The following is a 109,372-nucleotide window of genomic DNA, read 5'->3' as shown; positions in this document are numbered from 1 at the left end:
ATGAAAGACGGCCTGGTGTTCGTGGTCAGCCCGATCGACGACACCCCGGCAGCCAAGGCCGGCATCCAGTCCGGCGACTTCATCGTCAAGATCAACGAAGACACCGTGCGCGGCCTGTCGCTGAAAGAAGCGGTGGACAAGATGCGCGGCGATCCCGGCAGCAAGATCAGCCTCACCGTGGTGCGCCAGTCGGCCGACAAGCCGCTGGTGTTCGACATGAAGCGCGACACCATCAATGTCGCCTCCGCCAAGGGCAAGCTGCTGGAGCCGGGCTACGGCTACCTGCGCGTCAGCCAGTTCACCGCCACCACCGGCAAGCTGGTGCAGGAGGAGCTCAAGAAGATCAAGAAGGACGGCGACCTGCGCGGCCTGGTGCTGGACCTGCGCAACAATCCGGGCGGCGTGCTGAATGCCGCGGTGGATGTCTCCGACGCCTTCATCGACAAGGGCCAGGTGGTCAGCATCAAGGGCCGCGACCCCGACTCCAACCGGGTGTTCAACGCCACCAGCGGCGACGAGCTCGCTGGCCGGCCGATCGTGGTGCTGGTCAACGGTGGCTCCGCCTCGGCGGCGGAAATCGTCGCCGGCGCCCTGCAGGACACCCACCGCGCGGTGATCGTCGGCAGCAAGACCTTCGGCAAGGGCTCGGTGCAGACCATCCTGCCGCTGGCCAACGACAGCGCCATCAAGATCACCACCGCCCGCTACTACACCCCCTCCGGCCGCTCGATCCAGGCCGAGGGCATCGAGCCGGACATCAGCTTTCAGCCGGTGAAGATCAGCAAGGCCGATGGCGACCCGTTTGAAGGCATCCGCGAGAGGGAAGCCGACCTCAAGGGGCGCCTCGACAATACCGACGCCGCCAAGGCCGACGAGGCCAAGAAGGCGGAAGCCAAGGCCGCCGCGGACAAGATCGCCGCCGACGAGCAGAGCCTGGCCGAGACCGACTACCAGCTCTACGAAGCGCTGAACCTGCTCAAGGGCCTGACCATTGCCCGCGGCTACTGAGTAGCCCGGCGCGCAACAAAAAAGCCCGGCACTGCCGGGCTTTTTTGTTGGCTACCACTGGCAGCCGGCGATGTGCCTGCCCTGAGGATTGCGCTAGACCTCGCTCTCGTGGGTCAGGAAGCGACGCACCTCTGACAGCCGCCGCCGCGACACCGGCAGCAGCGCGGTGGAGTGCCGCACCCTCAGGCCGTGGGCGGAATCGTCGTCTTCCTCGGCGCCGCGGCGGCGCTCCAGGCTGGCGATGTACTTGGTGGCGACCAGGGCCTTGCGGTGGATGCGCAGGAACAAGGGCGCCAGGTCCTCCTCCAGCGTCTTCAGCGACTCCTCGATCAGCACCTCGCCGTGCAGATGGCAGACGGTGGTGTATTTCTGGTCGGCGAGGAAGTACAGCACGTCGTCCACCGGCACCCGCACCAGGCCTTCGCGGGTGGTGGCGAGGATGAACTCGCGCGCCGGCTTGGCATTGGGGTCGTGGGCCGGCGGTGCCGGCTTCTGGGCGCGCGAGAGCTTGCGCACCTTGAGCAGGGCGTCGCGCAGCTTCTCCTTGCGGATCGGCTTGAGCAGATAGGCGTCCGCCTGCGCATCGAAGGCCGACAGCGCGTGCTCGGCGTAGGCGGTGGTGAAGATCACCGCCGGCGGGGTATCGAGCTGGGCCAGCTGCCGGGCCACGGTGATGCCATCGACGCCGCCCATGCGCACGTCGAGCAGCACCAGATCGGGCTCTTCGTCCTCGATCAGGTCGAGGGCGGTCTCGCCGTCACCGGCTTCGCCGATGACCTCGTAGCCAGGAAATTCTGCCATCAGTCGCCGCAAGCGCTCGCGCGCCAGCGGTTCGTCGTCCACGATCACCACCCGCATCGTCAATCCCCCTCGTCACTGGCCCCTGGCGTTGCGCTCTGTAGGCCCTGAGTGTCTTCCGTCGTATAGGGCACCTGGATACGCGCCCGATAGACCGGCCCGGTCTTGGTGCGCTCAGGCCCCTGCTCGAGTGTTGCAGTATCACCGTAAATCAGCTTGAGCCGCTGGGCAATGTTTTCCAATGCCACGCCGGTGGATTCGCGCTTGGGGGCGTCTTCCGGCGGCACCGGGTTCTCCACATCGATGACCAGGCGGTTGCCGTCGCGCAGGATCGCCACGGTGATGCCGCCGCGGGCACGCAGCCGCGAAACGCCGTGGTGCACGGCGTTCTCCACCAGCGGTTGCAGGATCAGCAGCGGCACCCGGGCGGCGTGCGCCTCCGGCGCGATCTCCCAGTTGATCCACAGCTTGTCGCCCAGGCGCGCCCGCTCGATGCGCAGATAGGTCTTGACGAACTCCACCTCCTCGGCGACCCGCACCAGGCGGTTGCGCTTGTCCAGGCTGGCGCGGAACAGGTCGGCGAGGTCGATCACCATCTCCTCGGCCTGTGCCGGATTGGTGGAGATCAGCGAGGCGATGGAATTGAGCGAGTTGAATAGGAAATGCGGGCGGATACGTGCCTGCAAAGCCAGATAGCGCACCTCGGAATCGGCCCTGACCTGTGCCTGCAACTGCGCGCGCCCCCAGAAGTAGCGCAGCAGCAGCAAGGAGAGGATGGCGCTGATGGCGACGTTGCGGACGATGAACTCCTCGCGGGTTTCGCCCAGCGGCTGCGCCCAGGCGACATACTTGAGCAGCCACCAGCTGACATCGGAGATCACCAGGGTCACCAGCACCAGCAGGCCCCAGCAGACGAAGAACACCACGCCGACGCGCGCCAGCCGCAACCAGCGGCGGGCAATGCACAACACCACCGCGCTCGACAGCCCCTGCCATTGCAGATACAGCGACAGCAGCATCAGCTGCTGCAAGGCCTCGCCACCGCGCTCGGCGCCGACCAGGGTGAGGATCACCGCCACCATCTCCATCACCAGCATCAGCAGCCACACCGCCTCGCCACGACAGAAGTTGGGGATCAGGTTGTGCTGACTCTCCGGCTGGATGGCCGCATTGTTCATGGTCGGTCTGGCAAGGGGACGGCGCACCTATAATGCCGCGCCCGCCGCCGTCGCGGCGCCCATTTGAAGCCGCCAGCAGACACCATGAGCCAGGACGCCAGCCAACCCGCCGCCGGAACCGCGGCCAAGAATGCGATGTGGAGCGGCCGCTTCACCGAGTCCACCTCGGCCCTGGTCGAGCGCTTCTCGGAGTCGGTGTCCTTCGACCGCCGGCTGTGGAAGCAGGACATCGCCGGCTCCCAGGCCCACGCCCGCATGCTCGGCAGGGTCGGCGTGCTCGCCGCCGCCGATGTCGAGGCCATCGTCGCCGGCCTGGACGCCATCGCCGCGGAGATCGCCGCCGGCCGCTTCGAGTGGAGTCAGGCACTGGAAGACGTGCACATGAACATCGAGGCGCGGCTCACCGAGCGCATCGGCGACGCCGGCAAGCGCCTGCACACCGGCCGCAGCCGCAACGATCAGGTCGCCACCGACGTGCGCCTGTACGTGCGCGACGGCATCGACGAACTGGTCGGCCTGATCGACCGCCTGGCCGCCGGCCTGCTCGATCTCGCCGAGCGTGAGGCCGACAGCGTCATGCCCGGATTCACCCATCTCCAGGTCGCCCAGCCGGTGACCTACGGCCACCACATGCTGGCCTGGCGCGAGCAGGTGCTGCGCGACAAGGCGCGCCTGCTCGATGCCCGCAAGCGCGCCAACGTGCTGCCCCTGGGCAGCGCCGCGCTGGCCGGCACCGTGTATCCGCTCGACCGCCATTACGTCGCCGAGCAGCTGGGCTTTGACGGCGTCACCGAGAACTCGCTGGACGCGGTCAGCGACCGCGACTTCGCCATCGAGACGGTCAGCGCCTGCGCGCTGCTGCTGGTGCACCTGTCGCGCTGGAGCGAGGAGCTGATCCTGTGGTCGACGCCGATGTTCGGCTTCGTCGCCCTGCCCGATCGCTACTGCACCGGCAGCTCGATCATGCCGCAGAAGAAAAACCCCGACGTTCCGGAGCTGGTGCGCGGCAAGACCGGCCGCGTGGTCGGCGATCTCAATGCCCTGCTGGTGCTGATGAAGGGCCAGCCGCTGGCCTACAACCGCGACAACCAGGAAGACAAGGAGCCGCTATTCGACGCCTTGGACACCGCCCGCGACTGCCTGGCGGTGTACGCCGACATGGCGCCCAACATCGTCGTCAGGCGCGATAACTGCCGCGCCGCTGCCGCCAAGGGTTTCTCCACCGCCACCGATCTCGCCGACTATCTGGTGAAGAAGGGCCTGCCGTTCCGTGACGCCCACCACGTGGTCGGCAACAGCGTCGGCTACGCCGCCAAGCTGGGCAAGGATCTGCCCGAGCTGTCTCTCCAGGAGTTGCAGCAATTCAGCCCGCTGATCGGCGAAGACGTCTACGCCCACATCAGCCTGGACGCCAGCGTCGCCGCCCGCACGACCTATGGCGGCACCGCGCCGGCGCAGGTCAGGGCGGCGATCGCAAGGGCGCGGGCGGCGCTAGCCGGCGGCTAGCCGCGCCGGTAGAAATCCGGCTCGCCGGCCGGGCGCCGGCGGAAGCGCTTGTAACCCCACCAGTACTGCTCCGGGCAGGCACGCACGCACTGCTCCAGGCCGGCATTCATCGCGGCGGTGGAGACCAGCACGTCGGGGTCGTAGATGCCCGCCGGCGCTTCCAGATAATGGCCGATGTAGCCGCGCGCGCCAGGCAGGCGCTCGCCCCACATGAACACCACCGGCGCGCCGGACTCGGCCACCAGCCGGGCGATCAGCGTCGGCGTGTGCGCCGGCACACCGAGAAAGGGCACGAACACGCCACGCCCTTCCGGCGGATCGTGATCGGGCATGTAGTACACGCCCTGGCCCTGCGCCAGCAGCGGCAGCGCGGCGCGGCGCACGCCGGCCTCGGCCTTGACCATGCGGCCGCCAAAGCGACAGCGGCCGCGCAGCGACAAGTCGTTGAGCACGCCCTTCTGCGGCTTGTAGAGGCCGTAGAAGGGATAGCTGGCCGACATCGGGATTGCCACCGCCTCGAAGGCACCCTGGTGCAGGGTCAGCAGGATCACGCCCTTGCCCTGGGCGAAGGCGCGGTCCAGCACCGCGATGTTGCGCCACTCGCGCACGCCCTCGCGCACCGCGCGCGCCGGCCCCAGCCAGACCCGCGCGGTCTCGACATAGGTCATGAATTCCTGCGCCAGCGAGGCGCGGACGATGCGCGCCTGCTCGGCCGCACTCAACTCCGGCAGGCAGCGGGCGATGTTGATCAGGCCCACCCGCTTGCGGCCGGAATTGCTTACCCACAGCAGCCAGCCGATGAAACGCCCCAGGGCTTGCAGGGCAGTCAGCGGCAACCAGGCCAATACGGTGAACAGGACGCGCATCGGCTGGGCTCGATGAGGGCAGGAACTAGGGGCGGCAGCCTAACAGCTTGCCGCCCCTTGTCACTCCACCGGGGAGGGCGCGTCCCCTTGTGCTCAAGCCGCCTGCAGCAGCACCACGCTGCCCTGGCCGCCGTCGGCACAGATGCTGACGATGGCCAGCGTGCCGCTCGGCATGCTGGCAAGCTCCTTCACCGCCTGACTGAGGATGCGTGCGCCCGTGGCACCGAAGGGATGGCCGATGGCGACGCTGCCGCCATTGGGGTTGACCCGTTCGCGCGGGAAGCCGCCCAGCTCGGCGCTGACACCGGCGCGATCCCTGAGAAAGGCCTGGTCTTCCATCGCCTTGATATGGAACAGCACCTGCGCCGAGAAGGCCTCGTGGATCTCCCACAAGCCGACATCGCTGTACCGCAGGCCACGGCGTGCCAGCAGGCGCGGGATGGCGAAGGCCGGGGCCATCAGCAGGCCCTCGTGACGGAAGTCGATGGCGGCGATTTCCCAGTCCAGCAGCTTCACCTTGGGAGTGTTCGCCGGCAGCTTCGCGAGACCGGCCTCGGTGCCGACCCAGATGGCGGCAGCGCCGTCGGTCAGCGGCGAGGAATTGCCGGCGCTTAAGCTGCCCTGGCCGCTGCTGCGGTCGAAGGCAGGCGGCAGCTTGGCCAGTTTTTCGAGCGTAGTGTCCTTGCGCGGGATGCCGTCGCGCTTCGTGTCACCGACCGGGATCACCAGATCGTCGAAGAAGCCGCGCTCCCAGGCGGCGACCGCGTTGCGGTGGCTCTCGTAGGCGGACTGGTCCTGCTCGGCACGGCCGATCTTCCACTCTTTCGCGGTGATCTCGGTGTGCTCGCCCATGCTCTTGCCGGTGGTGCGGTTGGTCACCGCCGGAATAAAGAGACCGACGTCGGCGAGCTTGAGGCTGGCGATATGCTGCAGCTTGTCGCCGATGGTCTTGGTCTTCTGGAACTTGCGCAGCCAGTCCGACAGCGTCTGGCCAAGGCCGATCTGCACCCGGCTCATGCTCTCCACACCACCGACCAGGGCGAGCTGGCGGCTGCTGTCGTTGAGCATGCCGGCGGCCTCGATGGCGCCGATCATGCTGGTCGAGCAGGCCATGATGGTGGAGAAGGCGGTGATGGTCGGCGGTGCACCGGCTTCCATCAGCACCTCGCGGGCAAGATTGCTCCAGGTGAGGTTGGGGACGACGCTGCCCCAGACCGCGAAGTCCAGTTGCGCGCCATCGAGGCGCGCCAGCATGGCCTGCACCACCGGCACCGACAGGGCAATGGCGTCGTGCGCGGCCAGCGCGCCATCGACCTTGGCGAAGGGAGTGCGGACGCCGGCGGCGATCCAGGCTTGCGGCTTGGTAACGGTGCTCATGAGGGAACTCCTGGCGGAAGGGGATGGATCAGGCGGCGCGGCGCAGGCCGCGCACGGCGGTGATGCCGAGGGCAAGGAAGACGACCAGCAGCAGGCCCTGGCCGAGCGCGAAGCCGGGCGACTTGTCGCTGGGCACCAGCGCGTGCAGCGCGGGAATCTTCAGGAAAGCCTGCACCAGCGCGACGAAGGCGTCGAGGTAGATCGCGGCCGCCAGCGTCGCGCCGTAGGCGCTGCGCCAGCCGCCGGCGAGCTGCCGGCCCCAGCGCGCGTAGACGGTCACCGTCAGCAACAGCAGCGACAGGATGCCGAAGGCATGCGAGGGCAGGAACTTGATGAACGGAAAGCCGAAGCCGGTGGCACTGGTCAGCAGCAAGAGCACGACGGTGGCACCGGCCAGGCCCGGCAGGGTCTTGCCGGCTTTCCAGCCGAACAACAGGGGCAGGCCGGTGAGCAGCGCGGCGAGGCTGATCAGCACATGGATCAGCGTGTAGGTTTGCAGGTCGAACATGGCGGACTCCTTTCGCTATTCGTAGGGGCTGGCTTCACTGCTTGTAGCGCGGAGCCGCCTGGCTGAGTGACAGCCGTGGCGCCATCTGCAGGCGCGCCGCGGTGTAGGCCTGCCAGTCGGCGGGATCGGGCAGCGAGGGAATGCTGATCAGCTCGCCCTGATCGAGACCGGCGAGCGCGGCATCGACCATTTCGTCCACCTCCATCAGCATCTCCTTGGGCAAGTGATCGACCGCCGCGCCCCAGATGGCGGTGCGGGTCGCGCCCGGCAGCACCGCCTGCACGCGCACGCCGTGCGGCCGGAGTTCTTCCTGCAAGGCCTGGCTGAAGTTGATGAGGTAGGCCTTGCTGCCACTGTAGACGCCGTTGAAACGCTCCGGCAGCAGGGCGGTGACCGAAGCGATGTTGATGATGGTGCCGGACTGCTGGGCGATGAAGCCCTCGGCGGCAGCCAGCGCCAAGCGGGTGGGCACGATGCTGTTGAGCTGGAGCATCGCCTCCAGCCGGTCGGGGTCGGCGGCGATCATCGCGCCGGTCACCGCCACGCCGGCGTTGTTGACCAGGATGCCGATGCGCTCGTCGCCGCGCAGCTGGGTCTCCACGGCGGCGAGATCGGCGCGCTGGCCGAGATCGGCGATCACGGTCTCGACACGCACGCCGGTCTGCTCGCGCAGCCGCTGTGCCACCGCCTCCAGACGGACGCGGTCGCGGGCGACCAGGATCAGATCGTGGCCGCGGCGGGCCAGGCGGTCGGCGTAAACGGCACCGATGCCGGAAGAGGCGCCGGTGATGAGGGCGGTGCCGGGCTGGGTGGTGGGGCTGCTCATGGGACGATCTCCGAGGCGTGGTGCCTGGCGCGGCTGCCGGGCTTGGAGACAGCTTGCGCGGCGAGCACGCGGCGCGGAATCAGCGCCCGCGCAAGCTCACTTTGCAGATTTGCAGGGATCCGCCCGGCGTCGGCGTGCGGTGGAGACTGGCTGCGGCGGCGACCACGAACTGGCAAGCTGATTGCGCGGACTCGCCAGCCAATCCGCCAGGACCTGCCGCATGAGCGCCTCCGACCTTGACTGGAACGACATCCCGCTTCTGCTGGCGCTGGCCAAGGCCCGCAGCATGAGCGCGGCGGCGCGCGAGCTGGGTCTGGATGTCTCCACCATCAGCCGCCGTGTCGCGGCGGTGGAAGCGAGCATGGGCACCCGGCTGTTCATCCGCAGCAACCGCGGCTACGAACCCACCGATGCCGGTGCCGTGTTCGTCGCGCACGCCGAGCGGGTGCTGGGCGAGGTGCAGGCGCTGCGGCTGGAAACCCGCGCCGAGGCCGAGGGCGTGCAGGGGCCGGTGCGGCTGACCTCGGTGGACGCCTTGTTCGACCACTGGCTGATCGCGCGGCTGCCAGAGTTGCTGCAAGCCCACCCCGGCTTGCAGGTGCAGCTGCTCGCCGACAACCACAATCTTTCCTTCACCCGCCGCGAGGCCGACTTCGCGCTGCGCCTGGGGCAACCCACCGAAGACGCGGCGCTGCGCATGCGCAAGGTCGGCACGCCCGGCTTCGCGGTGTATGGCGCGGCGCGCTTTGCCGGCCTGCCGCGCGAGCGCTGGGGCGAGCAACCCTGGCTGGGCTACGGCGAGGAGCTGGCTGGCACCCCGGAGATGCAATGGTTGCGGCAGCTGCAACCCGAGCCGCGCCAGGTCTTGCAGGTCAGCAGCCTGAGCAGCTTGATCCGCGCCTGCGAAGCCGGCCTGGGACTGGCGCTGCTGCCCTGCCTGTTGGGTGAACCATCGGAGCTGCATCGCCTGAGCAGCGGCGTGGAGCTGCGTCGAGAACTCTGGCTGCTCTCGCACCGCGACGCCGCCGGCATCCGCCGCTTCCGCGTGGTGGCCGACTGGTTGCAGCAGCGCCTGCTGGCCGACGCCCAGCTATTCGCCGGCGACTAGCTCGCGCCTGCGCCGCCGGGAAACAGGCATAAAAAAACCGCGCCCGAGGGCGCGGTTTTTTGTTGCAGCGTCTGATTTAGACGGCGCGGATGCGCGTGGCCTGCATGCCCTTCATACCGCGGGCGGCCACGTATTCAACCTTCTGGCCTTCGGTGAGGGTCTTGAAGCCCTCGCCCTGGATTTCCTTGAAATGCGCAAAGAGATCTTCGCCGCCAGCCGAGGGGGTGATGAAACCGAAACCCTTGCTGTCGTTAAACCACTTCACGGTACCGATGGAGACGTCGCTCATGTTGTTTCTTCCTAACTTGATACGGGCAAAACCGCCCGCTGGGCTTGTGCACTCAAGAAAGAAAGCTCGTGAAGTAAAGACAACCGTGAGGACGGAAGTGTTAACGCAGGACTCTAATGCTTGACGTACAGCGGCGTGGATCATGCGCGCTCCGAGGGGCCTTGTCGAATCCGCGGCGGGTAAAACCCGGGGATTCACAGCATTTCACCGACCGTTGGTCAGCTCGATTGCCGCCGCCGGGGGCCTGCTATAGCCCGGCGGCGGGGCCAGTTCATTGGTGTTCCGGCGGGAGCCGGATCAGCTCATTTGTCTTCCGGCGGTAGCCGGATCAGCTCACTTGTCTTCCGGCGGTAGCCGGAAGACCGGCAAGCGCAGGTTCCAGACGATGGCGGCGATGCGCAAGCTGAGGATCGCCAGCATGCCGGCGCCGGCGGCCAGATTGCTCTCCATTCCCAGGCCGATCAGCAGCACGTACAGCGAGCAGCCGAGGATGATCGCGGTGGCGTAGAACTGGCCCTGGCGGAAGATCATCGGGATGTCGTTGCACAGCACGTCGCGCAGCAGGCCGCCGAAGCTGCCGGTGATGACGCCCATCACCACCGCGATCACGCCGTCGTGGCCCAGCCCCAGGGCGATGCGCGCACCGGCGATGCCGAACAGCGCCAGACCGAGGGCGTCGGCGCTCTCCAGCACCCGCTCGGGGATGCGGCGGCTGCGGGCGTAGAGCAGGGTGAAGGCGGTTGCGGCCAAGGCCGCCTGCAGGTAGGAGGGGTTGGCGATCCAGAACACCGTGCGGTCGAGCAGCAGATCACGCACGGTGCCGCCGCCAATGGCGGTGACACCGGCGACCACCGCCACGCCCAGCCAGTCGAACTGCCGGCGGCCGGCGACCAGGGCACCGGCGATGGCGCTGGCGGCGACGCCGATCAGGTCCAGCCACTGCCCCAGCGTGCTCATGCCGAGCGCGTGCGCAGCCAGTCGGCGGCCAGCTTCCAGGTGGTGGCGGGCGCCTTGCTGCCGGCGAACACGCCGGCGTGCCCACCGGGAGCCAGGGCGAAGCGCTTGTCGGCGCTGGCGACGATGTCCATCACCTTGCGAGCCGCTTCGACGGTAACGATCTTGTCGCCGGTACCGGCGATGGCCAGCAGCGAGGCGTCGATGCGGTCGAGCAGGGACTCCTGGTCCTTGCCCAGCGCCACCCGGCCCTTGGAAAGCGCGTTGTCCATGCCCACCCGCACCACGAAGTCCTGGACGATGCCGCCCGGATAGGCGTGCATCTGGTTGAACCAGGCCGCCATGCTCTGGTGCTGCACCACGTAGTCGCGATCCCAGAGGTTCATCAGCAGATCGACATAGCTGGTGAGCGTGCCTAGCGGATTGGTGAGCTTGAACGCCAGCGAGGACACCCAGCCAGGCACGTTGAGCCGCGCCGGGTCGAGCTTGTGGATGCGAAAAGCCGTGTAGCGCCGCACCAGCTTGATCGGCCCGCGCATCGCCGACAGCAACTGGCCGGCGACGCCGATCTGGTGCATGTCGATGGGACTGGCGATGGTGACGATGTTCTTGACCTGGCGGTCGTGCGACCAGCCAGCGTAGATCAGGCAGAACAGGCCGCCCATGCAGTAGCCGAGCAGCGACAGGCTTTTCAGCCGAGCATGGCGGCGCACCGCGGCCAGCGCTTCCGGCAGCAACTGGGTGGTGTAGTGGGCCAGCCCATAGGCGGAGTGGTCACGCTCCGGGCTGCCGAAGTCGACCAGATACACCTTGTAGCCCTGGGCGAGCAGGTAGCGCACCAGGCTGCGCTGCGGCAAGAGGTCGAAGTTGAGCGGGTCGGCGGCCAGCGGCGGCACCAGCACCACCGGCACGCGGTAGGGCTTCTGCCGCACCGGGATGCTCTGGCCGCCGATCTCGATCTGCTCCTCGGCTAGCGGCAGGTAGTGGCGCACCGACAGCAGGCCATGTTGATGGATCAGCTCGTAGGGAGTCTGGTCGGAGGCAACGAAGCTGCTGGCGTCGCTCAGGCGCTCCACCGCATGCGTCAGCCACAGTGTGGCGCGCTCGGCCTGCTGGGCGAGGCGGTCGGGGATGCGGTCAGTCAGGGGCATGGGGATTGTCGTTTGGCCCCTGGCCCGCAAAGGGATGGTGCCGAGGGTGCGTGCCACAATTCTACCGAGACCTCACCCGCCGCCCCGCCATGAACAGTCCCCACACCGCGCCCGTCATCCTCGACACCGTCGAAGCCGCCGTCGATGCCCTGATCGCCCGACTGGGCAGGGACCTCCGCATCGGCCTGCCGCTGGGGCTGGGCAAGCCGATCGAGCTGGTCAACGCGCTCTACGCCCGCGCCAAGGCCGACCCGACGCTGTCGCTGACCATCCTTACCGCGCTGTCGCTGGAAAAGCCGGCGCCCGGCTCGGAGCTGGAGGCGCGCTTCCTGCAGCCCTTCATCGACCGGGTGTTCGGCGACTGCCCCGACCTCACCTACATGCTCGACCTGCGTGCCAACCGGCTGCCGGCCAACGTCCAGGTCAAGGAGTTCTTCTTCAAGCCCGGCAGCAATCTCGGCAACGCCCACGCCCAGCAGCACTACATCAGCACCAACTACAGCTTCGCCGCGCGCGATGTCTTCAACCAGGGCTGCAATGTGGCGGCGCAGATCGTCTGCAAGCGGGAGACGCCAGAAGGCACCCGCTATTCGCTGTCCTGCAACCCCGACACCAGCCCGGAGCTGATCGAACTCCTGCGCCAGAGCGGCCGGCCGCATGCGGTGGTCGGCCTGGTCAACCAGAACCTGCCGTTCATGGGCCGCGATGCCGAACACGGGCCGGAGCTGTTCCACTTTCTGGTCGACCACCCGCGCTACACCACCACCCTGTTCTCGACACCGAAGATGGCGGTATCCACGCCGGACTACGCCATCGGCCTCTACGCCGCCAGCCTGGTGCGTGACGGCGGCACCCTGCAGATCGGCATCGGCGCGCTGGGCGATGCCATCGTGCATGTCTTGCAGGCACGCCATGGCAGCAACGCTCTGTTCCGCGAGGCGGCGCAGAGCCTGGGCGTGATCGCCGAGCACGGCGCGCTGATCGAGCGCTGCGGCGGCCTGGCCCCCTTCGATCAGGGCCTCTACGCCGCCACCGAGATGTTCGTCGACGGCTTCTGGCAACTGCTCAAGAGCGGCATCCTCAAGCGCAAGGTCTACGACCATTGGGCGCTGCAGCAGCTGGTCAACGAAGGTCTCTGCCAGCCCGAGCAGCTCGGGCCGCCGCTGCTGGATCAACTGGCGGCGCTGGGGGTCGGCAAACTGGAGCAAGCCGAGTTCGCGTTACTGCAGCGGCACGGCGTGTTCACCGACGCCTTGCGCTGGCAACAGGCGGAGCTGCTGCTGCCGGACGGCAGCCGGGTGCCGGCCGATCTCGGCGACGCCGCCATCCGGCAGCGGATCGCCAGCCAGGGCCTGGGCCACGCGCTGCGCGATGGCGTGGTGCTGCACGGCGGCTTCTTCCTGGGACCGCGCGACTTCTATCAAGGCCTGCACGACATGAGCGAGGCAGAGCGCCGGGAGATCTGCATGATCGGCGTCAACAAGGTCAACCAGCTCGACCTCAACCCGCGGCTGTACCGGCTGCAACGCCAGCACGCGCGCTTCATCAATACCGGCCTGATGGCGACACTCTCCGGCGCGGTGGTCAGCGATGGCCTCGCCAACGGCCAGGTGATTTCCGGCGTTGGCGGCCAGTACAACTTCGTGGCGATGGCGCACCAGCTCAACTCGCCGACCGCCGGCGGCCGCTCGATCCTGCTGGTGCGCGCGGTGCGCGACAAGGAGGGAAAGACCTCCGAGCCCTCCTCCAACGTCGTCTTCAACTACGGCCACTGCACCATTCCGCGCCACCTGCGCGACCTGGTCATCACCGAGTACGGCATCGCCGACCTGCGTAGCAAGACCGACAGCGAGGTGGCCAAGGCGATGCTCAACCTCGCCGACTCGCGCTTCCAGCCGGCGCTGCTGGCGGAGGCGCAGCGCGCCGGCAAGATCGAGGCCGGCTACCAGATTCCGCCACAGTTCCGCGACAACACCCCGGCCGCGCTGGAGCAGAAGCTGGATCGCTTCCGCAGCCAGGGCCTGTTCCCCGCCTTCCCCTTCGGCACCGATCTGACATCCGAGGAGATCCGGCTCGGCAAGGCTCTCCGCAGCGTGAAGAAGCGGGCTGCCGAATCGCCCAAATGGTTGCTGGCACTGCAAGCGCTGCGCTTCAAGGACGTGCCGGATGCGGCGCGGCCCTACCTGGAACGCATGCAGCTCACCCAGCCCCACAGCCTGCAGGACAAGGTGGTGCGCATGCTGCTGGTGCAGGAACTGAAGCTGGGCTGAGCCGCCAAAAAAAGAAAGCCCCGGCATTGCCGGGACTCTTTCACCGACCCGAACCCGCTTCAGCTCGGGAACGGCACGCTGGCGTAGGTGCGCGCCGCAAAGGCCGCGTACTCGGCCCGGCTCAGGCCGGCCTTGGGCCGCAGATAGGCCTGCTTGGCGCCCGCCACCTCGCGAATCTCGGCGTCGAGAATGCCGAGTTGCAGGGCGACGGCGAGGTGGCCGCGCAGCGCCGGGTCGATCTCGCCGGCGTCCATCACCGGCACCGTGTTGCCGTCGGCATCGGTCACGCTCAGCGCCGCGGAAGGGTCGATGGCCTTGGCGGCGGCCTCGTGGCCGGTAGCCTGCACCAGGGCGTAGGCGACCTGTTCGCGGCTGGCGGCGGCACCGGCGTTGAAGCTGGCGCCGTCCAGCAGCATCAGCGGCGCCGATTCCAGGCCGAGATCCATGAGCAACTGACCTTTGCGGGTCACCGCCTCGGAAGCCAGTGAGAGCAGCGCATTGTCGGCGGCATCGGCGAACTTGGCGGTGCCGGCGATGGCGCGGGTCTGGCGCAGGCCCCATTGCATGAGGTATTCGGCGAGCAGGCCACGGGTGAGCGGCGCATCCGGCTCGAACTTGGCGCCGGCGCCATCGACCAGGCGACGCGACACCGCGAACAGTACCTGCTGCTCCAGGGGATGGCCGGCCACATCATCCACGCCCACTGGCGCACCGGCCAGGAACTGCTCGACCTTCACCTCAGCAGTAGCCGGCGGCGCGACGCCATTGCTCATGCCGGTCGGGTCCAGCGCCACGCCGGAGACCGAACCGATGCCACGCATCTGCACGGTCCAAGTGCCGGCCATGCCTGGCGCGGTGGCGGCGACGTTGGCGCCCAGCACCGGCAGGGCGATGCCGGAGCCGTAGCGGTTGCCGGCGGGGTCAGTCAGCAGCACCGCGCAGGTGCACACCGGGGCATCCGGCATGGAGTACTTGGCGACCACCAGGGCAGTATCGGCGCCCACCTCGAATTCCTGCACGGTGCTGAGCGCACCGGTGGGTTCGAAGATCAGCGAGTAGGTCTCGCTCTTACTGCCGGCATAGCCGGTGGAGGCAAAGGCACCGCGCAGCAGCTTGTTGGCGGCGCCGTAGTCCTTGCGCAGGTTCAGCGCCATCGCCAGGGCGGCTTCGACATTGGCGAAGCCGGCACCGGTCTCCCAGGCCGCGTAGCCGGGCATGTTGGTGGCGCTGGCCTTGAAGATCGGCTTGATCTCGCGCCAGGTCAGCGCCGGATTGGCTTCCAGCAACAGCGCGGTGAGGCCTGCGAGGTGCGGCGCCGCCATGCTGGTGCCGGTCTTGTGGGTGTAGTACGGGATCTGCTCCAGCGGGATGTCACCGGCGGCGATGTCGGCCTCGGTATCCAGCGGCGCGAAGGGATCGGCGGCAATGGCGCGGGCGGAGATGATGTCGGTGCCCGGGGTCACCACGGTCGGGCGGTCCTCGACGATCATCTTCTCGCCATCGACCTCGACTTCGTAGACGCCGCCGCTGAGCCGGCCGCGCGAGCTGCTCGGCGCCAGCAGGCCGGTCTTCTCGCCGTTGCCGGCGGTGAGCACCCAGGGCGCCTTCTTGAAGTTGCCGGTGATGGTGCCGTGGCCGGAGCCGGAGTTGCCGGCCGAGAACACCACCAGAACACCACGGTCAGCGAGCGCCTTGGTAGCGATGTTGGTGGGGTCTTCCGGATCGAAGCAGGTGTCGACGTCACCGGTGTTGCCGAAGGAGTTGGTGACGATGCGCAGGTTGTATTCCGGGTGCGTATCCAGCGTCTGCATGGCGTAGTCGAAGCCGCCGATGGTGTCGAGCACCAGCAGCACCGCGCCGGAGCCATAGCCGATCAGGCTGGCGCCCTTGGCGGCACCGGCGAACTTGCCGTCGGAGGCCGTGCCGTCGCCGGCGGCGATGCCGGCGACATGGGTGCCGTGCGAACCGCCGAGGTCGGTGTTGGGTACCCCCTCGGTGGGCGTGAACGGGAACATCTTGCGATCGACCAGGCCGAGGTCGAGCAGGCCCTGCAGATTGGTGTGACCCTGCACGTTCTCGATGACCTTGGTGCCGAAGGCGAGGTCGGGATGCAGGCCATCGACGCCGGAGTCGTTGACCAGGATGGTCACGCCCTTGCCGGTGATCGGCTCGCCGGCGGCGTTCCGCAAGTCCGGCGAGGCCTGCGCCTGCTCGACCGAGCTGAGCCTGCGGGCGACGTCGTCGTCGTAGCTGAGGCGGTCGTTGAAGCGCACCGAGCGCACGCCCGGCAGCTTTTGCAGCGCCTGGATCTGCGCCTTGGTGGCGATCAAGCCGGCGATCGGCAGCTTCTGCATGAACACGCCGCCGAGGCCCAGGCCTTCCAGCAACTTGAGCTGTGGCGCCGCCAGTGGCCCACGGCCCTCGAAGCTGACGATCACCGCGGCGGTCTCGGCCGGTCCCAGCAGCGCCAGGCGCTGCTCCATCACGGTATTGGCGTCGATGCACTGCTTGGCGACGAGGTCCGCCGGAGGCGGGGTGAGCGGCTCGGGAGTGACTGCGGTTGCTGGATCTTCACTACCGGCGCCGCAGGCAACGAGCAGGGGCAGGAGCGAGGCGGCAAGCGGGCCAGCGCACGAACGTGGAAACAGACGCATGAAACTCTCCGGACTAGGACCGGAGAATTAACGGCTCAACCGTAACCTGGTTTACCCGTCAGGAAAGACCAATGCCGGGATTTCAGACGCGGCCGGCCGGCGGCCCCTGCGCCACCACCGACTCGTGGATGTAGGCCGGCTTGCCGCTGGCGAGATCCAGCACCTCGTACCAACCCAGGTGCTGAGGCACCAGTCGACCTAGCCGAACCTGACCGGCCGGGACCATCGCGCTGGGCGCAGCCTTGAACGTAGGCGCATCACGCAGCACCGCACGCTTGAGCACGGTGAGCTGATAGCTGGGCTGCGCACGCGGCGTCGTGGCGATGCCGGCCGCCGCCAGCTTGACCGGCGCGGGCTTGCTGACCACCGCCGGCTGAACCACCACCGGCCTGGCGACCGCGGCAGCAGCCGGCCGGTTCACCACCGGCGTGGCGAGCACCGGCCGCGCGGCGGCGCGCACCTGGGCTTCGATGACCGCAGCCTCGCGCTGGGCCTGCTGGGTCACCAGCGCCGCCAGCCGGGCACAGGAACCTTCCTGCACCGAGCGCCGCTTGACGCCGGTGATGAGCACCCCGCGCTGCTCGTAGGGACGGTCATAGACCAGTTCGATGATGCTGCGGCAACGGGCGTCGCCCAGCGCCTGCACCTCGGCCGAGCCACTGACCTCTTCTTCGCTGGTCAAGGCCACCCGCAGCGCGCGGGCGGTGCCAAACAGGCCGCGCACCGCATCGGCCTGCAAGCTGGCCGCGACCGTCAGCAGGGCATCGTTGGCCAGCGCCAGCCCGGAAGGGGCGGCCAGGCCGAGCGCGAGTAGCGCTTGCAGGAGGGAACGGCAGGCCATAATTAGGAGTACCTGACGAAAGGTTCGGGTGGAGTATGCCGCCGCTCATCCGACTACACCACGCCGCCCATCGATTTTGCGAGAGGTAAATTTTTACTCAGGCCAGGTAGGTGTAGCCGCTCAAGCCGGCCTCCAGCTCCGCCAACAGGGCGTCGCGGCTTGCTTCCGGCAAGGCCGTCGCCGCCAGCTTGCGGCGGTAGCTTTGCGCCAGCTCCTCCGGCGCCAGATGCACGTAGCGCAGCAGCTCGTCGGTGCGGTCGCCCTGCTCGGGGTCGTCGAAGCGCCAGCCGTCGGCTGCCGCCGCATCCAGCACCACGTTAACGGCGTTGGTGTCGCCGAACAGGTTGTGCATATCGCCGAGGATTTCCTGGTAGGCACCGACCATGAAGAAGCCCAGCAGATAGGGCTCGCCGCTGCGCAGGGCATGCACGGCCAGGGTCGGGGTGAGCCCTTCGCGGTCGACATAGCTGTCGAGCCGGCCGTCGGAGTCGCAGGTGAGATCGCAGAGCCGCGCGCGCAGTTCCGGCGCCTCGTCGAGGCGGTGGATCGGCAGGATCGGGAACACTTGGTCGATCGCCCAGGCATCCGGCACCGACTGGAACACCGAGAAGTTGCAGAAATACTTGGCGCTGAGCCGCTCGCGTAGCAGCTCCAGCGCCTCGCGGTGGGCGCGCACGCTGGCGTCCAGCAGCGGAATCACCGCGCGGGCGGTGGCGTGGGTGGCCTGCTCGGCCCAGGCGCGGCCGGCGAGGCTGAGCTTGCCTTCGGCGTACTGGGCGTGCGCCTCGCCCAGCAGCGCGTCGGCCTCGTGCAGGCTTTCCAGTGGGCCGCGCTCGACGAGTTCGTGCAGGCAGTCCCACAGCTCGTGCAGCACCGGTGCCGCGTCGGCGGCCGGCGCGCTCAGGCGGGTTTCGGGGATCACCTCGCTGTCGACCACGTTGGCGATCAGCACCGCATGGTGAGCGGTGAGCGCGCGGCCGGACTCGCTGATGAGATCGGGCTCGGGCTCGCCGGCTTCGGCGCAGACTTCCTGCAAGGTGCGGACGATCGAGCGCGCGTACTCGCGCAGGCCGTAGTTCATCGAACAATGCGAGCGCGAGCGGGTGCCTTCGTAGTCGACACCCAGGCCGCCGCCGACATCGACCACCGCGATCGGTGCGCCGAGCTTGCGCAGCTCCACATAGAAGCGCGCCGCCTCGCGCATGCCGCGCGCCACGTCCTGCACATTGGCGACCTGCGAGCCGAGATGGAAATGGATCATGCGCACCGCCGACTCCAGGCCGGCGTCGCGCATCATCTCCAGCGCCTGCAGGATCTGCGGGGTGGTGAGGCCGAACTTGCTCTTCTCGCCGCCAGTGTTCTGCTGGGTGGACTCGCTCATGTTGGCCAGGCGCACGCGCAGGCCGATCAGCGGCGCCACTTCCAGCCGCTGCGACTCCTCGATCACCAGCGGCAGTTCGCTGAGCTTCTCGACCACGATGTAGACCTTATGGCCGAGCTTCTGGCCGATCAGGGCGCGGCGGATGTAGGCGCGGTCCTTGTAGCCATTGCAGACGATGACGCTGCCCGGCCGCGCCAGGCCCAGCACCGCCGCCAGTTCCGGCTTGCTGCCGGCCTCGATACCGACCCGCTCGCCGCCGTGTTCGAGGATGGCCTCGACCACCGACTTCTGCTGGTTGACCTTGATCGGATATACAGCGGTGTAGCGACCGCGGTACTCGTATTCGTGGATCACCTCGGCAAACGCCCCGGTCAGCGCATCGACGCGGTCACGCAGGATGTCGGTGAAACGCACCAGCACCGGCAGCTCCAGGCCCTCGCGCGGCAGCCGTGCCGCCAGCGTCGCGAGATCCACCGCCGGACCGGTCTTGAACGGCCGCACGGTCAGGTTCCCGGCCGGGTTCACGTCCACATAGCCTTCGGACCATTGCGGGATGTTGTAGAGAGCGCGCGCTTGACTGGGCTGCCAACTCATGGGGGTAACCTGATAGCCTATTCGGCGGGGAAGTGGGAGCAGTTCAGCGCTCTGGAGCATCGCTGCGGCGTGCGTAGGGTAGCGGCTGGCGCCGCCACTGCAAGCACGCGTCAAGGAAGACGTATTTCGCGCGCCCCGGCGCGGCCTTTTCTTCCAATCCATGAACGCGGCCTGGCGGCGATGATTCAACACCGTAGCGATATCGACGGCCTGCGCGCCCTGGCCGTAGGCCTGGTGGTGCTGTTCCATCTCGGCCTGCCGGTACACGGCGGCTTCGTCGGCGTAGACGTGTTCTTCGTCATCTCCGGTTATCTCATCACCTCCATCCTGTACGGCGACCTGGAACGCGGCCGCTACTCGCTGCTGGAGTTCTACCAGCGCCGCGCCCGACGCATTCTGCCGGCGCTGCTGCTGGTGCTGTTGTGCAGCAGCCTCGCCGCGCTGTGGCTACTGCTGCCGCCGGCCCTGCGCAGCTTCGGCCTGAGCCTGGGCAGCACCGCCCTGTTCGTCTCCAATTTCTACTTCTGGATCGATACCGGCTATTTCGCCGCCGCCGCCGATTCGCGGCCGCTGCTGCACACCTGGTCGCTGGCGGTGGAAGAGCAGTTCTATCTGCTGTTCCCGCTGCTGCTGGCGGCCCTGCACCGGCATCTGCGCCCAAGACTGCGCGGCCTGCTGGCGCTGCTGGCCCTGGCCTCGCTGCTCTACAGCGAGTGGCTGCGCGCGCAGGCGCCAGCCAGCGCCTTCTACCTGCTGCCGGCGCGCGCCTGGGAGCTGCTGCTGGGCTCGCTGCTGGCGCTGGGCGCAGTCCCCGCAGTCAGCTCGCGCGGCCTGCGCGAGGTGCTGGGTCTCTTGGGCTTGGCCGGCATCCTTGGCAGCGCGCTGCTCTACAGCGAGCGCACGCCCTTCCCCGGCTTCTCGGCGCTGGCTCCCTGCCTGGGAACCGCCCTGCTGATCCACAGCGGCGCGGCGCGCGACAGCCTCGCCTATCGCTTGCTGTCGCTACGGCCGCTGGTGTTCCTGGGGCTGATCTCCTACTCGCTCTATCTCTGGCACTGGCCGCTGATCGTCTATTTCCAGCAGGGGCTGCTGGGCGATTTCGGTTACCCGCAGAAACTGGCCTTGCTCCTGGTGGCGCTGGTCTTGTCGACGCTCAGCTGGCGCTACGTCGAGACCCCGTTCCGCCGGCTCGACCGCCAGCGCTGGCCGGCGCGCCGGTTGCTGAGCGTCTCCGCGCTCGCCTTGCTGGTCACCAGCCTGATCGGCGCAGGCCTGCTCTGGAACGGCCTGCCCGGACGCTTCCAGCCGCCGGTTCCGGCCATCGCCGCCTGGCTGGAATACCAGCCGGGCGAGCAGTTTCGCAGTGGCCGCTGCTTTCTCACCTCCTACCAGACCGGCCTGCGCGACTACGACCACGCGGCCTGCCTGGCGGAAGACCCGACCAAGCCGGAGGTGCTGCTGATCGGCGACAGCCACGCCGCCCATCTCTGGCAGGGGCTGGCGACGCAGCTGCCCGGCATCCATCTGCAGCAGGCCACCGCCTCCGGCTGCCTGCCGCTGCGCCACGGTCAGGGCGAGCGGCGCTGCACCGAGCTGATGGCGGAGATCTTCGAGCGCCATCTGCCGGCGCATCGGCCGGCCGCCATCCTGTTGTCGGCGCGCTGGCGCAGTACCGCCATCGACGAGCTGGTGCAGACCGTCCGCTATCTGCAGCAGTACAGCCCCCGGGTGCTGGTGCTCGGCCCGATCAACGAGTACCGGGCGCCCTTGCCGCAACTGCTGGCCCTGGGCCTGCACCGCGGCCAGCCACAACTGCCGCTGACGCAGCTGAGCCCGGCGCCTTTCGAGGTGGATACCGCGCTGGCCCGGCGGCTGGCCGCCGAGAATCTGCCCTATCTGTCGGCCATCACCCGCACCTGCCCGGACCGCCTCTGCCGCCTGCTGAGCCCGGAGGGCAGCCCCCTGCAATTCGACTATGGCCATCTGACGCCGGACGGCGCCCGCTGGCTGGCCGGGCAATGGCGCGAGAGCGGCGCACTGGACTATTGAAGGCTGGCCGTCATGGGCTTGTCAGGCGGTCGGCCCTATACTCGCGGCCCCGCAATTTCCGCTGCAAGGAACACCGCCATGTCCCTCGACCAGACCTGGGTCACCGAAGCCATCGACGCCACCGGCACCGCCTTCGCGCTCAAGGGCAAGAAGCTGCACGAGGAGCAGACGCCGTACCAGAAGATCGAGATCTTCGAGACCGAAACCTTCGGTTACCTGATGACCATCGACGGCTGCACCATGGTCTCGACCCGCGACAACTTCCTCTACCACGAGATGATGTCGCACCCGGCGCTCAATTCGCACCCGAACCCGGAGACGGTGGTGATCGTCGGTGGCGGCGATTGCGGCACGCTGCGCGAGGTTCTGAAGCACGGCGAGGTGAAGTCCGCCACCCAGGTGGAGATCGACGAGCGGGTGACCCGCTTGTCCGAGCAGTATTTCCCCGAACTCTGCGACAAGAACGGCGACCCGCGCGCCACGCTGTTCTTCGGCGACGGCATCCAGTGGATGAAGGACGCCGAGCCCGGCTCCATTGACGTCATCATCATCGACTCCACCGATCCGGTCGGCCCGGCGGAAGGCCTGTTCGGCAAGAAGTTCTATCTCGACTGCATCAAGGCTCTGAAGCCCAATGGCATGCTGGTGCAGCAATCGGAATCACCCTTGCTGCATCTCGAACTGATCAAGGAGATGCACAAGGCGATGAAGGAGGCGGGCTTCGCCGCAACCACCATGCTGCACTTCCCGCAGGTGATCTATCCCAGTGGCTGGTGGAGCGGCTCGATCGCGCTCAAGCAGGCGGCACCGCTGGCCGAGCGTCTGGATCAGGCCGACGCGCTCGACACCCAGTTCTACAACCGCGAGACCCACAAGGCGGCGTTCGCGCTGCCGACCTTCGTCAAGAAAGCACTCGCCGCTCTCTGAGGCGGCGTCTGCCGGCCATTAGCGCACGTTAGGAGCCTTGGCGGTTTCGCTACGTGCGACGGCCAACAGCTCCTCGTAGATGAGTCGCGGCGCGTCGTGGCGGCAGTAGTAATCGCGAGCCTGTTCAGCTTCGGCCCGCTCCAGTGCGATCTGCCGCTCGGATAAGCGATAGACGTTGCCGGCCGGGTCGCGACCATAGAATGCGCTGGCCTGGGCGATGCCGGCCGCGCGTTCGCGCAGATCGGCGCAGCGGCGCTCCACTTCCACCACCAGTTCGGCCGGCGCGGTGGCGGTGGCCTCACCAGCGATGAAGCGGCGGGCGATGCTCTGGCGGGTCAGTCGCTCGGCCAGGCGGCTCTGGTCGTCGAAGTGCACCACGCCTTGCGCGTCCACCCATTTGTAGACACTGCCGGCCGCGCTGGCGGCCAGCGGCAGCGCCAGGCCCAGCAGCAGGCAGGCGCCGCGCCGCATCAACTGCCCTCGCAGGCAGCCTGCACCTGCTCGCGGGTCAGGGTGAGCAATTTCTGGCGTTCGGTATCGGTGTAGGTACGCTGCTTGCCGAGGGCATCGGTTTCAGTAATCGTGGAAGCTGACTCGTAGGTAGTCAGCCGCTCGCGCAGGCGGGTGCACTCCGCGGCCTTGGCGTCCGCATCGGCATCCGGTTTGGCGACACCGGTCACGCCGCTACCCGGCTTCACCAGCACCTGCTCGGACTTCGGCGCCGCCACATCGCTGTAATGCACGCGGCCTTTTTCATCGATCCAGCGGTAAGTCTTGGCTTCGCTGGCGTACACGGCGGGCAGCAGTTGCAGCGTCAGCAGCAAGGGCAGAACCAGAAACTTGCGGACCATGAGCAGTCTCAGCGGAAGGTGACGACCCGAGTCTAGCGCAGGGCGCAGGCGCCTAGCCTGGGTAGAATCCTCGCATGCGCTTGAGCACCCTACTGCTGGGCTCCCTGAGCCTGCTCGCCCTCGGCGGCTGGGCCTGGGACTACCAGACCCGCGAAGAAGCGCGGCTGCGGCTGCGGGTGCTCGCGGCGCAGCTGGAGCCACTGGGCCAGCTCAGCTACCAGAATCTGCGCGCGCACCCCTGGGGGCAGGGCAGCGCCGAGCAGCTGCGCTTGCTGCTGAGCGCGGACGGCGCCCGCCGGCTGGGCCGGCCGATCGGCAGCGAGCTGCGGGTCGACCGCGTCGAGGTCAGCCGCTATCGCGAATCCGCCACGCAGATTCCGGAGCAATTTCAGCTGCGCCTGCACGGCCTGCACTGGCCGTTGGCGCAGACGCCGACCACCGGTGCCGAAATCATCGATCCAGCCGAGCAACCACTGCCCAGCGCCGGCGAGCTGGGCTATCGCGAGCTTCGTGTCGATGGCGAGCTGCGGCTGCAATACCTCTTGGAGCAGCGCGCGCTGCAGCTGAGCTTCGCGTTGCACGACCCGGCGGCGCTGGCACTCCAGGGCCGGGTCGGCCTGCGCACCGGGCCGGAAATCTTCCGCGGCGAAAGCCAGACGCTGGAACTGAGCCGCTTGCAGTTGGACTACCGGGATCTGGGCCTGCTGAGCAAGCTCAAAACCCTGCTCGCGCTCCGCGGGCGGGTCAGCGCCGGCGGCCTCGATCAGGCCTTGCTGGCGCGACTGGATCGCGAAACCCGGCAGCGGGGCCTGCGCTGGCGCGATGGCGACTACGCCGTGCTGGAGACCTTCATCCGCGAGCCCAAGGCGCTGCGCCTGCAACTGGAGCCGCCGGGTCGGTTGCAGCTGCGCAATCTGCCGCTGTATGCCGAGGCCGATCTGCCGGCGGTGCTGGGCCTGGAGCTGGCGCTGCCGCCTGCCGAAGCGCCGCCGCCATCGCCGTGAGTGCGTGGACAGGGCGGCCCTGCCCGCTACAGCTGGCACCCGGCGACTACGCCTGGTGTGCCTGCGGCGAAAGCGCCACCGCGCCCTTCTGCGATCAGCGCGAGGGCTGCACGCCGGTACGCTTCAGCCTGCGGGCTCGGCGCAATGTCGAAACCCACTGGCTGTGCGCTTGCCGGCGCACCAAAACTGCGCCGTTCTGCGACGGCAGCCATAACAAGAAAGGCCGCTGAAGCGGCCTTTTTGCTGTACCAGGAGGGGACTCAATCTGCTTCAGACCGCCTCGACGCCGGTTTCGCCGGTGCGGATGCGCACCGTCTGGTTGAGGTCGTAGACGAAGATCTTGCCGTCGCCGATGTTGCCGGTCTTGGCCGATTTCAGGATCGCGTCCACGACCTTGTCGACCATCTCCGGCGCCACCGCCACTTCCAGCTTGACCTTGGGCAGCAGGTCGACCTGGTATTCGGCGCCGCGATAGAGCTCGGTATGTCCCTTCTGCCGGCCGAAGCCGCGCACCTCGGTCACGGTCATGCCCTGCACGCCCAGATCGGCCAGCGCCTCGCGCACGGCGTCGAGCTTGAACGGCTTGATGATGGCGATGAGCATTTTCATGACGAATCTCGGCGAAGTCGGGCTGGAGTTCGCAGTTTAAACCGTAAATCCTGTAGCCACGGGGGCATTTCGCGACCAGCGTAGCCAATGCGGCGACGCGCGACAGGCACAAAAAAGGGGCCGGTTCTAGCGAACCGGCCCCAGGCTTCAACCCCCTGGAGGAGATGGAATCCGGCGCCTCTCGCGAGGTGCCGGCACGAAAGCCTTAGTCGTGATAGGCCTGCTCGCCATGCTCGGCGATGTCCAGACCCTCGGATTCCTGCTCTTCGGTGACGCGCAGGCCGACGGTGAACTTGCAGATCAAGAGGGCGATGGCGGAGACCACCGCGCTCCAGACGATGGCAACCAGCACCGCCTTCACCTGGATCATGATCTGGGCACTGTCGTAGCCGAAGGTGGGGCCAACCCAGCCATCGGTCACGTAGCCGGCGCCGCCCTTGGCGGGATCGACGAACACACCGGTCAGGATGGCGCCGATGATGCCGCCCACCGCATGGACGCCGAAGGCATCGAGCGCGTCGTCATAGCCCAGCGCCTTCTTGAGGAAGGACACCGCCAGGAAGCAACCCAGACCGCCGCCGATACCGATCCACAGCGCGCCTTCGATGCCGACGAAGCCGCAAGCCGGGGTGATGGCGACCAGGCCAGCGATGGCGCCGGAGACGATGCCCAGCAGACTCGGCTTGCCCTTGATGATCCACTCGGCAAAGAACCAGGTCAGCGCCGCGACCGCGGTGGCGAACAGGGTGTTGCCGAAGGCCAGCACGGCGTAGCCATTGGCTTCGAGGTTGGAGCCGGCATTGAAGCCGAACCAGCCGAACCACAGCAGCGAGGCGCCGATGGTGGTCATCACCAGGCTGTGCGGAGCCATCTGCACCTTGCCGTAACCGGTGCGCTTGCCCAGGAAGATGGCGCAGACCAGGCCAGCGATACCGGCATTGATGTGCACCACGGTGCCGCCGGCGAAGTCCAGCGCGCCCAGCTGCCAGAGGTAGCCCGCAGTGGCATTCAGATCGGCCACGACCTCGGGAGAGGTGTAGGCGTCCGGACCGGGCCACCACCAGACCATGTGCGCCATCGGCAGATAGGCGAAGGTGAAGAAGATCACCGAGAACAGCAGCACGGCCTTGAACTTCATGCGCTCGGCGTAGCCGCCGGCGATCAGCGCCACGGTGATGGCGGCGAAGGTGAGCTGGAAGAAGGCAAAAGCCAGTTCCGGGATCAGCACGCCCTTGCTGAAGGTCGCAGTCGGCACGAAGAAGCCGTTGGCGTCGTAGACCACACCCTTGAGCAGCAGCTTGTCGAAGCCGCCGAAGAAGGCGTTGCCGTTGGAGAAGGCCACCGAGTAGCCGTAGACCACCCACAGCACCGAGATCAGGCAGAAGATGCCAACGGTCTGGGTCAGCGTAGACAGCATGTTCTTCTTGCGCGCCATGCCGCCGTAGAACAGCGCGAGGCCGGGCAGCGACATCAGCAGCACGAAGGCGGTGGCGACCATCATCCAGGTCACGTTGCCTTCATTGAAGGTGGGCGCCACCGGAGCTGCTTCGGCGGGAGCCGCCTCTGCCGGGGCAGCTTCGACCGGAGTCGGAGTCGCTTCGGCAGGTGCTGCGGCCGCCGGTGCAGCTTCGGCAGCAACAGCCGGCGCCGGATCCTGCGCGTAGACCGCGCCAGCGCCAATGGAGCCCAGCGAGGCAGCCAGCGCCAACGCAAGGCCGAGGGAAAGCTTTCGGAGATTCATGTTCTTTATGCTCCTGACTTAAAGGGCTTCCTTGCCAGTCTCACCCGTACGGATGCGAATGGCCTGGTCAAGCGCGAAGACGAAAATCTTGCCATCGCCGATCTTGCCGGTATGGGCCGCCTTGCTGATGGCTTCCACGGCGCCATCGAGCTTGTCGTCGTCGACGGCAACCTCGATCTTGACCTTGGGAAGAAAATCGACGACGTACTCGGCGCCACGATAGAGCTCGGTATGGCCCTTCTGGCGGCCGAAGCCTTTCACCTCCGTCACCGTGATGCCGGCCACGCCGATTTCGGAGAGCGCTTCGCGCACTTCGTCGAGCTTGAACGGCTTGATGATCGCTGAAATCAGTTTCATCAGTTCAACTCCAACTTCATGTTCGGACTGACTTTTCTGCTTGGTGTCCCTGGCGCAGACCGACCGGCACAGCCCCGAAGCCGGAATGGTGGATGTGCAAACGCATGTTGCGTGCCAAGCTGAATCGGCTGAATTCCGCTTTCAGCCGGATTGTCGTGCACCAACATGGTGCGTCCATCCAGCGACTCTGGGGCGAACGATGCCGTTTCGGAGCAGCGGACGCCGTAGCGTTGAGCCTGAGCTAAGCTCGCCCGACTGCGCTCCGGCCAACGCCCACATGAATCCCAGCCCGATCGAGATCGTCGCCACCCTGCTGTTCGGGCTGGCGTTGATCCATACCTTTTCCACCAAGTTCTTCGAAGGGCTGGCGCACCGCCAGCCGCAGCACGCCCGGCTCTGGCATCTGGTCGGCGAGGTGGAGATCGTCTTCGGCCTTTGGGCCATCGCACTCACCGCGGTGATGATGGCGCTCCAGGGCAAGCTGGCGGCGGTCGAGTATCTCGACGGCCGCAACTACACCGAGCCCCTGTTCGTGTTTGCGATCATGGTGGTCGCCGGCAGCCGGCCTATCCTGAGCGGCGCCCAGCTATTGGCACGCGGCTTTGCCCGCCTGCTGCCACTCCCCACGCCCACCGCCCTGTATTTCACCGTGCTGGCGTTGATCCCGCTGCTGGGTTCGCTGATCACCGAGCCGGCGGCGATGACCCTGGCGGCGCTGATGCTGCGCGACCGCTACTTCGGCCAGAACCTGTCCAACCGCATGCGCTACGGCACTCTGGGCGTGCTGTTTGTGAATGTCTCCATCGGCGGCGCGCTGACGCCGTTCGCGGCGCCGCCGGTGCTGATGGTGGCCGGCACCTGGGGCTGGGATCTGGCGCACATGCTCACCACCTTCGGCAAGCACGTGGTCCCCATCGTGACGCTCAATGCCGCGGGCGCGACCCTGCTGTTCCGGCGCGAACTGGCAGCGATCAAGCTCCCCGTCGATGGCGAGGCCGGCTCGCCGCCGGGGGTGATCGCCCTGCACCTGGCCCTACTCGCCGGCATCGTCGTCTTTGCCCACCATCCACCGCTGTTCCTCGGGCTGATGCTGCTGTTTCTCGGCGTCGCCGCCGCCTATCCGCAGTACCAGAGCCAGCTGATGCTGCGCGAGGCGCTACTGGTGGCCTTCTTCCTGGCGGGGCTGGTGGTGCTCGGCGGCTTGCAGCAATGGTGGCTGCAACCGCTGCTGATGCAGATGGACGCCAAGACCGTCTACCTCGGCGCCACCGCGCTCACCGCGATCACCGACAATGCCGCGCTCACCTACCTGGCCGCCCAGGTGCCGGGACTCAGCGACGAGTTCAAGTACTACGTGGTCGCGGGCGCGATCAGCGGCGGCGGCCTGACGGTGATCGCCAACGCGCCCAATCCGGCCGGGCTGGCGATCCTGCGCGATCGTTTCCCCGACGGCGCGGTGAGCGCCGGCGGCCTGTTTCTCGGCGCGCTGGCGCCGACCCTGGTCACGATCTGCGCCTTCCTGTTCTTCTGAAATCTTCAATCTGCCCGCACCTACCACCATGCTCGAACCCAACCGCATCGAAGATCTGGCCGGCAAGCTCGCCGGCCTGCTGCCTCCTGGCCTCAAGACCCTGCGCGCCGAACTGGAGGACAACTTCCGCGCGGTGCTGCGCGCCAATCTGGAAAAGCTCGACTTGGTCTCGCGCGAACGCTTCGACGTGCAGGCCGAGCTGCTGGCGCGCACCCAGGCCAAGCTCAAGAAGCTCGAAGAGCGGGTGAAACTGCTGGAAGCAGGAGGCCGTGCCGGCTAGTCGCGGATGCACTAGGCTAGTTCCCAAACAAGTGCTCCATCGGGGCAGGGGAACGGGATGAATCAAGGTTTGAACGGCAGCCTGCGGCTGCTGGCGATGCTGGCGGTACTGCTGCTGGGCGCACTGGCGCTGGCCTTGGTGCTGGATCTGCTGCCGCGCGCGACGCTGGCCGATACCGCCATCAAGGGCCTGTCCAGCCTGGCCATCCTGGCGGTGGTCACCCTGGTGCTGGGCGTACTGATGAATCGCCGCGACTAGCCCCGCCATGAGTCTCGCCACCGTCTACTCGCGGGCCCAGAATGGACTTGCGGCGGATGCGGTGGTGGTCGAAGTACATCTGGCGCCGGGCCTACCGGGCCTGTCCATCGTCGGCCTGCCGGAAGCGGCGGTGAGGGAGGCCCGCGACCGGGTCAAGGCAGCCATCGTCACCTGCGGCTATCAGTTTCCCAACAGCCGCCGCATCACCGTCAACTTAGCACCCGCCGACCTGCCCAAAGAGGGCGGGCGCTTTGACCTGCCGATCGCGCTCGGGGTGCTGGCGGCGTCTGGCCAGATTCCCGCCGAACGCCTGAGCCGCATGGAAGTCTTGGGCGAGCTGTCGCTCTCGGGCGAAGTGCGTCCGGTACGTGGGGCGCTGCCTGCGGCGCTGCGCGCCCGCGAAGCCGGCCGCGCGCTGCTGCTGCCGGAAGCCAATCTGGCGGAAGCGGCCCTGGCGCGCGACAGCAGCCTGCACACCGCCAACCACCTCGCCAGCCTGGCCGCGGCCCTGCACGCCGGCCCCTTGCCGCTGGCGACGGCACCACCGCCAACCACCTCCGTCGCCAGCGGCCCCGACCTCGCCGAAGTACGCGGCCAGTACCAGGCCAAGCGGGCACTGGAAGTGGCGGCCGCCGGCGGCCATTCGCTGCTGATGATCGGGCCACCCGGCTCGGGCAAATCCATGCTGGCGCAACGCCTGCCCGGCCTGCTGCCGCCGCTAAGCGAGGCAGAATCGCTGGAAGTGGCGGCGGTAGCCTCGGTGGCCGGTTCCGGCCCGGATCTCGCCCGCTGGGGCCGGCCGCCCTATCGCGCCCCGCACCACACTGCCTCGGCGGTCGCCCTGGTCGGCGGCGGTTCGCTGCCACGTCCGGGCGAGATCACCCTCGCTCACCGCGGGGTTCTGTTCCTGGACGAGCTGCCGGAATTCGAGCGCGCGGTGCTGGAAGTCTTGCGCGAACCGCTGGAAAGCGGCCAGATCACTGTGTCACGCGCCGCCCGCCAGGCCGACTTTCCGGCGCGCTTCCAGCTGGTGGCGGCGATGAATCCCTGCCCCTGCGGATTTCTCGGCGACCGCAGCGACCGCTGCCGCTGCACGCCCGACCAAGTGGCGCGCTATCGCGCACGCCTGTCCGGCCCCTTGCTGGACCGCATCGATCTGCAGGTGCTGGTGCCGCGGGTCGAACACCAGGCGCTGGCGGCACAGACAGAACCCGCGGAGACCAGCCAGCGGGTACGCGAACGGGTGATCGCCTGCCGCGAGCTGCAACTAGCCCGGCAAGGCAAGCCCAACGCGCAGCTGAGCGTGCCGGAGGTCGAGCGCCTGTGCACGCCGGCAGCCGATGCGGCCACACTGCTGGAAACCGCGATGGCGCGCTTGAATCTTTCCGCCCGCGCCTATCACCGGACGCTGAAGGTGGCGCGCAGCCTCGCCGACCTGGCCGGACAGACGCGGATCGGGATGGCGCAGGTCGCCGAAGCCCTGCGCTACCGCGAACTCGACCGTGGCAACGGCTGATCCGGCGGCATGCTGGAAACAAAAAAGGGCCGCCCAAGGGCGGCCCTTCGTACAACCAGAGACTGCTGAGCTTAGAAGCTGAACACCTTCTTCACGCCGAATACCACGCGCTCCTGCTCCTTGGCGATGTCGCCATCCAGGTTGCTGCCGATGTAGGCCAGGCTGAAGGTGTAGCCGGGATCAAAGGACTTGGAGATGGTGACGCCGTAGTCGAGGTAGGAATCTTCCGGCGCGCTGTCGTACAGGCTGCCGACGAACAGCTTGGGGCCGTCGCCCACCGAGTAGCCAACGTTGGCGCCAACGGTGAAGAAGCCATCCATGACCGGCAGCGAACCGCTGACGGTGTAGTAGTAGCCGTCTTCGTCGGTGCCGAAGTAGTCGGAGGTGTAGAAGACCTTGCCGGTAACCGGGCCGTAGGTGGCGCCGACGTAGAACTCGGTGGTGTCCAGCTTGCTGTCGTCGGCGTAGTAGTAATGCAGGGCGCCAACGTCGAGGCCCACTTCACCGGCCTTGAAGGTGTAGCCACCGTAGAAGTCGGTCTCGTAGGTGACGGTGTCGGTGTAACCGGCGAAGTCGATGTTCGACAGCCAGGTACCGACATAGAGGCCGGAGTCGTGTGCATAGTCCAGACCGCCCTGGATGGCCGTCAGGTCCGTCGACAGCGGGTTCTGGTTGACGCCACGGAACATGTAGCTGGAGAACAGGCCGACGTTCGCGGACGCGCCTGCGTAAGCCGGAGCGGCAACGCCCGACGCTGCCACGAGAGCCGCGCAAGCCACGATCTGCTTCATCTTCATGAGTACATCCTCTCCTGATATGGGTGGGAACGCCTGCCTTGGCGATGGATTCGACCCAGGCATTTATGCAACAGCAGTTTTTGAGCCAACTTTTTATGGCGTGACCAGGACTGCCCGACATTGGTGCGCAGTCACAAATCGTTCACCACAGCCCAGAAAAGGCAAAGGCCATGCCAGTGCATACCGGCATGGCCTTTCAGGCCCCGCAATGGTGCGCCGTGGTTGCCGGCGCCAGTGATCGCTTACAGGCCGCTCTTGCCCAGCATTAGCTTGACGGTCGCCTTGATCTCGTCGTCGGTGAAATCAGGATTGCCACCGCGCGGCGGCATCTGGTTCTTGCCGTTGATGGCATTGGTCGCCACGCCATCGGCACCGCCGGCCGCCGCAAGGCGCTTGCTCCACTCGGCCTTGTCGCCCACTTTTGGTGCGCCGAGCACGCCGGCGTTGTGGCAGGCCGCGCAGGCCTGGGCGAACACCTGGTCGGCGGTCAGCGGCTCGCGCTTCACCGCCGGGGCGGCGGCCTTGAGCAGGGCGGCAGGATCGGTCACCACGTTCGCCACCGGCTTGATGCGCGCCTCCAGGCGGGCGATATCGGCCTCGCTGGGGCCAGCCTTGGGCACGATCAGGCTGGCGGCGAAGATGCAGAAGCCGAAGATGCTGAACAGGGCGGCCAGCACCATGGCGAAGGTGCGGAAAAATGCCTGGTCATGCGCCTGGTCGTCGTGATGGCTGTTATTGCTGCTCACGGGTGAAGCTCCGGGTACGTTTAGAGATCGGGTTCGGTGCACCGTGTCGACGGCCATTAAGGTGCCGGCAAGGCGTTTACATGGGGGAAGTCCGTCCGCCGGCCGGCGGACGCGGGCGAGCAGGCATCAAAGCCCGCCACCACACTCCCCTCAGACCACCGATCAGTCGAACCCCGGGTCGACCGGCACACCAGCGCCGGCCGCGGCTCCCACAGTTGAAAAGTATAGCATTGGCCCATGGCGCCCCCGGGAGCACCCACTGGGCCGACCTAACGCGTTTGCATCATCAACCGGCAGTGGGGAATCGCTAAGCTCGCGACCATGACCTACGCACGAATCGTTGGCACCGGCAGCTATCTCCCGGCCCGCAGCGTCAGCAACCAGGAGTTGCAGACCCGCATCGAAACCAGCGACGAGTGGATCGTCTCGCGCACTGGCATCGAGTCCCGTCATGTCGCCGCCGAAGGCGAAATGACCTCGGACCTCGCCTTTCACGCCTGCCAGCGCGCCCTGGCGGCCGCCGGCACCAGTGCCGACGAGGTGGATCTGATCGTGGTCGCCACCACCACCCCGGACATGGTGCTGCCCTCCACCGCCTGCCTGCTGCAGGCGCGGCTGGGCGTGAAGCAGGGCGCCGCCTTTGATGTGCAGGCGGTGTGCACCGGCTTCATCTACGCCCTGACGCTCGCCGACCGCCTGATCGCCAGCGGCGCTCACAAGTGCGCACTGGTGGTGGGCGCGGAAGTGTTCTCGCGACTCCTGGACTGGAGCGATCGCCGCACCTGCGTATTGTTCGGTGACGGTGCCGGCGCGGTGGTGCTCAAGGCTTCCGACACTCCGGGCATCCTCTCTGGCCATCTGCATGCCGATGGTTCCCAGGCCGGCGTCCTGCGGGTGGACGGCGGCATCGCCAACGGCGTGCTGCGCGGTCACCCCTTCGTCGAGATGGACGGCCAGGCGGTGTACCGCACCGCCGTGCGGGTGCTGGCGGAATGCGCCCACGAGGCGTTGAACAAGAACGGCCTGAAGATCGAGGACATCAACTGGGTAGTGCCGCACCAGGCCAACATCCGCATTCTCGCCACCACCGCCGACAAGCTCGGCCTGCCGATGAGCAAGCTGGTGACCACGGTGGCGCGCCAGGGCAATACCTCGGCGGCCTCGGTGCCGCTGGCGCTGGACGCAGCAGTGCGCGACGGCCGCATCCAGGCGGGTCAGAACGTGCTGCTGCTCGGCGTCGGCGCCGGCATGACCTGGGGCTCGGTGCTGCTGCGCTACTGAGCCGGCACCGCACCGACCAGGGCATCGAGGCGGGCGCAATCGCTTTCCTGCCGCACCGTCGTGAACAGCGCCTCTGCTTCCGGGTAGCTGCGCGCCAGCCAGGCCAGCCACTGCTTGAGCCGCCCCGGCGCGAAACGCTCGGGCAGCCGTGCGCGCTGCTGGCGCCAGTAGTCTCGTAGCAACGGCAGCACCGACGCCCATTCCAGCGGCACATAGTCCGTGCCGGCCCGGGCGGCGGCGATCTGCAAGGCCAGATCGGGCCGCGCCACCAGGCCGCGCCCGAGCATGAAATCCTCGACGCCACTCACCGCACGACAGCGTCGCCAGTCGTCGACGCTCCAGATTTCACCGTTGGCATACACCGGCAGCGGCACCACCTCCTGAATCCGCGCCACCCACTCCCAATAGGCGGGCGGACGGTAGGCGTCCGCCTTGGTGCGCGCGTGCACCACCAGTTGCGCGGCGCCGCCGGCGGCCAGGGCGCGGGCGCAGTCCAGGGCCTGATCGCTGTCCTCGTAGCCCAGGCGCATCTTGGCGGTGACCGGGATCGCCACCGGCACCGCCGCGCGCACCGCCGCGACGATGCGGTACAGCAGTTCCGGCTCGCGCAGCAGCACCGCGCCGCCGCGCGAGCGGTTGACGGTCTTTGCCGGGCAGCCGAAGTTGAGGTCAATCACCGGCGCACCAAGCTGGCAGGCGCGCACCGCATTCTCGGCCAGCCAGTGCGGATCAGAGCCCAGCAATTGCACACGCATCTCGGTGCCGGCGCGGGTGCGCGCGCCCTGGTCGAGTTCCGGCGCGATGCGGCGGAACACCGAGGCCGGCAGCAACTGCTCGTTGACGCGGATGAACTCGCTCACGCACCAGTCGACGCCGCCGACCCGGGTCAGCACGTCGCGCAGGATGTCGTCGACCAGGCCTTCCATCGGCGCCAGGGCGATCTGCATGGGAGTAGAGGCTCGCAAAAAGGACGCGCATCTTAGGCGCTGTCGGCCGTCGCGCCGATTAAGCTGACCGCCTACCCCATTCCGACCGCCCACTGGCATGACCGCAGCCAGCGCTCCCGACCGCCCCTGGTGGCTCTATCTGCTGGAATGCCGTGGCGGCAGCCTCTATGCCGGCATCAGCCCCGACCCGCAACAGCGCTACCGGCTGCACGCCGCCGGACGCGGTGCGCGCTACACCCGCGCCAATCCGCCGCAGCGCCTGCTGGCCGCCTGCGCCTACCCCTCACGCTCGGCCGCTTCGGTGGCCGAGCACTGGCTCAAGCAGCAGCCGCGCGAGGCCAAGCTGGCCTGGGCCGCCAGTCATCCCTACGCGGGCGGGGCCGGCGAGTGCGCGGCACACTCGGCGGCGGTCATCTCGCGCAGCAGCTCGGCCAGGCGCAGGGTGCCGCGACCGGCGTAGTCGTGGTCGGCGAAGATCAGGTACAGCGTGCCGCGGCGCTCCTGGCCTTCCAGCGGCAGCGGCTTGAGCAGGCCATCACGCAGCTCGTTGCGGATCTTGTCCAGCGGCATCCAGGCAAAGCCATAGCCCTGGCAGAGCGCGTGGATGGAGGTGGGCATATTGCTCACCGTCCAGCGCTGCTGGGCGTCGATGGTGAGCGCGGACTCGTTGCGCCGGCTGCCGGAGTCGCGCACCACGATATGCCGGTGCTGGCGCAGATCCTCCGGCTTCAGCGGCCGGCCCAGGTGGTGCAGGGGATGGTCGGGATGCGCGACCGGCAAGATGTGTATCTGCATCAAGGGCTCGCCGAAGAAACCCGGCGGCACCACCGGCGCGACGGCGAGATCGACCCGCCCTTGCAGCAAGGCCTCCGAGGTGCCGCCCAGCACCGACTCGCTCAGTTCGATGCGGGTGTGCGGACTGTCCTGGCCAAAGCGGTCCAGCACCCGCAACAACAGCCAGGTGGGGAACACCACTTCCACCGCCAGGCGGATCTCCGCCTCCCAACCGGCCGCCAAGGCGCTGGCGGCCTGCTCCAGCCGACTGGCCTCGGCCAGCAGGGCGCTGGCACGCCGGTACAGCAGCTGGCCGGTGGGCGTGAGCACCGCCTTGCGACCCTGCACCTCGAAGGCCTTCACCGCCAGCAGGCTCTCCAGCTTCTGCACCGCGTAGGTCACCGCCGACTGGCTCTTGTGCAGCTGCTCGGCCGCCTGCGCGTAGCCACCGGCATCGACTACCGCCATCAGCGCGCGCCATTGCTCCAGGGAGATCCGCGGATTCACAGATTCATCCAATAAACTGATTGTTGAGCGCCAAATATTGTTCTTTTTTATCGATCTGTCGAATCATTTAATACGCACACCTTCAGTTCACCCGGAGATGTGCCATGACCAAGCTTCTTCAGATCAACACCAGCCTGTTTGCCGGCAAGGGCCAGTCCAGCCAGCTCGCCGAGCAGTTCGTCGCCGAGTGGCGGCAGCATCACCCCGACACCGAGGTCCAGGTCCGCGACCTCGCCCAGGACGGCGTGCCGCATCTGGACGCCCAGCGCTTCAGCGCCTTCATCACCCCCGCCGAGGCGCGCAGCCCCGAGCAGCAGGCGGTGGTGGACTACTCCGACGCGCTGATCGCCGAGCTGAAGTCCGCCGACGTCATCGTGCTCGGCCTGCCGATGTACAACTTCGGCGTGCCCTCACAGCTGAAGTCCTACTTCGACCACATCGCCCGCGCCGGTATCACCTTCCGCTACACCGCCAAGGGCCCCGAGGGCTTGATCACCGGCAAGAAGGCCTATGTGTTCGCCGCCCGCGGCGGGCTCTACGCCGGCACGCCGCTGGACAGCCAGACCAACTACGTGCGTGACTTCCTGCGCTTCATCGGCATCGCCGATGTGGAGTTCGTCTACGCCGAGGGTCTGAACATCGACGCCGACCGCAAGCAGTCTGCCCTGCACCAGGCCCAGGACGCGATCCACCGTCTTGCCGCCTGAGCCCGGCCCGCAATCGCCTTCGCCCCACGCATCCCTCGAACATTCCAAGGAGTAACGCCATGTCACCGAAACTCACCAACCTCGCCGAACTCGCCGGCCGCATCCTGCTGGCCTCGCTGTTCCTGCTTTCCGGTCTGTCCAAGATCACTGCCTACGCCGCTACCGTCGGCTACATGCAGGCCATGGGTGTGCCAGGCTTTGCCCTGCCCTTGGTGATCGCCCTGGAGGTGCTGGGTGCGGCCGCCATCATCGTCGGCTACCAGACCCGTATCGTCGCCTTCCTGCTCGCCGGCTTCAGCCTGGTCTCGGCCCTGCTGTTCCACGCCAACTTCGGCGACCAGATCCAGACCATCATGTTCTTGAAGAACGTCTCGATCGCCGGCGGCTTCCTGCTGCTGGTCGCCAACGGCGCCGGCCCGCTGAGCCTCGACCGCCGCTAAGCACCATCTAAACCTCTTAGGCCCGTTCCCAGAGGGCGGGCCCTTGCTTTACAACTTTCATCAGGAGCCAGTCATGAGCAACACCTCCAGCGACCTGCGCAGCCTGGCGCATGTCATCCCCGCCATCGCCACTTCCGACGGCGCCGGCGTCAAGCTGCGCCGGAGCATTGGCAGCCAGCGCGGCCTCTACCTCGACCCCTTCCTGATGCTCGACGAGTTCGGCACCGACAACCCGGGCGACTACATCGCCGGTTTTCCGGCCCACCCGCACCGCGGCTTCGAGACCGTCACCTACATGCTCGACGGCCGCATGCAGCACAAGGACCATCTCGGCAACGTCGGCGATCTCGGCCCCGGCGGCGTGCAATGGATGACCGCCGGCCGTGGCGTGATCCACTCGGAGATGCCCTTGCAGGAAAGCGGCCGCATGCGCGGCTTCCAGCTCTGGATCAACCTGCCCTCGGCGGAAAAGATGAAGCCGGCCGGCTACCGGGACATCCCGGCCAGCGAGATTCCGCAGGCCGCGCTGCCGGGCGGCGGTTCGATCAAGGTGATCGCCGGCACGGCGGAAGTCGGCGAGGCGCGCCTCAGCGGGCCGATCAACAGTCCGGCGCAGCCGCTGTCGACCGCGCCGCTGTACTTCGACCTGGAACTACCGGCCGGCGCGCTGTTCGAGCAGCCGATCCCGGCCAGCCACAACGCCTTCCTCTACACCTACGAGGGCAGCGTCGCGGTCGCCGGCAAGACCGCGCCGGCCCAGGCCGCGCTGGTGCTGGGCGCTGGCGAACGGCTGTCGCTGCAAGCCGGGCCACAGGGCGCGCGGGTGATCCTGCTCGCCGGCAAGCCGCTACGCGAACCGGTGGTTCAGTACGGCCCCTTCGTGATGAACAGTCGCGAGGAGATCGAGCAGGCTCTGCAGGACTACCAGAACGGCGTACTCGTCGAAGCCATGACCTGAACGCAACCGTGCGCAGCATGAACGGTGCCGGCAGGGCGGATTGACCCATGTCAACGCGGTGTCGGCAGGGGGCGCTAGCTTGACGGCTAACGCCCCTCCTCTCGGTTGAATCGCATGCACGCCGCTCTCCGTACCGACTCACCCCTGCCCTCCGACTCCGCGCCGGCCCAGGTCGGTGCGGCACTCTGGCTCGACCACTACCGCCGGCTGCTGGCTGGCGAGGAGCGCAAGCCCCTGCTGCAGAGCCTGTGCGCAGGTCTGGCGCCCCTGCTGGCACTGAGCGGGGTGCAGATCAGCCGCAAGCTGGCCAGCGGCGTGATCGCCATCGAGGCCAGCGCCCGCGAGGACGCGCTCTGGCTGGAGCTGCAACGCCTGCCGGAGCGCTGGGACGGCACCGTCGCCGGCGACGGGCCGGCAGCGCGGGCGCTGCGCAACAACGGGCCGGCCCTGATGGTCACCAGTGACGAGGGTTTTCTGCCCTGGCGCCGCGCGGCGGAGAGCGAGGGCATCCGCGCCGCTGGCGCCTGGCCGTTTCAGGCCGCCGGCGAAACCTGGTTGCTGCAGCTCCACTGCGAGCGCGGCAATGGCTTCGCCGACGACCAGCGCCTGCAACTGATCGAGCAGCAACTCGGCGAGTTGCGCCGTTTTCTCGATGACGACGCCCGCCTGCGCGAACAAAGCCTGCTGGCGGCGGCGCTGCGTCTGGCCGGCAATGCCGCCTTCATCACCGACCTGCACGGCGACATCGTCTGGAGCAACCCCGCCTTCACCCGCCTCACCGGCTACCAGGCCGAGGACGTGCGCGGCAAGAACGCCCGCATCCTCAAGTCCGGCCGCCAGGGCACGCGCTACTACCGCGAGCTCTGGAGCACCATCCGCTCTGGCCAAGTGTGGAGCGGTGAGACTGTCGATCACGACCGCGACGGTCAGCGCTACGTGATCCACCAGACCATCAGCCCTTTTGGCCGTGGCGAGCGCATCAGCCATTACCTGTCACTGCACGACGACATCAGCAGCCAGAAGGCGGCGCAACGGCTGCGCGAACTGGAGACGGTCACCGACCCGCGCAGCGGTCTGCTTACCCGGGCCAGCTTCGAGGAAACTCTGGAGGAAGCCTGCGGCGGCCAGCGGCCGTTCGGGCTGGCGCTGATCTCGCTGCGCCGCTTCAGTGAGGCCGCCCAGGCCATGGGACGGGAGATGGAAGATCTGATTGTCGGCGAGATGGGCAATCGCGTGCGCCAACTCATCAGTCCGCCGCACCGCGCCTGCCAAAGCACGGAGGGCGAGTTCCTGCTGCTGCTGGACGGCGACACCATGGACAGCCACGCGGCCTTGCTGAACGAACTACGCCTGGCGCTGATCGAGCCCTACCCCTATGTCGGAGAGGACATCGTGCTCGACTACCGGCAGGTGCTGCTGCGTGGCCCGCAGGAGGGCCGCAACGCCGAGGCGCTGTTGCGGCAACTCGACCGGCGCATGGCCGACGAGCCGGTCGCGCGCGCGCAGCGGCAGATCTTGAGTCGCTGAGCATCGCCATCGCGACTGACTCAGGTCAATGAGCCGGTGGCGACAGCTCTCTAGCCTGAAGACATAAAGACGAAGGAGAGTCCGCGCCGTGAATACCGCCGTAAGAAATCAGCCCGCAAACGGCTTCGACGCCTTTCTGCAGGCGATCCAGCGCGAGCCCAGGCTCAGTGTCGAAGAAGAACATGCCGCTGCCGAAGACTTGCGCTCCACCGGCAATCCGGCCGCAGCCAAGCGCCTGGTGCTTGGTCATCTGCGCTTCGTGGTGCACATCGCCCGTGGCTATCAGGGCTATGGCCTGCCGCTGGAAGACCTGGTGCAGGAGGGCAACCTTGGCCTGATGAAGGCGGTGCAGCGTTTCGATCCGCGCTGGAACGTGCGCCTGATCAGCTACGCCGTGCACTGGATCAAGGCGCAGATCCACGAATACATCCTGCGCAACTTCCGCATCGTCCGCCACGTCACCACCAAGGCGCAGCGCAAGCTGTTCTTCAACCTGCGCAAGCTGCGCCGCGACTGCGAACCCCTGAGCGCCGAAGACGCCCAGGCGATGGCCGAACAACTGCATGTGAGCCTGCGCGACGTGCGCCGCGCCGATGCCCTGTTCCATGGCGGCGACAGCTCGCTGTCGGCGCCAGACGAGGGTTACTCGCCCGAACACTGGCTGGCCCAGGAAGGCGCCGACCCGGCCGAACAGATCGAGGCCGAGGACTGGAAGCAGCGCATGCTGCCGCGGCTCAGCGACGCGCTCCAGCACCTGGACCCGCGCTCGCGCGACATCGTGTTCCGCCGCGAGCTGGCGGCCGAAAAGCCGGTCGGTCTCGCCGAGCTGGGTAGCCAGTACGGGGTGTCGGCCGAGCGGGTGCGGCAGATCGAGGTGAAGGCGCGTCAGCGCCTGCGCCAGGCCATGGAGCCGGCGCTGGCGGCCTAAGCGGGGGGAGGCGCTCCGGCGGCCGGAGCGACCCTGACTGTCACCGGCATCTTCGCCATGCGCCGGTACAACGTCGCCTGCTGGCGCAGCGGCCACCAGTCATACAGGTAGATTTGCATCGGCCGCCACATCGCCACCCAGCCGGCGACCAGAAAGCTTTCGCGCAACAGGCTGGCCAGCACCCCCGAGAGCGCCAGGTTCTGGCTCCACTGACTGAGTAGCAGGCAGACGCCCAGAAACACCAGGCCGATCACCAGACTCATCCTTCCCTGCCGCAGCAGGCCGTGCAGCTCGGCGCGCTTCAGGCGCGCGCGCTCGCTGAAGTAGTGCTGTACCGCGGCTTCGATCCACTGCGGGGTATCCAGCACCGGCGGCGGCTCAGCCAGCAGCAGGCTCAGCGACAGCGGCGCGTCGCGCGGCAACTCCTGCGCCCAGCTGACCAGGTAGCTCTCGGCATGCGTGTCGAGATCGCGATCGTAAAACGGCGAAGGGTCCAGCGAGTTGAACAGCTGGTGGACGCTGCGCAGCGAGATCTCCAGACGCACCGCCGCCCGGCCGGGCCGGCTGCCCCCCGGCAGCACGAAACCCATAGACCGCCGCCCTTGGCGAGACTTAAGCCGCGAGGCGCAGACGCGGACGGCAGATGCCCACCGGCTCGGCCAGCGCCCAGAGTGCGGCCGGCTCACGCAGGGTGACGTTCTTGTCGGCCGAGACGATCCAGCCCTTGTCCTCGAAGCGGGTCAGCACCCGGCATACGGTTTCGGTGGCCAGACGCAGGTAGCTGGCGATGTCGCGGCGGCTCATCGGCAGCTTCACCGCGTTGCCGGCGCCGTTCAGTCGCTCCTGGATGTGCAGCAGGAAGGCGCCGACGCGCTGGTCGGCGCTGTAGTCGCCACCCAGCGCCAGAGCCAGACGCAGTTCGCCGGTAAGGCGTTCCATCACCCGCTGGTTGAGCGCCGGGGCGCTGGCCAGCAGACCCTGCAGCTGGCCCTTGGACACCCGGCAAACCTGGGAGCCGACCACCGTCACCGCGTTTTCCGGGTAGTGGCCGATGCCGATGGCATCGAGACCGACGACGTCACCCGGCAGGAAGAAGCCGCGTACCCGCTCGTTGCCTTCGCCATCGACGGTGTAGGTCTTGATGCAGCCGGCGCGCACCACGTAGACGCAGTCGGCGGTGGCGCCAGCGGCGTACAGGGACTTGCCGGCCTGGGCCAGCGGCAGATGCGGGATCATCACCCCGGCCCAGCGCTGCATATCGGCCTGCGGCAGGCCGGCGGTGACGCAGTGGCTACCCACCGGGCAGAGCGTGCAGGCGCTGCGGATGGCGGGGTTGCAGGCGGTGGCGGCGGGGTTGCTGCGGATCTCGAAGGCCATGGCGGGCTCCAGCTCAGGAATTCATGGAGCACAGCTTGCCGGCCTGGAGACGGCGGGAAAATCCGGAGTTTCCGCAGGCCGACTGCGGGAAGTACCTAGTCGGGCGGGTAGTGCCCGCAGGCCGGGGCCGCTTGCCCGGCTCCTTCTGAAGCCGGAACCGCGCCCGACTTCAGGCGCTGTCCACCTGCAGCAGCATCTGCACCAGCTGCGCGAGATTGCGGGCTTCCATCTTCTGCATCACATGCGCGCGGTGCAGCTCGACGGTGCGTTCGCTCAGGCCCAAATCCAGCGCCACCGCCTTGTTGGCCTGGCCGGCGACGATGCGTCGGGCAACCTCTCGCTCGCGGGCGGTGAGCTCCTCGAAGTGCTGGCGCAGCAGATCGCGCTCGGCCAGCGCCGCGCGCTCGCGGGCGTCCTGGTCCAGCGCCTTCTGCACGCGACGGATCAGGTCATCGTCCTTGAACGGCTTCTGCAGAAAGTCCAGGGCGCCGGCGCGCATCGCCTCCACCGCCATCGGCACGTCGCCGTGGCCGGTGATGAAGATCACCGGCAGCGCCCAGCCGCGACGGTTGAGCTCCTGCTGCAACTCCAGGCCACTCATGCGCGGCATGCGGACGTCCAGCACCAGGCAGCCGGCCAGCTCGCTGCGGTACTGGCGCAAGAAGCTGGTGGCGTCGGCGAACACCTGCGTGCGCAGGCCCACCGAGCGCAGCAACATGGCAATGCTGTCGCGCACCGCCTCCTCGTCATCGACGATGAAAACCGTACCGGTATCCATGCTTCCTCACATTAGGCTGTCGGCAGTCGCACCACGAAGGTCGCGCCGCCCATGGCATTGCCACGGTAGCTCATCTCGCCGCCGTGGGCGGCGACGATCGACTGGCAGATCGACAGGCCCAGTCCCATGCCCTGGTGCTTGGTGGTGTAGAAGGGCTCGAACAGATGCGTCTCCACCGCCTCGCTGATGCCGGGCCCGCAGTCGCTGACCGCAATCTCGACAAAGCCGGTTCCACCGGGGTAGGTCTCGACCTGGATGAAGTCGCCGCTGGCGCGCTCGCTCATCGCCTCGATACCGTTGCGCACCAGGTTCAGCACCACCTGCTGCAGCTGCACGCCATCGCCGGTCACCGCCGGCAGCCGGGGCGTGAGCCGCAGCAGCAGCCGCCAGCCGCTGTTGCGCAGCTCGAATTCCAGAAGCTTGGCTACCTCGCTGATCAGCTGGTTGCAGTCCAGCCGTTCGCGCACCGCGTCGCGCTTGCGGGTGAGGCTGCGCAGACCACGGATCACCTGGCCGGCGCGGTCGGCCTGGGCGCTGATCTTCTCCAGGGTGCCGATCAACTCCTCCGGCTCGGCGTTGCCGGACTGCAACAGCCGCCGGCAGGCATTGGCGTAGTTGGCAATGGCGGTGAGCGGCTGGTTCACCTCGTGGGCGATGCCGCTGACCATCTCGCCCAGCGTGCCGATGCGCCCGGCGTGGGTGAGGCGGGCGCGCAAGTCCTCGGCCTCGTGCTCGGCGCTGAGCAGCGCCGAGCGGTCGACAATCTCGCTGATGATCAAGGGCGGCTGCTCGTCGGTCTCGACACTGAGCGCTGCGTAATTGCTGGTATGCACCACGGTGCCGTCGCCACGCAGGTAGCGCCACTCGTAGCGGCTGGCCGGCTGCTCGCCGCTGAGCTGATGCAGCTGCTGCGCACCGGCGCGATCGTCGGGGTGCAGTAATTCGAGCTGCGAGCGGCCCAGCAAGTCCTCCTCGTCGCGCCCCAGCAGCGCGCAACAGGCGCGGTTGGCCTTGAGGATCTGCCCATCCAGGCTGGTGATGAGGATCGGCGTCGGGGCGTTTTCGAAGATCACCCGCAGTTCGTCGGCCTGATTCTTCAGCTGCGCCTGCTGGCGCAGCCGCTCGGAGATGTCGCGCAGGATGCCGACATAACCGCGCTCCGCCCCCTTGGTGAACTCGCCCACCGACAACTCGATGGGCACCGTCGAGCCGTCCTTGCGCTGCGCCACCACCTGGCGACCGATGCCGATGATGCGGGCCTGCTGGGTCTTCTGATAGCGCAGCAAGTAGCCGTCATGCTCCTGCCGGTAGGGCGCCGGCATCAGCATGCTCAGGTTCTCGCCCAGAACCTCGGCGGGCACGTAGCCGAAAAGCGTTTCGGCGGCGCGGTTGAAACGGGTAATGCGGCCGCGCTCATCGGCCAGGATCATGGCATCGACAGCCGCGTCGAGCAGCGCACTAAGACGGTCTTCGGCCACTTCGGGCGCCTATGGTGATATTTGAAAGGGAGAGCTGCCGGGACAGCGGCGACAGTTTAGCGGCAGCCGCGCCGCCACCGGAGCCCCGGCCGGCATCACTGAACGGTGATCTGCTTGACCTGGTTCTTCTTCTGCTCGGTCTTCGGCAGCCGCACGGTCACCACGCCTTCCTTGCACTCGGCGGCAATCTGCTCGTCGAGCACGTCGTCGGGGATGGTGAAGCTGCGGGTGAACGCGCCATAGCTGCGCTCGATGCGATGGTGCTTCTCGTCCTTGTCTTCTTTTTCCAGCTTGCGCTCGCCGGAAATGGTCAGTACGCCGTTGAGCGAGGTGACCTTGAGGTCTTCCTTCTTCACGCCCGGCAACTCGGCCTTGACCAGATACTCCTTGGCGTTCTCGCTGATATCCACCGCCGGCGCCCAGTTGGCCAGCGCTCCGGCCTCGGCCGACAGCGCCGGAAAGCCACCAGGGCTGCGCGCAAAGCGCGTCAGCAGATCGTCCATTTCACGGAATGGGTTCCATTGCACCAGACTCATGACCAGGCTCCTTGGTTGATCCTCCATACCGGCACTGACCGGCAACGCTAGACTGGTTCCCACGCCGGGCAGGTGCATTGATGTGCGTCAATGCCCCCCTAGCTGGTGACAGAGACAGTGCGGTAGCCAGGAGACCGAACAAGACCATGAGCTACCGCCCCGTCGCATGGATCAGCCACCCCGACTGCCTGCGCCATGACATGGGCGCGATGCATCCGGAATGCCCGCAGCGCCTGAACGCGATCTTCGACCGGCTGCGGATCAGTGGGCTCTATGACTTCATGCAGCACCACCAGGCGCCGCTGGCGCTGCGCGAGCAGCTGGCCTGGGTACACAGCGAGGCGCATCTGGACCGGGTATTCCACGCCGACACCCGCGCCGGGCCGGTCGCCATCGACGGCGACACCCTGCAAGCCGAGCACACCCTCCAGGCCGCGCTGCGCGCCGCTGGCGCCGGCATCCTCGGCGTCGATCTGGCCCTGGACGGCAAGGCCGGCCTCGCCTTTTGCGCGGTGCGTCCGCCGGGACATCACTGCGAGCGCAACCGGGCGATGGGTTTCTGCTTCTTCAACAACGTCGCGGTCGCCGCCGCCTACGCGCTCAGCCGTGGGCTCAAGCGCATCGCCATCCTCGACTTCGACCTGCACTACGGCAATGGCACCGCCGACATCTTCAAGGGCGACGACCGGGTGTGGCTGTTCTCCACCTACCAGAACCCGCTCTACCCGCACTGGGCCGGCGCGCCCGAGGCGCGCAATCTGGTGGATGTCGAGCTGCCCGCCTATGCCGGCAGCGCGGTGTTCCGGCAGGCAGTGAGCGAACGCTGGCTGCCGCTCCTGGAGACCCTGCGGCCGCAGCTGATTCTGGTCTCCGCCGGCTTCGACGCCCACGCGCAGGACCCGCTCGGCGACCTGCGCCTGGGCTATGACGACTTCCGCTGGCTGGGCAGCGTGATTGCCGGCATCGCCGAGAGCTGCTGCCAGGGCCGGGTGGTCGCCACCCTGGAAGGTGGCTACGAGCCCCACGCTCTGGCACGCTCGGTGGAATCCTTCCTGCTGCCCTTCGTCGGCGACGGCCTCCTGGCATGACCATCCGCCACCTCGACAGCCTGCTGCGCCCGCAAGCGGTGATCTGCGTCGGCCTCAGCCAAGAGCCGGCGGTGCGGCAGATGCTCGACAACCTGCGCGCCCAGCCGCAGCTGCCGCTGGTGCAGACCGACGCCCGGCTGACCGGCTGGCCCAGCGGCGGCGCCAATCGCAGCTGCGCCCTGATCGCCGAACCGGCGCTGGCCGACGTGGCGCTGATCGCCCGCCTCGGCGAGCGCGGCTGCCGCGCCCTGCTCTGGCCCCTGGCCACGGCACCCGGCGCCGAGCTGCTCGCCGAGACCCGTCGCCAGGGCATGCGCCTGCTGGGGCCGCGCTGCGGCGGCGTGATCCAGCCGGCGGTCCACCTCAATGCCGCCAGCTTTCCCTGCGCGCCTGGCGAGGGCGGGCTGGCGCTGATCGCGCAGTCGCAGTCGATCGCCGCCGCCGCGCTCGACTGGGCCACCGGCCGCCACCTGGGTTTTTCCTGGGTGGCGATCAGTGGCGCCGAGGCCGATGTCGATGTCGCCGACCTGCTCGACTATGCCGCGCTCGACCCGCACACCCGCGGCGTGGTGCTGCAACTGAGCCATCTGCGCGGCGGCCGCAAGTTCATGTCGGCGGCGCGCGCCTGTGCGCGCCTGAAGCCGGTGGTGGTGCTGCAAACCCAGCCCGCCGCCCGCATCGGCCGGGGGCCGGACCCGGTGCGCTCCACCGCCTTCGCCCGCGCCGGCCTGGTGGAATGCGAAAGCCTGCCCGGCCTGTTCGACGCCCTCGCCGCCCTGCAGCGCCTGCCCGCCCTGCAAAGCGCCCAGGCACTGGTGGTCGGCAATGGCGCCGGTATCTGCACCCTGGGCGTCGATGCGCTGGCGCGCCAGGGCCTGGAACCGCTGGCGCTGAGCGAAGAGCGGCGCGCAGAGCTGCCCCGGCATCGGCAGTCTGGCGGCGCGCTGGACTTCGGCAACGCCCCGGCGGCGGTGCTCGCCGACGCCATGCAACGCCTGCTCGCCGACCCCAAGCTGCCCTCGCTGCTGCTGATCCACAGCCCGGCCACCGGCTCCTCGCACAGCGAGCTGGCGGAGTTGATCAGCCAGCACCCGGACCCGCGCCTGCTCACTGTCTGGCTGGGCCTGGACAGCGTGATGCCGGCGCGCAATCTCTGCGCCCAGGCCGGGCTCGCCACCTTCACCTCCGCCGACGCCGCCGCCCGCGCGCTGCGCTACCGCTGGGAATACCACCGCCGCCGCGAGCTGCTCACCCAGACGCCACCGCCGCAGCGCCTGCCCGACGCCGACCCGGCGGCACTGCGCGCGCAGCTGCGCGAGCGCGCCGCCACCGGCCCGGCGGCGATGAGCACCAGCGAGCTGGGCCAGTTGCTGGCCGCCTATGGCCTGCCGGCCGCGCAGCCCGGCGCCGGCGGGCAGCTGGATGTGGCCATCGTCTGCCATCCGGAGCTAGGTCAGCATCTGCGCGCCAGCCGTCGCGGCGGCAGCCCCGCCTACGGCTTTGCGCCGCTCGACGGCCTACTCGCCGGGCGCCTGCTGGATCGCGCCGGCCTCGCCGCCGACGATCCCGCGCGCGCGCCGCTGAGCGCCGCCCTGGTGCAGCTGGCGCAGCTTCTGGTCGACCAGCCGGCGCTGCTCGGCCTGGAACTGCGGCTGGCGGTCGAAGGTAGCGGCAGCGCCTGGCTCACCCAGGCCGCCAGCGCGACGCTTACCGCCGCACCCGCCAGCGACCGCCAGCGCCTGGTGCTGGCGCCCTGGCCGAGCGAACTCTCGGGCCTGATCGAGGCCAGCGACGGCCGCCGCTACCGGGTGCGCGCGGTGCGCCCGGCCGACGAGCCGGCACTGATCCGCCTGCTGCAGAAGCTCGACGCCGAGGAAGTGCGGATGCGCTTCTTCACCTACATCCGCCACTTCAGCCACGCCATGGGCGCGCGCATGACGCAGATCGACTACGACCGCGAGATGTCGCTGGTGCTGGTGCCGGAGGGCGGCGACCCCGACGAGGTGATGGCGATCGCCACCCTGGTCGCCGACCCCGACGGCCGGCACGCCGAGTTCGGCCTCTTGGTGCATCACGATCACGCGCAATGCGGCCTCGGCCGCGCCCTGCTGCAACGACTGCTCGACCACGCCTGGCAGCGCGGCATCGGCCAGGTGTATGGCGTGGTGCTGAGTGAAAACACGCCGATGCTCAAGGCCGCGCAGAAGCTCGGCTTTCGCCGTCGGCCGGAGCCGGAGGAGCCCGGCTGCCTGCGGGTGGAGATCAATGCGCCGGCCTAGCCGGCGCCACGTGCCATGGAAGAACTGAAACTGGTGCAGCCCTTTCTGGTCAGCCTCGGCATCGGGCTGATGATGGGGCTGGAGCGCGAGCGCCGGCCCAACGCCCGCGCCGGCCTGCGCAGCTTCGCGCTTACCGCCCTGCTCGGCACCACGACCGCCATGCTCGGCGAACACAGCGCGAGCATCTGGCCGCTGGTTGCCGGCCTCGCCATGGTCGGCGCGGTGCTGCTGCGCGCCCGCGCGCCCGCCGCCAATGGCGAAGACCCCGACACCGTGACTCCGCTCGGCGCCCTGCTCTGCTACTGCCTGGGCGCGATGCTCTGGTATCAGCACATCCACCTGGCGGTGGCGCTGGCGCTGGCCGCCACCAGCCTGATGTACTTCAAGGCCGAGCTGCACGGGCTCTCGCACCGGCTTACCCACCAAGACCTGATCAGCTTTCTGCAGTTCGCGCTGATCAGCTTCATCGTGCTGCCGCTGCTGCCCAACCAGGGCTACGGCCCCTACGGAGTGCTCAACCCCTTCCGCATGTGGCTGATGGTGGTGCTGATCTCCGGCCTGGGTCTGGCCGGCTACACCGCGCTGCGCATCTTCGGCGAGAGCCGCAGCGGGCCGCTGCTGGGGCTCCTGGGCGGCGCGGTGTCGAGCACCGCCACCACCCTGGTCTATTCGCGGCAGCTGCGGCAGTCGCCGGGCGCGCTGCGGATGGCGCTGACGGTGATCCTGATCGCCAACCTGGTGGTGATGCTGCGGCTGGCGATCGTCACCGGCGTGATGGGCCGTGACGTACTGCCGCAGCTGCTGCCGGTGCTGGGCCTGGGCCTGGTCGCCGGCGCCCTGGTGACCTGGCGCGCGCTGCGGGAGATCCGCAGCGAAACGCCACAGGGCGCGCCACTGGAAATCGCCAACCCCATCGAGCTGCGCGCCGCGCTCAGCTTTGGCGCCCTGTTCGGGCTGGTGCTGATGGCGGTGGCCTGGCTGCACGACCTCGCCGGCGCCCGTGGCGTCTACGCCGTGGCCCTGGTCTCCGGCCTCACCGATGTCGACGCCATCACCCTCTCCAGCCTGCAGATGCACGAGGGCGGCGGCCTGAGCACCACCGAGGTGGTGCACACCGTGGTGCTGGCCTACTGCTCCAACCTCCTGGCCAAGCTGATGATCGTCGGCGCCATCGCCGGCCGCGCCCTGCTGCTGCCGGTGCTGCGCGGCTTTGCCGCCACCGCCGCCGGCCTGGGCCTGGGCGTGCTGCTGTTTGCCTGAGGAACGCTAGAACTTAGTGAGCGGCGCAGGGCTCGCCGATGTCTTCGTTCCAGAGTTCGGGATGGGCGCCGATGAACTGCGCGAGCAGCTGCTGGCAATCTGCCGAATCGAGGTCGATCACCTCAATGCCGCGCTGGCGCAGCCAGTCGATGCCGCCGGTGAAGGTGCGCGATTCGCCGACCACCACCGCGCCGATGCCGAACTGCACCACCAGCCCGCTGCAATACCAGCAGGGCGCCAGCGTGGTAACCATGATGGTGTCGCGGTAGTCGCGCTGGCGCCCGGCCTTGCGGAAGGCATCGGTCTCGGCATGCACCGAGGGATCGTTCTCCTGCACCCGCCGGTTGTGACCGCGCCCGAGCAGGCGGCCGTCGCGGCGGAACAGCGCCGCGCCGATCGGGATGCCGCCCTCTGCCAGACCGGCCCGCGCCTCCTCCAGGGCAACCGCGAGCATGGAAGCGTAGTCGGGCTGGCTGGTCATCGCCGTCTCCAAAAAAAAGTAGGAGGGGCCGCGTGGGCGGCCGCCTCCCGACTTTCTACCACTCGCGTCCCGGCCGCAACGGCGGGGCGCGAGGTTTGTGCCACGCTCAGGCGGTCACGGTGGTGCTGGTGTTGGAGGTGGCGTTCATCAGCGCCGGAATCCCGCTGCGCGTATTGGCCTTGGCCGCCAGCAGGCGCTCTTCGGCCGAGGCGTAGTTGCGATCCCATTCCAGTACCTTGGGCGTCATCAGACGGTGCCATAGCGGCGGCACCAGGGCGACCAGGATGGTGGTCAGATAGCCACTGATCATCATCGGCGCGTCCGGGAAGGGCTTGAGATCCTGGTAGGGCACTTCACCCTGCGCATGGTGATGCGAATGGCGGGTGAGATTGAACATGGTCCAGGAGCTGATGCGCTTGTTGGTGTTCCAGGAATGCCGCGGCTGCACCGGCACCGCCGGGTTGCGCACCATGCCGTAGTGCTCCATGTAGTTGACGATCTCCAGCAGCGCCTTGCCCCAGAGCGCGCACAGCACGAAGAAGAGCACCGCCGGCCAGCCGCCCATCGCCGCGGCCACCGCCACCAGCAGCACGCTCATCAGATGCCCGCGGATCACCGCGTTGTGCCAGGAGAACAAGGCCTGGCCCTTGCGCTTGAGACGCTTCTTTTCGATGTTCCAGGCACTGACATTGCCCTTGATGGTGGAGGCGATGATGTGGTGGTAGACGTTGCGGCCGCGCGGCGCGGTGGCCGGGTCGTCGATCGAGGAAACATAGCGGTGGTGGCCGTAGACGTGCTCGATGGAAAAGATGGTGTCGAAGCTGAAGGCCAGCATCCAGCGGCCGACGAACATCGAGACCGGGTCCCAGGTGCGATGGGTCAGCTCGTGCGCCGGGATGGTGCCGATCATGCCGATCATCAGGCCGGTGAGGAGGATCGCCGAGATGTGATGACCGAAGGCGGTGGCCTCGCGCGCCGCCAGGGCGTCGTAACCGGTCCACTGCTGGACCAGCTGGCCGAAGCCCAGCGGATCGCCGGAGCTGACGCTCCACACCGCGGCGAACACGATCAGCAACAGCAGCGGCAGCGCCATCCACAGCTGCACGGTGAGGATGCCGGGGTGCTTGAACTTGGGCGTGGTGGTGTCGTCGCCGCTTAAGCCATCACCGACCATGTAGATGATCAGGGTGGTGACCAGGCCGAGCGTGACGTAGGGGCCGCCGCCGACCAGTGCGACGACGCTCATCAGGCCGATGGCATGGAACAGGAAGTACTTGAGGTAGTGCAGTAGGTTCATGGGATTCTCGGGTTGGGATCTCTCGTGGGAGGAAGCTCTCGTGGGAGGAAGCTCTCGTGAAAACTCAGGCAGCCGCCGCCATGGCGTCCTGCTGGGTGGTGAAACGGTCGGCGTGGATGTGCTCGCGCGCCACGCCCTGCTGCATCAGCAGCGCGACCGCGCTGTCGATCATTCCGGGGGGGCCGCAGAGGTAGGCGTGCGCGCCAGCTTCGAGTACGCCAGCGATCTTCTCGGTGACCAGGCCGCGCTCGCCGTCCCAGTTGGGGTCGGCGCCGGCCTCCGACAACACCGGAATGAAGCGAAAGCGCCCCCGCCACTGGCGGCGCAGCGCCTCGATCTCGTCCAGCGCATAGAGATCGCGCGACTGGCGCGCGCCAAACAGCAGGCTGACCGGGCGGCTGACGCCGCTCTGGGCCGCGTCTTGAAGCATCGCCAGGATCGGCGCCAGACCACTGCCGCCGGCCACCAGCAGCAGCGGCGCCTCGGCCGGGCGCAGCCAGAAGTCGCCCAGCGGGCCGACCACCTGCGCGCTCTGGCCCACCAGGTTCTGCTCGTGGATGAGCGTCGAGAAGCGACCACCCGGCACCTTGCGCACAAAAAACTCCAGCTGCGAGTCCGGCTGCATCGCCGTCGCAAAGGAATAGTTGCGGCTGACGCCGGGCAGCGCCGCCACCGAAATCTCCGCGAACTGGCCGGCCTTGTACGCCAGGCTGTCGTCCAGCCGCAGGCGCAGGCGGGTGATGTCGTGGGTAAGCCGGGCCTGCTCGATGATCCGCGCCCCGACCGTGCGCCGCGCGGCAACGCGGGAGAGATCAACCTCGATCCGCACATCGGTCTGCGGCACGCTCTGGCAGGCCAGGATGTAGCCCTGGTCGAGCTCCTCGTCGGAGAGGATGTAGCTGGCCTCGGTCAGCTCCTTGACCCGCCCCTTGAGCAGCTTGCACTTGCAGGTGGCGCAACCGCCGACCCGGCAGCTGTAGGGAATCTCCACACCCTGCCGCAGCGCGGCTTGCAGCAGGGTTTCCTTGGCCGCGACCGCGATGGTCTGGCCGTTGATCTCGGCGTTGACCGGCTTCTTGCTGTTTAGGAATGAAAGCATGCGTTCTCCTTGCACGAGGGAACCGATACCGGCTCCGACGCTATGCAGAGTAGGTAGCAGCCGCCACGCGAACGAGGTTCGCGATTGACATTGACGGGTCATTTATTGACAGTCCGCGACGATCACCCACCGCCGATCGGATTACCGAGGCAAGTGCAAAGCGCAGACGTCGAATTGCCGGGCTACTACATCCGCCAGATTGCCGACCAGGTCGGCAGTCTCGGCGCCGATGTGCCGCGCTGGCTGGCGCAGAGCGGCCTGAGCGAAGCGCAGCTGGGCGAGGCGCTGGTGAGCTTGTCCTGGCCGGCCTTCCGGAAACTGGTGCTCAACGCCCAGGAGATCACCCACGAGCCGGCGCTGGGTCTGTTGGTGGGTGAGCGGCTGCGGGTGAACACCCACGGCATCCTCGGCTACGCGGCGATGAACAGCAGCACCATCCGCCAGGGCCTGGATCTGGTGGAGCGCTACATCCCGCTGCGCACCGCCCTGGTGGGCATGCAACACGAGCAGAAGGGACAGGAGCTGCGCGTGCAGTTCGTGGAAACCGTGCCGCTGGGCGAGGTGCAGCGGCTGGTACTGGAGGCGGTGATCCTGGCGGTGAAGAACGTGCTCGACTTCATCACCATGGGCTCCTGCCAGATCCGCTACGCCGCCTTCCCCTTTGAAGACGCCGGCGAGGCCGCGCTGGCCCGCGATCTGTTCAAGTGCGAGGTACGCTACCAGCAGACCTGGGCCGGCTTCGCACTGCCGCTGGAGGCCATCGACCAACCCCTGAAGATGGCCGACCCCGCGGCTTTTCAGGACGCCGCGAAAATCTGCCAGCGCGAGCTGGAGCAGCGCACCCAGCAGGAATCACTGGCCGCGCGGGTGCGGCGCACGATGCTGGAAAAGCAGAGTGGCTTTCCCTCACTGCAAGTCATCGCGCGGATGTTCAACCTGAGCCCGCGCACCCTGCACCGGCGCCTGCTCGATGAAGGCAGCTCGTACAAGCAGATCTTGGAAGAGGTGCGGCACATGCTCGCCGTCGAGCACCTGAAAGCCGGCCGGCTCACGCTGCAAGAGATCGCCTATGTGCTCGGCTATACCGACATGGCCAACTTCCGCCGCGCGTTCAAGCGCTGGGAAGGCGTCGCACCTTCGGCATATCGCCCGGCTTGAGTTGTTGGCGCGTGCCAAGCCGCAGCTTGCCTGCTGCGATCAGAACGCACGGCGACTTTTCGCTACGAGCCCGCAGTGCGTTCTGGTTTTTTCTACAGCCTCAACGCTCCGCATCAGCCGCGGATTTGCCGCAGCGAAGCGAAGGCAAATACGTCGGCTGGATGCGATGGTTAGAAGGCATCATTCGCAGGCCCCAGCATTTGTATGCCTCGCTCAAACATCTTGATGAGGTCGGGCTGCTGTTGCAGTTGCTTGGCCGCCTCTTCGTCAGCATGCACGATCTGATTGCGCAGCTTCCAGAGAACCTGAATCTCCCTCTGCGCGCCGGGGCCGAGCTGGCGCTCGATCTCTGAGATGAGATGTGGCAGCGCCTTGTAGTCCTTTCTGTCCAGGCCCATGCGCTTCGCTTTGTCGTGCACTGCCTGCTCGAAAGCAAGCCCGCCTTGAAGCAAGCCAGCGAGAACGCTCCCCCTATCAACGAGCTGCTTGGCTTGGGTAAATAGCTCACTTCCTTGCTGAGCCTCCGAAAGCGTCCTGCCCATTCCAGCCGCCTTTAACTCACCAACCGACTTGTTGATCTCTGCAATACCTGCGGATAACTCTGAAAAATTCTCAGAATCCGAAACCTGCTTTGACGTCCGAAGAAACTGGCCGAGCAGCCACATGCAGAAGAAGAACGAACCTGCGAATGGTGTAATCCACTCCGTAGGCGAAGCGTCGCCTCCTTTGGACGAGTAAACCCAACTCGCGTATGCGGCCGACACAACGAACGGAATACTCGCCTGCTTGAGCAGGCGAAAAAGCGACTTCAAGAAGATTGCGCGTCCGTTCATCAGCCTTCTAACGCTCAAGTTAAGCGGCGGGCGAAGCCCGTCCGCTTGAATGCCTGGTTAGCCAGCACTACGCCCACCGTATTGCTTAAGAACGGAAAGTGGCGCAAACGGTGCAGGCCAAACGACCACTCTGTAATGGTCGTTGCCATCAAGGCCATCGTCGCTAAGCTCACCAAGATTGCCGAAGTAAGCGCGCACTCGATACGTGCCAGGCTTCAATGCAATTAGATCAACTGAGCCGCCGGTGCACTCGTGAATTTCGAGCGAGCCCGAAGGAAGCTCAAGGCTTGCTTCTGCGATGTGGTCCCAATGCTCTGAGTCCAATGCAGGCTCTACTTCAAGCGCCTCGAACTCAACAGGGACGTCCATGTTTCTCTCTGGCTGAACAACTACGACATGGGGAGCGGCTTTGATTCTTCTCTCAACATCCAAGTCGCTGTAGTCAGTCGGAGCGTCGGGCGCTATTTGTTTGTCCCAAAGATAGAACTGGTTGTAGTCGGCGAAGATTGTGTAGGTGCTTTTCATGCTGGCTAACGCCCAGGTTCAGGGGCGGCCCAGACGCGCGTAGCGCGGCTGGGACGTCCCCTGGAACCTTGTTAGGCCACGAATCACGACCCCGTGGCCGAAGACGACGAGCCGCAAGGAATCTGCGGGCCAGCGCCCGGGAGTACGGCAATGCTTGCGAGAAAGTCTTTCTCTGCGCCAAAGGGTAAGTAGCCGAGTGACCCCTCGGTGGCGCCAACTATGGCAACCCCTGTTAGCCCAAGCGGGGCGCCATCCGTGGTGTTGCGGATATTCCAGAAGAGCCGTGGCTCCTTCTGGACCCCTGGCTTGGGCAACCAGAGGCCACCTGCGCCTCCGGCGAAGGTGAACTGCTCACGGTTCCGGATCTCGAACGGAGTAACCTCGCCGGTCTGAAGATATTTGTCTCCTCGCTGGTCATTCAAGATTAGGACGCAGTCACCCGTGCCTGAAAAGTAAAACCCGTCGCGATCCTCGCGAATCAATGAATAGGACCCGGCTCTTAGCCCTTCGACGTGCTTTTTCTGTGCGATACCTCGATGTTCAATTCGTACATGGTCCTTCTGGAGGACGAAGTGCTTCTGCTCCGTAGGGACCTGTAGGTCATCCAGTGTTGTGCAACCAGACGCTGCGCAAATGGATAGCAGAACGAACGCTGATACCCGCTTCATCTTTAACTCCCCAAGAAAGAACAAAGGTAGCAGAGTGGCCTAACGCTCAAGTTAAGCGGCGGGCGTAGCCCGTCCGCTTGAATGCCGTGTTAGCTGTGCGCTGCTGGATGCTCACGGGCAATGCCATAGCGCGATTGAAGTTTGAGGGCACCAATAAGCTCGCCCAGAGCTTTATGCGACGCCTGAATTGAAGGTGTTGCTTCAAGGAACTCTCCGAAGCCGCCCATGCCGGCAAAGGGAACAGAGCCACGCACACGGACCGCTTCTTCAATGTTCCGCGCCTCCAAGCTGGAGACGAGCTGCCTGAAATAGCTTGCATAGGGCTGACCAGGCATGTGTTTGACTGCCTCATATAGCTCAGTAGCTCGCGCCAAGGCGGCGGAAAGAGTGCGCTCCTCGAAGACTGTGCTCATAAACAGCTAACGCCAAAACTCAGCCGACGCGGAGCCGCAGCGAAGCGGAGGCGTAGCGGTCGGCTGGAGTGCCTGGTTATGCCCCACTACCGCTCCCCTTTGCACCGTAGAAGGCTTTGGAGGCCTCGCCCAAGGTGAAGCTATAAAACAGCCAGAAAAAGAGCGCTGAGCCGAGGAGCGACGGAACCAACGTTGCTATGGGTGCGTTTGGAACTTTGAAAATGATGAGCAGCATGGAGCCCAACAAAAAAGCGGGGAAAAGGAAAAGCAGTGCCGCGCAGTAAAAGTAGGACCACCGCGCTTTGGACGAGAGCGCAAGTAAGGCCACCGCATGCGGAGCAAACAATGCGAATTGCCCGATGTAGCCGCCCTGACCTGACTGAAATGCGCGATAGCCAGTGAATGCGAAAGCAATGCACAAGATGAAGAAATAGAACATTGCTACAAGATGTGACGCGGGCCTACCCATAAACATAAGTTCGCTCCGAAATGCTTAAGGCATAACGCTCAAGTTAAGCGGCGGGCGAAGCCCGTCCGCTTGAATGCCTGGTTAGGGCTGCCAAACCGGCTCAAGTAACCGCCTGACTCTTTCATACGAATTGTCTAAGTTTGACAAGATGTTGGTGGCCAGCTCTGGAGTAACTAGGAACTCTCTACCGTTGCTACTGACCGGCCGACCTTCGGCAACAAGAACCAGTTGCGCCTGGAACTCTTCTTCTTTGGCCTGCACTTTCTCTCTGCTGATTTCTCCAAGACTGATCATTTCAGCAAAAGCTTTGCGAGCTAGTTCATAGGACGGGTCAACTATTACTTTGTGGCTAGCCGCTGTATCTCTAATGCTCAGCCACATTGCGCGTTGTCTGCCAAGATCAGCTGCGGTTGATCGGGCCATTGCTGCACGAAAAGCAGCGAGATCGCTTTGGCTTGAAGCCGACGGCATTTGCGACCAAAAGCGTTCGTGCATCTCTTTTGTCAGTGTGCCGTTTACACGATGGGCTGCACGAAATATTTCAACCTGTTCTTGGCTGGGCTTCCACGGTTGCGTATCAGCTCGCGCGGTCAGGCTGACGAAAGCAAAGAACACAATGAATAGTCGGATCATTTTTGCAGACCTAACGCTCAGGTTAAGGCGCGCGGCGAAGCCGCGTCGCCTTCAACCGCTGGTTGGGCGCAAAACACCCGCCATGACCACCACACGAGGATGGCCGCTGCGAAAAGAAACCCGCCGCTAAATATTTTGGCCCCGACCGATGCACCCTCCACCTCCGATGCATGATGAGCCAGCGGCCAGAGGAGCGAGTGCAAAAGGACCAGGCTGACCAGACCCACAAAGGCTCCAATGAGTCTTAGATGTACGCGGCGAGTGCTGCGCCAGGAGAGGCCCGTTAGGACGAGATGCCACACAACGACGATGCAGCTGAGCACCTGAAACTGAATGTGATGCTGTGCGTCGTCGGCCTCAAACTCTGACCAAGCCCGAATCATGTACTGAGCATCGTCGATGACAATGGTTAGAAGAACTAGTGCAAAGGCGACACCGACACTCTTCATGGCGCCCAACGCTCAAGTTAAGCGGCGGGCGAAGCCCGTCCGCTTGAATGCTTGGTTGGGTGGTGCCGCACAAAGCCATGCCGTTTTCATTTGATCCAATCTCGGCACTGATGGCGGCCTGCGTTTGCGGCGCGCGGGAACTTGACGCCATCGAATCCGGCTCGTACGCCGCAGAACGCGCGACATTGGTTGTCACTGTCCTCAAGCTCGACCTCAGCATCTGACACGTGGATGCGTAGCACACAGTCCTGAGCGTGATCGTCTCCAACTCTCTCGCGGTATTCGTAGATGCTGGGTTTCATCTTCATGTTCATGGCTATGCCCTGCATTTCGCACGTATGGCCGTTTGCACCATATACGTAGAAATGAAAGGCCAATTGATTCTCCCAAACCGAACGAAGCTCTAGGCAATCTTCTGTTTCTATCGGATCGTTTTGTTGAGTCTCAGGGTTGAAGATGATGTTCTGGTGTGTGTGGGGGTAAACACCGGTTAGGTCGGTCTTCTTGGAAGCCCAAGCCACGGACACCACGAGGCAGAGGCCGAAAGCCACTGATGCACGAATCGTCGCGGCGATCGTCGTTGCTGTCATGTCTTCAAAGCCGCCCAACGCCCTAGCTCAGGCGCGGCTCCGCCGAAGGCGGAGACGTCGCACTGGAGCGCGTGGTTAGGCTGCTTTGCGAGATGACTCATTTTGGCCCCCAAATGGGCCATAGCGCGAGAATGCCCAAGAGGTAATAGAGAACGAAGATCATGGCGCGCACCGCACCCTCACTGTCTCCGGCCTTCGCTCGCTGAGATGAAGAGCTGAACCCTGCGATATAGACGACTGGGTAAGCCATGACCGCTACGGTGTAAGCCTGCTGAAACAGTGACGCGCCGTATGCCGTAAGCGCAAAGATACCGCCGATAAGAAGGACCGGCGACGCAAGTAGCGGCAAGCCGCAGAGCAGGCGAAGCGTGACGAGCGAACCACTGCTTGAGGGAGCTTCTTTCATAGCCTAACGCCCAAGCTCACGCGCGGCGAAGCCGTCGCGTGGAGCGCTTTGTTGGGCAACACTCATGAGTACCCCACACCAGCATGTAGTTCACCAAACTCAAAGCCCTTGAGTTTTGCTGCCAACACGGCAGCCCGGAAAGACTCCGATGCAAGAAGCCCGGGGCGAAGGGGACTCTCGCTCAAAACGAACAGCGACTCCGACTGTGGAACGGTGCCCCGAAAATACATCTGCCCACTGATGTGGACGTACGGAGGTTTCAGGCTTGTGCCTGTAACCGTTTTAGTGCGCTCTAGATCAAGCATCTGAGCGACTGTCCGTTGTGGGTTGAACAGAAAGTACGTGCCAACCTCACTCTGAACCGGAAGGAGCTCGCCAGAGTCGGTTAAAGCCGCCCCAAGCTCGCAGCAGGCGCGTTCACTGAATGCCTTCCAAGACGTGTTAACTGGAATGATGTCCGCATTTGGCCGGGTGGCCGGTGATTTCTTGACCCTTAGATACCCTCGGCGCAACTCTGCTTCAAATGTGCCCCAACTCGGTTTTAGATGTGTCCTTTGCAATGACATTTGTGCCGAATCCAGCAACTGGTCCATTGGGCCATCAACTTCTGATTGCAGCCAAAAGGTATGGCAGCAACTAAGCCGATACATGATTGGCGCGCTAGGAGATTTGGACTCAGCCATTTTGTGTTGCCCAACGCCCCACTTCAGCCGCGGCCCTGACGACGCGAAGCGGCGGCAGGGACGTCGGCTGGAAGTGATTGTTGGGTTTCAGTCATAGGACTGCGCGCCTTCTTTCAAAAGGTCCATTCCCGAACGCATGAACCACTTCGATGTGCCCCATCCACCCAAATTGCAGGTAAAGGCGCTAGCTTTGTACCCATTGTCAATCAGCCATTGTGCAAAGTCTTTGCCTCGCTGGGTGAGAACAACCTGATGGTTGAGTCGCTGCGCGATTATGTCTGCCTCCATCAACTTCTCGCACAGCTCATCAACCGAAAAACGGCCGCTGCCAATGTGGCGGTTGGGAAAGTCTATGCCGTACCAGTGCCTCCCTAACCTGAGAGCCATGCCAGTTTCTCGAACAAGGTACTTGTCGGACAGTGCCAGTTGAATGATGAAGTTGTCTGCCACAACGCCGAGTAGATCGGCAATTATTCGAAATTGAGTTTGCTGATCTACAAGGCCGACTTGGCCAATTTTTGTTCGGAGTCCGAGTTCAATGGCTTTCTTCTCAATCTGAGTGGACGCTGCCCCAAGGGTTGCTTCCAGATTTCCGTCGGAGTGTGGATGAAAAGTTGCCGGCGTAACCCCCGCCAAGTCTGTTGGAAGCTTAATGTTGGACGTGCGGTCATACACGATAAAGCTACGCTCCCTCCCCAGCGCGCCAATGCATAGGCCCAGTTCGAGCAATACGTTATCTCGTGGCGCGGGCTTTTCTTCATCGCGCGACGTTATAAGGTCGTCGGGTGTCACAACTAGCGCTGCGAAGTCCATTTGATCGAGCTTTTTTGTTAGCTCTTCCAACGTGCCGCCGCTTAGACCAAATACGCCTTGCGACCAGATCGTTACTTGAAGCGCGTGATCCAGATTAACTTGGATTGCCTTCGCATACGGTAAGCCCTCGACCGAGGAGCCGATGAAAAGAGATGGTCTCTCCGATGCTTTCATTTTGAAACCCAACGCCTAAGTTAAGCGGCGGGCGTAGCCCGTCCGCTTGAATGCCCTGTTGGGCCTAGTAGCTAAATGATGCGACAACATTGCCTACCTTTTCCGCCATTTGCTCGGTGTCCTTACCCCACATTGGCAGGTCAATTACGAGCCGGCCATTTCGCTGTGGATGAGTCAAGTTAGGGCTTGCCGCAACACGTGCAAGAAATGCTTCTGCCGCGCTCTCAGTTGGGCACACCGCAGCTGACACTGGAAGCGGAAAGCCTTGGATTTGCAGAGCTGCTGCCGACGAAACCTGTGAATGGCGATAGCCATGACGGACGGCGTAGGGCGTAACTGGAATGCCGCCTTTCGTGAAGTGCGCTGCGAGGGCAACGACCTCCGGCCCGAGCGCATCAACCGGCCGAAAGAAGCTTCTGTAAACCCACTCGGCGCCGAAAGCGGCAACTGCGAACAACACAATGAAGGCCGCGATTTTCATTTGGCCCAACGCCCAAACTCAGCCGACGCGGAGCCGCAGCGAAGCGGAGGCGTAGCGGTCGGCTGGAGTGCCTGGTTAGGCGTCGTTAACTGCATATTGAATCAGCCTCTCACAAAGCTGTAATGGAGTTGGTGACCGCTGCAGCGTTGACTGCCAGCCTTGAGAAAACTCTTTTGCAATGCTGACTTCGAGGAAATAGCAAAAGCCTTGAGCCTCAAGCCCGGCAGGAACTAGCTGCTCGTCCGGATCGGGCTCTGCAGCCACCGCGTCGGAGTTTGGCGCCCAAGGCTGCTTTACGTAGAGGGTATGAGTGCTGTCGAGCCGCACTAGATCGGTTGTCAGTTCGAGCAAAGTCATCTTTGACGCCTAACGCTCAAGTTAAGCGGCGGGCGTAGCCCGTCCGCTTGAATGCCTGGTTAGGAGTTACCACAACTTCCACCACGGCTTTTGGGGCTGCGAACGTTGTTGAATAGCTTTTATCGCGCGCTGCTCATCTCGCACCGCACCGGGTAGCCACTGCTCTAGGTCACCAGAGGTCCAGACTTTCTCGTTTTCTGGATCGTAGATTGCAAAACGATGCCGCTCGAAGGTGCGTCCGATTGTTACTAGCATCTGTTGTGACCAATTCGGATCGGCGCTGAACTCAACACCAGTCATCGCGTGGCTGGGCCAAAAGACGATTTCTGGAAGATCGCACTTGTCGCACCCGAGCGAGCCGCCAAGATGCTCTCCTTCGTCAGATGGCGTAAAGACGTATTGGGGATAGAGCTTAATGAGATCGTTAATAACGGCTCGTCTCTCTGCATCAAAGTGCGGTATCGGCTTTTCTTCTTCGGCCATACGCACTTCTTCTGCTACTGCAACAGTTGGTGCAGCGCGCTCGTAGGCAATGAAGAAGAGATCGAAACTCACCTGTAACTCCTAACGCTCAAGTTAAGCGGCGGGCGTAGCCCGTCCGCTTGAATGAATAGTTAGCCATGCGTACTTTGAAACTCGACTTTGGCAAGCTCAACTAAATGACTCGGCCCTTCAACAGTAAGCCCCATATAGGTTTCTGCTTCGACCTCAAGGCTGCCTGCCGAACTAGTAGCTGACCACTGCGAGACCTCTTGCGAGCCAGCGATGCCATAGCTGGCATTTTTGACCTCGAAGCCACAGCGCCCCAAGGCAGCCATAAGGCGCTGCCGCACTGCTAGATCATGTTCTGGAGCGACTAGCCAGCGCGTCTTTTCCATAGGGCTAACGCATGGAGTTAAGCCGCGCCGAGCGCAGCGAGGGCATCGCCGCAACGCGGCGACGTCGGCTTGAACGACTGGTTGGATTTTTGTCCGCGATGCACTTTCCGTTCTCGCTCCCTTGTCCCCAATTCGGCAAAAACTCAGCCCCTCAATGATCGCTCCTTGCAAAGCGTCAGCAGGCGTTGTCCGTTTAACTTGTTAAGCGGCGGCACCTGCTGACGCTTTGCAATTAGCACACATTGCGGTCATTCATACAGCTCAAAAAATGGAGCAACATCTTCAGCTTTGCACCAAGAATTGCTGACTGCTGCCGCCTAAAAAATCCAACGCTCAAGTTAAGCGGCGCGGCGAAGCCGCGTCCGCTTGAATGCCTAGTTGGGCAGTGTTAGCGGCCTTTAAGTGCCGATGTTTCCTAAACTTAAAGCCGCACTCAGCCAGAAAAATGATGACAGTGAGCCAGCCGCCGAAGATAAGCAGATAACCCATTTGTTGGTGGTAAACGAGAGCAGACCAAGCGCCCTTGAAGACGGCGGAGTGATACCACATGCCGAGGAGGTAAAGGCACACAAACGCTAGAGCGATTGCGAGTAGACCCTTGAGCACATGAACTAGCTCAGCTTTCATTTGCGCTTTGATGCCCAACGCCAATTAGATGGAACACGGATCGCCGTCTAATCTGGCGGCGCGTCCGTATAATCTGGAATGGGAAATTTCAACATGCTGAATCCACAGAAGATTCGCAGTTGGGGAGGGATGAAACATGGAACAGAGGGTGGACACGGCCAAGGCTCCCAAGTTGTTGGATCAGGTTCGGCTCCGCATGCGGGCCAAGCACTACAGCCTCCGCACCGAACAGTCTTATTTGCACTGGATTAAACGCTTCATTCTTTTTCACGGCAAGCGGCATCCACGTGACATGGGCGCGCCGGAAGTCGAGGCCTTTCTGACCGCGCTGGCGGTCGAATCAAAGGTCGCTGCGGCAACCCAGAACCTGGCTTTGGCCGCAGTGCTGTTTTTGTACCGGGAGATTCTCGGAGTCGATCTACCCTGGCTCGACGGCGTGACCCGAGCCAAGAAGCCAGAGCGCCTGCCGGTCGTGCTGGGCATGTCGGAGGTGCAATGCCTGCTGCAGAACCTGGGCGATGATCGGCCCTCGGCGCTGTTAGTTCGCCTTCTGTACGGGACGGGTCTGCGCTTGATGGAGGGTTTGCGCCTTCGCGTGCAGGACTTCGATCTGGAGCGCAAGCAACTTACAGTGCGGCATGGCAAGGGCGGCAAGGATCGTGTCACGGTCCTGCCTCAATCGCTGCTGCTGCCGCTGCGACAGCATCTGGATGAACGCAGGCAGTTGTTCGACCGGGACGTCCTGTCTGGGGTGGGCAGCGTTTACCTGCCGGGCGCGCTGGCTCGCAAGTATCCGAATGCGGCCCGGGAATGGATTTGGCAGTACGTCTTCGTGGCGGCCGGCTTATCGGCCGATCCAGAGAGCGGCGAGATTCGCCGCCATCATCTCGATGAGTCGGTGATTCAGAAACTGGTTCGTCGCGCTGCCCAGAAGGCCGGCATCACCCGGCCGGTTTCGCCGCACGTACTCCGTCATTCGTTTGCTACCCATCTGCTGGAGTCGGGCTACGACATCCGCACAGTGCAGGAGCTGCTCGGGCATAGCGACATCAGCACCACCATGATCTACACCCATGTGCTGAATCGCGGCGGGCGCGGCGTGATCAGTCCGCTGGACCGTGTGTAGCGGCAGGGTCGTCGGGGCTCGGGCCAACAACTTCTCGTCTTCTAGGGCTCCATCGCCTGCGCCGGCAGGCACCAGGGTGCGAAGTGTTCTGGCGCCAGCACGGCGCCGAGCGAGGCGGCACCCAGGCTGACCAGCAGCACGGCGGTGAGGCGCCGCAGCGTCGGCGCTTGCAGCAGACCTTGCAGGGCCTGGCCGCCACCGGCGAGCAACGGCACGGTGCCAACGCCGAAAGCGGCCATCAGCAGGGCGCCACTCAGGGCGCCACCGCCGGCGGTGGCGAGAAACAACAGGCCGTAAAGCAGCGCGCAGGGCATCAGCGACCACACCAGGCCGCGCGCCAGCAGGCGCAGCGGACTGGGTGCGGCGCCCGAGAGGCCGCGCAGCAGATGATGGCCGTGGCAGTCCACCACCGGCCGGCGCAAGTAGGAAACCCCGATCAGCACCAGCACGGCGCCGGCCAGGGCTTGTAGCCAGCCGCTGAATTCGCGCGCCGGCAGCCAGAGCATCAACTGCGCGCCGACAAAGCCGGCGGCGGCACCCATCAGCGCATAGCCGAGTACGCGCCCCAGATGCAGCCAGGCCAGCGGGCTCAAGCCGGCCGGGGCGCCCCGCAGTTGCAGGGTCTGCACCGGGCCGCACATTAGGGCGCAATGCGGGCTCATGGCCAAGCCCGCCAGCAGCATCGCCGGGATGCTCAGCTCATGCACCGGCAGCGGCATCATCGCCGGGTCTCAGGCCCGGCCACGACCGGGTTTGCGGTCGCTGGCGCAGTCCTGACAGGTGGTGGCCTCGGGCAGCGCGGCCAGACGCAGCGCGGCAATCTCGGCGCCACAGACCTCGCAAATGCCATAGAGGCCGGCCTCCAGATGCTCGAGCGCGTGGCTCACCTGCCGAAGCTCGGCGCTGGTGCTCTCCGCCAGGCGGTCGAGCACCTCGTCGTTTTCGCGCTCGGTGGCCTGCTCGCTGAAGTCGGCGGACAGCGGCTGCTCCTGGCGCTGGCGGTCGCGCTGGATGCGCACCAGACGCTCGGCCAGCTCCGCGCGCCTGCCGCGCAACACTTCGCGCGCCTTGGGCAGGTGCTTGGCGGCCGCCTGGTTGGTCTTGGCTGCCGTCGCCGGGCTGGTGGTCATCGCGATCTCCTTCATTTGGGCTTGGGAGGATGCTCGGCGAGCTGGCGCAAGGCTGCGTTGACGCAGATCAATCTGGGGCGGAGACAATGGCCGGCCCCCACGGTGGGGGACCGCCCCCATCCGTCAGAGCCGTGCTCTGACTCCCCCGCCTGCGGGGGAAGGGGTCAGGCAGTTGGGGTTAAGGCTCGTCGTCGGGCATGCGGCTGCCGACCTGGTCCAGCGAGTCGTACTGGCCGCTGTAGAGCGCCCAGACCAAGAGTGCGCCGGCGAAGGCGACCACACCGACGCCGAGCGGGATCAGCAGGTAGAGGATTTGCATGATGCGATACCGGTCGCGGGGACGGCCGCCTGGTTGGTGGGCGGGGAGCGCCCAGGGAGCTTGTTTGGCTTAGGCGGCGCGATGCGCAGGGCGTTGGCCACCACCAGCAGGGAGGAAATCGACATGCCCAGCGCCGCCAGCCAGGGCGTGAGCGCGCCAGAGAACGCCAGCGGCAGCATCACCAGGTTGTAGCCCAAGGCCCAGCCCAGGTTCTCGCGCACCCGCCGCGCCGCCTGGCTTGCGACCTGCCGCAGCAGCAGCAGGCCGGCCAAGCTGTCGCCGGTGAGGATCACGTCGGCGCGCGCCTGCGCCAGGGCGGCACCGCCGGGCATGGCCACACCGATGTCGGCGGCGGCCAGCAGCGGCGCGTCGTTGATGCCATCGCCCACCGCCATCACCACCGCGCCTTGCTGTTGCAGCGCGCGCAGGCTGGCGAGCTTCTGCTCCGGCGTCTGCCGCCATTGCGCCTGGTCTATGCCCAACTCCTGTGCGAGCTGGCGTACCGCCGCCTCGCTGTCGCCGCTGGCCAGTTGCAGGCTCACGCCCTCCTGCCGCAGCGCGGCGAGGGCGGCGGCGGCTTCCGGCCGCGGCTGCGCGGCCAGGCCGAACAAGGCCAGCGCCTCGCCTTCGCGCGCCAGCACCACCCAGGTATTCGCCTCGTTGCCGAGCAGAGGCAGGCGCTCGCGATCCAGGCCCAGGCGCTCGGGCGCGCCGAGCCAGTAGTGCTGGCCGGCCACCTTGCCGAGCACGCCGCCTTGCGGGTCCAGCTCCACCTCGGTGGCGGGCGCCACCCGGCCGCCGGCCGCCACCAGGGCGCGGGCTATCGGGTGCTTCAGCTGCTGCTCCAGCGCGGCGGCAATCGCCAGCACCTCGGCGTCGCCAAGCTCGGCCAAGGTGCGCACCGCCTCCAGGCGCAGGCTGGCATTGGTGAGGGTGCCGGTCTTGTCGAACAGCGCGTGACTCAAGTGTGGCAGCCGCGCCAGTGCGGAAGGATGCGCCAGCAGCACGCCGGCGGCGGCCAAGCGGCTGCTGGCGGCGGCGTACACCGCCGGCATCGCCAGCGACAGCGCGCAGGGGCAGCTCACCACCAGCACCGCCAGCAACACATTGAGCGCCTGCTCGGGGTCGCGCGGCCACCACCAGGCGGTGGCGGCCAGGGCCAACAGCAGCACCGCCAGCACGAAGCGGCCGGCGATGCGGTCGGCCAGCAGCTGCGCCGGCGGCTTGTCGCGCTGCGCCTCCTGCAGCAGGCGGGTGATCGCCGCCAGCCGCGTGGCGCTGCCGGCGCTGCTCACCTTGAGGTCGATCGCGCGGGCGCCGACATTGAGGCTGCCGGCGAGCAGGCGCTCGTCGCGCAGATGGCGCACCGGATGCGACTCGCCGCTGAGCAGGGCTTCGTCGAGATCGGCGGCGGCGTCGAGCAGCTGGCCGTCGGCGGGCAGCGCCTCGCCGGGGGCGACGCGCACCACGTCGCCCGGTTGCAGGGCGATCAGCGGCACGCTCTGCGGCACACCGTCTTCGAGGCGCACGGCGGTGAGCGCGCGGCGGCCAGCGAGCAGGCGCAGACGCTCGCCGGCCAGGGCGCGGCTGCGGCCTTCGAGATAGCGGCCGGTGCCGAGCAGCATCACGAACATGGTGGCGGCGTCGAAGTAGAGCGCGCCCTCGCCGGCCATCACCCGCCAGGCGCTGGCGAAGTAGGCGATGAGGATGGACGCGGCCACCGGCACGTCCATGCCCAGGCTGCGGTCGCGCAGCGAGCGCCAGGCGGCGGCCAGAAAGGGCCAGCCGCTGTAGAACACCGCCGGGGTCGCCAGCAGCCACTGCGTCCAGCGCAGCAGCTGGGAGACGCCGGGGTCGATCACGTCGAAGTATTCCGGCCAGGCCAGCATCATCACCTGCATGGCGCAGATCACCGCGATGCCCACCCGCGCCAGCGCCGCGCGGCGCTCGCGCTGGCCGGCCTGCACGGCCTGGTCCTGCGCCAGCACCTGCGGCTGGTAGCCGGCGCGGTCCAGGCGCTCAATGGCCTCCGACAGCGGCGCGGTCTGCGGGGCGAACACGAACTCGACGGTGCGGCTGGCGAGATTCACCCGCACATCGCTGGCGACGCCGGCGAGGGCGCGCTCGACACCGCGCACGCAGGCGCCGCAGTGCACGCCATCCACCGCCAGCAGCACCTCGCGACGGCCACCGGAGAGCGGGTTGCTGACCGCCTCCAGCAGCTCCGGCCGGTCGTAGGTCTGCCAGCCCTGGCTCATCAATGCCCCTTGGGCGCGACGCTGGTCTCGGCGATGGGCGTGAAGCCCTGCTGCGAGGCGGTGAGGATGGTCAGCACGCCGGCCACCAGCACCGCCGCCGGCAGGCCGAAGATCAGCAGCAGCTCCACCAGCGGCAGGCGCGGTTTCTGGCGCGGCGGCGCGGCGTTACGGGACGGTTCAGTCATGACCTTCTCCGGCAATGAAGCTGGCGGTGCGCTCGCGCTTGAGCGCGGGATCGTCCTCGGCCACCAGGGTGAAGCTCAGGCTGTGGATGCCGTGCAGGCGCTTGCGGTGCTCGTCGCCATGCTCGTCTTCTTCGTCATCGGGCGCCAGGCTGCGCACGCTCACGGTCAGCGCCTGCGCCTCGCCACGGCCGACCAGCAGGCTATCCGGCGTGGCGACAAACTGGCGGCCGTCGGCGGAGCGCACTTCCAGCTTGAAGCGGTGCGGCGCGGCGGTCTCGTTGCTGACTTTCAGGGTGTAGAGGTTCTCCACCGCGCCATCGTCCAGCTCGCGGTACAGCGAGTGGCGGTCGCGGATCACGTCGAACTGCACCGGCGTGCGCAGCAGGATCGCCACCACGAAGCCGACGCAGAGCCCGGCCCAGATCAGGCCATAGCCGATCACCCTGGGCCGCAGCAGGCGGAACTTCTGACCCGCCTCCTCATGCGCGCTGGTATAGCGGATCAGGCCATGCGGCTTGTGCACCGAGTCCATCACGCTGTTGCAGGCATCCACGCAGGCGGCGCAGGCGATGCACTCGTACTGCAGGCCCTTGCGGATGTCGATGCCGGTGGGGCAGACCTGCACGCACATCGAGCAGTCGATGCAGTCGCCGGCCGGCACGCCAGCCAGCTTGGCAGCGGTCTTGCGCGGCTCGCCACGCTTCTGGTCGTAGGAGATGACCAGGGTGTCCTTGTCGAACATCGCGCTCTGGAAGCGGGCGTAGGGGCACATGTACTTGCACACCTGCTCGCGCATCACGCCGGCATTGCCCCAGGTGGCAAAGCCGTAGAACAGGGTCCAGAACAGCGGCCAGCCGGCCAGCTGCAAGCTGAAGAACTCGGGGAACAGCTCGCGCGCCGGCACGAAGTAGGCAACGAAAGTGAGGCCGGTGAACAAGGCGAAGCTGGCCCAGAGCAGGTGCTTGGCGCCCCGGCGCAGAATCTTTTCGGGGCCCCAGGGCGCGCGGTCGAGCTTGATGCGCGCGTAGCGGTCGCCCTCGGCCAGGTGCTCCATCCAGATGAAGGCTTCGGTCCACACCGTCTGCGGGCAGGCGTAACCGCACCACAGCCGCCCGCCCAGGGTGGTGAAGAAGAACAGCGTCAGCGCCGCGATCAGCAGCAGCCAGGTGAGAAAGATGAGGTCCTGCGGTGCCAGCGTCAGCGTGAAGACGTGGAAGCGCCGGTGCGGCAGGTCCAGCCAGACCAGGGGCGTGTCGCCGATCTGGATCCAGGGCGCGATGTAATAGAAGCCGAGCAGCAAGAGCATCGCCAGCACCCGCAGCCGGGCATAGCGGCCCTGGGCGCGGCGCGACTGGATCTTTGCCGAGGATTCGTAGAGCAGCGCCGGCTTTTCGGTTGCCGGCGGCTTAGTGGACGCGGTCATTCGGTGCCTCCGGGGGCAGCGGCACCGCCGGCGAGCCGGCATGGGTGAGCAAGGCCGCGATGGCGGCCGGTGCGGCCGCCGCCAGCCAGCACATGAAGAAGCCGAACGACAGCTCGGCGACGCCGAGCTGGGCCGCGTACTCCTCTGGCAGCAGCAGCAGCCAGGTCAACAGCATGGGGATGGCTCCGAGAAAACTCGCCCAGAGGGTGATCGCCACCAGCCGGACTCCCGGCCGGGAACCCAGACCCTTGGCTGCGGAATGCCGCAGCAGGGTCTCGGCCGGGACGTCTTCGCTGGTGGGATCGTCGCTCATGGGCGGCTGGGCTCAAGGGGTCTGCGAGAGGCTGTAGACGTAGCCGGAGACTACGCGGATGTCGTCGGGGCTGAGGATATCCTTGTGCGCGGGCATATTGCTCTTGCGCCCGAACAGGATGGTCTCCCGAATCTTCTCGCGACTACCCCCGTGCAACCAGATGTTGTCGGTGAGGTTGGGCGCACCGATGAAGGGATTGCCCTTGCCGTCCGGCCCATGGCAGGCCGCGCAGGTGATGCTGAAGGTCTTCATCGCGTTCTCACGCCGCTGGGCGTTGAAGTTGGGATCGGACCAGTGCTTCACCGTGTCGACCAGATCGTCGGTGACCTTGGGGTCGAGCGTGGCGTTGAAGAACGGCATCTGCCCCTGGCGGCCATTGGTGATGGTGGTGAGGATGGCCTCCGGCGTGCCGCCGTAGATCCAGTCCTTGTCCGTCAGGTTGGGGAAGCCGAGCGCGCCGCGGGCATCGGCGCCGTGGCAACCGGCGCAGTTGCCGAGAAACACCTCGCGACCCAAGGACAGCACCGCGCTGTCTTTCGACAGGCTGGCAATATCGCGTTCACCCAAGGTGGCGTACACCGCCTGACGCTTGGCCTTGACCACGGCCAGACGCTCGGCGAGCTGCTTTTCCTGGGTCCAGCCGCTGCTGCCGGCGAAGTTGCCCAGGCCCGGGTAGTAGACCAGGTAACCGACGCCGAACACGATGGTGAGGATGAACATGTTCAGCCACCAGCGCGGCAGCGGATTGTTGTACTCGCGTAAATCGTCGTCCCAGACGTGACCGGTGGTGCTTTCGCCTGGTGTGCCGCGGGCATTGCTGAACAAGAGCCAGAGGCAGCCGATGATGGAGCCGACGGCGATGGCGGCGATGAACCAGTGCCAGGAGGCATTCATGACCGGCGCCCTCCCTGCTTGCGAACCACCGCCAGGCGGCGGCCGGCCAGCGGCGGCCGGTGCGGATGGCCACTCAGCGCGAGCCAGCTCACGCCAAAGGCCAGGGACAACAGCAGGGCACCGATGAACCAGTGCCAGTAGGTCAGAACCATGTCCATTTCAGTTCTCCTTGGAGCAACCGCAGCCGCCGTGCTGGCAGGCTGCCGATGCGGGGTCGTCGCTCAGGGGCAGACGGGAGGCGTCCTCGAAGCGCGTACGGTTACGCGCGGAGTAGGCCCAGACGGTGATGCCGACGAAGGACGCCAGCAGTAGGGCGGTGACGATGCCGCTAATCATGGGTTTCTCTCCTAAGAGTTACTGGGCCGGCGCGGCCGCATCGGTAGTGGCCGGTGCGGGTTCGCTGGTGGCGGCCGCATCGGCCGGGGCGGCGGCTTCCGGAGCCGGAGCCGGAGCGGCGACCGGGGCTTCCGGCTTGGGCGCCCTGAGGGACTGCAGGAAGGCGATCAGCGCATCCATCTGGCTGTGGCCCTCCACCGCGGCCGGGGCCGCGGCGATCTCCTGCTCGGTGAACGGCACGCCGACCCGCGACAGCGCGCGCATCTCGGCGACCACGTCGTCGGCCTTGAGCGGCGTTGCCGCCAGCCAGGGATAGCCGGGCATGTTGGATTCCGGCACCACGTCGCGCGGATTGCGCAGGTGGATGGCATGCCAGTCGTCGCTGAAGCGGCCGCCGACGCGGGCGAGGTCGGGGCCGGTACGCTTGGAGCCCCACTGGAAGGGGTGATCCCACACCGACTCGCCGGCGGTGGAGGCGGGGCCGTAACGCATCACCTCCTCGTGCAGCGAGCGCACCATCTGCGAATGGCAGTTGTAGCAGCCCTCGCGGAGGTAGATGTCGCGGCCGGCGACTTCCAGCGGCGTGCGCACTTTCATGCCCGGCGTCGGTTGGGTGGTGCTGCTCTGATGCATCAGCGGCAGGATCTCGACCAGGCCACCAAAGCTGATCGCGACCGCGATCAGGATGCCCATCAGGCCGATGTTGCGTTCAATCTTGTCGTGCAGTGGGCCGCTCATGACTTAGGCCTCCTGGAGGGAGCTAGTGGAAGGATTGCTGTCGCGCCGCAGGCCGGGCTCGGGCTGCACCGTCTTCCAGACGTTCCAGGCCATCACGAACATGCCGGACAGGAAGATCAGGCCACCGGCCAGACGCAGGCCGTAGAACGGCTTGGTGGCTTTCAGCGCCTCGATGAAGCTGTAGGTGAGCGTGCCGTCGTCCGACACCGCGCGCCACATCAGGCCCTGCATGACACCGGCGATCCACATGGCGGTGATGTAGAGCACGGTGCCGATGGTGGACAGCCAGAAGTGCAGGTTGATCGCCGGCACCGAGTACATCTGCGGCTTGCCGAACAGGCGCGGGATCAGCATGTAGATCGAGCCGATCGAGATCATCGCCACCCAGCCCAGAGCGCCGGAGTGAACGTGGCCGATGGTCCAGTCGGTGTAGTGGCTGAGCGCGTTGACAGTCTTGATCGACATCATCGGACCTTCGAAGGTCGACATGCCGTAGAAGCTTAAGGACACGATCAGGAACTTCAGGATCGGATCGTCGCGCAGCTTATGCCAGGCACCCGAGAGGGTCATGATGCCGTTGATCATGCCGCCCCAGGACGGCGCCAGCAGGATCAGCGAAAACACCATGCCGAGGCTCTGCACCCAGTCCGGCAGCGCGGTGTAGTGCAGATGGTGCGGGCCGGCCCACATGTAGACGCTGATCAGCGCCCAGAAGTGCACGATGGAAAGCCGGTAGGAGAAGATCGGCCGGCCGGTCTGCTTGGGCACGAAGTAGTACATCATTCCCAGGAAGCCGGCGGTGAGGAAAAAGCCCACCGCGTTGTGGCCGTACCACCACTGCACCATCGCATCCACTGCGCCCGAGTAGGCGCTGTAGGACTTGGTGGCCGACATCGGGATCGCCGCGCTGTTGACGATGTGCAGCACCGCTACCGCGATGATGAAGGCACCGAAGAACCAGTTGGCGACATAGATGTGGCTGACCGTGCGCTTGGCGATGGTGCCGAAGAACACCACCGCGTAGGCGACCCAGACCACGGCGATCAGCAGATCAATGGGCCATTCCAGCTCGGCGTACTCCTTGCCCTGGGTCATGCCCAACGGCAGGGTGATGGCGGCGGCGAGGATGACCAGCTGCCAGCCCCAGAAGGTGAAGGCAGCCAACTTGGGCAGGAACAAGCCGGTGCGGCAGGTGCGCTGCACCACCCAGTAGCTGGTGGCAAACAGGGCACAGCCGCCAAACGCGAAGATCACCGCATTGGTATGCAGTGGCCGCAAACGGCTATAGGTGAGCCAGGGGGTGTCGAAATTGAGGGCCGGCCATATCAATTGCGCGGCCAGGAGGACGCCGACGGTCATGCCGACGATCCCCCAGATTACGGTCATGATGCTGAACTGGCGAATCACACTGTCGTGGTAATTCACGACCGACGCTGTCGTTGGGGAACTCATCGGTTTCTTCTCCGAAAAAATGCGGGCCTACTCGGTACGTCGCGGCATTGTTGTAATGCGGCGGCAAGGTGACATTGACTTGAGTCAATTGCGCCCCGATATATCCACCCGAACAATCGCCGCAAACCTCGTCACCGCGAAGATCACCGCCATGAACAGTTCCAGCACCCATGTCGTCTGCCCGCATTGCCAGGCAGTCAACCGCCTGCCCAGCACGCGCCTGGCCGAGCGGCCGGCCTGCGGGCAGTGCCATAAGCCGCTGTTCACCGGCCACCCGGTGGAGCTGAGCCAGCAGAGCTTTGCCCGCCACATCGAGCGCAACGACCTGCCGGTGGTGGTGGACTTCTGGGCGCCCTGGTGCGGTCCCTGCAAGGCGATGGCCCCGGCCTACGAGGCCGCCGCCGCCCAGCTCGAACCCGGCCTGCGCCTGGCCAAGGTCAACACCGAGGTCGAGCAGGGTCTGGCGGCGCAGTACAACATCCGCAGCATCCCCACCCTGGCGGTATTCCGTGGTGGCCGCGAAGTCGCCCGGCAGGCGGGCGCGATGCCGCTGCCGCAGCTGCTGGCCTGGGTGCGGCAGGCGGCGCGCTGAGCCGCCGGCCGGGACCGGCTACGTCGTCTGCCGGCGTTCCGGAGCCCAGGGCAGCTCGCGGCCACGGCCGGTCAGCTGCCGGGTGATGGCGCTCTTCAGCGGTGGCAGGCGATTGGCCACGCCCAGCAGCGCCTGGCGGGCGAAGCGCGCCGGGGCGCGTTCGTCGGTGTAGAGGCCGACCAGCAGATTGGTGCCGTAGTAGAGCGGCGCAGTGGCGCGGCGGTGTTCGGACTGGTAGCGCTCCAGCACCGCCAGCGTGCCCAGGTCGCGGCCCTCGCGGCACGCCGCCGCCAGCGCCCGGCTCAGCGACTCGATGCCGTACAGGCCGAGGTTGAAGCCATGCGCGGTGACCGGATGCATGCCCACGGCGGCATCGCCGACCAGGGCAAAGCGGCGGGCGACGAACTGCTGGGCGTAGACCGCCACCAGCGGATAGCTGTGGCGCTCGCCCACCAGCTGCATCTCGCCCAGGCGACCGCCGAACTGCTCGGTCAGCAGGCGCGCATAGTCCGCGTCCGATAGCTGGCGCAGGCGCTCGGCCTCGTTGCTGGGCGCGGTGAGCACCGCCGATACCCGATTGCCGGTGAGCGGCAGCATCGCCAGCGTGCGGCCATGACCGAAGCATTCGTAGGCGATGCCCTGGTGCGGCCGGCTGTGGCCGAGGTGGCAGACGATCACCTCGCGACCGAAGTCCTGCAGATCGGCACCGATGCCCATCTGCCGACGGCTGTCGGAAAGCCGGCTGTCGGCCGCGACCAGGAGCCGCGCCCGCAGGCGGCGGCCGTCGGCCAGCTGCACCCGCGCGGCGTCGATGCCGACATCGAGCTTCTGCACCTGCACGCCGTCGAGTATCTCGATGTTGGCCTGGCGGTCGGTCACCACGTAGGCGGCGCGGCGGATCAGGTGGTTGGGCACCAGATAGCCCAGGCCGCCGAGGCCGGAGGCGCTGCTGTCGAACCGCAGCGCGCGCGGCGATTCGCCATTGAGCACCCGCGCCTCGCGGATAGTGGACACCTCCGCGGCCGGGATTTCTGCCCAGATTCCCAGCGACTCCAGGATCGTCACCGCACGATGGGTGAGCGCAATCTCGCGGCCATCCGGCGCCGCCGAGGCCAGCGCCGCGCGCGGCTGGCGCTCCAGCAGCTTTACCCGCAAGCCCTGCCGCGCCAGCGCGCAGGCCAGGCTCAGGCCGGCCGGGCCGGCACCGATGATCAGTACCTCGGCGTCATCGGCGACGGCGCTGGCCACTGCGGGCCCGGCAGCGCTCATGGCTGGCTGACCGCGGCCTGGCGTTGCAGCTGGCCCGGCAGGGCGGTGCGCGTGCCGTCGAAATCGGTCCAGCAGCGGCGCTGGTAGTCATAGAGCTTGCACAGTCGCGCGGTCTCGAAGTACCAGTGCCAGGAAAAGTCCTGGATCACGATGCTGCCGGGCAGGCGCTCTTCCAGGATGCGCTGCGCGGCCTTGAGCCGGTACAGCGGCACGCTCATGTCCACATGGTGCGCGGTGTGCTCGAAGATGTGGTGCAGCAGCCAGCCCAGATCCACGCCGCGCCAGGGCCGCAGCCGCAGATGCACGGTGGTGGTGACGAAGGGCTGCGCCGCCGACCACTCGGCCTTGTCGGCATGCCAGGCGATCTCGGGATGGGTGTGGTGCACGTAGATCACGAAGCCGATCAGCGCGTTCCAGACCAGCCAGGGCAGCGCGAAGCCGGTGGCCAGCAGCAGACCGGCCGACTGCCCGCTGGCGCGCGCCGCCCATACCAGGGCGCCCATCCACAGCAGCGCAAAGGCGCTCACCAACAGACCGTCCCAGACGAATACCGCGCGCCGGCTGGGCATTTCGCGGCGGCTGGGGAAGTACATGCGCCGCCACCAGATTTCGACCATGTAATAGAGGCCCGGCCCCCAGCCGCTGCGGTAGACGCGCTCCAGCGCCTGGCGCCAGTGTGGCAGCGCGCGGTACTGCTCGGGCGTGAGCGGCTCCCAGACCATGTCGAAGCCACGCAGATTGGTGTAGCCGTGGTGGACGACGTTGTGGCCGACATCCCAAAGGCTGTACGGCGTCAGCGAGGGCAGGAATACCAGCCGCCCCAGCGCCCGGTTGAGCCCGCGGCGCGGGGTGAAACTCTGGTGGCAGGCATCGTGGCCGAGGATGAACAGCCGGCCAATCACCAGACCGGCGATCACTCCGAACAGGAGCTTGAGCAGCAAGGGCTGCAGCCAGATGGTGGCGGCCAGCGCGGCCGCGAACAGGCTGTAGTCCAGCAGCACCAGGGCCAGCGCACGCGGGGTGCTGCGCGCCGACACCGGCAGCAACCAGCTGCGTAGCACCTTGCGGTGCGGAATCGTGAACGGCGCGGACGGCGCCAACTGGGCAATGGACATGGAAACAAGACCTCGGCCGGAGGACCGGCAGCGTCGGCATCCTGTCCCGGCGCCGGGTCGCACAAACTGATCCAGATCAATTTGCGCGGCTGACCACCCGCAGAGGCTTGAACGAAGGGGTATTGTCGGCATATTGGTCTGCACGACTGCCCACAAAGCCGGTGTTCCACATGAAGAAACTGTTACCACTTCTGGCGCTGCTCGGCGCCTCCCTGCTCTCCGGCTGCGGCTACAACACCATGCAGCGGCAAGACGAAGGCGTGAAAGCGGCCTGGGCCGAGGTGCTCAACCAGTACCAGCGGCGCGCCGATCTGGTGCCCAACCTGGTCAATACCGTGAAGGGCTATGCGCAGCAGGAGCAGGACGTGCTGCTGGGCGTGACCGAGGCGCGCGCCAAGGTCGGCAGCATCAACGTCAGCCCGGAGATGGTCAACGACGCACAGGCGCTGAAGAAATTCGGTGAGGCGCAGGGCGAGCTGTCGAGCGCGCTGTCGCGGCTGTTGGTGGTCACCGAGAACTATCCGCAGCTGAAGTCCGACGGCCTGTTCCGCGACCTGCAGGCGCAGCTGGAAGGCACCGAGAACCGCATCACCGTGGCGCGCAACCGCTACATCGCGGCGGTGCAGGAATACAACACCACCGTGCGCAGCTTCCCCAACAATCTGTTCGCCGGCATGTTCGGCATGCAGGTGAAGCCCAGCTTCACCGTGGAAGACGAAAAGGCCATCGCCCGGCCGCCGACGGTGGACTTCTCCGCCCCGCCGCAAAAATGAGCTTGCGTCGTCTGCGCCTGGGCGCGTTCGCGGCCCTCTGGCTGCTGGGCGGCGCGCTGGCCCACGCCGAGCTGGCGGTGCCCGAGCTCAAGGCGCGGGTCACCGACCAGACCGGCAGCCTGAGCGCCGAGCAGAGCGGCGCGCTGGAGCAGAAGCTCGCTACTTTCGAGCAGGCCAAGGGCAGCCAGATCGCGGTGCTGATCGTGCCCAGCACCGAGCCCGAGGCGATCGAGCAATACGCCCTGCGCGTCGCCGAACAATGGAAGCTCGGCCGCAAGGGCGTCGATGACGGCGCGCTGCTGCTGATCGCCAAGAACGACCGCGCGCTGCGCATCGAGGTCGGCTACGGTCTGGAAGGCGCGCTGCCCGACGCCATCGCCAAGCGCATCATCGCCGAGACCATCACGCCCTACTTCCAGCAAGGCGATTTCTATGGCGGCATCGACGCCGGCACCAGCCAGATGATCAAGGTGATCGAGGGCGAGCCCCTGCCGGCGCCCAAGCAGCGCGACAGGCGTGGCGGCAGCCAGGCCGAGCGGCTGCTCGGCTCGCTGTTGCTGCCGTTCATGGTGCTCTACGTCATTGGGCAGGGCCTGCGCCGGATGATCGGCAGCTTTCCCGCCTCGCTGCTGGTCGGCGGCGGTACCGGGCTCGCGGCCTTCCTGATTCTGGGTTCCGGCCTGATCGGCCTGGGCATGGCGCTGTTCGCGATGATCGTGGCCCTGCTGCTGTACAGCGGCGCGGCCGCCGGCCTGCCCATCCATGGCGGCTACGGCGGCGGTCGCGGCGGCGGCTTCGGCGGTGGTGGTGGCGGCTTCAGCGGTGGCGGTGGTGGTTTTGGTGGTGGCGGCGCATCGGGGCGCTGGTGAGATGAGCACTTTGCAGAGACTGATGACCCATGCCTGCACCGGCGATCTGGCCTTGCGGCGCAGCTTCCCGCCGGCAACGCTGGCGGCCATCGAGAGAGCGATCCGCGACTGCGAAAGCCGCCATGCCGGCGAGATCCGCTTCGCCGTCGAGCCGGCACTGAAGCTGGCGGCGGTCTGGCAGGACCAGGGGCCGCGCCAGCGCGCCCTCGCCGCCTTCGCCGAGCTGGGCGTGTGGGACACTGCCCACAACAACGGCGTGCTGATCTATGTGCTGCTCGCCGACCAGGCGGTGGAGATCGTCGCCGACCGCGGTGTCTCCAGCCAGCATGTCCCGGTGGGCGAGTGGGAGGCGGCCTGCCGGCTGATGGAGGGCCACTTCCGCAGCGGCGCCTTCCGCGAAGGCTCGATCGCCGGCATCGAGGCGGTCGCCGACGTGCTGGCACGCTACCCGCCGGCCTTCCCCGACGCCGGCAACGAACTGCCGGACGCACCGGTCTTGCTGCGCTGAGGGGCTGCGCCCGCGCGCCTGCCTGAGCTACACTGTCGCCGTCATTGGGGAGTAGCCGCTCTTCCACCCGAAGAGGTTTGCGTCAACACACTTGGCCCGCAGGCCATGGCGCAGGCAGTCGTTCCCTTAGCTTGGCAAGACCTTTGACCACGACGCCTCCGATGGCCGGGGTAGCGGCGTGGTCATTCGTCCGCTGCCGGCCCTGGAACCCCTTATGGAATCCCTCTTCGTCTCTACCGGTGTCGTCGCCCTGGCGGAAATCGGCGACAAGACCCAGCTGCTCGCCTTTCTGCTCGCCGCCCGCTTCAAGAAGCCGCTGCCGATCGTCGCCGGCATCCTGGTCGCCACCCTGATCAACCACGGTCTGGCCGGCGCGCTCGGCGCCTGGATCACCGCCAGCTTGAGTCCGGAAGTGCTGCGCTGGGTGCTGGGCCTGTCGTTCCTGGGCATGGCGGCCTGGACCCTGATCCCCGATTCCATCGAGGACGAAGAGACCAGGACCGCGCAACGCCTGGGCGTGTTCGGCGCCACCCTGGTGACCTTCTTCCTGGCCGAGATGGGCGACAAGACCCAGATCGCCACCGTCGCCATGGCCGCCCACTACGGCACGCCGCTGCTGGTGGTGGCCGGCACCACCCTGGGCATGCTGATCGCCGACGTGCCGGCGGTGTTCGCCGGCGACAAGCTCGCCAACAAGATCCCGATGAAGCTGGTGCACGGCATCGCCGCCGCGATCTTTGCCGCGCTCGGCCTCGCGACCCTGCTGGGCGCCGGCGCTAAGCTCGGCTTCTGATCGCGACAGTCCAGCGGAGCCCCCATGCACAGCGACAATCTGCCGGCCTGGCAACACCATCATTCCTTCAACGCCAGCAGCGAATCGGCGGAGAAAAGCACGCGGGTGGTGATGTGGATCACCGCCGCCACCATGGTCGTCGAGATCCTGGCCGGCTGGTGGTACAACTCCATGGCCTTGCTGGCCGACGGCTGGCACATGAGCTCGCATGCGGTGGCCATCGGCCTCAGCGCCGTCGCCTATGCCAGCGCGCGCCGCTATGCGAGCGACCCGCGCTTTGCCTTCGGCACCTGGAAGATCGAGATCCTCGGCGGCTTCGCCAGCGCCATCTTTCTGCTCGGCGTCGCCGCCATGATGCTGTTCGGCTCGGTCGAGCGGCTGTGGTCACCGCAAGCGATCCATTATCGAGAAGCCATCGTCATCGCCGTGCTCGGCCTGGTGGTGAACCTGGTCTGCGCGCTGATTCTCGGCAAGGCCCATCACCACGGGCATGGTCACGATCACGGCCATGGGCACGGCCATGCGCACGACCATCCTCACGGTCATGGTCACGGCCACGACAGCCACCAGGATCTAAATCTCAAGTCTGCCTACGTGCATGTGATCGCCGACGCCGCCACCTCGGTGCTCGCCATCGTCGCCCTGATCGGCGGCTGGCTGTACGGCTGGTCCTGGCTGGACCCATTGATGGGCATCGTCGGTGCGGTGCTGGTCGCGGTCTGGGCCAAGGGCCTGATCGCCGATACCGGCAAGGTGCTGCTGGACCGCGAGATGGATCACCCGGTGGTCGAGGAGATCCGCGAGGTGGTGGAAGCCGGTGCCGAGGGCGAAGAAACCAAGATCACCGACCTGCATGTCTGGCGCGTCGGCAAGGGCGTGTATTCCTGCGCCCTGACGGTGGTCACGCACGACCCCAAGCTGACCGCCGAAGACCTCCGTGCGCGGCTGGCGGTGCACGAGGAGATCGTCCACTCGACCATCGAGATTCACGTCTGTCCGGATCAAGCAAGCGCCGGGCACTGACTCCGGCGTCGCGACGCAGGTCGTCGGTGCGCGCGATCCACGCTGGCAATCAAGCTGAGGCGGCCAACTTGACCTACGTCAGTTTCTCTCCCAGCACCCAGGCCTAGCCTAGCTGCGTCTCCATTCCGGCCTCGCGGGAGCGCTCATTACAAATGCGCGCTCCCGCTGGTCGGCCTTTAATTCCAGGCTCATGGATTCGGGCGCAGACTGCGGACTCTGGCTCCGGGGCCTAGGTGGCCGGTGGTGGTGACGGCTCTGCCGCCGCCAGCTCCGCGCGCCCAAGCAGCGAGGTGGCTGATGTTGCAGGACTTGTTGACCGAACAGGACCGCTATTACGACGGCGTGCTGCGCGACAAGTACGCCAAGGGCGAGGAGCGCAGCGTCGACGAAGTCTTGCAGCGCGTGGCGCAGGGCCTCGCCGAGGCCGAGGCGCCGGAACAGCGCGCCCACTGGCAGGCGGAATTCCTCACCGCGCTCAAGGCCGGCTTCTACCCGGCCGGGCGGATCATGAGCGCCGCCGGCACCGACATCCAGGCGACGCTGATCAACTGCTTCGTGCAGCCGGTGGGCGATTCCATCGCCCAGACCCGCGACGGCAAGGTCGGCATCTACACCGCGCTGCTGCAGGCGGCGGAGACCATGCGCCGTGGCGGCGGTGTCGGCTACGACTTTTCCAGCATCCGCCCGCGCGGTGCCAAGGTGCACGGCACCCAGAGCCGCGCCAGCGGGCCGATCAGCTACATGCGGGTGTTCGACCGCTCCTGCGAAACGGTGGAATCGGCCGGCGCCCGGCGCGGCGCGCAGATGGGCATCCTCCGGGTGGACCACCCGGACATCGAGGCCTTCATCGCCGCCAAGGATCTGCGTGAGCCGGCGCGTCAGCTGGCCGCCGCCGGCTACAGCGGCAGCGAGCTGGACGCGCTCTTGCAGAAGCAGCGCACGCTCGCCAACTTCAACCTCAGCGTGGCGGTCAGCGATGCCTTCATGGCCGCCAAGGACCGGGGCGAGGACATCGAGCTGGCGCACGCCGCCGAACCGGACCGCAGCGAGCATCCCGACGCCTACCAGCGCGCCGACGGGCTCTGGGTGTACCGGCGCGTCAACGCCACCACGCTCTGGGACCAGTTGCTGCGCACCACCTACGAAACCGCCGACCCCGGCGTGGTGTTCATCGACCGCATGAACGCCGAGAACAACCTCGCCTACTGCGAGCGCATCGAGGCCACCAACCCCTGCATCACCGCCGATAGCTGGGTGCATACCGACGAAGGCCCGCGCCAGGTGCGCGAACTGCTCGGCCGGGCGTTCGTGGCGCGGGTGGATGGCGAGTCGCATGCCGCCAGCGCGCGCGGTTTCTTCGTCACCGGCCACAAGCCGGTGCTCAACCTCTGCACCGAGGAGGGCTATCGGCTGCGGCTCACCGCCGACCACCCGGTGCTGAGTCTGCGCTGGATGGGCCGCTGGACCCAGGAGCCGGTGTGGAAGAAGGCCGGCGAGCTGCAGCCGGGCGAGCTGATCGTGCTGCACGACCATCGCGACCAGCCGCAGTGGCCAGGCGTGGAGAGCCGCGAGGAGGGCTATCTGCTGGGTCTGCTGCTGGCCGAGGGCCAGTTGCGGACCGAGGCGGCGGTGCTCTCGCTGTGGGCGCGGCCGCTGGCGGTGGGCGGCGATCAGGCGCAGGACGGCATACGCGGGGTGATGACCGAGGCCTTGCACTGCGTCGCCAAGCTGGCGCCCAGCGCGCCGCTGCCGGACTGGCTGCCGCAGGCCGGACGTGGCGAGTGGCGCCTGTCGCTGCCGGTGCTGGCCGATCTTGCCCAGCGCATGGGCCTGGGCGAGGGACCGACCCGGGTGACGCCGGCCATGGAGCGTGCCTCCAGCCAGTTCTACTGCGGCCTGCTGCGCGGCCTGTTCGACGGCGCCGGCCAGGTGCAGGCCAGCGCCGGCAAGGGCGCCAGCCTGCGCCTGAGCCTCGCCGACTACGGCCAGGCCGAGGCGGTGCAGCGCATGCTGCTGCGCCTGGGCATGGTCAGCAGCCTGCATCACGAGCGCCGGCATTGGGAGCTGATGCTTTCCGGCGACAACCTGGCGATCTACGCCGAACGCATCGGCTTTGCCGATGGCGAAAAAGCCGCGCGCCTCAGCCAGCGGCTGGCCGGCTACAAGCGCGGCCTCAACCGCAGCCGCTTCGCCGCGCGGGTGGCGAGCATCGAGACCGGCCCGGAGGAGACCGTCTACGACTGCCAGATTCCCGGCATCAACGCCTTCGATGCCAACGGTCTTTACGTGCACAACTGCGGCGAGCAGCCGCTGCCCGACTACGGTTGCTGCTGTCTCGGTTCGCTCAATCTGGCGCTGTTCGTCACCGAACCCTTCACCGAACAGGCGCACCTGGACTGGCCGCGCCTGAAAGCGACCGCCGCAGTGGCGGTACGCATGCTCGACAACGTGCTCGATCTCACCCACTGGCCCCTGCCCGAGCAGCAGCGCGAGGCGATGAACAAGCGCCGCGTCGGCTTAGGGTTCACCGGTCTGGGCACGGCGCTGATGATGCTGCGCCAGCGCTACGGTTCCGAAGAGGCGGTGCAGCTCACCGCCGAGATCGCCCGCACGCTGCGCGACAGCGCCTACGAAGCCTCGGTGGCTCTGGCGAAGGAACGCGGCGCGTTCCCGCTGTTCGACGCCGACAAATATCTGAAGAGCCCCTTCGTGCAGCGGCTGCCGGAGCCGCTGCGCGCGGCCATCGCCAAGCACGGCCTGCGCAACAGCCATCTGCTGTCGATCGCTCCCACCGGCACCATCTCGCTGGCCTTCGGCCGCAATGTCACCGGCGGCATCGAGCCGGCCTTCGCCTGGGAATACCGCCGGCGCAGCCGCAACCGCGATGGCGAGGCCATCGAGTATCCGATCCAGGACTACGGCTACCGCCTGTACCTGCGCATGGGCGGCGATGCCCAGAACCTGCCCGGCTATTTCGCCAGCGCGCAGACGCTCTCGCCGGCCGACCACCTGCGCATCCAGGCGGCGGTGCAGCCCTATGTCGACTCCTCGATCTCCAAGACCGTCAACGTGCCGGTGGAATGCGGCTTCGAGGAGTTCAAGCGCATTTACGACCTCGCCTACGAATGGGGCTGCAAGGGCTGCACCACCTACCGCCCCAACGACATCACCGGGGCGGTGCTGAGCGTGACACCCGCGCCCAGCGCCGATGCCAAGAACCCGACGCTGGAGCTGAGCGCCGCCAGCCTCGACCAGCGTCTGCGTCTGGAATCGCTGCCCTCGCCGCCCTTGGCCTCGCTGAAGTGGCCGGGGCGGCCGGAATTCGCTGGCGGCAACCCGGCCTGGACCTACATGGTCGACGCCGGCCCCGGCTGCCGCTTCGCGGTGTTCGTCGGTCACACCAAGAACGGTCACACCCGGCCGTTCGAAGTCTGGGTGAACGGCGCCGAGCAGCCGCGCGGCCTGGGCGCCACCGCCAAGCTGCTGTCGATGGACATGCGCTCCGACGACCGCGCCTGGCTGCAACTGAAGCTGGAGGCGCTGGTGCGCACCCAGGGCAATCCGGTGCTGGTGCGCATGCCGCCGGCCGGCGAACCGCAGCTGCTGGCCAGCCCCACCGCCGCGCTGGCGCGGCTGGTACTGCACCGCTGCCAGGAGCTGGGCGCGTTCAGCGAGCCGGGGCCAACCCCGGTGGTGGACGCCCTGCTCAGCCGCGAGGAGCCGCTCACCGGCACCGACGGCACCATGTCCTGGACGGTGGACGTGAAGAACGCCAACACCGGCGACGACTGCGTGCTGGTGGTGCGCGAGCTGCAGCTGCCGGACGGCGAGCGCCGCCCCTATGCCGTCGGCCTCTACGGCGACTACCCGAAAGACCTCGACGGTCTCTGCCGCCTGCTCAGCTACGACATGCGCGTGCTCGACCCGGCCTGGATCGGCGAGAAGCTGCGCAAGCTGGTGTCCTACCCGGAGACCGGCGGCAGCTTCTTTGCCCGGGTGCCCGGCAAGGTCAAGTCACAGATCTACCCCTCCACCGTCGCCTACCTCGCCGAGCTGATGCTGCACCGCTACCACATGCTCGGCATCCTCAACGCCGAGGGTCTGCCACAGACCCCGCTGGGCGTGCTCGCCGCGCCTCATAGCAGCAGCAGCGCACGCAGCCCGGCGCTGCCCGGCAAGCCCTGTCCGGAGTGCGGCGTACACGCGGTGGTGAAGCGCGACGGCTGCCAGAGCTGCACGCATTGCGGCTGGGTGGGCAATTGCGGCTGAGCATTGTTCGGATGGCCACAGGATGCCAGTTTGGTGAATATGCTGAGCTGATCTGAAGGGCATACCTCGCATCCTGTCCGCCGCGGCAAGCATCAATACGATGACTGAGCGGTGCAGTACAAAAGCGACATCGCAATGCTGTTCGGCAAGTTTCCCTTATCGCGGATGCAGCGCCGTCAGAATGTGACCCCGGCATGTTTGGCGGGCTGGAGCTATTCACGACCCCTGCCTCCCCGCATTCGGACATGGGGCTAGGTTGTCCGAGGCGGAGCTCTTTCAGCGGACGTCCGTCCTTGTACGGTCACCGCTTTGACGTGCACGGCAATCTGTCGGACGACGTATTCGGCGTCCTCGCCGACACCGCCGAGCAGCGGCGAGCGCCGGCGGCGTTGATAACGCAGTCCCAGGAACGCCAGCCCCGGCACGTCGACCGCCAGGCCGCTCCGGTGGACTGGATAGCCGTCGAGGCCGAAGGCCGGCAGCTCGATCCATGAATGATCCGGCCTGAAACCCGTGCACCATACGATCGCCGAAAGTTCGCCGGCAGACGCTCCATCGTCCAGTCGCGGCACTCCGCAGGACACGGACTCGACGCGTCCGACGCGCCTTACACCGGCGTGGGCGAAGCTGGCGGCAGGGATGCCGATGAGCGGATCCGCGGCAAAGCGATGCGTCTGACGGCGCCGCCCACGCATGGTGTCGACCGACGCGCGCAACACAGTGGGCCAGATCCAGTCGTAGATATCACGACCCAGAAGCCGCCGCGGCAAGGCACCGACGTCCGGACCCGACAGCAGGACTTCGCGCCCGGCGTTGGCCAGTTCAAGCGCGATCTGCCCACCGGAATTGCCCGCGCCAACGACGAGTACGCGGCCCGATGGCAACTGCGACGGACGACGATACCCGCTGGAGTGGATCTGGACGATGTGCGGCGCAATCGAGTGCGACAGCGCCGGCACGTAGGGCCGGTGGTTCGTCCCGGTCGCGACGATCACCGAGGATGCGGTCAGGGTCTCGCCGTCCCGTGCGTGCAGGACGTAGCCACTTCCGTGCCTGCGCAGAGCCGCTACGTCCAGGTTCTCACGCACCGGCAGTGCGAATCGCGCCGCGTAGGCGCGCAGGTAGCGGGCGACGTCATCCTTGCCCGGCAAGTCGTAAGGGCGTCCCGGAAAGGGCATCCCCGGCAGAGCGTTATAACGTGCCGGCGTGAACAGCCTGAGACTGTCCCAGCGCTGCGCCCATGAATCGCCAACAGCGGCCGACTCGAGAAGGACAAAGTCCAGACTCGCGCGCCGCAGGTAGAAGCCCGCCGCCAGGCCGGCCTGGCCGGCGCCAATCACGATGCTGTCATAGTGCTTCACGGCTGTGCTCCTTCGATGATGCCGCCGGTCAGCGCGCGGAGGAATGCCTCAAGCTGGTCCAGCTCGGCGCGGTTGAGCCCGAGCGGCCGCAGTTCGGTGTGGCCGGCGGGCGCCGCGGGTGCGCGGTTGTAGTGATCCAGTACCTGTGTGAGGGTCGCGAACTGGCCGGCGTGCATGTATGGCGCCCGCTCGGCGACATTGCGCAGGGACGGCACCTTGTATGCACGCTCGTGCTCGCGGCCCGGCGCGGCGAGGAAGGCCAGCTCGGGGCAGTGCCCCTGCGCGTCGCTCCAGCGGCTGGTGCAGCTGAATTCGTCACTGCGGGCTTCCGAGATGCCGGTGATCCGGCCGCGATCCGGCGAAGCGCCGCGCGGCACGCCGGTGTTGTGGAACTCGTTGTTGGTGAGCAACGGGCCGTTATGGCACTGCGTGCAGTGGGCCTTGCCGGTGAACAAGGCGAGCCCTGCGCGTTCATCGCCAGTGAGCACGTCCTGCGGCGGAACTCCGGTTCGGTCCGACTCGGCAATGTAGCGATCGACGCGTGAAGGCCCGTAGTGGATTGTGCGTTCGTAGGCCGCGATCGCCTTGCCGATGTTGACGAATACTTTCGTCACCGCCTCGCGCTGTGGCTGTGCGAGTGCCTCCCACACCGCGCGTGCCTGGGCATCGGCAACCGGCCCAGCGGCAAACGGTACGTCACGCATGTCGGGCAGGGATCCGAAGATGCGTTCGTACTCGCGCCGATAATGCTGCTCGACGATGTGGGCGTACTGCGCGCGACTGCCACCGTGCTCGACCGGACTTTCGAGCGGCCCGAGCGCCTGCGACCACTGACTGTCCTTGCGTCCGTCCCAGAACAGGAAGGGACTGCTGGCGGTGGAGACAACCGGCATCGTGCGGCGAGCCGTCGTACCCACGCCTTTGCCGAGGGCGATCCCATCCTGGAACTGTCGCTGCGGGTCGTGGCACGACGCGCACGCGACGCGGCCGTTGGCGCTCAGCCGCGGATCGAAGAACAGACGCCGCCCGAGCTGGGCCGCGGCCGGGTCGGCGGCATAGCGGTTGCTCGCGTCCGGCGGCAGCGGCTCGAGTCCGTCGAGAACAAGGTCGACCACAGTCGGTGGAACCGCCGCGCCGGCATCGGCGAGCGCGGTGCCCAGAACCAGCAGAGCGGCGACGATTGGCGCCGAAGCGCGCAGGGGTATCATTGGCGTCTCCGTCACAGATCCAGGTTGAAGGTGACCGTGTCCGTCCCTGCCTCGGCCTGGATCGCGAGCTCTAGCTCCCACCAGCCGCTCATGTTGAAGCGAAGGCCGTCGATCTCGTACACACCATTGCCCAGCATCCGCGATACGCGCGGTTGCGTCGGCAGGCCGTGGCCGTGCTCCGGCATGCCGCCGCCCACGGCGATCGTCGCGTGCTCGACTGGCCTGCCGGCTGCGTCAACGACCCGGACCGACACCGTCTGCAGGCGGCGTTTGCGCAGCGGCTCGCCAACCTGGAGGGTTGCGACGTACAGCTGGCTGACCGATGCGCGCGGTCCGCTTCCGAACTCGTCGGCGGCGGGACGGTGCTTGCCGTCATGGGCGGGGGCGTGGCCGCATGCGACGATGGTGGCGAGCGCACCGACTGCCACCAGGAAGCGGCGGAGAAGCTTGGGCGCGGTGGCGCGCTGTGGAGTTGCGTGGTTCATAGGGGTTCCGGTCTTTTCAGTGAGGTGCGCAAGGTCGTGCACGACGCCGAGCAAGATAGGAGTCCGCAGCCGCCGGGGATTGAAGAAGGACGGCCTCTTTCTTGAACGATGCCGATGTCGAACTTGAACAAACCGGCTGCCAAGGCGGCAGACTTATCCACAGCCTCGCGGAGACCGACACGTTGGTATCTGTGGGACGGTGGGTTCATCGCGCTGGGCGAAGGTGGCGGCGAGGTGCCTGCGCACGCTCACCACGCGATCCAGGTGTACCTCGCGATCGAGGGCACAGCGGCAATCCGCCACCCGGGCGGTGATTGGCGCGAGGGGCGCGGTCTGATCGTGAAACCCGACGTCTCGCACGGGTTCAACTTCCAGGCAGCGACGGGAGCGCTGTTGTTCGTGGACGCGGAGTCGAGTGAAGGTCTGTGGTTGCGCTCCGCGCTGACTCAGGACATCACGGTGGTTCCGGACGCCCGGCTCGGGGCCTGCGCGCGCGAGCTGCGTACGTTCTGGGAAGACCCGCTCGCCGCACTGGATCCGGGCGATCTCATACGGCACTGCGTGGCTTCGCTATGTCCGGGCGCACCCCCGACCCGAAAGATCGATACTCGCGTGAACACGGTCCTGCGCACGATCGTCGAGTCCGATGACCTCAGACTGTCGCTCGAGTCCGCGGCCAGGCGGGTTCATCTGTCGCCGGATCGCTTCGCCCACTTGTTCAAGGAACAGGTCGGACTGCCGTTCCGGCGCTACATCCTGTGGCGCAAGGTCACGCGCGCGATGCTCGCGATCAGTCGGGAGCGGACCATCAGCGAGGCGGCGCACGGCTCGGACTTCGCGGACGCCGCGCACCTCACGCGCACGTTCGGCGAAATGTTCGGCATGCCGCCATCGGTCATGATGCGGGGGGACTTCTTCACGATTCCGTCGCCATTCGAGCGTCCGGACTGAAGGGCGCGCGACGGGTCGTCGCTCAGAACAACGTCACGCCCCTACAGGCCACGCGCCCACCCGGCAAACAGAACCACGAAGCCGCCGATCTCGCCTGCAGTCAGCAGGATCATGTACGTGCTGATCGCCGCGCCATGAACCTGGCGGGTGCCCAGCACGTGTGGACGGCGCAACTGGTTGTCCGTATCGCGCAGGCAGCCGTGCACGATGTACGTTGCGATTGCGGAAGCAAAGAAGACTACGGGAACAGTCACGGCGATCTGGTTCACCCATTCCGGCCAGGTACTGCGCTCTGCAAACTCAAGGAGCACGAGGCAGGCAAAGGCGTACATCAGCGATGCCCGATGCGCGATATCGACATACACCGGCGCCTGCGCGTCCGGGCTGCTCGAGATGCAGCGGTATTTCCAGAGACCAGTCAGCAGTCCGCAGATGAAGAAGAGTCCGCTGCCGATCAGGGCGATTTCAACCGCATTCATGTGCTTCCTTCCAGATTCAGGTGGTTTCTACGTGCTTCGCCATCACCGGCGCGACGCCAATCATCGCTTCCCGCGTGACGATCGCGGCCAGTTGCCCCTCGCTCCAGCCCTGCGTTTCCACGGGCCGCATCGGCAGCACCAGGTAGCGCGTCTCGGCGGTGGTGTCCCACACGCGGATCTGGGTCTCGACCGGAGGGTCGAACCCCATCTCGTGCAGCACCGCGCGCGACTCGCGGACGACACGGGAGCGGTATTCAAAACTCTTGTACCAATCCGGCGGCAGGCCCAGAACCGGCCAGGCAGTGCAGGAGCACAGCGTGCAGACAATCATGTTGTGGACGGCCGGCGTGTTCTCGAGAACCACGATGTACTCGCCCTGCGGCCCCGAGTAGCCGAGCTCGGCGCAGGCCGCGGTGCCGTTCTTCAGCAAGCGTGACCGATAGTCGGGGTCCAGCCAGGCACGCGCCACCACGCGGGCGCCGTTGCGCGGACTCCAGTCCTCCACCGCCGTCTTCGAAAAAAATTCCTGATACGGCCTGAAGCTCGGCTCCCGCGCGGTGACCGCAGCCTGCAGGGCCTGTGCACGACGCTCTGCACTGGCCACGGCATGATCGGCCGGCAGGAGCGCCAGCCCGGGTGTTGTGAAGTCCGGTGCCTGCGGCTTGCGCAGACGACGATCGAGGGCTCTGAAAGGGGCCTGGATCCGCCGTGAAAGACGCAGCAGCTTGAGCATTCCATCGAGCTTGTTCATGCCTTCTCCAGATAGCTTTGCCACAGGTCGACGACGACCGCCGAGTTCTCGGCCGCGTCGTCCCACAGTGCGCGGGCATCGAACTGAACGTGATAGGTCGGCTCATGCCGCGGCGCCGGTGCATGAGCGGCCGCGTCTGGGAACGAGAACGGCGGCGCCACATGGACCACCACGCCACGCTTGCCGCGCACATAGGCCGGCATGCGGATATGACCCGAGGTCCGCAGCGTGCGGACGACGACCGTGTCGCCGACCGCGAATCGGGTGGGCTGCGGTGCCGGAACCTCGGCGGCGGCAGTCGTTGCGACCGGTCGCGCCAGCGGGAAGCGACCGCGCGCGCGATGCTCCAGCTCTGCCTGCGTCACCAGGCCTTTTTCGACGTACAGGCTCGCGACGCCGGTGATGATCCGCTCGTAGTAGGACGAGGCGAGGTACTGCTGCGGCTCGATGCGTTCAATGGCGTGCCGGGCGTCGTCCCAGTTGAACATCCGCAGCACGTCGATTCCATATCCACCCAGCGCATAGCCCAGGGCTTCCCAGGGATGATGGAAGACGGGTTCGTCGCGCTCGACCGTCACAGCGCCAAAGCCCGGGGTCCCGCCCATGTCATGTACCCCATCCATGTCGATCCTCCGTCGTCCCGATCAGCCCAGATCCAGGGCGGCGTCGAGATAGAGCGGCAGATCGAGCCTGTGGTGATCCTGCGTGTAGCCGCCACCATCGCCCAGACGCACCATGACCATGTTGCGGTCGGGGATCACCGCGACGTACTGCCCCTGGTAGCCCCAGCCGTAATAGACAGTGTGTCCGCGATGCTGCATGCGCCACAGCTGGTAGCCGTAGCGTTCGGTCCTGGCGCCCGCCGCGTCGTTTAGCGGCGCCGCGCTGATCGCTTCGACCACATAGCGCGCCGGCACCAGCTGCTGGCCGTTCCACCCGCCGTTGTTGAGATAGAGCTGACCCAGGCGTGCATAGTCACGGGCGGTCGCATAGAGGCAGCAATACGCGCGTTCCATGCCGGCGGCGTGATCGAGGCTCCACAACGCCGGCTGTTCCGCGCCGAGCGGCTTCCACAGTTTGTCGGACGCGTAGTCGCTGAGGCTCTGACCCGTGGCACGGGTCAGCACGAGGCCGAGCAGGGCGGTGTTGCTGCTGTCGTACTTGTGCGTCTTGCCGGGCTCGCCGACGATGCGGAAATCCGTCAGCAACAGGCGGGTGAGGTCATTGCCGAAATGCGCGCGCGCCGGAAACGCCAGCGGATTGTCGTAGTCCTCGACGAAATCGGTGGCGGCACTCATCGTCAGCAAGTGCCGCAACGTCAGCTTCGCCCGCTCACCCTGCGAGAATTCGGGGATGAAGTCGCCGACCGGCTGGTCCAGGCTGCGCAGCCTGCCCTCCGCGAGGGCAATGCCGGTCAACGTGCCCACGAAGGTCTTGGCGACCGAGTTGGAGTTGGTCCGTGAGTGCATATCAAAGCCGGGCCAGTACATCTCCCTGCTGATGGCGCCGTTCTCGATGACCAGGAAGGCCGCCGTCCGATAGGCGGCCATCCGTGCCTCAACATCCTTCGGCAACGCCACGCGGTTGTAGTGCTCCGCCAGCGGCCATGGCTGCGGCGTGCCGACCGCGACTTCGCGCACGTGGTGGGTCAGCGTGCTGCCGGTATCGGTGATCGGCGGCGTCAGACGGCCACGGAGATAAAGATCGCGGACTGCCGTCAGCACATGACCGTTGCCGCTGAGTACGGCGACGAGGCAGAACAGGCCGATCGCGGCGACGATGAGGGCAGACAGGCGGTAGAGCGTTTTCATGGATGGCTTTCTTGAGTGACCGCGGGCAGCAGCATCGCCACCAGAGCGACCTGTGCCAGAACCAGTGCGGCGTTGACTAGGAACATCGTCGGCAGGGTTCCCACCCAGACGCTGACGACAAAGATGGCGATGCAGACAGATCCGATAGCCAGGATCAGCTTCAGCAAGGGGCGATATCGGAGAGGGTCGCTAGCGATGATGAGATTCATCAACGCATAGCCCATCACCATCGCCCCGATCAGCTGCAGCTGGCTGATGACGAACGGCGATTCCAGATCAGGCCCCCGGATGCCCAGCGCGTGGAAGAACTCGCGATGAAAGAACCAATGGCTGAGGGAGAAGTAGACAAACTCGACGATGGCGCTGATCCAGAGCGTCGCCTTGAGCGAGCGCAGATTCCTCATGCCGTCTGCCTCGTCGCCGCCGGGCCGGCACCTCGGCCCAGCAACACGCCCAGACCCACGGCGAGCGCCGCGTCAATGGTCAGACAGAACCCCGGCCACCACACCGGAACACCGGCGTTGTCGATGAACATGCCGTGCGTGAAATCGAACAGGCCATGCGCGAACAGCCCGATGGCGACCCACCAGAGACTGACTCTGAAGCCCATGACAGCCACGGCCACAAAGACCGACATGGCCAGTACTTCAAGGGCCGCAGCCCGCAGTGAGCCGCCCATCGCGGCGAATAGCAAGTAGTAGGAGGCGATGACGATGAGCACGGTCGGATAGAACGCCCGATCCCGACCCAGTCCGACCAGTGCCGCGAAAGCCAGAATGAAGACGCCCAGTCCCGCGCCGATTAGGTATTCCACAATGTTCTCCTGAAGTGATGCCGAACCCGGTTGTCGCGTGCGCGTGATCTGCGCCGGTTCACTCCGCGTAGGGATTCAGCTTGATCATCAGCGGCAGTCCCACCTGGACCAGCAGAGCGGCCCGGGAAGTCGGGCGCAACGACTTTTCCTTCGCCATGAATCCGATGAATTCCCGGTTGAGCTTCTCGCGGGGATGTTGCTGCAGCACCGCCTGTCGGTACGTCGACTGGAAATCGTAGTAGCGCGCTCCCACGACATCGCAGGCCGTACCCTGCTGCAACAGAAATGCCTCGTGACCGTCTGCGGCCGTCATGTGGCCGTTCATGTGCAGGCAGATCATGTCGGCCAGTGGCTCTATGCGCTCCTCACTCCAGCCAGCTTTGCGCATCACGCCGGCCGCAGCGATCGCGGAATCGCCCGCAAAGCAGCTGCAGCTGGCGTACTGGCCGTGATGTCGCGCAGTCATGCCTAGGTCATGCAGCAAACAGCCCACCAGCAGGAACTCAGGATCGTATTCGAGCCGGTCAATCCGGGCGAAGGCCGCACCCCAGAGATAGGTGCGGAACGAGTGCTGGATGACGCCGGGGCTGGCGCAGCTTTCCAGCTCATCCAACGCATGCTTGACCGCCGCGCTATCGGGGATCGGAATATCCGCGAGTGCGAGCGGATGATCTTTTCCGGAACGAAACAGGCTCTTGATCACACCACCGACGCCGGGCGCGAGCACCTGCCGCAGCAGCGTCAGGCGCGAGCGTAGCGTCATCTTGCCCTGGGTCTCCCTCAACCAGGCGATCGATCCGATTTTTTTCTGCGACATAGGGGCTCCTCAGCGATCCACTTGCGGATGCAGCACGCAGTGGACTCTAGGCACGCGCACATGCCCCGTCTTGAACAAAACCGCTACCGCTCAGGTTTGATCGATCCGCATCGGGAGAAGAATCACCTCGCTGGCCTGGAACAGGCCGGGGGTGATGCCGAGCATCTCGACAAAGGTTCGGGTCAGATGCGCCGAGTCACTGAATCCAGCCTCGAGGGCGGCATCAACGATGCGCTCGCCCCGACCCAGAAGTTCGGCTGCGATCCACAATCGTCGCCACCTTCGGTAACGTGCTGGGGCGCCGCCGACGGTGGATGTGAAAATGTGGCTGAACCGGCTGTGCGACAGGCCCACTCCGGAAGCGATGGCCTCCAGTCGCGTGTTCTCGGGTCTACGCATCTCCCCGACAACCGCCGTGACTCTTGAATCGGCCGAACACGAGCCGTCGAGCACGGGAACGGTCTTTAACGAGCGTATGGTTGCCTCATCACCGCCGTCGAGTCGTCTGCAGAGGGAGACGAGCGCGCGTATCGCTCTCGACCCAGGCAAGGAAGAATTCGGAAATGCGCCGGCATCGGCGTAGTAAAGACCGACGCGCGCATCGTCCGCGAGCACCTGATGCAAGCTACCCGGCCGAACCGGCAGCAGGCGACCGCTGCGCCGACTGCCATCACCGTCGACGACGTCGACCGAGCGATCAAGCCCAATCACGAACTTGTAGGCCAGATGGCGATGCATCGGCGTGCGTCCGCCAGAGCCCACGAACAAAGCGCAGGCGTCGCCCAAGACAATCTTTCCGGTCCAGCCTTCCATGGAGACACCTTAGCACCTGAATTATTCCGCTTGAATCGCCGCCGCATGCGCGAGCCGCGTAGCGATTCTGTTCAAGACGCACCGTGTCGTGAGACTTACCGTCCTCTGCGGGATACACGATTGATGAGGATGCCAATGTCAGCGATACAGGAATCACCGAGTCTGCGCGAGTTGACGCGATGATGCGCTCGCCGTTGTGTAGCTGGTTTCTGGGAGCGGCCTGGATGCTGGGCGGGGCGACCGCGACGGCCGCAGCGGATGCGAAGCCCTTGCTCGCGCCGCAAGATCTGCTCATCCGCCATGCGCGCCTGTGGGACGGAACTGGAGCCACGGTGAGGCCCGACGTCTCCATCCTGATCCGAGGCGGGCGCATTGCCCGGATCGGCGATATTGCAGACGCGCCCGGGATTGCGGTTCTGGACGTTCACGGCGACACAGTGCTGCCAGGGTTGATCGACGGACATGTGCATGTGTCCCTCAATCCAGGGAGCACACAGCGTTCGGATACGACCTCAGAATCACTGGATCTGCGCCACCAGCATCTGCGCGCTTACCTCGCCTGTGGCGTGACCACCGTGCTGGATACCGGCATCACGGCCACCGACGCGCGCGAAGTCGACGCCTGGCTAGCCGCTGGACATGCGGGCCCGCAGGTCCTGATGCTGATGCCCGCCCTGACCACTCCGCAGGGCTACGCCACCTTTGCCAGCATGGGCCAGCCCTTCGTGGGCGTGGCCCGCGCGCAGGATATCGAGGACCGCTTCAGCGAGAGTCATGGACTGCCGGTGGCGGGCGTGAAGGTTTTTATGGAAAGCGGCTTCGGCCCGGTGCCAACCCTACCGGTGCATGATCTCGCGATGCGCAAGGACATCGTCCGCGCCGCCGCCAAACGAGAGCTGCCGATCTACGTACATGCATTCGTCGAAGCAGACCAGAACCTGGCACTGGACATGGGCGCACATGCGCTGGTGCACGCGGGCTTCACCGAAGAACTACCTTCCGCACAGTTCGTCCGGCGCCTGGCCGCATCCGGCACCTATGTCGTGTCCACGATTGCGATCGAAGATGCCTTGCTGACCGGTTTTCATCCCGAGCGGCTTGAGGACCCGCTGCTGCGCTTGACGGTTCCGCTGATCGAGTTGAAGACCGCCGCCGATCCCCGGTCGCGTCGGGAACTGTCGAGCCGGTCGATGGCAATCATGCTGCCGCGGTGGATGCCGACCTTCCTGTATGCACCTCTGGCGCGTCTGCTGGCAACCGAAGAAAAAATGCGCAGCTGGCGCAGCAATGTGCTGCGCACCGTCGGCTTGATGCATGCCCGGAAGATACCTATTGTGATGGGTAGCGATTCGGGGAACTGGCCGATCATTCCGTACGAGTTCCATGGACCGACCAGCCTGCGCGAGATTGAACTTCTTGGAGAAGCAGGGCTAATGCCGCATGAGGCCCTCGCGGCCGCGACCAGAGTAGCGGCCGCGATGCTGGGAAAAGGGGACGACATAGGCACCATTGAGGCCGGCAAGCGCGCCGATCTGGTCGTCGTCCGCGGCGATCCGCTGCGCGACCTAAGTGCGTTACGCAATATCCAGTGGACGATACGCAATGGCGTATCGCGCACACCGCAGCAGTGGATGGGTAAGTCAGCCCCGGCGCGTACGCGCTGACCTGGGTCAACGCGGATCGCGGCTCAGCGGCCGCAAGCTGAGGGGTGAAACTTGGAGCCGCCCGTGTCCGCCGTACCCACTCCCACCCGCCGACGCCGCACCGAACCCCTGCGCTGCACCGGCTGCGAACGCGGGGTCGACTGCCTCGGCGCCGCGCTGGACGAGGGCAGCGCCGCCGGCCGCATGAGCCGCACCGGCCTGGAGCGCGGCGACCATCTGTATCGCATGGGCGAGCCCAGCGACTCGCTGTACGTGGTCAGCGGCGGCGCCTTCAAATCCTATGTGGTGACGCCGGATGGCGGCGAGCAGGTGCTGGGCTTCGTGCTGCCGGGCGATGTGCTGGGCATCGACTCGCTGACCCATCCGCATTTCCAGAGCAGCGCAGTGGCCATCGCGCCGGCGCGGGTCTGCCGCATGCCCGCCGAGGCCATCCGCCTGCGCATCGGCGAATCGCCGGACTTCCGCGAACGGCTGACCGCGCGCATGGGCCGCGAGATCCAGCGCCTGCAAAGACTGCTGCACCTGGGCCGCTGCACGGCGGAGCAGCGGGTGGCGGTGTTCCTGCTCAATCAGAGCGCGCAGACCGAGGGTGTCGGCTTCGCCGGCCGGGCGCAACGGCTGCCGATGTCGCGCCGGGACATTGGCCAGTTCCTGGGCCTGGCCACTGAGACCGTGTCGCGGGTATTTACCCGTCTGCAGGACAGCGGCGCGCTGCGCTGCCGGCGCACCTCCATCGAGATTCGCAATGTCGAGCGCCTGATGGAGATCGCCCGGGTGGGCCTGCCACTGCGGCGCGGCGGTTGAGCGGATTGCGGATTGCGGATTGCGGATTGCGGATTGCGGATTGCGGATTGCGGATTGCGGATTGCGGATTGCGGATTGCGGCGAAGTTGCCACCGGCCGCCGCCGCTGCTCAATCCCAAATTCGCAATTAGGCCGCGCCTGAGGCGCAGCCGGCCTACTTGTCCGCCACCGCTTCCGGCTTGATCGCCAACAGATCGCAGCGCGCCTGATCGAGGATGCGCTCGGCGGTGCTGCCGATCAGGGCGCGCTCCAGTCCGCTGCGCTGGACGGTGCCCAGCACCAGGAGATCGGCACGCGGATCGTCGGCGCAGTCGGCGAGCGCCAGCCAGGGCGGGCCGTAGAGCACTTGTTGACGCTCGGCCGGCACCCCCTGCGCGGCGGCGAAGCTGTGGAAACGCTGCACCTGGGTCTGCCGCAGCTGCTCGTAGATTTCGGCGGCGACCACGGTGTATTCCTCCGGCTGGCTCACCGCCAGGGGCGACAGGCCCTCGTAGGCAAAAGCCAGTTCGGTGCTGGCGCCACTGAGGGCAGCAATCTCGGTGGCAATCTGAAAGATGCGCTCGTTAAGGTGACCGCCGCTGTGCTCGATCGAGACCGGCTCCACCGCCGCCACCACCCGCCGCGGCAGGGGCAACGCCTGCGGGTTGACCAGCATCAAGGGGCAGGGGCAGTCGCGCAGCAGGTGCCAGTCGATAGGCGTCAGCAGCACCCGACGCAGCAGTGGCTCCAGGTGGATGTCCTTCACCACCAAGTCCGGCTGCTGTTGGCGGATCTTGTTCAGCATGTGCTCGAGCAGTGGCCGGCCCCAGACCACCTCCCCGCTCGCCTTCACTCCGGTTTCCCGCAGCGCCTGCACCTTGTCGTTGAGCCAGCGGTGGGCCTCGGCCAGCTGCGCCTCACGGGCCAGCCGTGCCACCTCGCTGCTCAGATGCGACACCGCCTCCAGCAGCGGCTGCTGCTCGAACAGGCAGAGGTGCAGCTCGCCACCGCTGGCCCGCGCCAGCGCCGCGGCGCGGTTGAGCGCCGGCGAGTGCGGCTCGCTGCGCCGGGCGATCAGAAATATCTTGCGGTGGGGCATAGCGGGCTCCGAAATCCAAGGTGGAAGCATCCGGCGCCAGCCCCCGGTGGCGCGTTGACCCAGGTCAATCCACAAACGGGACCGGCTCTGCTACCGCCGATTCAGGACACCCGCCAGTTGCGCTGCATCTCCAGGTAGGTGAACGAGGCCGACCAGGTCACCAGCAGGAAGCCGCTCAGGCTCTCCATGCCCAGCAGCAGGCGCAGCGGCCCCTCCGGCGTCAGGTCGCCGTAGCCGACGGTGGTGTAGGTGACGGTGGACAGGTACACCGCGTCGAGCAGCACCAGACCGTCGGCGCCGGTGATGCGGCCCAGCTCCGGCCACAGGGTGACGCCATAGAGGGCGGCGCCGAAAATCCAGATTTCCAGGATGTGTACCGCCATCAGGCTGTAGATCAGTACCAGCACCCGCAGCCGTATCGGCAGGCGCAGCCGGGGCAGCCAGCTGTTGAGCCGCTCCAGCGCCTCGTAATGCAGGCCGACCACGCTGCCGACCAGGAGCAGGCACAGCCCCAGCATCAGCCAGTGCTCGGAGGAGGCCAGGGCCTCGGCGAAGATCGGGGTCTTGAGTGGCAGGTCGTGCATGCCGCCAGTCTAGGGCCTAGATCACCCGCGAATAGCGCGGCGGCGCCACGACGACTTCATGGCTCGCTGCCCGGGCCTGCGCCGCCACCAGGTGGGCGTCGAAGGGCATGGCCACTGCCCTGAGCAGGAAGCGGCCCTTGGCGGTGACCCGCAGCTCGTGCTCGCCCAGTTCGACCAGGCCGTCGGCCTGCAGCGGCCGCAGCGCCGCCAGGGCGTCGGCGAAGTAATTGCGGAAGTTGATGTGGTACTCGCGCTCCAGCCGGTCGTAATCGACCCGGTCGCGGCACATCAGGTCTTCGATCAGGGCGCGGCGCAGGCGATCGTCGGCGCTCAGCTGCAAGCCGCGCTGCAGCGGCAGGCGGCCGGTATCGAGCGCGGCGTAGTAGGCATCCAGGGTCTTGGCGTTTTGGCAGTAGCTGTCGGCGACCCGGCTGATCGCGCTCAGGCCCAGGCCGATCAGGTCGGCGCCGCCATGGGTGGAATAGCCCTGGAAGTTGCGTTGCAGGCTGCCGTCGGAAAGCGCGCGCGCCAGCTCGTCGTCGGGCCGCGCGAAGTGGTCCATGCCGACATAGACATAGCCCGCCGCCTGCAGCTTGGCGACGGTGAGCTGCAAGAGGCCCAGCTTCTGCTGCGAGCTGGGCAGCTCGGCGGCATTGATCTGGTTCTGCGCCTTGAACAGCTGCGGCATGTGCGCATAGCTGTAGGCGGAGACGCGGTCCGGCGCCAGCGCGATCACCTGATCCAGCGTGCGGCCGAAGCCTTCCAGGGTCTGCCGGGGCAGGCCGTAGATGAGATCCACCGATACCGAATTGAAGCCGTGCTTGCGAGCGTCGAGCACCACCTGCTCGGTCTGCTCGTAGCTCTGCAGGCGGTTGACCGCCTCCTGCACGGCGGGATCGAAGTCCTGAACGCCGATGCTGATGCGGTTGAAACCCAGCGCCGCAAGGCAGGCGATGCTGTCCGGAAGCAGGGCGCGCGGATCGACCTCGATGGAATACTCCCGCTCCGCGCTCTGGCTCAGCCCGAACCCACGGTCCAGGGCCTGCATCACCTGCTCCATCTGGCTCAGGCTGAAGAAGCTGGGCGTGCCGCCGCCGAAGTGCAGCTGCGACACCGGGCCGCGGCCGGCAAACAGCGCCGCCTGCATCTCGATCTCCCGCTCCAGGCGCTCGATGTAGCCGGCGGCGATGCTGCGCGAGCGGCTGATGATGCGGTTGCAGCCGCAGTAGAAGCAGGGGCTGGCGCAGAACGGCACATGCACATAGAGCGACAGCGGTACGCCGCTGTCACGGCTGCGCTGCACGGCGCCCAGGTAGTCGCTGGCGCTGTAGCTCTCGCTGAACTGCGCGGCGGTCGGGTAGGAGGTATAGCGCGGCCCCGGGCGGTCGTAGCGCTCGATCAGGGCGGGGTCGAATAGGGCGAGGTCCATGGGATGCTCCTGCGAATGGAGTGGACCTTAGTGGCGAGCGCGGCTGGCCGCGTTGACCGGCGTCAATGGACTTCGGCGCCTGGCTCTCGCCGCGCATCCACCCGTCCGCCGACGCCTACCTTGCGGCCGGCCCGAACGCCGCGGCAACGCGCCGCGGGCAAGCTCTTGCCCACGGTGCTTGCCGGATCGCGACTTCCTGACCACAGCACCGCGCGACCAGGCCAGGGCGAGGCTCTGCCAGCGGCGAGGAGTCCCGCCGCCAGTTTCAGCAAGCTCTCCAGGAGACAGCGCACGATGCCGATGGCCGAACCCCGCCCCGCTGCGCCGCCGCCAGGCCAGGCCGACGAGCGCTTCCGCCTGGTGGTGGAGGCGGCACCCAATGCCATCCTGATGGTCAATGCCCAGGGCATCATCACCCTGGTCAATCGCCAGACCGAGCAGCTGTTCGGCTATTCCCGCGAGGCCCTGCTCGGGGAGTCGCTGGACCTGTTGGTGCCGCAACGCATCCGCGGTCACCATCCGCGTCTGCGCGAAGGCTATTTCGCCCAGCCCAGCACCCGGCCGATGGGCGCCGGCCGCGACCTGTACGGCCTCACAAGCGCCGGCCAGGAAGTGCCGATCGAGATCGGCCTGAGCCCGATCCGCACCGAGGACGGCGTGTTCGTGCTCGCCTCGATCATCGACATCACCGAGCGCAAGCGCAGCGAGCAGGCACTGCACGACCTCAACCACTCGCTGGAAGCGCAGGTGCAGGAAACCCAGCGCGCACTGGCGCAGCTGAAAGTGGCGCAGAGCCAGCTGGTGCAGGCCGAGAAGATGGCCTCGCTGGGCGGCCTGGTGGCGGGCGTGGCGCACGAGATCAACACCCCGGTCGGCGTCGGCGTCACCGCCGCCTCGCACCTGCAGGCCGAGGTGCGCACGATGCGCGCCGCCGCCAGCGACAACAAGCTGACCAAGCCGCAGTTCGACCGGCTCCTGCAGTCCTTCGAGCAGGCCAGCGACATCATCCTGCTCAACCTCCAGCGTGCCGCCGACCTGATCAAGAGCTTCAAGCTGGTGGCGGTGGACCAGTCCAGCGACGAGCAGCGGCGCATCAATCTGAAGACCTATATCGAGGAGGTGCTGCTCAGCCTGCGCCCCAAGCTCAAGGCCAGCCGCCACCAGATCACCCTCGACTGCCCGGACGACATCGAGGTGCTGACCACCCCCGGCGCGCTGTCGCAGATCCTCACCAACCTGGTGGTCAATTCGGTGACCCACGCCTTCGATGCCGACAGCGCCGGGCAGATGTCGATCCAGGTGCGGCGCCTGGGCCAGCAGGTGGAGCTGCGCTTCGCCGACGACGGCCGTGGCATCTCCGCCGAAAACCTGCCGCGCATCTTCGACCCGTTCTTCACCACCCGCCGCGGCCAGGGCGGCACCGGCCTGGGTCTCAACATCGTCTTCAACCTGGTGCACCAGACCCTGGGCGGCAATCTCGACGTCGAGAGCAGCCCCGGCCAGGGCACCCGTTTCACCATCCGCTTCTAGAACCGGACAACACCCCCATGGAACAGGCCGATACCGAATTGATGAGCTTCGCCGCCAGCGAACCGGAGCCCAGCGGCTCAGGCCCGGAGCCCTGGAAGATCCTGGTGGTGGACGACGAGGAGGAGATCCACAAGGTCACCAAGCTGGCGCTGGAGTCGTTCACCGTGCTCGGCCGGCCCTTGCAGATTTTCGACGCCTACACCGGCCACGAGTCGGTGGAGATCATGAAGCGCGAACCCGACATCGCCCTGGTGCTGATGGACGTGGTGATGGAAACCGAGCACGCCGGCCTGGACGCGGTGCAGCGCATCCGCCACGAGCTCGACAATCGCTTCGTGCGCATCGTGCTGCGCACCGGCCAGCCCGGCCAGGCGCCGGAGCTGGAGGTGGTGCGCAAATTCGACATCAACGACTACAAGGAAAAGACCGAGCTCACCACCACCAAGCTCTACACGGTGCTGCAGACCGGCCTGAGCCTGTACCGCGAGCTGATCGCGATGGAGCGCAACCGGCTGGGTCTGGAGCAGGTGATCGAGGCCTCGGCCTCGATCTTCAAGACCCACTCGCTGGTGCAGTTTCAGCGCGGCGTGCTGGAACAGATCACCGCCCTGCTCTATGCCAAGCGCGATGCGCTGGTGATCGGCGCCAACGGCGTCGCCGCCAGCCTCACCGACGGCGGCCTCAGGGTTTCCGCCGGCACCGGCAGCTACCAGGCCAGCGAGGGCGTGCTCGCCGAGACGGTGCTCGACGCCGAGGCGATGGCGCATGTGCAGCGGGCCATCGCCTCCCGCTCGTTCGAGATCGGCGAGCGCCAGTTCGCCGCCTATTTCTCCACCCGCCTGCACAGCGAGCACGTGGTCTATCTGAGCAGCGACACCAACTTCTCGCCGGCCGACGCCAGGCTGATCGAGCTGTTCTGCCGCAATGTCTCCATCGCTTTCGAGAACCTGGCGCTCAACCAGGATCTGCTCGACTCCCAGCGCCAGCTGATCATCCTGCTCAGCACCGGCATCGAAGAGCGCTCGCGGCTGTTGCGCAACCACGTCCGCCGGGTGTCGGAATACTCCAAGCTGCTCGGCCGCCTGCTGGGCCTGAACGACGAGGAGGTGGAAGCCTTGGGGGTGGCCGCGGCCATGCACGACCTCGGCAAGATCGGCATCCCCGACGCCATCCTCGACAAGCCCGGCAAGCTCGACGACGCCGAGCGGGTGATCATGGAAACCCATGTGCTGCGCGGCCAGCGGATGCTGGAAGGGCAGAAGGGCCACCTGCTGAAAACCGCCGAGCTGGTGGTCGGCGGCCATCACGAGCGCTGGGACGGCGGCGGCTATCCGCGCGGCCTCGCCGGCACCGGCACCCATCTGTTTGCCCGCATCACCGGGCTGGCCGATGTCTTCGACGCCCTGAGTTCAAAGCGGGTCTACAAGGAGCCCTGGACGCCGGAGCGCATCGCCGAGTACCTGCGCCAGGAGCGCGGGCTGCAGTTCGAGCCCAAGCTGGTGGACCTCTTCCTCGACCACTATCCGGACTTTCTGGCTATCCACGACCGCCTGCCCGGCGAGGAGCGCGAATAGGGCCTCAGCGGCGCAGCCGGTAGCCGGTCTTGAAGATCCACCAGACCGCGGCCAGGCAGACCAGCATGAACAGCGCGGTCATGGCGACGCTGATGCCGACCGCGACGTCGGCGACTCCGTAGAAGCTCCAGCGGAAGCCGCTGACCAGATACACCACCGGATTGAACAGGGCGATCTTCTGCCACAAGGGCGGCAGCATGCTGATCGAGTAGAAGCTGCCGCCCAGGAAGGTCAGCGGGGTGACGATCATCAGCGGCACGATCTGCAGCTTCTCGAAGCTGTCGGCCCAGATGCCGATGATGAAGCCGAACAGGCTGAAGCTGAACGCGGTGAGCAGCAGGAAGGCCAGCATCCAGAACGGATGGGCGATGTGATAGGGCACGAACAGCCGCGCGGTGGCGAGGATCAGCAGACCCAGCATCACCGACTTGGTGGCAGCGGCACCGACATAGCCCAGGATCACCTCCGCCGAGGACACCGGCGCCGACAGCAGCTCGTAGATGGTGCCCGACCATTTCGGCATGTAGATACCGAAGGAGGCGTTGGAGATGCTCTCGGTAAGCAGCGAGAGCATCACCAGGCCGGGGATGATGAAGGCGCCGTAACTGATGCCGTCCACCGCGCCCATGCGCGAGCCGATGGCGGCGCCGAACACCACGAAGTACAGCGAGGTGGAGAGCACCGGCGAGGCGATGCTCTGCATCAGCGTGCGGAAGGTGCGGGCCATCTCGAAGCGATAGATGGCGCGGATCGCGTAAATGTTCATGGGCGGCCCTGGACCAGGCTGACGAAGATGTCTTCCAGCGAGCTCTGGCTCGATTGCAGCTCGCGGAAGTCGATGCCCTGCGCCGCCAGCCGGCGCAGCAGCTCGGCGATGCCGGTGTCGTCCTGCTGGTCGTCGTAGGTGTAGATCAGGCTCTGGCCTTCGCCGGCCAGCTCCAGCGCATAGCCGGCGAGGTTGTCGGGGATGGCAGCGAGCGGCGTCTTCAGTTGCAGGCGCAGCTGCTTCTTGCCCAGCTTGCGCATCAGCGCGGTCTTGTCCTCGACCAGGATCAGCTCGCCTTGGCGGATGATGCCGATGCGGTCGGCCATCTCCTCGGCTTCCTCGATGTAATGGGTGGTGAGGATGATGGTCACGCCGCTGTCGCGCAGGCGCCGCACCATCTGCCACATGTCGCGACGCAGCTCGACGTCGACCCCGGCCGAGGGCTCGTCGAGAAACAGGATCTTCGGCTCGTGCGAGAGCGCCTTGGCGATCATCACCCGCCGCTTCATGCCGCCGGACAGCGTCATGATGCGCGCGTCCTTCTTGTCCCAGAGCGAGAGCTCGCGCAGCAGCTTTTCGACCAGCGCCGGATCGCGCGGCTTGCCGAACAGGCCACGGCTGAAGTTCACCGTCGCCCACACGCTCTCGAAGGCATCGGTGTGCAGCTCCTGCGGCACCAGGCCGATCTTCTCGCGGGCGATGCGGTAGTCGCTGTCGATGTCGTGGCCGTCGGCGATCACGCTGCCGGCACTGGCCTTCACCAGGCCGCAGATGACGCCGATCAGCGTGGTCTTGCCGGCGCCGTTGGGGCCAAGCAGGGCGAAGATCTCGCCGCGCCGGATGTCGAGGTTGACGTTCTTGAGGGCGGTGAAGCCGGAGGCATAGGTCTTGGAAAGATTCCGGACCGAGATGATGTTGGACTGCGGCACGCGGCGCCCGCCTGATAGGGGAAGATGTGCATTCTAAGTCGGCCCTCGCGGCCCGCCACCGGAGGATAGTCCGTGAAATGGATTGCGCGCCTGCTGCTGGGTCTGGGTCTGCTGCTCGCAGTACTGCTGACCGGGCTGTACTGCTACCGCCCCGGCATGGCCGAGTACCAGCGCCACCGGGTCGCCGCCAGGCCGATCCCCGCCGGCGCGCTCACCGCCACCTGGCTGGGCGTCACCGCCCTGCTGCTGCGCGACGGCGAGCACGCGCTGCTGGTGGACCCCTTCTTCTCGCGGCCACAGGGCCTGCTGCCGCTGGCGCTCAACCGCCGCATCGCGCCGGATGAGGCAAGCATCCGCGCCTGGCTCACGCGCCTGGGCGTGAGCAAGCTGGACGCGGTGCTGGTCTCGCACTCGCACTACGACCACGCGCTGGACGCCGGCCTGGTGGCGAAGCTCACCGGTGCGCAGCTCCTGGGCTCGGCCAGCACCGCCAACCTCGGCCGTGGCGCCGGCCTGCCGGAAACGCAGCTGACGGTGATCGCTCCCGGCCAGAGCTACCGCTTCGGTGACTTCGAGTTGCGCTTCATCGAAAGCCGCCACGCCGGCGCCACCGGCGGCGCGCCCACCGGCGAGATCGGCAAGCCGCTGAAGCCGCCCGCCCGCTATCTGGACTACAGGCTGGGCGGCGTCTACTCGATCCTGGTCGCGCATCCGCAGGGCCGGGTGCTGCTGCACGGCAGTGCCGGGTATCTGCCGGGCGCGCTGCGCGGCGAGCGCGCCGACATCGTGTTTCTCGGTGTGGCGCTGATCGACGACCTCGATGCCTATCTGGCCGAGGTGGTGGACGCGGTCGGCGCCAAGCGCATCGTGCCCAGCCATTGGGACGACTTCAGCCGGCCGCTGGAAGAGCCGCTGCAACCCTTCCCGCTGGTGGTGCGACTGGACCGCTTCTTCGCCGGCCTGCGGGAAAGCCGCCCCGACCTGCGGGTCGAAACCTACGGTCTGGCCGAGCCGGTGGCGCTGTTTCCCGCCGCGCCCTGAACCCGCCCGCGCCGCGCAGACAAAAAAAGGCCGAGCAGCGCATCGCTGCTCGGCCTTGAGGCAAAAGCTGCGTCGGCGGGCGCGTCTGACGCGCTCCGCCAGCCGCAGTGCTTTAGCCCGCCGACGGGGTGGTGGTCGGAGCGGACTTCTTCATCGCCTTGGCAGCCTTCTTCACCAGGGCCACGTCCTTCTTGACTTCCTTCTTCACCATTGCAACTTCGGCCTTGATCTTCTTGACGACCTTGGCGAGGGTTTTGTTGCCCTTCTTGGCGGGAGCCTTCTTGGCGGCGGCCTTCTTGGCCGGAGCCTTCTTGGCGACTGCCTTCTTCGCTACGGCCTTCTTGGCCGGAGCCTTCTTGGCGGCAACCTTCTTCACCGCCTTCTTGGCAACGGCCTTTTTGGCCACTGCCTTCTTGGCCACCGGCTTCTTGGCCACGGCCTTCTTCACCACTTTCTTCGCGGCTACTTTCTTCGCCGGCTTCTTTGCCGCCTTCTTCGCTACTGCCATGTTTATGCTCCCGAGGTCAGGTTGGTTAAGGCTGTCCAAGACACTGATATGACAAGCCTTAATCGGACACTATCAAGAGCGCGCGCGCTTTGCACGCAGCAACTGTGCTAAAGCGCGCGACAGCGCTTTCGGAATCCTGAAAACCGCCGCCGACAGAGCGGCTTCGCCGCCATCCTCGACAGCTCACGCGACGTGAATTTCCGATGCCGCGCGCGCGCAAAAAAATGGGCGTTTTACTAGGGAAAACGGAAATTCTGCCGGCCCAGTCGCGGCGCGTGCGCGGCGTCTTTCTAGACCGGCGCTTGCTGCGACTTGCGCGCCGCGTCACGCGGCTCGCGAATCCGCGATCAGTAGCGAGGATCAGCCGCGTTTCGCGCAGCTCGCGCGCAAATTTTCCTGCTCGCTCGAAACGCTCGTCGGCTGGTTGACGGGTACATTGTTCGCGCACCGCGATGCCAATGGCGCGACGCGCACCGACTCCGCCGCAGACCGACTCCGACCTTGTCTCCACACCCGCCACCGCCCAGCGAAGCCGGGCCGCCGCGCTACCGCATTGCCGCCCGCGAGCTCTGCGAGTTCACCGCCAAGCACGGCGATCTCGACCTGCGCTTCACGCCGGCGCCGAGCGCGCTGGAAGGCATCGCCGGCCACGCCACCGTCGCCGCCCGGCGTGGCGGCGACTACCAGAAGGAGCTGCCGCTGCGTGGCCGCTACGGCGCGCTGGAAGTGCGCGGCCGCGCCGATGGCTACTACCCGGCGCGCCAGGAGCTGGAGGAGGTGAAGACCTATCGCGGTCGCCTGGAGCGCCTGCCGGAAAACCAGCGCGCGCTGCACTGGGCGCAGCTGAAGGTCTACGGCTGGCTGCTGTGCCAGGCGCTGGAGCTCGCCGAGCTGCGCCTGAGCCTGGTCTATTTCAATATCGACAGCGAGCAGGAAACCCTGTTCAGCGAGCGCCACGGCGCGGCTGGCCTGCGCGAGTTCTTCGAGACGCAGTGCGCGCGCTTCCTGCACTGGTCGGCGAGCGAGCTGGCGCACCGCGCGCAGCGCGACCCGGCGCTGGCGGCGGCGGCGTTTCCGCATCCGCAGTTCCACGCCGGCCAGCGCCGGCTGGCCGAGGCGGTGTATCGCAGCGCCGCGCGCGGCGGCTGCCTGTTGGCGCAGGCGCCGACCGGCATCGGCAAGTCGATCGGCAGTCTCTACCCGGCGCTCAAGGCGCTGGCGCGCGGCGAGATCGAGAAAGTGTTCTTTCTCACCGCCAAGACTTCCGGCCGGCGGCTGGCGCTGGACGCCGCCGCCTCGCTCGCCGACCACCAGGCCGGCGCCATTCCGCTGCGGGTGCTGGAACTGGTGGCGCGCGAGAAGAGCTGCGAGCACCCGGACAAGGCCTGCCACGGCGAGTCCTGCCCGCTGGCACGCGGCTTCTACGACCGCCTGCCCGCCGCCCGCGCCGAAGCCGTGCAGCGGCAGCGCCTGGATCAGGCCGGCCTGCGCGCGGTGGCGCTGGAGCACCAGGTCTGTCCCTACTACCTGGGCCAGGAGCTGGTGCGCTGGAGCGATGTGGTGGTCGGCGACTACAACTACTACTTCGACGGCAGCGCCCTGCTCTACGGCCTGGCGCAGCTCAACGACTGGAAGCTGGCGGTGCTGGTGGACGAGGCCCACAACCTGGTCGAACGAGCGCGCGGCATGTACTCGGCGGAACTCGACCCCGCGCAGCTGGCGGCCTTGCGGCGTGCTCCGCCGGCCGAGCTGCGCAAGCCGCTGGACAAGGTCCAGCGTGCCTGGAACCGCCTGCACCGCGACCAGACCGAAGCCTATGTCGCGCAGTCGCAGCTGCCGGAGGCGCTCTGCCGCGCCTTGCAGGAGGCGGTCTCTGCCATCGCCCGCCACTACGTCGACGCGCCGCCGGCCAACGACAGCCCGCTGCAGGCCTGGTTTTTCGACGCCGCGCAGTTCCTGCGGCTGGCCGAAAGCTACTCCGCGGAGCATTCGCTGTTCGAGATCGTGCTGGAGGCAGCCGCCCAGCCGCGCCGGCCGGGGCGCTCGCGGCTGGCGATCCGCAACCTGGTGCCGGCGCCCTTCCTGGCGCCGCGCGCCGCGCGCACTCATGCGCTGGTGCTGTTCTCGGCGACGCTGAGCCCGCCGCACTACTACCGCGATCTGCTGGGCCTGCCGGCCGGCACGCAATGGCTGGACGTCGCCTCGCCGTTTCGCGCCGAGCAGCTGCGGGTGCGGGTGGCGCGCGACATCTCCACCCGCTACCGGCACCGGCAGCGCTCGCTGCCCGCGCTCGTCGCGCGGATGGCGGCGCAGTACCGGGACCAGCCCGGCAACTACCTCGCCTACTTCAGCAGCTTCGACTATCTGCAGCAGGCGGCGGCAGCGTTCAGCAGCCTTCACCCGGAGATACCGGTCTGGTCGCAGCAGCGCGGCATGCGCGAGCCGGAACGCGCGGCTTTTCTGGAACGTTTCCAGGCCGGCGGCGAGGGCATCGGCTTCGCGGTGCTGGGCGGGGTGTTCGCCGAGGGCATCGACCTGCCCGGCGAGCGCCTGATCGGCGCCTTCATCGCCAGCCTGGGCCTGCCGCAGATCAACCCGCTCAACGAGGAGCTGCGCCGCCGGCTCGACGCGCAGTTCGGCGCCGGCTACGACTACGCCTATCTCTACCCGGGCCTGCAGAAAGTGGTGCAGGCCGCCGGCCGGGTGATCCGCGGCACCCAGGACCGCGGCGTGTTGCACCTGCTGGACGAGCGCTACGCCGAGCCCGAGGTGCAGGCGCTGCTACCCAGCTGGTGGCACATCGAGTAACAAAAAACGGCAATCAGTCCCCTCCCCCGCCATGCGGGGGAGGGCTAGGGTGGGGGCGTTCGCCCCAAGGATAAGTACGGGTACAGCCAGCCACCCCCGTCCCGTCAGAGCAATGCTCTGACTCCCCCGCTACGCAGGGCAAGGAGTGAGTCCTTGAAGCTCCGAAGGTCGGCAAACGCGTAAGAAGCGCAGCGGCCCTTGCGCCAGCCGCCTCAAGCCAGCTGGCTGAGCATCTTGCGGAAGCGTGCCAGCGAGATGGTGAAGAACAGCGCACCGATCAGCAGCAGTGCCAGGAAGGACGGCCAGACTACGGAGAAGTCGGCGGCGCGGAACAGGATGGCCTGGGAGGCGGAGATGAAATGCGTGGTCGGCGCCGACAGCATCAGGTGCTGCACGAACACCGGCATGCTCTCGCGCGGCGTGGAGCCGCCGGAAAGCATTTCCAGCGGCATCAGCACCAGAATCAGCAGCAGCGCGAACTGCGGCATCGAGCGCGCCAGGGTGGCCATGAAGATGCCCATCGAGGTGGTGGCGAACAGATGCAGCGCGGCGCCGACCAGGAACAGACCCACCGAGCCCTCGATCACCACGCCGAGCAGGCCCTGCACCACGAAGTGCAACGACAGCGCGGCGGCCAGCAGCACCACCAGGCCCATGGACCAGACCTTGGACAGCATGATCTCGGCCGGCGTCACCGGCATCACCAGCAAATGCTCGACGGTGCCGTGCTCACGCTCGCGGATCAGCGCGGCGCCGGTGAGCAGGATCGACAGCATGGTGACGTGGTTGATGATTTCCATCAGCGCGCCGAACCAGCCCTGGTTGAGGCTGGGATTGAAGCGCGCGCGCAGCTCCAGATCGACCATCGACGTGCTGGCGCCACGATGGCCCTGGACGAACTCGGCGATCTCGCCCAGCACGATCTGCTGGATGTAGCCACTGCCGGCGAAGGCCTGGCTCATGCGGGTGGCGTCGACATTCAGCTGCAGGCTGGGCGAGCGGCCGGCCAGCACATCGCGCTGAAAGTCGGGCGGGATGATCAGCGCGAAGCTGTAGTCGCCGGCGTCCAGGCCAGGGTCCACCGCGTTCAGCGGAATCAGCGCCGGCCGGAGGAACTGCGGCGGGTAGAAGCTGGAAATGATGCGCGTCGACAGCGGCGAGCCATCTTCGTCGACGATGGCGATGGGCGCCTTGTTGAGGGTCTCCGGCATCGCCTTGGCGGCCGAGTACACCGCGAACACGAACATGAACACCACCAGCACCAGCATGATCGGGTCGCGCCATAGCCCCCAGAGCTCCTTGACGCCCAGGCGGTAGATGTTGGCGAGCCGGCTGCGCATGCCTAGCGCTCCTGCTTCCTGAGCAGGTTGATGGCCAGCAGCAGGATCAGCGGCGCCGCCAGCAGCAGCGGCCAGAACGAGGCGCCGAGGTCGGCAAAGCCCAGCGCCTTGTTGAACACGCCACGGCTGATGGTGAGGAAGTGGGTGGCCGGATAGACCTGGCCGATGATGGCGCCAGCACCTTCCAGCGAGCTCACCGGATCGAGCAGGCCGGAATACTGGATGGTCGGGATCATGGTGCCGATCATGGTCAGAAACACCGCCGCCACCTGGCTGCGGGTGAAGCTGGAGGCCAGCAGGCCGGCGCCGGTGGAACAGATCACGTAGAGCACGGCGGCGGTGAACAGGGTGAGGAAGCTGCCCTTGATCGGCACCCCGAAGGCGGTCACCGCCAGCAGGACCATCAGCAGGAAGTTGAACAGCGCCAGCAGCACATAGGGCAGCTGCTTGCCAAGCAGGAATTCGCTGCGGCGCACCGGCGTGACGTAGAGGTTGACGATCGAGCCCAGTTCCTTTTCACGCACCACCGACAACGCCGCCAGCATCGCTGGGATCATCATCAGCAGCA

At 66.6% G+C, this 109,372-nt stretch carries 115 protein-coding genes and 1 riboswitch (2 of these 116 only partly in view); of the genes, 38 read left to right on the top strand and 77 right to left on the bottom strand.

All coding sequences use genetic code 11. The annotated features are described in order from the left end of the window. Positions 1-1,008, top strand: partial view of a S41 family peptidase gene (locus AC3WT6_RS03820; RefSeq protein ID WP_492652234.1) — the 3' portion only. The gene continues 330 nt to the left of window position 1, outside the view; the window shows 1,008 of its 1,338 coding nt (coding positions 331-1,338); the start codon falls outside the window, past its left edge; the stop codon is at positions 1,006-1,008. Between the two features lie 93 nt (positions 1,009-1,101). On the opposite strand, the gene AC3WT6_RS03815 is transcribed toward AC3WT6_RS03820, so the two are convergent. Further along, entirely contained in the window at positions 1,102-1,866 is a 765-nt protein-coding gene (locus tag AC3WT6_RS03815; RefSeq protein ID WP_492652233.1) for a LytR/AlgR family response regulator transcription factor, read from the bottom strand. A 2-nt stretch (positions 1,867-1,868) separates the two neighbouring features. Continuing rightward, entirely contained in the window at positions 1,869-2,984 is a 1,116-nt protein-coding gene (locus AC3WT6_RS03810) for a sensor histidine kinase (protein WP_492652232.1), read from the bottom strand. 84 nt (positions 2,985-3,068) lie between these two features. On the opposite strand from AC3WT6_RS03810, the gene argH reads away from it, so the two are divergent. Next, on the top strand, positions 3,069-4,490 hold the full coding sequence (gene argH / locus AC3WT6_RS03805) for an argininosuccinate lyase (protein ID WP_492652231.1): 1,422 nt from the start codon (positions 3,069-3,071) through the stop codon (positions 4,488-4,490). Here the strand turns inward: argH and AC3WT6_RS03800 are convergent. From AC3WT6_RS03800 to AC3WT6_RS03785, 4 genes are all read right to left on the bottom strand, one after another. Then, entirely contained in the window at positions 4,487-5,356 is an 870-nt protein-coding gene (locus AC3WT6_RS03800; protein ID WP_492652230.1) for a lysophospholipid acyltransferase family protein, read from the bottom strand. The genes argH and AC3WT6_RS03800 overlap by 4 nt on opposite strands. 93 nt (positions 5,357-5,449) lie before the next feature. After that, entirely contained in the window at positions 5,450-6,733 is a 1,284-nt protein-coding gene (locus AC3WT6_RS03795; protein WP_492652229.1) for an acetyl-CoA C-acyltransferase, read from the bottom strand. Positions 6,734-6,761: 28 nt separating this feature from the next. Beyond that, positions 6,762-7,241 (bottom strand): hypothetical protein, encoded by a 480-nt coding sequence (locus AC3WT6_RS03790; RefSeq protein WP_492652228.1) that lies wholly within the window; start codon positions 7,239-7,241, stop codon positions 6,762-6,764. Positions 7,242-7,275: 34 nt separating this feature from the next. Further along, complete coding sequence (locus AC3WT6_RS03785; RefSeq protein WP_492652227.1) at positions 7,276-8,067, bottom strand: SDR family NAD(P)-dependent oxidoreductase; 792 nt, start codon at positions 8,065-8,067, stop codon at positions 7,276-7,278. Positions 8,068-8,287: 220 nt separating this feature from the next. Between AC3WT6_RS03785 and AC3WT6_RS03780 the strand changes: the two genes are divergently transcribed. Then, positions 8,288-9,175, top strand: coding sequence for a LysR family transcriptional regulator (locus AC3WT6_RS03780; protein WP_492652226.1), 888 nt, complete (start codon positions 8,288-8,290; stop codon positions 9,173-9,175). 76 nt (positions 9,176-9,251) lie between these two features. On the opposite strand, the gene AC3WT6_RS03775 is transcribed toward AC3WT6_RS03780, so the two are convergent. The 3 genes from AC3WT6_RS03775 to AC3WT6_RS03765 all read right to left on the bottom strand — a co-directional run bounded on the left by AC3WT6_RS03775 (position 9,252) and on the right by AC3WT6_RS03765 (position 11,569). Beyond that, positions 9,252-9,464 carry a cold-shock protein gene (locus AC3WT6_RS03775; protein WP_123210365.1) on the bottom strand — a complete coding sequence of 71 codons (213 nt, stop codon included), beginning with the start codon at positions 9,462-9,464 and terminating at the stop codon, positions 9,252-9,254. A gap of 333 nt (positions 9,465-9,797) precedes the next feature. Next, positions 9,798-10,421, bottom strand: a complete 624-nt coding sequence (locus AC3WT6_RS03770) for a trimeric intracellular cation channel family protein (protein ID WP_492652225.1) — start codon at positions 10,419-10,421, stop codon at positions 9,798-9,800. Then, positions 10,418-11,569, bottom strand: coding sequence for an alpha/beta fold hydrolase (locus tag AC3WT6_RS03765; RefSeq protein WP_492652224.1), 1,152 nt, complete (start codon positions 11,567-11,569; stop codon positions 10,418-10,420). Before AC3WT6_RS03765 ends, AC3WT6_RS03770 begins: the two co-directional genes overlap by 4 nt. Positions 11,570-11,658: 89 nt before the next feature. Between AC3WT6_RS03765 and AC3WT6_RS03760 the strand changes: the two genes are divergently transcribed. Continuing rightward, a complete protein-coding gene (locus AC3WT6_RS03760) occupies positions 11,659-13,839 on the top strand; it encodes an acetyl-CoA hydrolase/transferase C-terminal domain-containing protein (protein ID WP_492652223.1) in 2,181 nt (726 codons plus the stop codon). A 59-nt stretch (positions 13,840-13,898) separates the two neighbouring features. On the opposite strand, the gene AC3WT6_RS03755 is transcribed toward AC3WT6_RS03760, so the two are convergent. The 3 genes from AC3WT6_RS03755 to speA form a co-directional block, all read right to left on the bottom strand. Next, positions 13,899-16,493, bottom strand: coding sequence for a S8 family serine peptidase (locus AC3WT6_RS03755; RefSeq protein ID WP_492652222.1), 2,595 nt, complete (start codon positions 16,491-16,493; stop codon positions 13,899-13,901). 82 nt (positions 16,494-16,575) lie between these two features. Further along, positions 16,576-17,334 (bottom strand): hypothetical protein, encoded by a 759-nt coding sequence (locus tag AC3WT6_RS03750; protein ID WP_492652221.1) that lies wholly within the window; start codon positions 17,332-17,334, stop codon positions 16,576-16,578. Positions 17,335-17,431: 97 nt separating this feature from the next. Further along, entirely contained in the window at positions 17,432-19,309 is a 1,878-nt protein-coding gene (gene speA / locus AC3WT6_RS03745; protein WP_492652220.1) for a biosynthetic arginine decarboxylase, read from the bottom strand. Positions 19,310-19,489: 180 nt separating this feature from the next. On the opposite strand from speA, the gene AC3WT6_RS03740 reads away from it, so the two are divergent. Next, positions 19,490-21,358 carry an acyltransferase family protein gene (locus tag AC3WT6_RS03740; protein WP_492652219.1) on the top strand — a complete coding sequence of 623 codons (1,869 nt, stop codon included), beginning with the start codon at positions 19,490-19,492 and terminating at the stop codon, positions 21,356-21,358. Between the two features lie 78 nt (positions 21,359-21,436). Continuing rightward, a complete protein-coding gene (speE, locus tag AC3WT6_RS03735; protein ID WP_492652218.1) occupies positions 21,437-22,285 on the top strand; it encodes a polyamine aminopropyltransferase in 849 nt (282 codons plus the stop codon). An 18-nt stretch (positions 22,286-22,303) separates the two neighbouring features. Here the strand turns inward: speE and AC3WT6_RS03730 are convergent, their stop codons facing one another. Together AC3WT6_RS03730 and AC3WT6_RS03725 are read right to left on the bottom strand one after the other, a co-directional pair. Continuing rightward, positions 22,304-22,756, bottom strand: coding sequence for a DUF4124 domain-containing protein (locus AC3WT6_RS03730; protein WP_492652217.1), 453 nt, complete (start codon positions 22,754-22,756; stop codon positions 22,304-22,306). Next, complete coding sequence (locus tag AC3WT6_RS03725) at positions 22,756-23,136, bottom strand: DUF4124 domain-containing protein (protein WP_492652216.1); 381 nt, start codon at positions 23,134-23,136, stop codon at positions 22,756-22,758. Before AC3WT6_RS03725 ends, AC3WT6_RS03730 begins: the two co-directional genes overlap by 1 nt. Positions 23,137-23,210: 74 nt before the next feature. Here AC3WT6_RS03725 and AC3WT6_RS03720 point away from each other — a divergent pair, with 74 nt between their 5' ends. Together AC3WT6_RS03720 and AC3WT6_RS03715 are read left to right on the top strand one after the other, a co-directional pair. Further along, entirely contained in the window at positions 23,211-24,140 is a 930-nt protein-coding gene (locus AC3WT6_RS03720) for a hypothetical protein (RefSeq protein WP_492652215.1), read from the top strand. Beyond that, positions 24,137-24,370 (top strand): CDGSH iron-sulfur domain-containing protein, encoded by a 234-nt coding sequence (locus AC3WT6_RS03715; protein WP_492652214.1) that lies wholly within the window; start codon positions 24,137-24,139, stop codon positions 24,368-24,370. The genes AC3WT6_RS03720 and AC3WT6_RS03715 overlap by 4 nt, the downstream gene beginning before the upstream one ends. 40 nt (positions 24,371-24,410) lie before the next feature. Here AC3WT6_RS03715 and AC3WT6_RS03710 read toward each other — a convergent pair whose 3' ends face one another. From AC3WT6_RS03710 to glnK, 3 genes are all read right to left on the bottom strand, one after another. Beyond that, on the bottom strand, positions 24,411-24,749 hold the full coding sequence (locus AC3WT6_RS03710) for a P-II family nitrogen regulator (RefSeq protein ID WP_492652213.1): 339 nt from the start codon (positions 24,747-24,749) through the stop codon (positions 24,411-24,413). Positions 24,750-24,954: 205 nt separating this feature from the next. Further along, complete coding sequence (locus AC3WT6_RS03705) at positions 24,955-26,490, bottom strand: ammonium transporter (RefSeq protein ID WP_492652212.1); 1,536 nt, start codon at positions 26,488-26,490, stop codon at positions 24,955-24,957. Positions 26,491-26,508: 18 nt separating this feature from the next. After that, a complete protein-coding gene (gene glnK / locus AC3WT6_RS03700) occupies positions 26,509-26,847 on the bottom strand; it encodes a P-II family nitrogen regulator (protein WP_492652211.1) in 339 nt (112 codons plus the stop codon). A 277-nt stretch (positions 26,848-27,124) separates the two neighbouring features. Between glnK and AC3WT6_RS03695 the strand changes: the two genes are divergently transcribed. The 4 genes from AC3WT6_RS03695 to AC3WT6_RS03680 are packed head-to-tail and all read left to right on the top strand — an operon-like array spanning position 27,125 to position 30,432. Continuing rightward, entirely contained in the window at positions 27,125-28,378 is a 1,254-nt protein-coding gene (locus tag AC3WT6_RS03695; RefSeq protein ID WP_492652210.1) for a putative Na+/H+ antiporter, read from the top strand. Between the two features lie 28 nt (positions 28,379-28,406). Continuing rightward, entirely contained in the window at positions 28,407-28,658 is a 252-nt protein-coding gene (locus tag AC3WT6_RS03690; RefSeq protein WP_492652209.1) for an accessory factor UbiK family protein, read from the top strand. Between the two features lie 57 nt (positions 28,659-28,715). Beyond that, entirely contained in the window at positions 28,716-28,916 is a 201-nt protein-coding gene (locus AC3WT6_RS03685) for a hypothetical protein (RefSeq protein ID WP_492652208.1), read from the top strand. Between the two features lie 7 nt (positions 28,917-28,923). After that, positions 28,924-30,432, top strand: a complete 1,509-nt coding sequence (locus tag AC3WT6_RS03680; RefSeq protein WP_492652207.1) for a YifB family Mg chelatase-like AAA ATPase — start codon at positions 28,924-28,926, stop codon at positions 30,430-30,432. Between the two features lie 71 nt (positions 30,433-30,503). Here AC3WT6_RS03680 and AC3WT6_RS03675 read toward each other — a convergent pair whose 3' ends face one another. Both AC3WT6_RS03675 and AC3WT6_RS03670 read right to left on the bottom strand, forming a co-directional pair. Continuing rightward, the gene (locus AC3WT6_RS03675; RefSeq protein ID WP_492652206.1) at positions 30,504-31,229 is read right to left on the bottom strand and encodes a TorF family putative porin; all 726 of its coding nucleotides are present in this window, start codon (positions 31,227-31,229) and stop codon (positions 30,504-30,506) included. A gap of 242 nt (positions 31,230-31,471) precedes the next feature. Continuing rightward, positions 31,472-31,975 (bottom strand): c-type cytochrome, encoded by a 504-nt coding sequence (locus tag AC3WT6_RS03670; RefSeq protein ID WP_492652205.1) that lies wholly within the window; start codon positions 31,973-31,975, stop codon positions 31,472-31,474. 321 nt (positions 31,976-32,296) lie between these two features. Here AC3WT6_RS03670 and AC3WT6_RS03665 point away from each other — a divergent pair, with 321 nt between their 5' ends. Further along, complete coding sequence (locus AC3WT6_RS03665) at positions 32,297-33,256, top strand: beta-ketoacyl-ACP synthase III (RefSeq protein WP_492652204.1); 960 nt, start codon at positions 32,297-32,299, stop codon at positions 33,254-33,256. Here the strand turns inward: AC3WT6_RS03665 and AC3WT6_RS03660 are convergent. Continuing rightward, positions 33,250-34,203: a tRNA dihydrouridine synthase gene (locus tag AC3WT6_RS03660; protein WP_492652203.1), complete on the bottom strand. Its 954-nt coding sequence runs from the start codon at positions 34,201-34,203 to the stop codon at positions 33,250-33,252. The two genes, AC3WT6_RS03665 and AC3WT6_RS03660, sit on opposite strands and share 7 nt — an antisense overlap. Before the next feature lie 97 nt (positions 34,204-34,300). Here AC3WT6_RS03660 and AC3WT6_RS03655 point away from each other — a divergent pair, with 97 nt between their 5' ends. Then, complete coding sequence (locus AC3WT6_RS03655) at positions 34,301-34,663, top strand: GIY-YIG nuclease family protein (RefSeq protein WP_492652202.1); 363 nt, start codon at positions 34,301-34,303, stop codon at positions 34,661-34,663. Here the strand turns inward: AC3WT6_RS03655 and AC3WT6_RS03650 are convergent. Further along, positions 34,570-35,484: a LysR family transcriptional regulator gene (locus AC3WT6_RS03650; RefSeq protein ID WP_492652201.1), complete on the bottom strand. Its 915-nt coding sequence runs from the start codon at positions 35,482-35,484 to the stop codon at positions 34,570-34,572. The two genes, AC3WT6_RS03655 and AC3WT6_RS03650, sit on opposite strands and share 94 nt — an antisense overlap. A 104-nt stretch (positions 35,485-35,588) precedes the next feature. On the opposite strand from AC3WT6_RS03650, the gene AC3WT6_RS03645 reads away from it, so the two are divergent. From AC3WT6_RS03645 to AC3WT6_RS03625, 5 genes are all read left to right on the top strand, one after another. Beyond that, the gene (locus AC3WT6_RS03645; RefSeq protein ID WP_492652200.1) at positions 35,589-36,191 is read left to right on the top strand and encodes an FMN-dependent NADH-azoreductase; all 603 of its coding nucleotides are present in this window, start codon (positions 35,589-35,591) and stop codon (positions 36,189-36,191) included. 41 nt (positions 36,192-36,232) lie between these two features. Beyond that, positions 36,233-36,631, top strand: coding sequence for a DoxX family protein (locus AC3WT6_RS03640; protein ID WP_492652841.1), 399 nt, complete (start codon positions 36,233-36,235; stop codon positions 36,629-36,631). A 73-nt stretch (positions 36,632-36,704) separates the two neighbouring features. Further along, a complete protein-coding gene (locus AC3WT6_RS03635; protein ID WP_492652199.1) occupies positions 36,705-37,589 on the top strand; it encodes a pirin family protein in 885 nt (294 codons plus the stop codon). Positions 37,590-37,703: 114 nt separating this feature from the next. Beyond that, positions 37,704-39,116, top strand: coding sequence for a sensor domain-containing diguanylate cyclase (locus tag AC3WT6_RS03630; protein WP_492652198.1), 1,413 nt, complete (start codon positions 37,704-37,706; stop codon positions 39,114-39,116). A gap of 88 nt (positions 39,117-39,204) precedes the next feature. Further along, a complete protein-coding gene (locus AC3WT6_RS03625; RefSeq protein WP_492652197.1) occupies positions 39,205-40,044 on the top strand; it encodes an RNA polymerase factor sigma-32 in 840 nt (279 codons plus the stop codon). Here the strand turns inward: AC3WT6_RS03625 and AC3WT6_RS03620 are convergent. The 5 genes from AC3WT6_RS03620 to AC3WT6_RS03600 form a co-directional block, all read right to left on the bottom strand. After that, positions 40,041-40,634 carry a hypothetical protein gene (locus AC3WT6_RS03620; RefSeq protein WP_492652196.1) on the bottom strand — a complete coding sequence of 198 codons (594 nt, stop codon included), beginning with the start codon at positions 40,632-40,634 and terminating at the stop codon, positions 40,041-40,043. The genes AC3WT6_RS03625 and AC3WT6_RS03620 overlap by 4 nt on opposite strands. Before the next feature lie 22 nt (positions 40,635-40,656). Next, positions 40,657-41,421: a Crp/Fnr family transcriptional regulator gene (locus tag AC3WT6_RS03615; protein WP_492652195.1), complete on the bottom strand. Its 765-nt coding sequence runs from the start codon at positions 41,419-41,421 to the stop codon at positions 40,657-40,659. 169 nt (positions 41,422-41,590) lie between these two features. After that, on the bottom strand, positions 41,591-42,199 hold the full coding sequence (locus AC3WT6_RS03610) for a response regulator transcription factor (RefSeq protein WP_492652194.1): 609 nt from the start codon (positions 42,197-42,199) through the stop codon (positions 41,591-41,593). A gap of 11 nt (positions 42,200-42,210) precedes the next feature. Further along, the gene (locus tag AC3WT6_RS03605) at positions 42,211-43,677 is read right to left on the bottom strand and encodes a PAS domain-containing sensor histidine kinase (RefSeq protein WP_492652193.1); all 1,467 of its coding nucleotides are present in this window, start codon (positions 43,675-43,677) and stop codon (positions 42,211-42,213) included. 95 nt (positions 43,678-43,772) lie between these two features. After that, positions 43,773-44,213, bottom strand: a complete 441-nt coding sequence (locus AC3WT6_RS03600; RefSeq protein ID WP_492652192.1) for an Hsp20/alpha crystallin family protein — start codon at positions 44,211-44,213, stop codon at positions 43,773-43,775. A gap of 146 nt (positions 44,214-44,359) precedes the next feature. Here AC3WT6_RS03600 and AC3WT6_RS03595 point away from each other — a divergent pair, with 146 nt between their 5' ends. From AC3WT6_RS03595 to AC3WT6_RS03585, 3 genes are read left to right on the top strand one after another with little or no spacing between them, the layout of a single operon-like run. Next, a complete protein-coding gene (locus tag AC3WT6_RS03595; RefSeq protein ID WP_492652191.1) occupies positions 44,360-45,301 on the top strand; it encodes a histone deacetylase family protein in 942 nt (313 codons plus the stop codon). Next, positions 45,298-47,580, top strand: coding sequence for a GNAT family N-acetyltransferase (locus AC3WT6_RS03590; RefSeq protein ID WP_492652190.1), 2,283 nt, complete (start codon positions 45,298-45,300; stop codon positions 47,578-47,580). The genes AC3WT6_RS03595 and AC3WT6_RS03590 overlap by 4 nt, the downstream gene beginning before the upstream one ends. Positions 47,581-47,595: 15 nt before the next feature. Continuing rightward, on the top strand, positions 47,596-48,840 hold the full coding sequence (locus tag AC3WT6_RS03585) for an MgtC/SapB family protein (RefSeq protein ID WP_492652189.1): 1,245 nt from the start codon (positions 47,596-47,598) through the stop codon (positions 48,838-48,840). 13 nt (positions 48,841-48,853) lie between these two features. On the opposite strand, the gene AC3WT6_RS03580 is transcribed toward AC3WT6_RS03585, so the two are convergent. The 3 genes from AC3WT6_RS03580 to AC3WT6_RS03570 all read right to left on the bottom strand — a co-directional run bounded on the left by AC3WT6_RS03580 (position 48,854) and on the right by AC3WT6_RS03570 (position 51,717). Beyond that, positions 48,854-49,321, bottom strand: coding sequence for a nucleoside deaminase (locus AC3WT6_RS03580; protein ID WP_492652188.1), 468 nt, complete (start codon positions 49,319-49,321; stop codon positions 48,854-48,856). Positions 49,322-49,427: 106 nt separating this feature from the next. Next, on the bottom strand, positions 49,428-50,618 hold the full coding sequence (locus tag AC3WT6_RS03575; protein WP_492652187.1) for an alkane 1-monooxygenase: 1,191 nt from the start codon (positions 50,616-50,618) through the stop codon (positions 49,428-49,430). Positions 50,619-50,682: 64 nt separating this feature from the next. Next, entirely contained in the window at positions 50,683-51,717 is a 1,035-nt protein-coding gene (locus AC3WT6_RS03570; RefSeq protein ID WP_492652186.1) for a 2Fe-2S iron-sulfur cluster-binding protein, read from the bottom strand. Positions 51,718-51,870: 153 nt separating this feature from the next. Between AC3WT6_RS03570 and AC3WT6_RS03565 the strand changes: the two genes are divergently transcribed. Then, positions 51,871-52,875, top strand: a complete 1,005-nt coding sequence (locus AC3WT6_RS03565) for an AraC family transcriptional regulator (protein ID WP_492652185.1) — start codon at positions 51,871-51,873, stop codon at positions 52,873-52,875. A gap of 170 nt (positions 52,876-53,045) precedes the next feature. Here AC3WT6_RS03565 and AC3WT6_RS03560 read toward each other — a convergent pair whose 3' ends face one another. The 15 genes from AC3WT6_RS03560 to AC3WT6_RS03490 form a co-directional block, all read right to left on the bottom strand. After that, entirely contained in the window at positions 53,046-53,708 is a 663-nt protein-coding gene (locus AC3WT6_RS03560) for a hypothetical protein (protein ID WP_492652184.1), read from the bottom strand. A gap of 57 nt (positions 53,709-53,765) precedes the next feature. Then, positions 53,766-54,233: a hypothetical protein gene (locus AC3WT6_RS03555; RefSeq protein ID WP_492652183.1), complete on the bottom strand. Its 468-nt coding sequence runs from the start codon at positions 54,231-54,233 to the stop codon at positions 53,766-53,768. Between the two features lie 757 nt (positions 54,234-54,990). Next, positions 54,991-55,314: a hypothetical protein gene (locus AC3WT6_RS03550; RefSeq protein ID WP_492652182.1), complete on the bottom strand. Its 324-nt coding sequence runs from the start codon at positions 55,312-55,314 to the stop codon at positions 54,991-54,993. Between the two features lie 76 nt (positions 55,315-55,390). Further along, positions 55,391-55,753: a hypothetical protein gene (locus AC3WT6_RS03545; protein ID WP_492652181.1), complete on the bottom strand. Its 363-nt coding sequence runs from the start codon at positions 55,751-55,753 to the stop codon at positions 55,391-55,393. A 111-nt stretch (positions 55,754-55,864) separates the two neighbouring features. Continuing rightward, the gene (locus tag AC3WT6_RS03540; RefSeq protein WP_492652180.1) at positions 55,865-56,416 is read right to left on the bottom strand and encodes a hypothetical protein; all 552 of its coding nucleotides are present in this window, start codon (positions 56,414-56,416) and stop codon (positions 55,865-55,867) included. Between the two features lie 17 nt (positions 56,417-56,433). After that, positions 56,434-56,865 carry a hypothetical protein gene (locus AC3WT6_RS03535; RefSeq protein ID WP_492652179.1) on the bottom strand — a complete coding sequence of 144 codons (432 nt, stop codon included), beginning with the start codon at positions 56,863-56,865 and terminating at the stop codon, positions 56,434-56,436. Positions 56,866-56,951: 86 nt separating this feature from the next. Continuing rightward, positions 56,952-57,473: a hypothetical protein gene (locus tag AC3WT6_RS03530; RefSeq protein ID WP_492652178.1), complete on the bottom strand. Its 522-nt coding sequence runs from the start codon at positions 57,471-57,473 to the stop codon at positions 56,952-56,954. 79 nt (positions 57,474-57,552) lie between these two features. Next, the gene (locus AC3WT6_RS03525) at positions 57,553-57,861 is read right to left on the bottom strand and encodes a hypothetical protein (RefSeq protein WP_492652177.1); all 309 of its coding nucleotides are present in this window, start codon (positions 57,859-57,861) and stop codon (positions 57,553-57,555) included. Between the two features lie 62 nt (positions 57,862-57,923). Next, complete coding sequence (locus AC3WT6_RS03520; RefSeq protein ID WP_492652176.1) at positions 57,924-58,454, bottom strand: hypothetical protein; 531 nt, start codon at positions 58,452-58,454, stop codon at positions 57,924-57,926. 177 nt (positions 58,455-58,631) lie between these two features. Further along, the gene (locus AC3WT6_RS03515; RefSeq protein ID WP_492652175.1) at positions 58,632-59,531 is read right to left on the bottom strand and encodes a TIR domain-containing protein; all 900 of its coding nucleotides are present in this window, start codon (positions 59,529-59,531) and stop codon (positions 58,632-58,634) included. A 64-nt stretch (positions 59,532-59,595) separates the two neighbouring features. Then, positions 59,596-60,012, bottom strand: a complete 417-nt coding sequence (locus AC3WT6_RS03510) for a hypothetical protein (protein WP_492652174.1) — start codon at positions 60,010-60,012, stop codon at positions 59,596-59,598. 75 nt (positions 60,013-60,087) lie between these two features. Further along, on the bottom strand, positions 60,088-60,369 hold the full coding sequence (locus AC3WT6_RS03505) for a hypothetical protein (protein WP_492652173.1): 282 nt from the start codon (positions 60,367-60,369) through the stop codon (positions 60,088-60,090). A gap of 66 nt (positions 60,370-60,435) precedes the next feature. Next, positions 60,436-60,924, bottom strand: coding sequence for a hypothetical protein (locus AC3WT6_RS03500; protein ID WP_492652172.1), 489 nt, complete (start codon positions 60,922-60,924; stop codon positions 60,436-60,438). A gap of 59 nt (positions 60,925-60,983) precedes the next feature. Beyond that, positions 60,984-61,247: a hypothetical protein gene (locus AC3WT6_RS03495; RefSeq protein ID WP_492652171.1), complete on the bottom strand. Its 264-nt coding sequence runs from the start codon at positions 61,245-61,247 to the stop codon at positions 60,984-60,986. 333 nt (positions 61,248-61,580) lie between these two features. Continuing rightward, the gene (locus tag AC3WT6_RS03490; RefSeq protein ID WP_492652170.1) at positions 61,581-61,892 is read right to left on the bottom strand and encodes a hypothetical protein; all 312 of its coding nucleotides are present in this window, start codon (positions 61,890-61,892) and stop codon (positions 61,581-61,583) included. A gap of 118 nt (positions 61,893-62,010) precedes the next feature. On the opposite strand from AC3WT6_RS03490, the gene AC3WT6_RS03485 reads away from it, so the two are divergent. Further along, positions 62,011-63,000, top strand: coding sequence for an integron integrase (locus tag AC3WT6_RS03485; RefSeq protein ID WP_492652169.1), 990 nt, complete (start codon positions 62,011-62,013; stop codon positions 62,998-63,000). 41 nt (positions 63,001-63,041) lie between these two features. Here the strand turns inward: AC3WT6_RS03485 and AC3WT6_RS03480 are convergent, their stop codons facing one another. From AC3WT6_RS03480 to ccoN, 12 genes are all read right to left on the bottom strand, one after another. Further along, entirely contained in the window at positions 63,042-63,722 is a 681-nt protein-coding gene (locus AC3WT6_RS03480; RefSeq protein WP_492652168.1) for a sulfite exporter TauE/SafE family protein, read from the bottom strand. Between the two features lie 9 nt (positions 63,723-63,731). Then, a complete protein-coding gene (locus tag AC3WT6_RS03475; protein WP_492652167.1) occupies positions 63,732-64,130 on the bottom strand; it encodes a TraR/DksA family transcriptional regulator in 399 nt (132 codons plus the stop codon). Positions 64,131-64,308: 178 nt separating this feature from the next. Next, positions 64,309-64,449, bottom strand: a complete 141-nt coding sequence (locus AC3WT6_RS03470) for a cbb3-type cytochrome oxidase assembly protein (protein ID WP_492652166.1) — start codon at positions 64,447-64,449, stop codon at positions 64,309-64,311. Continuing rightward, positions 64,428-66,707: a heavy metal translocating P-type ATPase gene (locus tag AC3WT6_RS03465; protein WP_492652165.1), complete on the bottom strand. Its 2,280-nt coding sequence runs from the start codon at positions 66,705-66,707 to the stop codon at positions 64,428-64,430. Before AC3WT6_RS03465 ends, AC3WT6_RS03470 begins: the two co-directional genes overlap by 22 nt. Next, positions 66,707-66,892, bottom strand: coding sequence for a hypothetical protein (locus AC3WT6_RS03460; RefSeq protein WP_492652164.1), 186 nt, complete (start codon positions 66,890-66,892; stop codon positions 66,707-66,709). Before AC3WT6_RS03460 ends, AC3WT6_RS03465 begins: the two co-directional genes overlap by 1 nt. Further along, the gene (ccoG, locus tag AC3WT6_RS03455) at positions 66,885-68,315 is read right to left on the bottom strand and encodes a cytochrome c oxidase accessory protein CcoG (RefSeq protein WP_492652163.1); all 1,431 of its coding nucleotides are present in this window, start codon (positions 68,313-68,315) and stop codon (positions 66,885-66,887) included. The genes AC3WT6_RS03460 and ccoG overlap by 8 nt, the downstream gene beginning before the upstream one ends. Continuing rightward, entirely contained in the window at positions 68,299-68,628 is a 330-nt protein-coding gene (locus AC3WT6_RS03450) for a hypothetical protein (protein ID WP_492652162.1), read from the bottom strand. The genes ccoG and AC3WT6_RS03450 overlap by 17 nt, the downstream gene beginning before the upstream one ends. Positions 68,629-68,640: 12 nt before the next feature. Further along, positions 68,641-69,522 (bottom strand): cytochrome-c oxidase, cbb3-type subunit III, encoded by an 882-nt coding sequence (gene ccoP, locus AC3WT6_RS03445; RefSeq protein WP_492652161.1) that lies wholly within the window; start codon positions 69,520-69,522, stop codon positions 68,641-68,643. Beyond that, positions 69,519-69,680, bottom strand: coding sequence for a hypothetical protein (locus AC3WT6_RS03440; protein WP_492652160.1), 162 nt, complete (start codon positions 69,678-69,680; stop codon positions 69,519-69,521). Before AC3WT6_RS03440 ends, ccoP begins: the two co-directional genes overlap by 4 nt. A gap of 1 nt (position 69,681) precedes the next feature. Further along, a complete protein-coding gene (locus tag AC3WT6_RS03435) occupies positions 69,682-69,858 on the bottom strand; it encodes a cbb3-type cytochrome oxidase subunit 3 (protein WP_492652159.1) in 177 nt (58 codons plus the stop codon). Between the two features lie 18 nt (positions 69,859-69,876). After that, positions 69,877-70,596, bottom strand: a complete 720-nt coding sequence (gene ccoO / locus AC3WT6_RS03430; RefSeq protein WP_492652158.1) for a cytochrome-c oxidase, cbb3-type subunit II — start codon at positions 70,594-70,596, stop codon at positions 69,877-69,879. Positions 70,597-70,599: 3 nt separating this feature from the next. Beyond that, positions 70,600-72,048, bottom strand: coding sequence for a cytochrome-c oxidase, cbb3-type subunit I (gene ccoN, locus AC3WT6_RS03425; RefSeq protein ID WP_492652157.1), 1,449 nt, complete (start codon positions 72,046-72,048; stop codon positions 70,600-70,602). Between the two features lie 151 nt (positions 72,049-72,199). On the opposite strand from ccoN, the gene trxC reads away from it, so the two are divergent. Further along, positions 72,200-72,640, top strand: a complete 441-nt coding sequence (trxC, locus tag AC3WT6_RS03420) for a thioredoxin TrxC (protein ID WP_492652156.1) — start codon at positions 72,200-72,202, stop codon at positions 72,638-72,640. A gap of 18 nt (positions 72,641-72,658) precedes the next feature. Here trxC and ubiM read toward each other — a convergent pair whose 3' ends face one another. Further along, entirely contained in the window at positions 72,659-73,909 is a 1,251-nt protein-coding gene (gene ubiM / locus AC3WT6_RS03415) for a 5-demethoxyubiquinol-8 5-hydroxylase UbiM (RefSeq protein WP_492652155.1), read from the bottom strand. Then, positions 73,906-75,024: a fatty acid desaturase gene (locus AC3WT6_RS03410; RefSeq protein ID WP_492652154.1), complete on the bottom strand. Its 1,119-nt coding sequence runs from the start codon at positions 75,022-75,024 to the stop codon at positions 73,906-73,908. Before AC3WT6_RS03410 ends, ubiM begins: the two co-directional genes overlap by 4 nt. Before the next feature lie 170 nt (positions 75,025-75,194). Here AC3WT6_RS03410 and AC3WT6_RS03405 point away from each other — a divergent pair, with 170 nt between their 5' ends. From AC3WT6_RS03405 to AC3WT6_RS03380, 6 genes are all read left to right on the top strand, one after another. Then, positions 75,195-75,797: a LemA family protein gene (locus tag AC3WT6_RS03405; RefSeq protein WP_492652153.1), complete on the top strand. Its 603-nt coding sequence runs from the start codon at positions 75,195-75,197 to the stop codon at positions 75,795-75,797. Next, on the top strand, positions 75,794-76,666 hold the full coding sequence (locus tag AC3WT6_RS03400; RefSeq protein WP_492652152.1) for a TPM domain-containing protein: 873 nt from the start codon (positions 75,794-75,796) through the stop codon (positions 76,664-76,666). The genes AC3WT6_RS03405 and AC3WT6_RS03400 overlap by 4 nt, the downstream gene beginning before the upstream one ends. A 1-nt stretch (position 76,667) precedes the next feature. Then, positions 76,668-77,174, top strand: coding sequence for a TPM domain-containing protein (locus AC3WT6_RS03395; RefSeq protein ID WP_492652151.1), 507 nt, complete (start codon positions 76,668-76,670; stop codon positions 77,172-77,174). A 29-nt stretch (positions 77,175-77,203) separates the two neighbouring features. Further along, positions 77,204-77,379: riboswitch (yybP-ykoY riboswitch) on the top strand. 9 nt (positions 77,380-77,388) lie between these two features. Beyond that, on the top strand, positions 77,389-77,967 hold the full coding sequence (locus AC3WT6_RS03390) for a TMEM165/GDT1 family protein (RefSeq protein WP_492652150.1): 579 nt from the start codon (positions 77,389-77,391) through the stop codon (positions 77,965-77,967). Between the two features lie 24 nt (positions 77,968-77,991). Beyond that, the gene (dmeF, locus tag AC3WT6_RS03385) at positions 77,992-78,990 is read left to right on the top strand and encodes a CDF family Co(II)/Ni(II) efflux transporter DmeF (RefSeq protein ID WP_492652149.1); all 999 of its coding nucleotides are present in this window, start codon (positions 77,992-77,994) and stop codon (positions 78,988-78,990) included. A 297-nt stretch (positions 78,991-79,287) separates the two neighbouring features. After that, on the top strand, positions 79,288-83,259 hold the full coding sequence (locus AC3WT6_RS03380; RefSeq protein ID WP_492652148.1) for a ribonucleotide reductase barrel domain-containing protein: 3,972 nt from the start codon (positions 79,288-79,290) through the stop codon (positions 83,257-83,259). A gap of 251 nt (positions 83,260-83,510) precedes the next feature. Here the strand turns inward: AC3WT6_RS03380 and AC3WT6_RS03375 are convergent, their stop codons facing one another. Genes AC3WT6_RS03375 through AC3WT6_RS03365 form a run of 3 tightly spaced genes read right to left on the bottom strand, consistent with a single transcriptional unit; the run spans position 83,511 to position 86,367 of the window. Beyond that, positions 83,511-84,620, bottom strand: coding sequence for a flavin-containing monooxygenase (locus AC3WT6_RS03375; protein ID WP_492652147.1), 1,110 nt, complete (start codon positions 84,618-84,620; stop codon positions 83,511-83,513). After that, on the bottom strand, positions 84,617-85,828 hold the full coding sequence (locus AC3WT6_RS03370; protein ID WP_492652146.1) for a cytochrome-c peroxidase: 1,212 nt from the start codon (positions 85,826-85,828) through the stop codon (positions 84,617-84,619). The genes AC3WT6_RS03375 and AC3WT6_RS03370 overlap by 4 nt, the downstream gene beginning before the upstream one ends. Before the next feature lie 11 nt (positions 85,829-85,839). After that, positions 85,840-86,367, bottom strand: a complete 528-nt coding sequence (locus AC3WT6_RS03365; protein ID WP_492652145.1) for a FixH family protein — start codon at positions 86,365-86,367, stop codon at positions 85,840-85,842. Positions 86,368-86,421: 54 nt separating this feature from the next. Here AC3WT6_RS03365 and AC3WT6_RS03360 point away from each other — a divergent pair, with 54 nt between their 5' ends. Further along, on the top strand, positions 86,422-87,264 hold the full coding sequence (locus tag AC3WT6_RS03360) for a helix-turn-helix domain-containing protein (protein WP_492652144.1): 843 nt from the start codon (positions 86,422-86,424) through the stop codon (positions 87,262-87,264). A 41-nt stretch (positions 87,265-87,305) separates the two neighbouring features. Here the strand turns inward: AC3WT6_RS03360 and AC3WT6_RS03355 are convergent, their stop codons facing one another. The 8 genes from AC3WT6_RS03355 to AC3WT6_RS03320 all read right to left on the bottom strand — a co-directional run bounded on the left by AC3WT6_RS03355 (position 87,306) and on the right by AC3WT6_RS03320 (position 92,749). Then, on the bottom strand, positions 87,306-87,743 hold the full coding sequence (locus tag AC3WT6_RS03355; protein ID WP_492652143.1) for a hypothetical protein: 438 nt from the start codon (positions 87,741-87,743) through the stop codon (positions 87,306-87,308). Positions 87,744-87,759: 16 nt separating this feature from the next. Beyond that, entirely contained in the window at positions 87,760-88,494 is a 735-nt protein-coding gene (gene nthA / locus AC3WT6_RS03350) for a nitrile hydratase subunit alpha (RefSeq protein ID WP_492652142.1), read from the bottom strand. Beyond that, positions 88,491-89,117 (bottom strand): nitrile hydratase subunit beta, encoded by a 627-nt coding sequence (gene nthB, locus AC3WT6_RS03345; protein WP_492652141.1) that lies wholly within the window; start codon positions 89,115-89,117, stop codon positions 88,491-88,493. Before nthB ends, nthA begins: the two co-directional genes overlap by 4 nt. A gap of 21 nt (positions 89,118-89,138) precedes the next feature. Then, entirely contained in the window at positions 89,139-90,305 is a 1,167-nt protein-coding gene (locus AC3WT6_RS03340; RefSeq protein WP_492652140.1) for a serine hydrolase domain-containing protein, read from the bottom strand. Then, positions 90,302-90,709 carry a hypothetical protein gene (locus AC3WT6_RS03335; protein WP_492652139.1) on the bottom strand — a complete coding sequence of 136 codons (408 nt, stop codon included), beginning with the start codon at positions 90,707-90,709 and terminating at the stop codon, positions 90,302-90,304. The genes AC3WT6_RS03340 and AC3WT6_RS03335 overlap by 4 nt, the downstream gene beginning before the upstream one ends. Beyond that, positions 90,706-91,119, bottom strand: a complete 414-nt coding sequence (locus tag AC3WT6_RS03330; RefSeq protein WP_492652138.1) for a hypothetical protein — start codon at positions 91,117-91,119, stop codon at positions 90,706-90,708. The genes AC3WT6_RS03335 and AC3WT6_RS03330 overlap by 4 nt, the downstream gene beginning before the upstream one ends. A gap of 58 nt (positions 91,120-91,177) precedes the next feature. Then, the gene (locus AC3WT6_RS03325) at positions 91,178-91,936 is read right to left on the bottom strand and encodes an HD domain-containing protein (RefSeq protein ID WP_492652137.1); all 759 of its coding nucleotides are present in this window, start codon (positions 91,934-91,936) and stop codon (positions 91,178-91,180) included. A 90-nt stretch (positions 91,937-92,026) separates the two neighbouring features. Then, a complete protein-coding gene (locus tag AC3WT6_RS03320; RefSeq protein ID WP_492652136.1) occupies positions 92,027-92,749 on the bottom strand; it encodes a helix-turn-helix domain-containing protein in 723 nt (240 codons plus the stop codon). 179 nt (positions 92,750-92,928) lie between these two features. Here AC3WT6_RS03320 and AC3WT6_RS03315 point away from each other — a divergent pair, with 179 nt between their 5' ends. Together AC3WT6_RS03315 and AC3WT6_RS03310 are read left to right on the top strand one after the other, a co-directional pair. After that, positions 92,929-94,413: an amidohydrolase family protein gene (locus AC3WT6_RS03315; protein WP_492652135.1), complete on the top strand. Its 1,485-nt coding sequence runs from the start codon at positions 92,929-92,931 to the stop codon at positions 94,411-94,413. Positions 94,414-94,476: 63 nt separating this feature from the next. Further along, complete coding sequence (locus AC3WT6_RS03310; RefSeq protein WP_492652134.1) at positions 94,477-95,217, top strand: Crp/Fnr family transcriptional regulator; 741 nt, start codon at positions 94,477-94,479, stop codon at positions 95,215-95,217. Between the two features lie 154 nt (positions 95,218-95,371). On the opposite strand, the gene AC3WT6_RS03305 is transcribed toward AC3WT6_RS03310, so the two are convergent. The 3 genes from AC3WT6_RS03305 to hemN all read right to left on the bottom strand — a co-directional run bounded on the left by AC3WT6_RS03305 (position 95,372) and on the right by hemN (position 98,308). Then, positions 95,372-96,295, bottom strand: coding sequence for a universal stress protein (locus AC3WT6_RS03305; RefSeq protein ID WP_492652133.1), 924 nt, complete (start codon positions 96,293-96,295; stop codon positions 95,372-95,374). A 101-nt stretch (positions 96,296-96,396) separates the two neighbouring features. Continuing rightward, positions 96,397-96,879, bottom strand: a complete 483-nt coding sequence (locus tag AC3WT6_RS03300) for a potassium channel family protein (RefSeq protein ID WP_492652132.1) — start codon at positions 96,877-96,879, stop codon at positions 96,397-96,399. A gap of 16 nt (positions 96,880-96,895) precedes the next feature. After that, positions 96,896-98,308, bottom strand: a complete 1,413-nt coding sequence (gene hemN / locus AC3WT6_RS03295; RefSeq protein ID WP_492652131.1) for an oxygen-independent coproporphyrinogen III oxidase — start codon at positions 98,306-98,308, stop codon at positions 96,896-96,898. Between the two features lie 300 nt (positions 98,309-98,608). On the opposite strand from hemN, the gene AC3WT6_RS03290 reads away from it, so the two are divergent. Then, the gene (locus tag AC3WT6_RS03290) at positions 98,609-99,838 is read left to right on the top strand and encodes a sensor histidine kinase (RefSeq protein ID WP_492652130.1); all 1,230 of its coding nucleotides are present in this window, start codon (positions 98,609-98,611) and stop codon (positions 99,836-99,838) included. Positions 99,839-99,855: 17 nt separating this feature from the next. After that, positions 99,856-101,412: a DUF3369 domain-containing protein gene (locus AC3WT6_RS03285; protein ID WP_492652129.1), complete on the top strand. Its 1,557-nt coding sequence runs from the start codon at positions 99,856-99,858 to the stop codon at positions 101,410-101,412. A gap of 4 nt (positions 101,413-101,416) precedes the next feature. On the opposite strand, the gene AC3WT6_RS03280 is transcribed toward AC3WT6_RS03285, so the two are convergent. Beyond that, positions 101,417-102,178 (bottom strand): ABC transporter permease, encoded by a 762-nt coding sequence (locus AC3WT6_RS03280; RefSeq protein WP_492652128.1) that lies wholly within the window; start codon positions 102,176-102,178, stop codon positions 101,417-101,419. After that, positions 102,175-103,107 carry an ABC transporter ATP-binding protein gene (locus tag AC3WT6_RS03275; RefSeq protein WP_492652127.1) on the bottom strand — a complete coding sequence of 311 codons (933 nt, stop codon included), beginning with the start codon at positions 103,105-103,107 and terminating at the stop codon, positions 102,175-102,177. Before AC3WT6_RS03275 ends, AC3WT6_RS03280 begins: the two co-directional genes overlap by 4 nt. 72 nt (positions 103,108-103,179) lie before the next feature. Here AC3WT6_RS03275 and AC3WT6_RS03270 point away from each other — a divergent pair, with 72 nt between their 5' ends. After that, on the top strand, positions 103,180-104,148 hold the full coding sequence (locus AC3WT6_RS03270) for an MBL fold metallo-hydrolase (RefSeq protein WP_492652126.1): 969 nt from the start codon (positions 103,180-103,182) through the stop codon (positions 104,146-104,148). 112 nt (positions 104,149-104,260) lie between these two features. On the opposite strand, the gene AC3WT6_RS03265 is transcribed toward AC3WT6_RS03270, so the two are convergent. Further along, positions 104,261-104,656, bottom strand: a complete 396-nt coding sequence (locus AC3WT6_RS03265; RefSeq protein WP_492652125.1) for a hypothetical protein — start codon at positions 104,654-104,656, stop codon at positions 104,261-104,263. A 501-nt stretch (positions 104,657-105,157) separates the two neighbouring features. Between AC3WT6_RS03265 and AC3WT6_RS03260 the strand changes: the two genes are divergently transcribed. Beyond that, positions 105,158-107,464 (top strand): ATP-dependent DNA helicase, encoded by a 2,307-nt coding sequence (locus tag AC3WT6_RS03260; RefSeq protein ID WP_492652124.1) that lies wholly within the window; start codon positions 105,158-105,160, stop codon positions 107,462-107,464. 212 nt (positions 107,465-107,676) lie between these two features. Here the strand turns inward: AC3WT6_RS03260 and AC3WT6_RS03255 are convergent, their stop codons facing one another. Continuing rightward, positions 107,677-108,804: an ABC transporter permease gene (locus AC3WT6_RS03255; protein WP_492652123.1), complete on the bottom strand. Its 1,128-nt coding sequence runs from the start codon at positions 108,802-108,804 to the stop codon at positions 107,677-107,679. Positions 108,805-108,806: 2 nt separating this feature from the next. Then, positions 108,807-109,372: the 3' portion of a ribosome-associated ATPase/putative transporter RbbA gene (rbbA, locus tag AC3WT6_RS03250; RefSeq protein ID WP_492652122.1), read on the bottom strand. It continues 2,194 nt past the right edge of the window; the window shows 566 of its 2,760 coding nt (coding positions 2,195-2,760); its start codon lies beyond the right edge, outside the window; its stop codon occupies positions 108,807-108,809.

Source organism: Stagnimonas sp. FW305-C-60, assembly GCF_058782965.1.
Note: the sequence above shows the minus strand (reverse complement) of the source record. Positions and strands in the feature narration are given on the sequence as shown.

Bases quoted from the DNA above. Each gene is read 5' to 3' on its own strand.
- AC3WT6_RS03390 (WP_492652150.1), top strand. From the start codon at position 77,389: ATGGAATCCCTCTTCGTCTCTACCGGTGTCGTCGCCCTGGCGGAAATC.
- nthA (WP_492652142.1), bottom strand. From the start codon at position 88,494: ATGAACAAGCTCGATGGAATGCTCAAGCTGCTGCGTCTTTCACGGCGG.
- AC3WT6_RS03775 (WP_123210365.1), bottom strand. From the start codon at position 9,464: ATGAGCGACGTCTCCATCGGTACCGTGAAGTGGTTTAACGACAGCAAG.
- ccoG (WP_492652163.1), bottom strand. From the start codon at position 68,315: ATGACCGCGTCCACTAAGCCGCCGGCAACCGAAAAGCCGGCGCTGCTC.
- AC3WT6_RS03370 (WP_492652146.1), bottom strand. From the start codon at position 85,828: ATGATACCCCTGCGCGCTTCGGCGCCAATCGTCGCCGCTCTGCTGGTT.
- AC3WT6_RS03710 (WP_492652213.1), bottom strand. From the start codon at position 24,749: ATGAAAATGCTCATCGCCATCATCAAGCCGTTCAAGCTCGACGCCGTG.
- AC3WT6_RS03410 (WP_492652154.1), bottom strand. From the start codon at position 75,024: ATGTCCATTGCCCAGTTGGCGCCGTCCGCGCCGTTCACGATTCCGCAC.
- AC3WT6_RS03615 (WP_492652195.1), bottom strand. From the start codon at position 41,421: ATGGCCTTCGAGATCCGCAGCAACCCCGCCGCCACCGCCTGCAACCCC.
- AC3WT6_RS03815 (WP_492652233.1), bottom strand. From the start codon at position 1,866: ATGCGGGTGGTGATCGTGGACGACGAACCGCTGGCGCGCGAGCGCTTG.
- AC3WT6_RS03620 (WP_492652196.1), bottom strand. From the start codon at position 40,634: ATGGGTTTCGTGCTGCCGGGGGGCAGCCGGCCCGGCCGGGCGGCGGTG.
- AC3WT6_RS03720 (WP_492652215.1), top strand. From the start codon at position 23,211: ATGCGCTTGAGCACCCTACTGCTGGGCTCCCTGAGCCTGCTCGCCCTC.
- AC3WT6_RS03680 (WP_492652207.1), top strand. From the start codon at position 28,924: ATGAGTCTCGCCACCGTCTACTCGCGGGCCCAGAATGGACTTGCGGCG.
- AC3WT6_RS03610 (WP_492652194.1), bottom strand. From the start codon at position 42,199: ATGGATACCGGTACGGTTTTCATCGTCGATGACGAGGAGGCGGTGCGC.
- AC3WT6_RS03525 (WP_492652177.1), bottom strand. From the start codon at position 57,861: ATGAAAGAAGCTCCCTCAAGCAGTGGTTCGCTCGTCACGCTTCGCCTG.
- AC3WT6_RS03645 (WP_492652200.1), top strand. From the start codon at position 35,589: ATGACCAAGCTTCTTCAGATCAACACCAGCCTGTTTGCCGGCAAGGGC.
- AC3WT6_RS03290 (WP_492652130.1), top strand. From the start codon at position 98,609: ATGGCCGAACCCCGCCCCGCTGCGCCGCCGCCAGGCCAGGCCGACGAG.
- AC3WT6_RS03435 (WP_492652159.1), bottom strand. From the start codon at position 69,858: ATGATTAGCGGCATCGTCACCGCCCTACTGCTGGCGTCCTTCGTCGGC.
- AC3WT6_RS03285 (WP_492652129.1), top strand. From the start codon at position 99,856: ATGGAACAGGCCGATACCGAATTGATGAGCTTCGCCGCCAGCGAACCG.
- AC3WT6_RS03705 (WP_492652212.1), bottom strand. From the start codon at position 26,490: ATGAATCTCCGAAAGCTTTCCCTCGGCCTTGCGTTGGCGCTGGCTGCC.
- AC3WT6_RS03265 (WP_492652125.1), bottom strand. From the start codon at position 104,656: ATGGCAGTAGCGAAGAAGGCGGCAAAGAAGCCGGCGAAGAAAGTAGCC.
- AC3WT6_RS03560 (WP_492652184.1), bottom strand. From the start codon at position 53,708: ATGAACGGACGCGCAATCTTCTTGAAGTCGCTTTTTCGCCTGCTCAAG.
- AC3WT6_RS03400 (WP_492652152.1), top strand. From the start codon at position 75,794: ATGAGCTTGCGTCGTCTGCGCCTGGGCGCGTTCGCGGCCCTCTGGCTG.
- AC3WT6_RS03520 (WP_492652176.1), bottom strand. From the start codon at position 58,454: ATGGACCAGTTGCTGGATTCGGCACAAATGTCATTGCAAAGGACACAT.
- AC3WT6_RS03755 (WP_492652222.1), bottom strand. From the start codon at position 16,493: ATGCGTCTGTTTCCACGTTCGTGCGCTGGCCCGCTTGCCGCCTCGCTC.
- AC3WT6_RS03475 (WP_492652167.1), bottom strand. From the start codon at position 64,130: ATGACCACCAGCCCGGCGACGGCAGCCAAGACCAACCAGGCGGCCGCC.
- AC3WT6_RS03750 (WP_492652221.1), bottom strand. From the start codon at position 17,334: ATGGCCTGCCGTTCCCTCCTGCAAGCGCTACTCGCGCTCGGCCTGGCC.
- AC3WT6_RS03810 (WP_492652232.1), bottom strand. From the start codon at position 2,984: ATGAACAATGCGGCCATCCAGCCGGAGAGTCAGCACAACCTGATCCCC.
- AC3WT6_RS03280 (WP_492652128.1), bottom strand. From the start codon at position 102,178: ATGAACATTTACGCGATCCGCGCCATCTATCGCTTCGAGATGGCCCGC.
- AC3WT6_RS03395 (WP_492652151.1), top strand. From the start codon at position 76,668: ATGAGCACTTTGCAGAGACTGATGACCCATGCCTGCACCGGCGATCTG.
- AC3WT6_RS03505 (WP_492652173.1), bottom strand. From the start codon at position 60,369: ATGACTTTGCTCGAACTGACAACCGATCTAGTGCGGCTCGACAGCACT.
- AC3WT6_RS03790 (WP_492652228.1), bottom strand. From the start codon at position 7,241: ATGTTCGACCTGCAAACCTACACGCTGATCCATGTGCTGATCAGCCTC.
- AC3WT6_RS03635 (WP_492652199.1), top strand. From the start codon at position 36,705: ATGAGCAACACCTCCAGCGACCTGCGCAGCCTGGCGCATGTCATCCCC.
- AC3WT6_RS03690 (WP_492652209.1), top strand. From the start codon at position 28,407: ATGCTCGAACCCAACCGCATCGAAGATCTGGCCGGCAAGCTCGCCGGC.
- AC3WT6_RS03460 (WP_492652164.1), bottom strand. From the start codon at position 66,892: ATGACTGAACCGTCCCGTAACGCCGCGCCGCCGCGCCAGAAACCGCGC.
- AC3WT6_RS03540 (WP_492652180.1), bottom strand. From the start codon at position 56,416: ATGATCCGACTATTCATTGTGTTCTTTGCTTTCGTCAGCCTGACCGCG.
- AC3WT6_RS03335 (WP_492652139.1), bottom strand. From the start codon at position 90,709: ATGAGGAATCTGCGCTCGCTCAAGGCGACGCTCTGGATCAGCGCCATC.
- AC3WT6_RS03765 (WP_492652224.1), bottom strand. From the start codon at position 11,569: ATGCCCCTGACTGACCGCATCCCCGACCGCCTCGCCCAGCAGGCCGAG.
- AC3WT6_RS03580 (WP_492652188.1), bottom strand. From the start codon at position 49,321: ATGACCAGCCAGCCCGACTACGCTTCCATGCTCGCGGTTGCCCTGGAG.
- AC3WT6_RS03725 (WP_492652216.1), bottom strand. From the start codon at position 23,136: ATGGTCCGCAAGTTTCTGGTTCTGCCCTTGCTGCTGACGCTGCAACTG.
- AC3WT6_RS03660 (WP_492652203.1), bottom strand. From the start codon at position 34,203: ATGCAGATCGCCCTGGCGCCGATGGAAGGCCTGGTCGACGACATCCTG.
- AC3WT6_RS03695 (WP_492652210.1), top strand. From the start codon at position 27,125: ATGAATCCCAGCCCGATCGAGATCGTCGCCACCCTGCTGTTCGGGCTG.
- AC3WT6_RS03555 (WP_492652183.1), bottom strand. From the start codon at position 54,233: ATGAAAAGCACCTACACAATCTTCGCCGACTACAACCAGTTCTATCTT.
- AC3WT6_RS03450 (WP_492652162.1), bottom strand. From the start codon at position 68,628: ATGAGCGACGATCCCACCAGCGAAGACGTCCCGGCCGAGACCCTGCTG.
- AC3WT6_RS03315 (WP_492652135.1), top strand. From the start codon at position 92,929: ATGATGCGCTCGCCGTTGTGTAGCTGGTTTCTGGGAGCGGCCTGGATG.
- argH (WP_492652231.1), top strand. From the start codon at position 3,069: ATGAGCCAGGACGCCAGCCAACCCGCCGCCGGAACCGCGGCCAAGAAT.
- AC3WT6_RS03630 (WP_492652198.1), top strand. From the start codon at position 37,704: ATGCACGCCGCTCTCCGTACCGACTCACCCCTGCCCTCCGACTCCGCG.
- AC3WT6_RS03685 (WP_492652208.1), top strand. From the start codon at position 28,716: ATGAATCAAGGTTTGAACGGCAGCCTGCGGCTGCTGGCGATGCTGGCG.
- ccoO (WP_492652158.1), bottom strand. From the start codon at position 70,596: ATGAGCGGCCCACTGCACGACAAGATTGAACGCAACATCGGCCTGATG.
- AC3WT6_RS03675 (WP_492652206.1), bottom strand. From the start codon at position 31,229: ATGAAGATGAAGCAGATCGTGGCTTGCGCGGCTCTCGTGGCAGCGTCG.
- AC3WT6_RS03355 (WP_492652143.1), bottom strand. From the start codon at position 87,743: ATGAATGCGGTTGAAATCGCCCTGATCGGCAGCGGACTCTTCTTCATC.
- AC3WT6_RS03480 (WP_492652168.1), bottom strand. From the start codon at position 63,722: ATGATGCCGCTGCCGGTGCATGAGCTGAGCATCCCGGCGATGCTGCTG.
- AC3WT6_RS03585 (WP_492652189.1), top strand. From the start codon at position 47,596: ATGGAAGAACTGAAACTGGTGCAGCCCTTTCTGGTCAGCCTCGGCATC.
- AC3WT6_RS03495 (WP_492652171.1), bottom strand. From the start codon at position 61,247: ATGGAAAAGACGCGCTGGCTAGTCGCTCCAGAACATGATCTAGCAGTG.
- speA (WP_492652220.1), bottom strand. From the start codon at position 19,309: ATGAGTTGGCAGCCCAGTCAAGCGCGCGCTCTCTACAACATCCCGCAA.
- AC3WT6_RS03665 (WP_492652204.1), top strand. From the start codon at position 32,297: ATGACCTACGCACGAATCGTTGGCACCGGCAGCTATCTCCCGGCCCGC.
- AC3WT6_RS03535 (WP_492652179.1), bottom strand. From the start codon at position 56,865: ATGAAGAGTGTCGGTGTCGCCTTTGCACTAGTTCTTCTAACCATTGTC.
- AC3WT6_RS03485 (WP_492652169.1), top strand. From the start codon at position 62,011: ATGGAACAGAGGGTGGACACGGCCAAGGCTCCCAAGTTGTTGGATCAG.
- AC3WT6_RS03300 (WP_492652132.1), bottom strand. From the start codon at position 96,879: ATGCACGACCTGCCACTCAAGACCCCGATCTTCGCCGAGGCCCTGGCC.
- AC3WT6_RS03780 (WP_492652226.1), top strand. From the start codon at position 8,288: ATGAGCGCCTCCGACCTTGACTGGAACGACATCCCGCTTCTGCTGGCG.
- AC3WT6_RS03655 (WP_492652202.1), top strand. From the start codon at position 34,301: ATGACCGCAGCCAGCGCTCCCGACCGCCCCTGGTGGCTCTATCTGCTG.
- AC3WT6_RS03595 (WP_492652191.1), top strand. From the start codon at position 44,360: ATGAGCTACCGCCCCGTCGCATGGATCAGCCACCCCGACTGCCTGCGC.
- AC3WT6_RS03470 (WP_492652166.1), bottom strand. From the start codon at position 64,449: ATGCAAATCCTCTACCTGCTGATCCCGCTCGGCGTCGGTGTGGTCGCC.
- AC3WT6_RS03600 (WP_492652192.1), bottom strand. From the start codon at position 44,213: ATGAGTCTGGTGCAATGGAACCCATTCCGTGAAATGGACGATCTGCTG.
- AC3WT6_RS03405 (WP_492652153.1), top strand. From the start codon at position 75,195: ATGAAGAAACTGTTACCACTTCTGGCGCTGCTCGGCGCCTCCCTGCTC.
- hemN (WP_492652131.1), bottom strand. From the start codon at position 98,308: ATGGACCTCGCCCTATTCGACCCCGCCCTGATCGAGCGCTACGACCGC.
- dmeF (WP_492652149.1), top strand. From the start codon at position 77,992: ATGCACAGCGACAATCTGCCGGCCTGGCAACACCATCATTCCTTCAAC.
- AC3WT6_RS03320 (WP_492652136.1), bottom strand. From the start codon at position 92,749: ATGGAAGGCTGGACCGGAAAGATTGTCTTGGGCGACGCCTGCGCTTTG.
- AC3WT6_RS03795 (WP_492652229.1), bottom strand. From the start codon at position 6,733: ATGAGCACCGTTACCAAGCCGCAAGCCTGGATCGCCGCCGGCGTCCGC.
- AC3WT6_RS03255 (WP_492652123.1), bottom strand. From the start codon at position 108,804: ATGCGCAGCCGGCTCGCCAACATCTACCGCCTGGGCGTCAAGGAGCTC.
- AC3WT6_RS03730 (WP_492652217.1), bottom strand. From the start codon at position 22,756: ATGCGGCGCGGCGCCTGCCTGCTGCTGGGCCTGGCGCTGCCGCTGGCC.
- trxC (WP_492652156.1), top strand. From the start codon at position 72,200: ATGAACAGTTCCAGCACCCATGTCGTCTGCCCGCATTGCCAGGCAGTC.
- AC3WT6_RS03570 (WP_492652186.1), bottom strand. From the start codon at position 51,717: ATGCTTTCATTCCTAAACAGCAAGAAGCCGGTCAACGCCGAGATCAAC.
- ccoP (WP_492652161.1), bottom strand. From the start codon at position 69,522: ATGAATGCCTCCTGGCACTGGTTCATCGCCGCCATCGCCGTCGGCTCC.
- AC3WT6_RS03380 (WP_492652148.1), top strand. From the start codon at position 79,288: ATGTTGCAGGACTTGTTGACCGAACAGGACCGCTATTACGACGGCGTG.
- AC3WT6_RS03770 (WP_492652225.1), bottom strand. From the start codon at position 10,421: ATGAGCACGCTGGGGCAGTGGCTGGACCTGATCGGCGTCGCCGCCAGC.
- AC3WT6_RS03325 (WP_492652137.1), bottom strand. From the start codon at position 91,936: ATGTCGCAGAAAAAAATCGGATCGATCGCCTGGTTGAGGGAGACCCAG.
- AC3WT6_RS03575 (WP_492652187.1), bottom strand. From the start codon at position 50,618: ATGAACCTACTGCACTACCTCAAGTACTTCCTGTTCCATGCCATCGGC.
- AC3WT6_RS03800 (WP_492652230.1), bottom strand. From the start codon at position 5,356: ATGCGCGTCCTGTTCACCGTATTGGCCTGGTTGCCGCTGACTGCCCTG.
- ccoN (WP_492652157.1), bottom strand. From the start codon at position 72,048: ATGAGTTCCCCAACGACAGCGTCGGTCGTGAATTACCACGACAGTGTG.
- ubiM (WP_492652155.1), bottom strand. From the start codon at position 73,909: ATGAGCGCTGCCGGGCCCGCAGTGGCCAGCGCCGTCGCCGATGACGCC.
- AC3WT6_RS03440 (WP_492652160.1), bottom strand. From the start codon at position 69,680: ATGGACATGGTTCTGACCTACTGGCACTGGTTCATCGGTGCCCTGCTG.
- speE (WP_492652218.1), top strand. From the start codon at position 21,437: ATGTCCCTCGACCAGACCTGGGTCACCGAAGCCATCGACGCCACCGGC.
- AC3WT6_RS03545 (WP_492652181.1), bottom strand. From the start codon at position 55,753: ATGTTCTATTTCTTCATCTTGTGCATTGCTTTCGCATTCACTGGCTAT.
- AC3WT6_RS03510 (WP_492652174.1), bottom strand. From the start codon at position 60,012: ATGAAAATCGCGGCCTTCATTGTGTTGTTCGCAGTTGCCGCTTTCGGC.
- AC3WT6_RS03465 (WP_492652165.1), bottom strand. From the start codon at position 66,707: ATGAGCCAGGGCTGGCAGACCTACGACCGGCCGGAGCTGCTGGAGGCG.
- AC3WT6_RS03340 (WP_492652140.1), bottom strand. From the start codon at position 90,305: ATGAAAACGCTCTACCGCCTGTCTGCCCTCATCGTCGCCGCGATCGGC.
- glnK (WP_492652211.1), bottom strand. From the start codon at position 26,847: ATGAAACTGATTTCAGCGATCATCAAGCCGTTCAAGCTCGACGAAGTG.
- AC3WT6_RS03360 (WP_492652144.1), top strand. From the start codon at position 86,422: ATGCCGATGTCGAACTTGAACAAACCGGCTGCCAAGGCGGCAGACTTA.
- AC3WT6_RS03515 (WP_492652175.1), bottom strand. From the start codon at position 59,531: ATGAAAGCATCGGAGAGACCATCTCTTTTCATCGGCTCCTCGGTCGAG.
- AC3WT6_RS03740 (WP_492652219.1), top strand. From the start codon at position 19,490: ATGATTCAACACCGTAGCGATATCGACGGCCTGCGCGCCCTGGCCGTA.
- AC3WT6_RS03760 (WP_492652223.1), top strand. From the start codon at position 11,659: ATGAACAGTCCCCACACCGCGCCCGTCATCCTCGACACCGTCGAAGCC.
- AC3WT6_RS03785 (WP_492652227.1), bottom strand. From the start codon at position 8,067: ATGAGCAGCCCCACCACCCAGCCCGGCACCGCCCTCATCACCGGCGCC.
- AC3WT6_RS03305 (WP_492652133.1), bottom strand. From the start codon at position 96,295: ATGCCCCACCGCAAGATATTTCTGATCGCCCGGCGCAGCGAGCCGCAC.
- AC3WT6_RS03550 (WP_492652182.1), bottom strand. From the start codon at position 55,314: ATGAGCACAGTCTTCGAGGAGCGCACTCTTTCCGCCGCCTTGGCGCGA.
- nthB (WP_492652141.1), bottom strand. From the start codon at position 89,117: ATGGATGGGGTACATGACATGGGCGGGACCCCGGGCTTTGGCGCTGTG.
- AC3WT6_RS03590 (WP_492652190.1), top strand. From the start codon at position 45,298: ATGACCATCCGCCACCTCGACAGCCTGCTGCGCCCGCAAGCGGTGATC.